General features: G+C 44.4%; 88 protein-coding genes, 1 tRNA gene, 4 pseudogenes and 1 riboswitch (2 of these 94 cut by a window edge). Of the genes and pseudogenes, 36 read left to right on the top strand and 57 right to left on the bottom strand.

Annotated elements, in window-relative coordinates; genetic code table 11:
* The 15 genes and pseudogenes from tuf to deoC all read right to left on the bottom strand — a co-directional run.
* Positions 1-915: the 5' portion of an elongation factor Tu gene (gene tuf, locus PPIS_RS16780; protein ID WP_096040887.1), read on the bottom strand. It extends 270 nt beyond the left edge of the window; the window shows 915 of its 1185 coding nt (coding positions 1-915); the start codon lies at positions 913-915; the stop codon falls past the left edge of the window.
* A gap of 57 nt (positions 916-972) precedes the next feature.
* Positions 973-3087 carry an elongation factor G gene (gene fusA / locus PPIS_RS16775; protein ID WP_010376217.1) on the bottom strand — a complete coding sequence of 705 codons (2115 nt, stop codon included), beginning with the start codon at positions 3085-3087 and terminating at the stop codon, positions 973-975.
* 27 nt (positions 3088-3114) lie between these two features.
* Positions 3115-3585: a 30S ribosomal protein S7 gene (gene rpsG, locus PPIS_RS16770; protein ID WP_010376219.1), complete on the bottom strand. Its 471-nt coding sequence runs from the start codon at positions 3583-3585 to the stop codon at positions 3115-3117.
* A gap of 101 nt (positions 3586-3686) precedes the next feature.
* Positions 3687-4061, bottom strand: coding sequence for a 30S ribosomal protein S12 (rpsL, locus tag PPIS_RS16765; RefSeq protein ID WP_010376221.1), 375 nt, complete (start codon positions 4059-4061; stop codon positions 3687-3689).
* 350 nt (positions 4062-4411) lie between these two features.
* Positions 4412-8593, bottom strand: a pseudogene (gene rpoC, locus PPIS_RS16760) (DNA-directed RNA polymerase subunit beta').
* 109 nt (positions 8594-8702) lie between these two features.
* On the bottom strand, positions 8703-12728 hold the full coding sequence (gene rpoB, locus PPIS_RS16755; RefSeq protein WP_010376225.1) for a DNA-directed RNA polymerase subunit beta: 4026 nt from the start codon (positions 12726-12728) through the stop codon (positions 8703-8705).
* Between the two features lie 350 nt (positions 12729-13078).
* On the bottom strand, positions 13079-13441 hold the full coding sequence (gene rplL / locus PPIS_RS16750) for a 50S ribosomal protein L7/L12 (RefSeq protein WP_010376226.1): 363 nt from the start codon (positions 13439-13441) through the stop codon (positions 13079-13081).
* 71 nt (positions 13442-13512) lie between these two features.
* Positions 13513-14007 carry a 50S ribosomal protein L10 gene (gene rplJ, locus PPIS_RS16745; RefSeq protein WP_010376227.1) on the bottom strand — a complete coding sequence of 165 codons (495 nt, stop codon included), beginning with the start codon at positions 14005-14007 and terminating at the stop codon, positions 13513-13515.
* Positions 14008-14344: 337 nt separating this feature from the next.
* On the bottom strand, positions 14345-15049 hold the full coding sequence (rplA, locus tag PPIS_RS16740) for a 50S ribosomal protein L1 (RefSeq protein ID WP_010376228.1): 705 nt from the start codon (positions 15047-15049) through the stop codon (positions 14345-14347).
* Positions 15050-15055: 6 nt separating this feature from the next.
* Positions 15056-15484: a 50S ribosomal protein L11 gene (gene rplK, locus PPIS_RS16735; RefSeq protein ID WP_010376229.1), complete on the bottom strand. Its 429-nt coding sequence runs from the start codon at positions 15482-15484 to the stop codon at positions 15056-15058.
* Between the two features lie 167 nt (positions 15485-15651).
* A complete protein-coding gene (nusG, locus tag PPIS_RS16730) occupies positions 15652-16209 on the bottom strand; it encodes a transcription termination/antitermination protein NusG (protein ID WP_010376230.1) in 558 nt (185 codons plus the stop codon).
* Between the two features lie 4 nt (positions 16210-16213).
* Positions 16214-16591, bottom strand: a complete 378-nt coding sequence (secE, locus tag PPIS_RS16725) for a preprotein translocase subunit SecE (protein ID WP_010376231.1) — start codon at positions 16589-16591, stop codon at positions 16214-16216.
* Positions 16592-16724: 133 nt separating this feature from the next.
* Positions 16725-16801: transfer RNA gene (locus PPIS_RS16720), tRNA-Trp, on the bottom strand.
* Between the two features lie 96 nt (positions 16802-16897).
* Positions 16898-17398, bottom strand: a complete 501-nt coding sequence (locus tag PPIS_RS16715; protein WP_010376232.1) for a hypothetical protein — start codon at positions 17396-17398, stop codon at positions 16898-16900.
* The gene (deoC, locus tag PPIS_RS16710; protein ID WP_010376233.1) at positions 17382-18131 is read right to left on the bottom strand and encodes a deoxyribose-phosphate aldolase; all 750 of its coding nucleotides are present in this window, start codon (positions 18129-18131) and stop codon (positions 17382-17384) included. Before deoC ends, PPIS_RS16715 begins: the two co-directional genes overlap by 17 nt.
* 147 nt (positions 18132-18278) lie before the next feature.
* Here deoC and PPIS_RS25430 point away from each other — a divergent pair, with 147 nt between their 5' ends.
* The 7 genes from PPIS_RS25430 (at position 18279) to cysQ (ending at position 25664) form a co-directional block, all read left to right on the top strand.
* The gene (locus tag PPIS_RS25430) at positions 18279-18461 is read left to right on the top strand and encodes a hypothetical protein (RefSeq protein ID WP_081629159.1); all 183 of its coding nucleotides are present in this window, start codon (positions 18279-18281) and stop codon (positions 18459-18461) included.
* A 284-nt stretch (positions 18462-18745) separates the two neighbouring features.
* On the top strand, positions 18746-20167 hold the full coding sequence (gene cysG / locus PPIS_RS16700) for a siroheme synthase CysG (RefSeq protein ID WP_010376234.1): 1422 nt from the start codon (positions 18746-18748) through the stop codon (positions 20165-20167).
* A gap of 42 nt (positions 20168-20209) precedes the next feature.
* Positions 20210-21109: a sulfate adenylyltransferase subunit CysD gene (gene cysD, locus PPIS_RS16695; RefSeq protein ID WP_010376235.1), complete on the top strand. Its 900-nt coding sequence runs from the start codon at positions 20210-20212 to the stop codon at positions 21107-21109.
* Entirely contained in the window at positions 21109-22524 is a 1416-nt protein-coding gene (gene cysN, locus PPIS_RS16690; RefSeq protein WP_010376236.1) for a sulfate adenylyltransferase subunit CysN, read from the top strand. Before cysD ends, cysN begins: the two co-directional genes overlap by 1 nt.
* A 33-nt stretch (positions 22525-22557) precedes the next feature.
* The gene (locus PPIS_RS16685) at positions 22558-24282 is read left to right on the top strand and encodes an SLC13 family permease (RefSeq protein WP_026345610.1); all 1725 of its coding nucleotides are present in this window, start codon (positions 22558-22560) and stop codon (positions 24280-24282) included.
* 11 nt (positions 24283-24293) lie between these two features.
* Positions 24294-24890 carry an adenylyl-sulfate kinase gene (gene cysC, locus PPIS_RS16680; RefSeq protein ID WP_010376239.1) on the top strand — a complete coding sequence of 199 codons (597 nt, stop codon included), beginning with the start codon at positions 24294-24296 and terminating at the stop codon, positions 24888-24890.
* 3 nt (positions 24891-24893) lie between these two features.
* A complete protein-coding gene (gene cysQ, locus PPIS_RS16675; RefSeq protein ID WP_010376240.1) occupies positions 24894-25664 on the top strand; it encodes a 3'(2'),5'-bisphosphate nucleotidase CysQ in 771 nt (256 codons plus the stop codon).
* 48 nt (positions 25665-25712) lie between these two features.
* Here cysQ and PPIS_RS16670 read toward each other — a convergent pair whose 3' ends face one another.
* On the bottom strand, positions 25713-26543 hold the full coding sequence (locus tag PPIS_RS16670) for an arylamine N-acetyltransferase family protein (protein WP_010376242.1): 831 nt from the start codon (positions 26541-26543) through the stop codon (positions 25713-25715).
* 133 nt (positions 26544-26676) lie between these two features.
* On the bottom strand, positions 26677-29334 hold the full coding sequence (locus PPIS_RS16665) for a putative bifunctional diguanylate cyclase/phosphodiesterase (RefSeq protein ID WP_021032600.1): 2658 nt from the start codon (positions 29332-29334) through the stop codon (positions 26677-26679).
* A 156-nt stretch (positions 29335-29490) separates the two neighbouring features.
* Here PPIS_RS16665 and PPIS_RS16660 point away from each other — a divergent pair, with 156 nt between their 5' ends.
* The gene (locus PPIS_RS16660; protein ID WP_248694199.1) at positions 29491-30471 is read left to right on the top strand and encodes an extracellular solute-binding protein; all 981 of its coding nucleotides are present in this window, start codon (positions 29491-29493) and stop codon (positions 30469-30471) included.
* On the opposite strand, the gene PPIS_RS16655 is transcribed toward PPIS_RS16660, so the two are convergent.
* Together PPIS_RS16655 and PPIS_RS16650 are read right to left on the bottom strand one after the other, a co-directional pair.
* Positions 30448-31110: a hypothetical protein gene (locus PPIS_RS16655; RefSeq protein WP_010376246.1), complete on the bottom strand. Its 663-nt coding sequence runs from the start codon at positions 31108-31110 to the stop codon at positions 30448-30450. The two genes, PPIS_RS16660 and PPIS_RS16655, sit on opposite strands and share 24 nt — an antisense overlap.
* A gap of 84 nt (positions 31111-31194) precedes the next feature.
* Positions 31195-31464 (bottom strand): hypothetical protein, encoded by a 270-nt coding sequence (locus tag PPIS_RS16650; RefSeq protein ID WP_010376248.1) that lies wholly within the window; start codon positions 31462-31464, stop codon positions 31195-31197.
* A gap of 198 nt (positions 31465-31662) precedes the next feature.
* Between PPIS_RS16650 and PPIS_RS16645 the strand changes: the two genes are divergently transcribed.
* Together PPIS_RS16645 and acnA are read left to right on the top strand one after the other, a co-directional pair.
* Positions 31663-32031, top strand: coding sequence for an RNA-binding S4 domain-containing protein (locus PPIS_RS16645; protein WP_010376249.1), 369 nt, complete (start codon positions 31663-31665; stop codon positions 32029-32031).
* Positions 32032-32299: 268 nt separating this feature from the next.
* Positions 32300-35035 (top strand): aconitate hydratase AcnA, encoded by a 2736-nt coding sequence (gene acnA, locus PPIS_RS16640; RefSeq protein ID WP_010376251.1) that lies wholly within the window; start codon positions 32300-32302, stop codon positions 35033-35035.
* Between the two features lie 49 nt (positions 35036-35084).
* Here acnA and PPIS_RS16635 read toward each other — a convergent pair whose 3' ends face one another.
* Positions 35085-35846 carry a hypothetical protein gene (locus tag PPIS_RS16635; protein WP_010376253.1) on the bottom strand — a complete coding sequence of 254 codons (762 nt, stop codon included), beginning with the start codon at positions 35844-35846 and terminating at the stop codon, positions 35085-35087.
* A 95-nt stretch (positions 35847-35941) separates the two neighbouring features.
* Here PPIS_RS16635 and PPIS_RS16630 point away from each other — a divergent pair, with 95 nt between their 5' ends.
* The 3 genes from PPIS_RS16630 (at position 35942) to PPIS_RS16620 (ending at position 37832) form a co-directional block, all read left to right on the top strand.
* A complete protein-coding gene (locus tag PPIS_RS16630) occupies positions 35942-36379 on the top strand; it encodes a PaaI family thioesterase (protein WP_010376255.1) in 438 nt (145 codons plus the stop codon).
* A gap of 77 nt (positions 36380-36456) precedes the next feature.
* The gene (locus PPIS_RS25425) at positions 36457-36675 is read left to right on the top strand and encodes a hypothetical protein (protein WP_010376257.1); all 219 of its coding nucleotides are present in this window, start codon (positions 36457-36459) and stop codon (positions 36673-36675) included.
* A 71-nt stretch (positions 36676-36746) separates the two neighbouring features.
* Positions 36747-37832 (top strand): NAD(P)/FAD-dependent oxidoreductase, encoded by a 1086-nt coding sequence (locus PPIS_RS16620; protein WP_010376258.1) that lies wholly within the window; start codon positions 36747-36749, stop codon positions 37830-37832.
* On the opposite strand, the gene PPIS_RS16615 is transcribed toward PPIS_RS16620, so the two are convergent.
* The 5 genes from PPIS_RS16615 to PPIS_RS16595 form a co-directional block, all read right to left on the bottom strand.
* Complete coding sequence (locus PPIS_RS16615; RefSeq protein WP_010376260.1) at positions 37829-38368, bottom strand: DUF4124 domain-containing protein; 540 nt, start codon at positions 38366-38368, stop codon at positions 37829-37831. The genes PPIS_RS16620 and PPIS_RS16615 overlap by 4 nt on opposite strands.
* 13 nt (positions 38369-38381) lie before the next feature.
* On the bottom strand, positions 38382-39149 hold the full coding sequence (locus tag PPIS_RS16610) for a hypothetical protein (RefSeq protein ID WP_010376262.1): 768 nt from the start codon (positions 39147-39149) through the stop codon (positions 38382-38384).
* Positions 39150-39253: 104 nt separating this feature from the next.
* Complete coding sequence (locus tag PPIS_RS16605) at positions 39254-39994, bottom strand: phosphoadenylyl-sulfate reductase (RefSeq protein ID WP_010376264.1); 741 nt, start codon at positions 39992-39994, stop codon at positions 39254-39256.
* Between the two features lie 38 nt (positions 39995-40032).
* Positions 40033-41754 carry an assimilatory sulfite reductase (NADPH) hemoprotein subunit gene (gene cysI, locus PPIS_RS16600; RefSeq protein ID WP_010376266.1) on the bottom strand — a complete coding sequence of 574 codons (1722 nt, stop codon included), beginning with the start codon at positions 41752-41754 and terminating at the stop codon, positions 40033-40035.
* Positions 41755-41798: 44 nt separating this feature from the next.
* Positions 41799-43616: an assimilatory sulfite reductase (NADPH) flavoprotein subunit gene (locus PPIS_RS16595; RefSeq protein WP_010376268.1), complete on the bottom strand. Its 1818-nt coding sequence runs from the start codon at positions 43614-43616 to the stop codon at positions 41799-41801.
* 300 nt (positions 43617-43916) lie between these two features.
* On the opposite strand from PPIS_RS16595, the gene PPIS_RS16590 reads away from it, so the two are divergent.
* Positions 43917-45527, top strand: a complete 1611-nt coding sequence (locus tag PPIS_RS16590) for an endonuclease (protein WP_010376271.1) — start codon at positions 43917-43919, stop codon at positions 45525-45527.
* A 59-nt stretch (positions 45528-45586) separates the two neighbouring features.
* Here PPIS_RS16590 and PPIS_RS16585 read toward each other — a convergent pair whose 3' ends face one another.
* A complete protein-coding gene (locus tag PPIS_RS16585) occupies positions 45587-46756 on the bottom strand; it encodes a DUF3103 family protein (RefSeq protein WP_010376273.1) in 1170 nt (389 codons plus the stop codon).
* 118 nt (positions 46757-46874) lie between these two features.
* Positions 46875-47255, bottom strand: a complete 381-nt coding sequence (locus tag PPIS_RS16580; RefSeq protein ID WP_010376275.1) for a hypothetical protein — start codon at positions 47253-47255, stop codon at positions 46875-46877.
* A 155-nt stretch (positions 47256-47410) separates the two neighbouring features.
* Here PPIS_RS16580 and PPIS_RS16575 point away from each other — a divergent pair, with 155 nt between their 5' ends.
* From PPIS_RS16575 to PPIS_RS16560, 4 genes are all read left to right on the top strand, one after another.
* A complete protein-coding gene (locus tag PPIS_RS16575; protein ID WP_010376277.1) occupies positions 47411-48121 on the top strand; it encodes a hypothetical protein in 711 nt (236 codons plus the stop codon).
* Positions 48122-48206: 85 nt separating this feature from the next.
* Positions 48207-48827, top strand: a complete 621-nt coding sequence (locus PPIS_RS16570) for an endonuclease (protein ID WP_010376279.1) — start codon at positions 48207-48209, stop codon at positions 48825-48827.
* A gap of 63 nt (positions 48828-48890) precedes the next feature.
* Positions 48891-50483: a S41 family peptidase gene (locus tag PPIS_RS16565; protein WP_010376281.1), complete on the top strand. Its 1593-nt coding sequence runs from the start codon at positions 48891-48893 to the stop codon at positions 50481-50483.
* Positions 50483-50869 (top strand): hypothetical protein, encoded by a 387-nt coding sequence (locus PPIS_RS16560; protein ID WP_010376283.1) that lies wholly within the window; start codon positions 50483-50485, stop codon positions 50867-50869. The genes PPIS_RS16565 and PPIS_RS16560 overlap by 1 nt, the downstream gene beginning before the upstream one ends.
* A 233-nt stretch (positions 50870-51102) precedes the next feature.
* Here PPIS_RS16560 and PPIS_RS16555 read toward each other — a convergent pair whose 3' ends face one another.
* Positions 51103-51990: a LysR family transcriptional regulator gene (locus tag PPIS_RS16555; protein WP_010376285.1), complete on the bottom strand. Its 888-nt coding sequence runs from the start codon at positions 51988-51990 to the stop codon at positions 51103-51105.
* Between the two features lie 107 nt (positions 51991-52097).
* On the opposite strand from PPIS_RS16555, the pseudogene PPIS_RS25830 reads away from it, so the two are divergent.
* Positions 52098-52172: pseudogene (locus PPIS_RS25830) on the top strand (FMN reductase); the annotation flags it as partial.
* On the opposite strand, the gene PPIS_RS16545 reads toward PPIS_RS25830, so the two are convergent.
* Positions 52148-53110, bottom strand: a complete 963-nt coding sequence (locus tag PPIS_RS16545; protein WP_249031223.1) for a LysR family transcriptional regulator — start codon at positions 53108-53110, stop codon at positions 52148-52150. The pseudogene PPIS_RS25830 and the gene PPIS_RS16545 overlap by 25 nt on opposite strands.
* A gap of 107 nt (positions 53111-53217) precedes the next feature.
* On the opposite strand from PPIS_RS16545, the gene PPIS_RS16540 reads away from it, so the two are divergent.
* Both PPIS_RS16540 and PPIS_RS16535 read left to right on the top strand, forming a co-directional pair.
* The gene (locus PPIS_RS16540) at positions 53218-53784 is read left to right on the top strand and encodes an NADPH-dependent FMN reductase (RefSeq protein ID WP_010376288.1); all 567 of its coding nucleotides are present in this window, start codon (positions 53218-53220) and stop codon (positions 53782-53784) included.
* Between the two features lie 120 nt (positions 53785-53904).
* Positions 53905-54591, top strand: a complete 687-nt coding sequence (locus PPIS_RS16535) for a 4'-phosphopantetheinyl transferase family protein (protein ID WP_010376291.1) — start codon at positions 53905-53907, stop codon at positions 54589-54591.
* Positions 54592-54769: 178 nt separating this feature from the next.
* Here PPIS_RS16535 and PPIS_RS16530 read toward each other — a convergent pair whose 3' ends face one another.
* The 4 genes from PPIS_RS16530 to PPIS_RS16515 all read right to left on the bottom strand — a co-directional run bounded on the left by PPIS_RS16530 (position 54770) and on the right by PPIS_RS16515 (position 57819).
* On the bottom strand, positions 54770-55285 hold the full coding sequence (locus PPIS_RS16530) for a DUF2489 domain-containing protein (RefSeq protein WP_010376294.1): 516 nt from the start codon (positions 55283-55285) through the stop codon (positions 54770-54772).
* The gene (gene yihI / locus PPIS_RS16525) at positions 55285-55872 is read right to left on the bottom strand and encodes a Der GTPase-activating protein YihI (RefSeq protein ID WP_010376296.1); all 588 of its coding nucleotides are present in this window, start codon (positions 55870-55872) and stop codon (positions 55285-55287) included. Before yihI ends, PPIS_RS16530 begins: the two co-directional genes overlap by 1 nt.
* A gap of 24 nt (positions 55873-55896) precedes the next feature.
* Positions 55897-56550, bottom strand: a complete 654-nt coding sequence (locus PPIS_RS16520; protein ID WP_010376298.1) for a class I SAM-dependent methyltransferase — start codon at positions 56548-56550, stop codon at positions 55897-55899.
* A gap of 636 nt (positions 56551-57186) precedes the next feature.
* Complete coding sequence (locus PPIS_RS16515; protein ID WP_010376301.1) at positions 57187-57819, bottom strand: c-type cytochrome; 633 nt, start codon at positions 57817-57819, stop codon at positions 57187-57189.
* A 453-nt stretch (positions 57820-58272) separates the two neighbouring features.
* On the opposite strand from PPIS_RS16515, the gene yihA reads away from it, so the two are divergent.
* Complete coding sequence (gene yihA, locus PPIS_RS16510; protein ID WP_010376303.1) at positions 58273-58911, top strand: ribosome biogenesis GTP-binding protein YihA/YsxC; 639 nt, start codon at positions 58273-58275, stop codon at positions 58909-58911.
* Between the two features lie 18 nt (positions 58912-58929).
* Here the strand turns inward: yihA and PPIS_RS16505 are convergent, their stop codons facing one another.
* The 3 genes from PPIS_RS16505 to polA form a co-directional block, all read right to left on the bottom strand.
* A complete protein-coding gene (locus PPIS_RS16505) occupies positions 58930-59460 on the bottom strand; it encodes a DUF1285 domain-containing protein (protein WP_010376304.1) in 531 nt (176 codons plus the stop codon).
* Positions 59447-60016, bottom strand: coding sequence for a YceI family protein (locus PPIS_RS16500; protein WP_010376305.1), 570 nt, complete (start codon positions 60014-60016; stop codon positions 59447-59449). The genes PPIS_RS16505 and PPIS_RS16500 overlap by 14 nt, the downstream gene beginning before the upstream one ends.
* Before the next feature lie 487 nt (positions 60017-60503).
* On the bottom strand, positions 60504-63260 hold the full coding sequence (polA, locus tag PPIS_RS16495; RefSeq protein WP_010376306.1) for a DNA polymerase I: 2757 nt from the start codon (positions 63258-63260) through the stop codon (positions 60504-60506).
* A 432-nt stretch (positions 63261-63692) separates the two neighbouring features.
* Here polA and elbB point away from each other — a divergent pair, with 432 nt between their 5' ends.
* The 3 genes from elbB (at position 63693) to PPIS_RS16480 (ending at position 67772) form a co-directional block, all read left to right on the top strand.
* The gene (gene elbB, locus PPIS_RS16490; RefSeq protein ID WP_010376307.1) at positions 63693-64343 is read left to right on the top strand and encodes an isoprenoid biosynthesis glyoxalase ElbB; all 651 of its coding nucleotides are present in this window, start codon (positions 63693-63695) and stop codon (positions 64341-64343) included.
* Between the two features lie 244 nt (positions 64344-64587).
* Positions 64588-64980, top strand: a complete 393-nt coding sequence (locus tag PPIS_RS16485) for a c-type cytochrome (protein ID WP_010376308.1) — start codon at positions 64588-64590, stop codon at positions 64978-64980.
* A 221-nt stretch (positions 64981-65201) separates the two neighbouring features.
* The gene (locus tag PPIS_RS16480; RefSeq protein ID WP_010376309.1) at positions 65202-67772 is read left to right on the top strand and encodes a sensor domain-containing diguanylate cyclase; all 2571 of its coding nucleotides are present in this window, start codon (positions 65202-65204) and stop codon (positions 67770-67772) included.
* On the opposite strand, the gene rep is transcribed toward PPIS_RS16480, so the two are convergent.
* On the bottom strand, positions 67758-69773 hold the full coding sequence (gene rep / locus PPIS_RS16475; RefSeq protein ID WP_010376310.1) for a DNA helicase Rep: 2016 nt from the start codon (positions 69771-69773) through the stop codon (positions 67758-67760). The genes PPIS_RS16480 and rep overlap by 15 nt on opposite strands.
* Positions 69774-69967: 194 nt before the next feature.
* Between rep and ubiK the strand changes: the two genes are divergently transcribed.
* Complete coding sequence (gene ubiK / locus PPIS_RS16470) at positions 69968-70237, top strand: ubiquinone biosynthesis accessory factor UbiK (protein ID WP_010376312.1); 270 nt, start codon at positions 69968-69970, stop codon at positions 70235-70237.
* Between the two features lie 66 nt (positions 70238-70303).
* On the opposite strand, the gene can is transcribed toward ubiK, so the two are convergent.
* The 9 genes from can to ilvG all read right to left on the bottom strand — a co-directional run bounded on the left by can (position 70304) and on the right by ilvG (position 80200).
* Complete coding sequence (gene can, locus PPIS_RS16465) at positions 70304-70972, bottom strand: carbonate dehydratase (protein ID WP_010376314.1); 669 nt, start codon at positions 70970-70972, stop codon at positions 70304-70306.
* A complete protein-coding gene (locus tag PPIS_RS16460) occupies positions 70972-72168 on the bottom strand; it encodes a methyltransferase (protein WP_010376316.1) in 1197 nt (398 codons plus the stop codon). The genes can and PPIS_RS16460 overlap by 1 nt, the downstream gene beginning before the upstream one ends.
* 27 nt (positions 72169-72195) lie before the next feature.
* Positions 72196-73248 carry an ABC transporter substrate-binding protein gene (locus tag PPIS_RS16455; protein ID WP_010376318.1) on the bottom strand — a complete coding sequence of 351 codons (1053 nt, stop codon included), beginning with the start codon at positions 73246-73248 and terminating at the stop codon, positions 72196-72198.
* Positions 73249-73370: 122 nt separating this feature from the next.
* Complete coding sequence (locus PPIS_RS16450; RefSeq protein WP_010376320.1) at positions 73371-73805, bottom strand: hypothetical protein; 435 nt, start codon at positions 73803-73805, stop codon at positions 73371-73373.
* A gap of 57 nt (positions 73806-73862) precedes the next feature.
* Complete coding sequence (gene ilvA, locus PPIS_RS16445) at positions 73863-75404, bottom strand: threonine ammonia-lyase, biosynthetic (RefSeq protein WP_010376322.1); 1542 nt, start codon at positions 75402-75404, stop codon at positions 73863-73865.
* A 2-nt stretch (positions 75405-75406) separates the two neighbouring features.
* Entirely contained in the window at positions 75407-77263 is a 1857-nt protein-coding gene (gene ilvD / locus PPIS_RS16440; RefSeq protein ID WP_010376325.1) for a dihydroxy-acid dehydratase, read from the bottom strand.
* 92 nt (positions 77264-77355) lie between these two features.
* Positions 77356-78279 carry a branched-chain amino acid transaminase gene (locus tag PPIS_RS16435; RefSeq protein WP_010376327.1) on the bottom strand — a complete coding sequence of 308 codons (924 nt, stop codon included), beginning with the start codon at positions 78277-78279 and terminating at the stop codon, positions 77356-77358.
* Positions 78280-78299: 20 nt separating this feature from the next.
* Positions 78300-78542: an acetolactate synthase 2 small subunit gene (ilvM, locus tag PPIS_RS16430; RefSeq protein ID WP_010376329.1), complete on the bottom strand. Its 243-nt coding sequence runs from the start codon at positions 78540-78542 to the stop codon at positions 78300-78302.
* Positions 78539-80200, bottom strand: coding sequence for an acetolactate synthase 2 catalytic subunit (gene ilvG / locus PPIS_RS16425; protein WP_010376332.1), 1662 nt, complete (start codon positions 80198-80200; stop codon positions 78539-78541). Before ilvG ends, ilvM begins: the two co-directional genes overlap by 4 nt.
* A 528-nt stretch (positions 80201-80728) precedes the next feature.
* On the opposite strand from ilvG, the gene PPIS_RS16415 reads away from it, so the two are divergent.
* Both PPIS_RS16415 and PPIS_RS16410 read left to right on the top strand, forming a co-directional pair.
* Positions 80729-81604 carry a TraB/GumN family protein gene (locus tag PPIS_RS16415; RefSeq protein ID WP_010376336.1) on the top strand — a complete coding sequence of 292 codons (876 nt, stop codon included), beginning with the start codon at positions 80729-80731 and terminating at the stop codon, positions 81602-81604.
* A gap of 159 nt (positions 81605-81763) precedes the next feature.
* Complete coding sequence (locus PPIS_RS16410; RefSeq protein ID WP_010376338.1) at positions 81764-82381, top strand: DUF4097 family beta strand repeat-containing protein; 618 nt, start codon at positions 81764-81766, stop codon at positions 82379-82381.
* On the opposite strand, the gene PPIS_RS16405 is transcribed toward PPIS_RS16410, so the two are convergent.
* Complete coding sequence (locus tag PPIS_RS16405) at positions 82367-84091, bottom strand: response regulator (protein ID WP_010376341.1); 1725 nt, start codon at positions 84089-84091, stop codon at positions 82367-82369. The genes PPIS_RS16410 and PPIS_RS16405 overlap by 15 nt on opposite strands.
* A 142-nt stretch (positions 84092-84233) precedes the next feature.
* Positions 84234-84412, top strand: a riboswitch (Lysine riboswitch).
* Positions 84413-84527: 115 nt separating this feature from the next.
* Here PPIS_RS16405 and dapA point away from each other — a divergent pair.
* From dapA to PPIS_RS16380, 5 genes are all read left to right on the top strand, one after another.
* Positions 84528-85412 carry a 4-hydroxy-tetrahydrodipicolinate synthase gene (dapA, locus tag PPIS_RS16400; RefSeq protein ID WP_010376342.1) on the top strand — a complete coding sequence of 295 codons (885 nt, stop codon included), beginning with the start codon at positions 84528-84530 and terminating at the stop codon, positions 85410-85412.
* Between the two features lie 10 nt (positions 85413-85422).
* The gene (locus PPIS_RS16395) at positions 85423-86163 is read left to right on the top strand and encodes a 2,3,4,5-tetrahydropyridine-2,6-dicarboxylate N-succinyltransferase (protein ID WP_010376345.1); all 741 of its coding nucleotides are present in this window, start codon (positions 85423-85425) and stop codon (positions 86161-86163) included.
* Positions 86163-87368, top strand: a complete 1206-nt coding sequence (locus tag PPIS_RS16390; RefSeq protein WP_010376346.1) for a PLP-dependent decarboxylase — start codon at positions 86163-86165, stop codon at positions 87366-87368. The genes PPIS_RS16395 and PPIS_RS16390 overlap by 1 nt, the downstream gene beginning before the upstream one ends.
* A gap of 2 nt (positions 87369-87370) precedes the next feature.
* A complete protein-coding gene (locus PPIS_RS16385; protein WP_010376347.1) occupies positions 87371-88483 on the top strand; it encodes a succinylglutamate desuccinylase/aspartoacylase family protein in 1113 nt (370 codons plus the stop codon).
* 213 nt (positions 88484-88696) lie between these two features.
* The gene (locus PPIS_RS16380) at positions 88697-89719 is read left to right on the top strand and encodes a phospholipase A (protein WP_010376348.1); all 1023 of its coding nucleotides are present in this window, start codon (positions 88697-88699) and stop codon (positions 89717-89719) included.
* Positions 89720-89791: 72 nt separating this feature from the next.
* Here the strand turns inward: PPIS_RS16380 and PPIS_RS16375 are convergent, their stop codons facing one another.
* A complete protein-coding gene (locus PPIS_RS16375) occupies positions 89792-90691 on the bottom strand; it encodes a bifunctional GNAT family N-acetyltransferase/hotdog fold thioesterase (protein WP_010376349.1) in 900 nt (299 codons plus the stop codon).
* A gap of 173 nt (positions 90692-90864) precedes the next feature.
* Here PPIS_RS16375 and PPIS_RS16370 point away from each other — a divergent pair, with 173 nt between their 5' ends.
* A complete protein-coding gene (locus tag PPIS_RS16370; RefSeq protein WP_010376350.1) occupies positions 90865-91554 on the top strand; it encodes a spermidine synthase in 690 nt (229 codons plus the stop codon).
* Between the two features lie 32 nt (positions 91555-91586).
* Here PPIS_RS16370 and dtd read toward each other — a convergent pair whose 3' ends face one another.
* From dtd to PPIS_RS24925, 3 genes and pseudogenes are all read right to left on the bottom strand, one after another.
* Positions 91587-92027, bottom strand: a complete 441-nt coding sequence (gene dtd, locus PPIS_RS16365; RefSeq protein WP_010376351.1) for a D-aminoacyl-tRNA deacylase — start codon at positions 92025-92027, stop codon at positions 91587-91589.
* A gap of 19 nt (positions 92028-92046) precedes the next feature.
* Positions 92047-92874 (bottom strand): annotated as a pseudogene (locus tag PPIS_RS24930) (alpha/beta fold hydrolase); the annotation flags it as partial.
* 228 nt (positions 92875-93102) lie between these two features.
* Positions 93103-93936, bottom strand: a pseudogene (locus tag PPIS_RS24925) (virulence factor BrkB family protein); the annotation flags it as partial.
* Positions 93937-94056: 120 nt separating this feature from the next.
* On the opposite strand from PPIS_RS24925, the gene PPIS_RS16355 reads away from it, so the two are divergent.
* Positions 94057-94704, top strand: a complete 648-nt coding sequence (locus PPIS_RS16355; protein WP_010376354.1) for a DUF2959 domain-containing protein — start codon at positions 94057-94059, stop codon at positions 94702-94704.
* Between the two features lie 85 nt (positions 94705-94789).
* On the opposite strand, the gene PPIS_RS16350 is transcribed toward PPIS_RS16355, so the two are convergent.
* Positions 94790-95446, bottom strand: coding sequence for a hypothetical protein (locus tag PPIS_RS16350; protein WP_010376356.1), 657 nt, complete (start codon positions 95444-95446; stop codon positions 94790-94792).
* A gap of 223 nt (positions 95447-95669) precedes the next feature.
* On the opposite strand from PPIS_RS16350, the gene PPIS_RS25825 reads away from it, so the two are divergent.
* A complete protein-coding gene (locus PPIS_RS25825) occupies positions 95670-95849 on the top strand; it encodes a hypothetical protein (RefSeq protein ID WP_019647515.1) in 180 nt (59 codons plus the stop codon).
* A gap of 163 nt (positions 95850-96012) precedes the next feature.
* On the opposite strand, the gene PPIS_RS16335 is transcribed toward PPIS_RS25825, so the two are convergent.
* The 5 genes in view from PPIS_RS16335 to PPIS_RS16315 are tightly spaced (at most 15 nt apart) and all read right to left on the bottom strand, a layout consistent with a single transcriptional unit that may run on beyond the window.
* Positions 96013-96672: a 3-oxoacid CoA-transferase subunit B gene (locus tag PPIS_RS16335; RefSeq protein WP_010376358.1), complete on the bottom strand. Its 660-nt coding sequence runs from the start codon at positions 96670-96672 to the stop codon at positions 96013-96015.
* Positions 96672-97376 carry a CoA transferase subunit A gene (locus PPIS_RS16330; RefSeq protein WP_010376359.1) on the bottom strand — a complete coding sequence of 235 codons (705 nt, stop codon included), beginning with the start codon at positions 97374-97376 and terminating at the stop codon, positions 96672-96674. The genes PPIS_RS16335 and PPIS_RS16330 overlap by 1 nt, the downstream gene beginning before the upstream one ends.
* An 8-nt stretch (positions 97377-97384) precedes the next feature.
* The gene (locus tag PPIS_RS16325) at positions 97385-98140 is read right to left on the bottom strand and encodes a 3-hydroxybutyrate dehydrogenase (RefSeq protein ID WP_010376360.1); all 756 of its coding nucleotides are present in this window, start codon (positions 98138-98140) and stop codon (positions 97385-97387) included.
* A gap of 13 nt (positions 98141-98153) precedes the next feature.
* Positions 98154-99332, bottom strand: coding sequence for an E22 family MetX-like putative esterase (locus PPIS_RS16320; RefSeq protein WP_010376362.1), 1179 nt, complete (start codon positions 99330-99332; stop codon positions 98154-98156).
* Positions 99333-99347: 15 nt separating this feature from the next.
* A protein-coding gene (locus tag PPIS_RS16315; protein ID WP_010376363.1) for a GntP family permease crosses the window boundary here: on the bottom strand, positions 99348-99486 show its final stretch. It continues 1166 nt past the right edge of the window; 139 of the gene's 1305 nt are visible here — the last part of the coding sequence; its start codon lies off the right edge, out of view — the gene reads right to left on this strand; its stop codon occupies positions 99348-99350.

Genomic DNA, 99486 nt, shown 5'->3' with positions numbered 1-99486 from the left:
GAATTTTGTGTGTGGCTTGATAGAACCAGGCTTACATAGTACTTGACCACGCTCTACTTCATCACGCTTAGTACCACGTAGTAGTGCACCGATGTTCTCACCCGCACGACCTTCGTCTAGAAGCTTACGGAACATTTCAACACCTGTACAAGTTGTCTTCGTAGTTTCTTTAATACCTACGATTTCTACTTCGTCGTTCACGTTGATGATACCAGCTTCTACACGGCCTGTTACTACTGTACCACGACCCTGGATTGAGAATACGTCTTCGATAGGCATGATGAATGGCTTATCGATGTCACGCTCTGGCTCTGGGATGTAAGAATCTAGTGCTTCTGCAAGCTCAATGATCTTCGCTTCCCACTGCTCTTCGCCTTCTAGTGCTTTTAGCGCTGAACCTTGGATTAGTGGTAGGTCATCACCTGGGAAGTCGTACTCAGAAAGTAGTTCACGAACTTCCATCTCTACTAGCTCTAGTAGCTCTTCGTCGTCAACCATGTCACATTTGTTCATGAATACGATGATGTAAGGTACACCAACCTGACGAGAAAGTAGGATGTGCTCACGTGTTTGAGGCATAGGACCGTCAGTAGCAGCAACTACTAGGATCGCGCCGTCCATCTGTGCAGCACCAGTGATCATGTTTTTAACATAGTCAGCGTGTCCTGGACAGTCTACGTGTGCATAGTGACGAGTTGGTGTGTCATACTCAACGTGTGAAGTTGAGATTGTGATACCACGCTCACGCTCTTCTGGAGCGTTATCGATTGATGCGAAGTCTTTTGCTGTACCACCGTATACTTTTGCAAGTACGTTAGTGATTACTGCAGTTAGTGTAGTTTTACCGTGGTCAACGTGGCCGATAGTACCAACGTTTACGTGCGGTTTTACGCGTTCAAACTTTTCTTTTGCCATTTTCAAATTTCCTATAAAGAAATTAAAGTCCAGCCCTAAGACCGGACCGAACTAAAATTACTTAACAGCGCGAGCTGCAATTATTGCATCAGCTACGTTTTTAGCCGCTTCAGCATACTTTAGGAATTCCATAGAGTACGATGCGCGCCCTTGTGTAGCGGAGCGTAAGTCTGTTGCATAACCAAACATTTCAGAAAGCGGGACCTGAGCATTAATTTGCTTCGAGCCACCAAATGCTTCTTCCATGCCTTCAATTATGCCACGACGACGATTTAAGTCGCCTACTACATCACCCATGTTTTCTTCAGGGGTGATTACTTCTACTTTCATGACAGGCTCAAGTAGAACCGGACTTGCTTCTAGCGCGCCCTTTCTAAAGCCCATCGAACCTGCGATCTTAAACGCCATCTCGTTTGAGTCAACATCGTGGAACGAGCCATCAAACAGGGTAGCTTTAACACCCAATAGCGGATAACCGGCAAGAACACCTTGCTTCATCTGCTCTTGAATACCTTTATCAACCGCTGGGATATACTCTTTTGGTACTGTACCACCTACGATTTCGTTAACGAATTCGTATATTGGCGCATCATCATCAGAGACATCCATTGGTTCTAGCTTCAACCAAACGTGACCATATTGACCACGACCACCAGATTGACGCACAAACTTACCTTCAGCTTCAACAGAAGCTCGGATAGTTTCGCGGTATGCAACCTGAGGCTTACCAACGTTACACACAACGTTAAACTCACGCTTCATGCGATCGACAATGATATCTAAGTGAAGTTCACCCATACCAGAGATAATCGTCTGACCAGATTCTTCGTCCGTTTCTACACGGAATGAAGGATCTTCTGCTGCAAGTTTACCAAGCGCAACGCCCATTTTTTCTTGGTCAGCTACTGTTTTAGGTTCTACTGCGACTGAGATTACAGGCTCAGGGAACTCCATACGTTCTAACGTAATTGGGGCATCTTGAGCACAAAGTGTATCACCAGTAGTTACATCTTTTAGGCCGATAGCAGCCGCGATGTCACCCGCATGAACTTCTTTAATCTCTTCACGCGAGTTAGAGTGCATTTGAACAATACGTCCAAAACGCTCTTTTTTACCTTTAACAGGATTTAGTACCGAATCACCTTGGCTAACTTTACCAGAGTAAACTCGGAAGAAAGTAAGTGTGCCAACGAATGGATCGGTTGCGATCTTAAATGCAAGCGCCGCAAACGGTGCATCATCGTCAGCTTCACGCGTATCTTCGGATTCGTCTTCTAAGACACCTTGGATAGCTTTTACTTCAGTAGGCGAAGGCATGAATTCAATCACAGCGTCAAGCACAGCCTGAACACCTTTGTTCTTGAATGCACTACCTGTCGTCATTGGCACAATTTCATTGGCCAATGTGCGTTGGCGAAGGGCTGATTTAATCTCTTCTTCGCTCAACTCACCATCTTCAAGATATTTTTCCATTAGCTCTTCAGAAGCTTCTGCAGCGCTCTCAATTAGATGAGAACGCCATTCTTCAGCAAGCTCAAGAAGATCTGCAGGGACCTCTTCATAGTTGAAAGTCATCCCCTGGTCTTCTTCATTCCAGTTAATCGCTTTCATCTTGATAAGGTCAATAACACCTTTAAATTCATCTTCAGCACCAATTGGTAGCTGAATAGGCACAGGTGTAGCACCGAGACGTTTTTTAACTTGTTCAACAACAGACAAGAAATTAGCACCCGTACGATCCATCTTATTGACGAAAATCATACGTGGTACTTCGTATTTATTTGCCTGACGCCAAACGGTCTCAGTTTGCGGTTGCACACCTGATGAAGCACATAACACAACAACAGCACCATCAAGTACGCGCAATGAACGCTCTACTTCGATAGTAAAATCTACGTGTCCTGGAGTATCGATGATGTTTACACGATGCTCATCAAACTGAGCATCCATCCCTTTCCAGAAACACGTCGTTGCAGCAGAAGTGATCGTGATACCACGCTCTTGCTCCTGCTCCATCCAGTCCATAGTTGCGGCACCGTCATGTACCTCACCAATCTTATGAGAAAGACCAGTATAGAAAAGTACGCGCTCGGTCGTAGTTGTTTTACCCGCATCTACGTGAGCACATATACCAATGTTACGGTAGCGCTCAATCGGAGTTGTCCGTGCCATAATATCCTCTTAAAGGGTGTTAGCAGATTACCAACGGTAGTGAGCGAATGCTTTGTTCGCTTCAGCCATACGGTGAACGTCTTCACGTTTCTTAACCGCAGTGCCTTTGTTTTCAGCAGCGTCGATCATCTCTTGAGCAAGACGAAGACCCATTGATTTTTCGCCACGCTTACGTGCAGCTTCAACCAACCAACGCATACCTAGTGCGTTACGACGCACTGGACGTACTTCAACTGGTACTTGGTACGTTGAACCACCAACACGGCGAGATTTAACCTCTACCTGTGGGCGAACGTTATCAAGTGCAGATTCAAAGATTTCTAGGTGCGACTTGCCTGATTTTTCAGCAGCCACGTCTAGCGCACCATATACGATTTTTTCAGCAGTAGATTTCTTGCCGTCAAGCATTACTACGTTAACGAATTTAGCAAGAAGCTCTGATCCGAACTTCGGATCTGGAAGAATTTTACGTTGACCTATTACGCGTCTTCTAGGCATTTTCTTTCTCCGGTATCTTCAGGTCCGTGCTAAACACGGATTCCCAAAACAATATATAAAAATTTAAAACTTAAGTGCTTGGCCTTACTAACGGAGAACCATTAGCCCTTAGGACGTTTTGCACCGTACTTAGAACGAGCCTGTCTACGGTCGTTTACGCCTGCACAGTCAAGTGCACCACGAACAGTGTGGAAACGCACACCTGGTAAGTCTTTAACACGACCACCACGGATTAGGATTACACTGTGCTCTTGTAGGTTGTGACCTTCACCACCAATGTATGAAGTTACTTCGAAACCGTTAGTTAAACGTACATGCGCTACTTTACGTAATGCAGAGTTTGGTTTCTTAGGTGTTGTTGTATATACACGAGTACATACACCACGCTTTTGTGGACAAGCTTTAAGAGCAGCAGAGTTGCTCTTTGTAACCTTGCTACGACGTGGCTTACGCACTAGCTGGTTAATAGTTGCCATTAAATAGCTCCTGAATTAATAAATTACTACTGAAAAATAAAATCTTACCATTTAGGTCAAATCCAATTTTCTTGAACGACTAAAATGGGTGGCCGAATTTTAATGACCAAAGTTTAACCTGTCAACCAAAAGTCGTCATCAGCGCTAAGTAAATGCATGCAATTCGGATGGTTTTGTCTGCGAAGCTATTGAAAGTTAACAAAAGTTAGCGATTGCATTGAAAAACCTTTGTTGCAGTATACATATTGATGTGACGCTTTGATGGCAATTCGACCGGCGAGTTAAAAAGGCATAAAAAAACCGCTGTATTCACACAGCGGCTTTTCAATTAATTCGCTAAATGGCGAGGATTACTCGTTGCCACCTAGTAGATCAGCGTTTAGTGCGTCCGTTAGCGCTTGAGTTGCCTCTTCAGCACTTACTGTTTACTCTTCAACAGCTGCTTCACCTTGCTTACGACGGTTGATGCGCTCTTCATGGTATGCGAAACCTGTACCCGCTGGGATCAAACGACCCACGATTACGTTTTCTTTCAGACCACGTAACTCATCGCTCTTACCGTTAACCGCAGCTTCGGTTAGAACACGTGTTGTTTCCTGGAACGATGCCGCAGAAATAAACGATTCAGTCGCAAGTGACGCTTTAGTAATACCCATTAGTTGGATTTCAAACTTAGCTGGGATCTTACCTTGCATTTCTAGTTCACGGTTAGCGATGTTTACACGTGCAACTTCAGCTTGCTCGCCTACTAGGAATTCACTGTCACCACCATCAAGGATGATACACTTACGAAGCATCTGACGAACGATAGTCTCAATGTGCTTATCGTTAATCTTTACGCCCTGTAGACGGTATACTTCTTGTACTTCGTTAGTGATGTAGTTAGATACATCAGTAACACCACGTAGACGTAGGATGTCGTGCGGAGACTCTGGACCATCGGCGATTACTTCACCTTTAGCCACTTGCTCACCTTCGAACACGTTAAGCTGACGCCATTTCGGGATCATCTCTTCGTATGCATCACCCTCTTCCGGTGTGATCACAAGACGTTTCTTACCTTTAGTCTCTTTACCGAAGCTAACGGTACCTGTGATTTCTGCAAGAATTGCAGGATCTTTTGGCTTACGCGCTTCGAATAGGTCAGCAACTCGAGGTAGACCACCCGTGATGTCACGAGTCTTCGAACCTTCTTGTGGAATACGAGCCAGTACCGAACCAGGTAGTACTGTTGCACCATCTGTGATTTCAATCGTTGTGAATGAAGGTAGACGGATCTCTTGAAGACCACGTTCTTCGTTCTCAATGATTAGTTTAGGCTCTTTCGCGTTTACTTTCGCAAGATCCTTAACAACCACACGTGTTAGACCAGTTAATTCATCAGTCTGTGCTTCAGTGTTTGAATCATCGATATCGCTGAACGATACTTTTGACTCATGTTCAATGATGATTGGGTGGCTATGCGGGTCCCAAGTAGCAACAATGTCGTTACCTTTAACGTCAGCACCATCTTGTACAGTTAATACTGCACCGTAAGGAACTTTATAACGCTCTTTCTCACGACCGTGCTCATCGATTATCGTGATCTCAGTTGAACGAGACGTGATAACGATTTTGCCATCAGCATTGATTACAAACTTCGCATTGTGAAGTTTCAGATTACCATTGTTCTTAACTTGAACACTGTTCTCTGCAGAAGCTCGTGATGCCGCACCACCGATGTGGAATGTACGCATCGTAAGCTGTGTACCCGGCTCACCGATTGACTGTGCCGCGATTACACCAACTGCTTCACCAGGGTTGATGATGTGGCCACGTGCCAAGTCACGACCATAACAGTGTGCACACACACCAAAGTCGTTTTGACAGGTGATTACAGAACGTACTTTAACTTCGTCTACTGAGTGCTCTTCTAGAAGGTCACACAGTTTTTCGTCAATCATTACGTTACGTGCAACAAGTACTTCAGTGGTACCTGGCTTACATACATCTTCAGCAACAACACGACCTAATACGCGCTCACGAAGCGGCTCTACAACGTCACCACCTTCAATTAGCGGCTTCATTACTAGACCTTCTTCGGTACCACAGTCTGATTCATTGATAACCAAATCTTGTGCTACGTCTACTAGACGACGAGTTAGGTAACCCGAGTTCGCTGTCTTAAGTGCCGTATCCGCTAGACCCTTACGCGCACCGTGCGTCGAGATAAAGTACTGTAGTACGTTTAGACCTTCACGGAAGTTCGCTGTAATTGGCGTTTCGATGATTGAACCATCTGGACGTGCCATTAGACCACGCATACCCGCTAGCTGACGGATCTGAGCAGCACTACCACGAGCGCCTGAGTCTGCCATCATAAACACTGAGTTAAATGACGGTTGCTCTTCTTCGTTGCCTTCAGCGTTGATAACCGTTTCTTTTGAAAGGTTAGCCATCATCTCGCGAGAAAGGTTTTCGTTTACACGTGACCAGATATCGATAACTTTGTTGTATTTCTCACCGGCAGTTACAAGACCTGATTGGAACTGTTGGTTGATTTCTGCAACTTCAGCTTCCGCACGATCGATGATCTCACCTTTAGTTGGTGGGATTACCATGTCATTGATACCGATAGAAACACCTGACTTCATCGCGTAGTGGAAACCGGTATACATCACTTGGTCAGCAAAGATAACTGTATCTTTAAGACCTAGACGACGGTAACACTCATTAAGAAGACCAGAAATTTGTTTCTTACCCAGTGGTTTGTTGATCAGTTCAAACGGCAAGCCTTCAGGGATATTCAATGAAAGGATTGCACGACCTACTGTCGTATCTACTAGGTGAGTTAACGTGCCGCGCTCACGTGTTTCTTCGTCGATAGTCACTTCTGTGATACGCACTTTAACACGAGCGTGAAGCTCAGCAGCACCTACACGGTATGCTTTTTCAGCTTCTTTAGCATCTTTAAATACTAAACCTTCACCTTTACCGTTGATACGATCGCGAGTCATGTAGTAAAGACCTAGTACAACGTCCTGTGAAGGAACGATGATTGGTTCACCGTTAGCTGGTGCTAGGATGTTGTTGGTAGACATCATCAATGCACGCGCTTCCAACTGCGCTTCAAGCGTCAGTGGTACGTGAACAGCCATTTGGTCACCATCGAAGTCAGCGTTATACGCCGCACACACTAGCGGGTGTAGGTGAATCGCTTTACCTTCGATAAGTACAGGTTCGAATGCTTGGATACCTAGACGGTGAAGTGTTGGCGCACGGTTAAGTAAAACCGGGTGCTCACGGATAACTTCGTCTAGTACATCCCAAACCTCTGGTACTTCACGCTCAACCATCTTCTTCGCAGCTTTGATGGTTGTCGCCATACCACGGCGCTCTAGTTTACCGTAGATAAATGGCTTGAATAGCTCAAGTGCCATCTTCTTAGGTAGACCACACTGATGTAGTTTCAGCGTAGGACCAACGGTGATAACAGAACGGCCTGAGTAGTCAACACGCTTACCTAGAAGGTTTTGACGGAAACGACCTTGCTTACCTTTGATCATGTCAGCAAGCGACTTCAGTGGACGCTTGTTAGAACCCGTAATTGCACGGCCACGACGACCATTATCAAGTAGCGCATCAACCGCTTCTTGAAGCATACGCTTTTCGTTACGTACGATGATGTCTGGTGCAGCTAGGTCTAGAAGACGCTTCAAACGGTTGTTACGGTTGATCACACGACGGTAAAGGTCGTTCAGATCTGAAGTCGCAAAGCGACCGCCGTCTAGTGGTACTAGTGGACGTAGATCTGGTGGAAGAACCGGTAGCACGCTCATTACCATCCACTCAGGGTTGTTACCTGATTGGTGGAACGCTTCCATTAGTTTAAGGCGCTTAGTGATTTTCTTACGCTTAGTTTCAGAGTTGATTGTTGGCAACTCTTCACGCATTTCAGCGATTAACTGACCAAGGTCTAGGTCACGAAGTAGATCAAGTACAGCTTCTGCACCCATCTTCGCTTCGAACTCATCACCGTGCTCTTCAAGTGCATCTAGGTATTCTTCTTCACCTAGTAGCTGACCGCGCTCAAGCGTAGTCATACCTGGCTCAGTAACCACGAATGATTCGAAATAAAGTACGCGCTCGATATCACGAAGCGTCATGTCTAGCATTAGGCCGATACGTGACGGAAGTGATTTCAAGAACCAAATATGCGCAACTGGGCTAGCCAGCTCGATGTGACCCATACGGTCACGACGTACTTTTGTTAGCGTTACTTCAACGCCACACTTTTCACAGATAACACCACGGTGCTTCAAGCGCTTGTATTTACCACACAAACACTCGTAATCTTTTACTGGGCCGAAGATACGGGCACAGAATAAGCCATCACGCTCAGGCTTGAAAGTACGGTAGTTGATTGTCTCAGGTTTCTTTACTTCACCGTAAGACCATGAACGCACCATGTCTGGCGAAGCAAGACCAATGCGAATTGCATCGAATTCTTCGGTCTTATTTTGTTGCTTCAGAAACTTAAGTAAGTCTTTCACCTTAGCTCTCCTGTCGGAGGTTAATCTTGAGGGCAAGCCATGCTTGCCCCTACATTCTTTTCAGTCCGGTTGCAGTTATGCAACGCCGCAGCGCACTGCGGCGGTCGGATTAAATTTCTTCCAACTCGATGTTGATACCTAGCGAGCGGATTTCTTTCAACAGTACGTTGAACGACTCAGGCATACCCGGTTCCATCTTGTGGTTACCGTCTACGATGTTCTTATACATCTTAGTACGACCGTTAACGTCATCCGACTTCACTGTCAACATTTCTTGTAGCGTGTAGGCAGCACCGTATGCTTCTAGTGCCCATACCTCCATCTCACCGAAACGCTGACCACCGAACTGTGCCTTACCACCCAGCGGCTGCTGAGTAACTAGGCTGTAAGAACCTGTTGAACGCGCGTGCATCTTGTCATCAACAAGGTGGTTCAGTTTCAGCATGTACATGTAGCCTACTGCTACTTGACGCTCAAATGCATCACCAGTACGACCATCATATAACGTTACCTGACCACTTCTTGGATAACCACCAAGCTCTAGCATGTCTTTGATTTCAGCTTCACGTGCACCATCAAATGCTGGTGTTGCGATTGGAAGACCACCTTTAAGGTTATCTGCCAAGCGACGGATTTCATCATCAGAGAAGTTAGCAATATCTACTTTCTGACGGCAGTCACCGATTTCGTAAGCTTTCTTGATGAATTCGCGTAGCTCGTGAATTTCACGTTGCTCTTTCATCATTTCTTCAAGACGTTCACCGATACCACGAGCAGCTAGACCCATGTGAGTTTCTAGGATCTGACCGATGTTCATACGAGATGGTACACCCAGTGGGTTAAGTACGATATCTACAGTACGACCTTTATCATCGTAAGGCATGTCTTCAACAGGAACGATAGTTGAGATTACACCCTTGTTACCGTGACGACCCGCCATCTTATCACCAGGTTGGATACGACGTTTAACAGCTAGGTATACTTTAACAATCTTAAGTACGCCAGGCGCTAGGTCATCACCTTGAGTGATCTTACGACGCTTGTTCTCGAAACGCTTATCGTAGTCAGCTTTAAGCTCGTCATACTGTGCAGCTAGTTGCTCAAGCTCTGCTTGATGCTCTTCATCAGCAAGGCTTTGTGTTAGTAGCTTCTCAGTGTTAAAGCCAGCAAGCTGTTCTTCACTCATACCTGATTTAATCAGTAGGTTACGAGCGTGAGTCAGGATACCGCCTTCAAGGATTCTGAACTCTTCGTTGAAGTCTTTCTTCGCTTCGCGAAGCTGCATATCTTCAACTTCTAGTGCACGTTTGTCTTTTTCAACACCATCACGCGTAAACACTTGTACGTCGATAACCGTACCAGATACAGAGTTAGGTACACGTAGTGAGCTGTCTTTAACATCAGACGCTTTTTCACCGAAGATAGCACGTAGTAGCTTTTCTTCAGGTGTTAGCTGCGTTTCACCTTTAGGCGTTACTTTACCTACAAGGATGTCGCCGCCTTTCACTTCAGCACCGATATATACAACGCCTGATTCGTCAAGCTTACCTAGTGCAGACTCACCTACGTTTGGAATATCCGCAGTGATTTCTTCTGGACCAAGCTTAGTATCACGAGCAATACACTGAAGCTCTTGAATGTGGATAGTCGTTAGACGATCTTCTTTTACAACATTCTCTGAAAGTAGGATTGAATCCTCGAAGTTGTAACCATTCCGAGGCATGAACGCTACGCGTAGGTTCTGACCAAGTGCTAAGTCACCTAGGTCTGTTGAAGGACCATCAGCAAGCACGTCACCACGTACCACCGGCTCACCAACCATACAAGTTGGTTTCTGGTTGATACACGTGTTTTGGTTTGAACGTGTGTACTTAGTTAAGTTATAGATGTCGATGCCCGCTTCACCTTGGATGCGCTCATCTTCATTAACGTTAACAACAATACGGCTCGCATCAGCATACTTAACGATACCGCCACGCTTAGCAACGATTGTTACACCAGAGTCCTTCGCTAGTGTACGCTCAATACCAGTACCAACTAGCGGCTTATCAGCACGTAGTGTAGGTACAGCTTGACGTTGCATGTTCGATCCCATCAATGCGCGGTTCGCGTCATCGTGTTCTAGGAATGGGATAAGCGCTGCAGCCACAGAGATTACCTGCTGTGGAGATACGTCCATATACTGAATGCTGTCGCTTGGCATAAAGGTTGATTCACCTTTAAAACGACATGGAATCAATTCTTCAGCAAATTGGTTGTCATCAGTTAGCGTTGTATTCGCCTGTGTGATAACGAACTGACCTTCTTCTATTGCTGATAGGTAATCAACATCGTCAGTAACGATACCGTCTACTACTTTGCGGTATGGAGTCTCTAAGAAACCATAGTCGTTTGTATGCGCGTAAGTAGATAGCGAGTTGATTAGACCGATGTTTGGACCTTCAGGCGTTTCGATAGGACAAACACGACCGTAGTGCGTTACGTGTACGTCACGTACTTCGAAGCCAGCACGCTCACGAGTTAGACCACCCGGACCTAATGCAGAAATACGACGCTTGTGCGTTACTTCTGAAAGCGGGTTGTTCTGGTCCATAAATTGTGAAAGCTGTGAAGAACCAAAGAATTCTTTTACTGCTGCAGAGATTGGCTTAGCGTTGATCAAATCCTGTGGCATAACGTTATCTAGGTCACCAAGACTTAGACGCTCACGTACTGCACGTTCAACACGTACAAGACCTACACGGAATTGGTTTTCAGCCATTTCACCTACAGAACGGATACGACGGTTACCTAAGTGGTCGATGTCATCAACATCGCCTTTACCGTTACGGATGTCGATCAATACCTTCATCACGCTCACGATATCTTCTTTAGATAGCGTACCGTTACCCTCATCTGAATCATAACCAACACGGCTATTGAACTTCATACGACCAACCGTTGAAAGGTCGTAGCGCTCTTCAGAGAAGAATAGGTTATCAAATAACGCTTCTGCAGCTTCTTTTGTTGGTGGCTCACCAGGGCGCATCATGCGATAGATTTCTACCAATGCTTCTAGGCGATTGTTAGTAGAATCAACACGTAATGTCTCTGACATGTACGCACCGCTGTCTACTTCGTTGATGTAAAGCGTATCGATCTTTGAGTGACCCGCTTTCACCAATTCAGCCATAAGCTCTAGTGATAGTTCAGTGTTCGCTTCTGCAATCACTTCGCCTGTTGATTCGTCGATATAGTTTTTAGCAACAACACGACCGATGATGTACTCATGCGGTACTTCAAGAGTGTCGATGCCTTGCTTTTCGATGCTCTTAATGTGGCGTGCAGTAATACGACGGCCTTTTTCAACCAATACGTCACCGTTTGCATCTTTAATATCAAATGCAGCGGTTTCACCACGTAGGCGTGAAGGCACAAGTTCCATCAACACTTTGCCATCTTTTACTTCGAAACTTGTCGTTTCAAAGAATAGTGCCAAGATTTCTTCTGAAGTGAACTCTAGTGCACGTAAGATGATAGATGCTGGTAGTTTACGGCGACGGTCAATACGAACGTAAAGGTTATCTTTAACGTCGAATTCAAAGTCAAGCCATGAACCACGGTAAGGGATCACACGTGCGTTATATAACACTTTACCAGATGAGTGTGATTTACCACGGTCGTTATCAAAGAATACACCAGGTGAACGGTGTAGCTGAGAAACGATAACACGCTCAGTACCATTGATTACAAAAGTACCGGTGTCTGTCATGAGCGGGATTTCGCCCATGTAAACTTCTTGCTCTTTTATGTCTTTGACTGTGCCAGGTGCATCTTTGTCCATTAGCACAAGACGTAGTTTAACGCGAAGTGGAGCAGAATATGTCACACCGCGAATTTGACATTCTTTAACGTCAAATACTGGCTCGCCAATACGATAACTGACGTATTGAAGTTCAGAGTTGCCCGAGTAGCTCTTGATAGGGAATACAGAACGGAAAGCAGCTTCCAATCCAGTATCGCCATCGGCATCAGGCGCAATGAACTTATCGAACGATTCCAACTGCATTTGCAGTAGGAAAGGTATGTCCAAAACCTGTGGACGTTTACCAAAATCCTTACGGATACGTTTCTTTTCAGAATAAGAGTAAGCCATGGGGTTCCTCAGCTTGCTGATCTTTGACCCAACCTGTCCAAAATTGAACAGACTTCACTGGCATCTAAGCCATGATAACAACATCTAAATTGTCACACTAACTTGCTTAACTAACGGCTTAAATGAGCACAATTCAGGCTATATTCAAATCGTTAATGTCATCAAATCAGTGTTACTTCAAATGCCATTGCGATTTTCAACAAAAACTTCTAAGTTATTGAAAATTACAGTGAAATTCGAAGATTTATGCACGATAGAAATGCATATCTCTATAGCGCAAAAGGGCCGGTGATTAAATAATCACCAGCCCTTGCCTGATTTCTCAGGCAGCGAACCTAGCGGGAGCTAGATTACTTGATCTCAACTTGAGCACCAGCTTCTTCAAGATCTTTCTTAAGAGCTTCAGCTTCTTCCTTAGATACACCTTCTTTGATAGGTGCAGGAGCAGACTCAACTAGAGCTTTAGCTTCTTTAAGGCCTAGACCTGTTGCGCCACGTACCGCTTTGATTGCAGCAACTTTGTTACCGCCAGCAGCAGCTAGGATTACGTCGAACTCAGTCTTTTCTTCAGCAGCTTCAGCAGGACCAGCAGCAACAACAGCAGCAGCTGCAGTTACACCGAACTTCTCTTCCATAGCTTCAACTAGTTCAACAACTTCCATTACTGACATTTCAGCAATAGCGTCAAGGATTTGGTCTTTAGTTACAGACATTTCAAATTTCCTAATTATTTACGAACCCATGCGGTTCAAAAAATTTATTAAAGAAAGGAGCGTTGCTTAGATTAAGCAGCTTGCTCAGCTTTCTGTACACGTACCGCTTCAATTGTTTTACACAATTTGCCAGCAGACGCTTCTTTCATAGCGCTCATTAAGCGTGCAACAGCTTCGTCGTAAGTAGGTAGCTTAGCAAGCATATCTACGTCAACGATTTTGCCTTCGAATGCAGCAGTTTTAAGCTCAAATGCTTCGTTCTTTTTCGCGAAATCTGCAAAGATACGCGCAGCAGCACCAGGGTGCTCTGAAGAGAAAGCGATTAGGCTTGGACCAACTAGTGATTCATTAAGGCATTCGTAATCAGTGCCTTCAACCGCACGTCTAGCTAGGGTGTTACGAACAACTTTCATCCATACACCAGCTTCACGAGCTTCTTTACGAAGAGCAGTGATTGCACCTACTGTTACACCACGAGAATCAGCAACAACTGCTGAAAGAGCACCTTTGGCAGCTTCGTTGACTTCAGCAACAATTGCTTTTTTGTCTTGAAGATTTAAAGCCATGGGTGTTACTCCTGGTTTATAGAAAAACAAACATGTTTTTCAGTTCTACTCTACCCTGCTAAAAACTTTAGCAGAGATGCTTTTTACGGCGAGAGCCAGAAGATTAGGAAAATCTAGCTGGGATTCACACCGTCTACGTAGGACGATTAAGGCCGAAGCCACCTACGGTCTTGGACGGAAGCGCAATTTATCGATTCATTGTAGACCATGATGGAAACAATTTTCGAAATTATGCGCTTCAACCCGAATTCTTTGCTTTGTAAAGAAGTACACTTCTCTACAAAATGGCGCAAAATTATAGTCTAATTTTTACGCCATGTAAACGCTAAACTCTAAATTATACTACTTGAGTATTTAGAGTAGCTTGGTCTAAAGCAACACCAGCACCCATCGTAGTAGAGATGCTTACTTTCTTCACGAAAGTACCTTTTGCAGTAGAAGGCTTAGCCTTCTTAAGCGCGATGATTAGCGCTTCAAGGTTTTCTTGAAGTTGGTTAGCGTCAAAGTCTACTTTACCGATAGTAGTGTGGATGATACCGTTCTTATCGTTACGGTAACGAACCTGACCAGCTTTAGCGTTCTTAACAGCTTCTGCAACGTTAGGCGTTACAGTACCTGTCTTAGGGTTAGGCATAAGACCACGTGGACCTAGGATTTGACCTAGTTGACCAACAACGCGCATTGCATCTGGAGAAGCAACAACAACGTCAAAGTTCATTTCGCCTTTTTTAACTTGCTCTGCAAGGTCTTCCATACCTACTAAATCAGCACCAGCTTCTTTAGCAGCTTCAGCATTTGCACCTTGAGTGAATACCGCTACGCGTACATCACGACCAGTACCGTGAGGTAGTACAGTTGCACCACGTACGTTTTGGTCAGATTTACGAGCATCGATACCTAGGTTTACAGCAACGTCAACACTTTCAACGAACTTAGCAGTAGCAAGTTCTTTTAGAAGAGCAACAGCTTCGTTGATTTCGTACTCTTTAGTCGCATCCACTTTCTCGCGGATAGTACGCATACGCTTAGTTAATTTAGCCATTCTCAATTACTCCTCTACGTTCAAGCCCATTGCACGTGCAGAACCTGCAATCGTGCGTACAGCTGCGTCCATATCAGCAGCAGTAAGATCTGGACGTTTCGTCTCAACGATCTCTTCAAGTTGAGCACGAGTAACTGTACCAACTTTTTCAGTGTTAGGACGACCAGAACCAGACTTGATACCAGCAGCCTTTTTAAGAAGGTATGCCGCAGGTGGAGTCTTCATTTCAAAAGTGAAAGAACGGTCACTGTAAACAGAAATAACAACAGGAACAGGTGCGCCTTTTTCGATAGACTCTGTACGTGCGTTGAACGCTTTACAGAATTCCATGATGTTTACACCGTGTTGACCTAGTGCAGGACCTACTGGAGGACTAGGGTTAGCCATACCAGCAGCAACTTGTAGCTTGATTAGAGCTTCAACTTTCTTAGCCATGATAATACCTCAATTGTGGGTCTTTGCCTCGTGCGCGCGAGGACGCGTACTCAAACGGCTTCCCAGTTAAAAAATTCAGTCTTTTTGCCGCATATTTTTGCGTACAACAAAAAGGCCGCTGATTATAGATTAATCAGCGGCCTTTGACAACTTTTTCAAGTTAGAATTTATTTGTCTTTCTCAACCTGACCAAATTCTAGGTCTACAGGCGTTGAACGACCGAAAATAAGTACCGATACTTTCAGGCGACTCTTTTCGTAATCCACTTCTTCAACCACACCGTTGAAGTCAGCAAATGGACCATCTGTAACACGAACCACTTCACCCGGCTCAAATAAAGTAGCAGGTTTCGGTGCTTCAGCATTTTCTTGCAGACGGTTAAGAATACGATCCGCTTCTTTTTGACTGATTGGTGCTGGACGGTCTGACGTACCACCAACAAAGCCCATTACACGCGGTGTGCTATTCACCAAGTGCCAAGACGCATCGTCCATTACCATTTGAACTAATACATAGCCAGGGAAGAATTTACGCTCAGATTTACGTTTCTGACCTGCACGCATTTCAACCACTTCTTCAGTCGGCACAAGGATCTCACCGAATAGGTCTTCTAACCCTTCGATTTTAATATGCTCGATAATGGTTTGTGCTACGCGTTTTTCAAAACCTGAAAACGCTTGGATCACGTACCAACGTAATTTCTTTTCTTTGTTCTCATCCGACATGGGATCAGATCTCCAATCCAGTTAAAAAGCCTACTGCACGGAAAAGTATACCATCTAATCCCCATAGGATTAATGCCATAATCACCGTTGCAATGATCACGATGAAAGTAGTGTGAGTCGCTTCCTGACGCGTTGGCCAGATAACTTTACGTACTTCAATACGTGATTCTTTAGCAAAAGCGATAAAGGTACGGCCTTTTTCAGTCGTTACCAAAATGCCCAAAGCCGCAGCGATAGCTGCAACTACGCCAACAGCGCGTACTAAAACAGATAAATCGGCATATAGATAATTACCAACTACGGCACCAGTTAGAAGTGCAATAGCAGCTAGCCACTTTACCGTGTCCATCGAGCTCGACGAGTTTTCAACATTAGTGCTCATAATCAATTTTACCTTAAATACAGACACAACAACCCTGCATAGAACAGGGTAAATCCATTCAATCCAAATTTACAAATAAGCGACTTAAGTGGTTTTGGGTCACGTTATTTTAAATGTGGACTTGTTGCTGAATTGGCAGGGGCGGCAGGACTCGAACCCGCAACCATCGGTTTTGGAGACCGCTGTTCTACCAATTGGAACTACGCCCCTGCAAAGTGGATGCCCATTATACTGACGAAGCAAACGAAAACAAGTGTAAAAGATATGCAAAGTAACATTTAATCTAAACTTGGTTTTGCGACGTCTTCAGAAAAGACGCAATAAATCTCCGTGATAAAAATCACAAAGCACCCAAACTTGCTCAAATGGGTGACAATCAGGGATCTCCCAAGTGGCTTTTAAGCGCTTAAAATCGTCAAGATGATAAATGGGGCTGGCGTTTCGAATTAACAACCAAACACGTTGTGAATCATAGTGTTTTTTGGCTTTTTGATTGAGCAGCCGCTGCAAACCGATACTCAGTTGATCGGAGTCAGCGGCTTGGCTCATTACAGCCAGCTCTCTTTGCGTGGAGAGAGATAGCGGACGCCCAAGCACAGCCATCGCTTCTTTCTCACTGGCATAAAAATGGGCTATTTCGATATCAAGCTGTGTTTTTCCCTGATAACAACTGACATCCGGTTTATTGGGCTCATTGTGCCAAATATGGCGCATATGCACTGCAAACTGCTTTTCATAACTGCGTAAAAACAGTTTAGCCGCGTCATGCTCAAGTTTTATCTTTTCTGCTTCACTCGCTCTGTCCATTCACAACCACTGCTACATCACTCAATAGGCTTGAAGCACCGAATCTAAAATTCTTGGCATTGAGCCACTCGGCCCCCATAATTTCTTCGGCCAATCGTAAATATCGCTGCGCTTCTACTACTGACTTTACTCCACCGGCCGCTTTAAATCCAACCGATTTACCACTGCTTTTGATTGTCTTAAGGATAACTTCAGCCGCTTCTGGTGTAGCATTGACAGCAACCTTTCCTGTACTTGTTTTAACAAAGTCCGCGCCCGCCATAATGGCAAGCTGCGCGGCCTCCGCAATGAGCTTTGGTTTGGCCAATACGCCACTTTCAATGATGACCTTGAGCTTTGCTTTACCTTGACAAGCAAGCTTGCTTGAATGCACATATTGCCAAGGTGTATCTGGATCACCCGCCATCAGCTGCTGATAAGGAAGCACGAGATCAATTTCGTCGGCACCATCTGCGATTGCTAAATGAGTTTGTGCAACGACCTGCTGGAGCTTTTGCTCTCCCGATGGGAAGTTGGTCACCGTTGCTACTTTTATCTGCGACCACTCACGCTTTTCCAACTCTTCTTTTACTAACGTCACAAACTGCGGATACACACAAATAGCCGCTGGTAGTCCAATATCAGGGTTAATGCTATTCAATAACGCGAGAATACTTGCCGGCGTATCGTCCTCTTTCAAAGAGGTCAAATCCATTAAACTCAGCGACAACCGAGCATCAGATTGTAAAGTCATTACCGTGTTCCTTTTCATTCTATGTAATAAGCCTAGGGCCTGTTTATCTTTCAAGTTTGTTTTTGCGGCGGCTTGATTGGTATTTATACAAGGCAGAGCCTGCGTAGCATAGTCGTTCTATGTGAGTCAGGCGATAACACAGTAGAAATGCCAATCAAGTGCTGCCCTTTGGGTTCACCTGAGTGCGCTTTGTTCATTGTTGCTCCACTTTTGCCTAGATTACTAGGCGGCAAATCGAGCGCCGCGACCAAAACCCACTCAGGAGAACAAAAATCAAACAGCAAAGGTCAACAGGCCCTAGTTAAATGCATACAGCAGCACCAACAATAGGACAAATGTCCGCATACAATTACCTGTCGGATACGGTTTTTACTATTGTTCATTAAATGAATATCTCATAACCAAACACTATAATCGTCAAATCACAGCAAAAACTTAAGCTAACCCCATGAAATATAAAGAAAGTAAGATTTAACCGCTTTCTTTATAACTTTTGGTTATATTGAGTCGGTTTAAATTATTTTTTCCCACATTTGCAACTCTATATGCTGCGCTCTATTACTGATATCAATCAATATTGATATCAACCATCGTGATGTTTAGCAGAGGTTATCGTGCAATACTTGCCAATTTTTACCAAACTAGAAAATAAACCTGTATTGATTGTAGGTGGTGGTGAGGTTGCGCTGAGAAAGTGCCGCGCCTTTTTAAAAGCCAATGCAGCAGTCACTTTGGTTTCACCTGAGTTTTGCACTGAGCTTTTATCACTAGCAGCCGATGCAAGCGTTGCACTTCGATATAAGCCATTTGATGCATCAGACCTAGACAATGCTATGTTAGTCGTTGCGGCAACGGATATTGAAGCCGTAAATGCAGAGGTGGCAGAGCTTGCTGAAGCGCGAAACCTTTTCGTTAACGTAGTCGACGACCAACCAAAGTGTAATTTTATTTTTCCGTCAATCGTGGATAGAAACCCTATAACGATTGCCATATCCAGTGCTGGAACTGCCCCCGTCCTTGCAAGACGGTTACGAGAGAAGTTAGAAACCCTTATTCCACAGCATATTGGTCCGCTGGCAACGCTTGTTGGTCAATTCAGACACAAAGCGAAAGCGCGTTTTAAACACTTTGCTGACCGCCGTCAGTTTTGGGAATCCGTCTTTGATTCAAATGTGGTAAGTGAAGTACAAGCTGGTAACAATGAAAATGCACAAATTCAACTTGAAGCCATGCTAGAAAGCACTCCTTCACCCGAAGGCGAAGTTTATGTCGTCGGTGCAGGTCCTGGCGACCCAGAGCTACTAACGCTTAAAGCATTACAACTAATGCAACAAGCCGATGTTGTGGTTTATGACTACCTCGTTTCAAACGAAATTATGGATCTTGTACGTCGTGACGCTGATTTAATCTGCGTGGGCAAAAAAGCCGGTAATCATAGTGTTAAACAAGAACACACCAACGAGATTTTGGTTGATTTAGCCAAACAAGGTAAAAAGGTTTGTAGAATAAAAGGCGGCGACCCATTTATTTACGGTCGCGGTGGCGAAGAAGTTCAGGTATTAGCCGAGAATAACGTGAAATATCAAATTGTTCCTGGCATTACTGCAGCAGCAGGATGTAGCGCATACGCTGGTATCCCATTAACCCATAGAGATCATGCTCAAGCTATTCAATTTGTGACTGGGCATTGCAAACAAGATGGACAAGAACTTGACTGGGAAGGCTTAGCTAAGGCGAATCAAACGCTTGCTGTATATATGGGAGTGATTAAATCGCCGCACATTCAGGCGCAATTAATCACTCATGGGCGCTCGCCGAGTACACCTGTAGCAATTGTTGAGAATGGCACGCGCAAATCTCAGCGTGTAGTAAGAACACAATTAGATCAACTTGCACAGACTATTACTGCGCATGATATTCAGTCGCCAGCACTATTGATTATTGGTGAAGTAGCAGCATTACATGAGCAATTAGCTTGGTTTAATAAGAACAATCAAATCAGTAGCTTTGCTCAACCCATTACGCAAGTCGCGTAATAACCGTCACAGATAGTTAAATTTATAAGTAGGACATTAATCATGGCTTTAACCCATCTCCAGCAACTCGAAGCTGAGAGCATAAAGATCATCCGAGAGGTTGCCGCAGAGTTTGAAAACCCGGTAATGCTGTACTCGATTGGTAAAGACTCGTCGGTACTGCTTCATCTTGCTCGTAAGGCTTTCTACCCTGCGAAGATCCCTTTTCCTCTACTCCACGTTGATACCAATTGGAAATTTAGAGAAATGATCGAGTTTCGCGATAGATTAGCAAAAGAGTATGGATTTGAACTGCTTGTGCACAAAAACCCAGAAGGGCTAGAGATGAACATAAGTCCATTTGTTCATGGTTCATCTAAGCATACCGATATCATGAAAACACAAGGCCTTAAGCAAGCGCTAGATCAATATGGTTTTGATGCGGCTTTTGGTGGTGCCCGCCGTGATGAAGAAAAATCTCGCGCAAAAGAAAGAGTTTACTCATTTAGAGATAAACACCATCGCTGGGATCCTAAAAACCAACGTCCGGAGTTATGGAATACGTATAATGGTCAAGTGAACCCTGGCGAAAGCATTCGAGTTTTCCCATTATCAAACTGGACAGAGCTCGATATTTGGCAATATATCTACCAAGAAGGTATTGAGATAGTGCCACTTTACCTCTCGAAGCCAAGACCGGTTGTCGAGCGTAACGGAACGTTAATTATGGTCGATGATGACCGTATGCCACTTGCAGAAGGTGAAGTGCCTGAAATGAAATCAGTACGCTTCAGAACGCTAGGCTGTTACCCACTAACGGGGGCTGTTGAATCAGAAGCCGATACACTTACCGGAATTATCGAAGAAATGTTGTTATCTACGTCGTCAGAACGTGAAGGACGAGTGATTGATCACGATTCGTCAGGGTCAATGGAGAAGAAAAAGCGCGAGGGGTATTTCTAATGTCAACAGCAAATGAAGTGAAAGAATTAGGCATTGAAACCTACTTAGCACGTCAGCAAGACAAGAGTTTGTTGCGCATGATGACCTGCGGCAGCGTAGATGACGGTAAATCAACGCTGATCGGCCGTTTGCTGCACGATAGCCATCAAATCTATGAAGACCAATTAGCTGCGCTACACAAAGACAATGAAAAAGTCGGCAATGCGGGTGAAGATCTAGATTTAGCGTTACTTGTTGATGGCTTACAAGCAGAGCGTGAGCAAGGTATTACCATTGATGTGGCTTACCGCTATTTCTCAACTGCGAAGCGTAAATTTATTATTGCCGATACGCCAGGACACGAGCAATACACACGTAATATGGTTACGGGTGCTTCGACCAGTGATTTGGCCATTATTCTTGTCGATGCCCGTTATGGTGTCCAAGTTCAGACAAAACGCCATAGCTTTATCTGTGATTCACTGGGTATCAAACAGTTCGTTGTCGCGATAAACAAGATGGATATTGTTGACTTTGATGAGGCCGTATTTGAGCGCATAAAGGCCGACTATTTGAAGTTTGCTGAGCAACTGAACGTACGAGATATTCGCTTTGTGCCAATGTCAGCACTTAAAGGCGACAATGTTGTAAACCGCTCAGAAAAAACGCCTTATTATCAAGACAAACCATTGCTGGAACTGCTGGAAGATTCTCCAGCAGCAGAGCCTAATCATGGTTTTGAAGCGCGATTCCCGGTGCAATATGTGGTGCGTCCTAATCTAGACTTTCGTGGTTTCCAAGGCACATTAACCTCTGGTAGCTTAAGCGTTGGCCAAGCGGTTAAAGTATTGCCATCAGGTAAAACTTCAACCATTAAAGAACTCGTGACTTTTGATGGCAATCTAACTCAAGTGGAAACCGGACAAGCATTCACTATCACCCTAGCAGATGAAGTCGATGTGAGTCGTGGCGACGTGATAGTGCCTGTAGAGTCGACTGCTCAGGTGACGAATCAGATCACTGCTAAGCTGGTATGGATGCACGAAACACCACTACAATTGGGTAAAAGTTATAACCTTAAATTGGGTAGCAAGAAAACCGCGGCAATCGTGAAAAATATCGAGCACACTATCGATGTGAATACACTTGAGCACGGCCAAGCCGATTCATTGTCATTAAATGAAATTGCTATCGTGACCATCGAGCTGACAGAAAATGTCGTTGCGGATGATTATTTAAATAATCGTGAAACTGGCTCGTTTATCTTAATTGATCGCCTATCAAACCTAACCATAGGTGCGGGTATGGTGGAAACGGTTGAAGCAGCAACAGCAACGTCCTCAAGTCAGTTTAGTGAATTTGAGATTGAGTTTAATGCATTAGTTCGCAAGCACTTCCCTCATTGGCAAGCGCTTGATATTTCGAAGCTAAAATAATGCAATTTAGCCTGTTAGTCGAGGTATGACGTCATTATGGAACAAGTCATTTTAACAGGCATTATGCTAGCGTTAGTGGTGTGTCTTTTTGCCACACGTATTAACGCTGCATGGCTTTTCACAGGTGCAATCGCCACCAGTTATTTGACTGGCCTCATCGATCTTGAATCGATGTTGGTGAATTATGCGAATCCGTCTTTAATCACACTTGTGCTACTTATCCTAGCTTCTATTGCGATTGAAAAAACAACCTTAGTCAAAAAACTCGCCCACTCAATGGCACAAGGTAGTCTCGCAAAAGCGGTGATTAAACTGGGTTTATCCACCGCCTTTTTGTCTTCTTTTACTAATAACACGGCGGTGGTTGCTTCGCTTATCACCACCGTTAAAGAGAGCAAAACACATGCGCCTTCTAAGCTGTTATTACCGCTTTCTTATACCGCTATTTTAGGTGGTACGTTAACGCTGATAGGAACTTCTACTAATCTTATTGTTAATGGCTTTGCCGTAGAAGCAGGAATGGCGCCGCTGGGCTTTTTTGATTTTACCTTAGTTGGTCTCGCCGTCCTTAGCGTTGGTTTATTGACCATCACGATTATGCTCAAATATTTGCCCGACAACGGCAAAAATAATGATGAGGTCGTGCCGTTCTATTTAGAAGGAAAAGTTGAGCCAAGCTCCAAGCTAGTTGGTCGCACGGTTGAAGAAAACGGCCTGCGCGACCTCAAAGACTTATTTCTTGCTGAAATCATTCGTGGTGAACGACGGATCTGTGCCGTTACGCCACAACAAGAAATTCTAGCTGGTGATGTTCTGCTATTTGTGGGCGACATCAACTCAGTGCCGCTGTTACAGCGTTTCGATGGATTAAAGATAGTCCATGATAAACACGAGAAAGACGTTGAGCACTTGGTGGAAGTGGTCGTCAGTCAGTCTTCGCGCTTTCTTGGCAAGACCATTAAAGAGATCCGCTTTAGGGAGCAGTTTCATGCCGCTATTATTGCGATACGTCGTGGTCATGATCGCCTGCAAGGTGGGATAGGTCAGGTCGAATTACAAGCGGGCGACTCTTTAATACTTGCCCCAAGCAGCGATTTTTATGCACTCCCCAATCTCAAACGCGAATTTGTGTATATTTCAGGCTTAGATTTACAAACACATCTATCTCGCAATAAGTCCAACACGGTACTTGCGAGTTTTGCGACAGTGGTTGGCCTTAGCATCTTTGGAGTTGTACCGCTGGTAAAAGGATTAATCGTTTTACTTGCCGCCCTTGTGGTGCTCGGTACAATTAAAGTCCCAGAGATGAAGCGCCGCTTTCCTATTGAGCTTGTCGCTATTGTTGGCAGTGCGATAGGGCTGGCTAAGTTAATGATTGAAACCGGACTAGCGGCAGAGATTTCCTCGAGCTTATTGTGGTTGTTAGGGGATTTTGGTCCTTACGGCGCATTTATCGCCATTTTTGTGATGACTGTGATATTTACCGAGCTCATCACTAACAATGCCGCGGCAGCACTTTCATTCCCAGTGGCTTATGCGCTGGCAAGTGGCTTTGATGTAAATCCACTACCCTTTGTAATGGCGGTAGCCTTTGGCGCATCCGCGAGCTTTATCTCACCTTTTGGCTATCAAACTAACCTCATGGTGTATAGCGCAGGCAACTATCGAATTCGTGATTACGTCACCATGGGACTGCCCTTGTCATTGATTTATTCAGCGACGGTACTGACTGTTATTCCATTTGTCTTTCCATTTTAATAGAGCAAAGTATGGACGAAAATATTGTTTGGCATAACTATGCCGTAGATAAAACAAAACGTAGCGAATTAAAAGGTCATAAGCCTTGCGTGCTTTGGTTTACAGGCTTTTCAGGTTCAGGCAAAAGCACAGTGGCCAATGCACTTGAGCATGCACTGCAAGCTAAAGGCATACATACCTACCTCCTTGATGGCGATAATGTCAGGCATGGACTGTGTAAAGACTTAGGGTTCAGCGATGAAGACCGCGTCGAAAACATTCGTCGAGTGGGTGAACTCAGCAAACTCATGGTCGATGCAGGACTAATGGTACTCACTGCTTTTATCTCTCCTTTTCAAGCAGAACGAGACATGGTGCGTAACTTAGTCGCAAGCGGCGAGTTTATTGAAGTATATCTCGATACGCCGCTTGCAATTTGCGAGCAACGAGACCCTAAAGGTTTGTATAAAAAAGCGCGTGCTGGAGAAATAAAACATTTTACTGGCATAGATTCGGCGTATGAGCCCCCAATTAGTCCAGAAATATGTTTAAATACTTCCGAGCAGTCGCTGGAAGAATCTGTCCAGCAGCTAATACACTATCTACTGTCAAAAAATTTAATAGGGTAAGTCATGAATCATACGGATCTGCTGGAAGAAGTATTAAATCTGAGTATTCGCGCTGGTGAAGCGATTATGGAGATTTATGCCAAGGACTTTAATGTTGAATATAAAGAAGATGAAAGTCCCGTCACTGAGGCAGATCTCGCTGCACATAAAATTATTGTTGCAGGCCTTAAAACCCTCACTCCCGAAATGCCGATATTAAGCGAAGAAAGCGCAGGAATAGATTGGCAAGAGCGCCAACAATGGCAAGAATATTGGCTGGTTGACCCCATTGATGGCACTAAGGAATTCATCAAGAAAAATGGCGAATTTACGGTAAATATTGCACTTATTAATAACGGTGAACCCATTCTTGGTGTTGTTCATGCTCCAGCACTTAATGAAAGCTACCTTGCAGAAAAAAGTATTGGCGCGTTCAAGCAAACGGGTGAAGCTCGCATAGAGCTCAAAGTCACCACAAAGCCCAATCAAGGTTTAATCAAAGTAGTTGGCTCGCGCTCACATCCTTCACCAGATTTAGCCGAGTACCTTACCCGCTTCGAGCAAGTCGACATGGTGCCTAAAGGCAGTTCACTTAAGTTATGTTTAGTAGCCGAAAGTAAAGCCGATGTTTACCCTCGTCTTGGCCCAACTTCAGAGTGGGATACCGGGGCCGGACACGCGGTGGCGAGTATCGCTGGGGCAAAGGTCAGCCAAGTGAATGGCGAGCCTCTGCGCTATAATCAAAAAGCCGAGTATCTTAACCCCTATTTTGTGGTTTCTAGGTTGGAAGACTAAGCTAGAAGGTGGTAATACCGTAAACTAATTCACGTAAAACCAGTCGAATTAACGCTCGACTGGTTTATTTGCGGCGCGAGTTAGGACTTTATCGTATACGCTTTTTAAAACTGCTCTTGGCGTTTCAAGCAAAAATGTCTCTTTTACTAACTGCTCTAGCTGAGCAAAGCTCTCCACTTTAGTTTCAGTAACACTGCCATCGCATTCATGCCATTCGAAATAACTCTGATTACGCAGTAAATAACGGTGGCAATCTGTAATTCGAGAGACCACTAAGTTATTCACAAACGCCGCTTCAGGATGTTGATGGGAATAAAAGTGTGCCACTTCACAATCGGATTCGAACACTTCAGCAAGGTCGACATGATATAAAGTAAGCGGTGCTTCTCCTTCCTCTAACAGAGTCACTTTGACTGTGTCTGCTGTCTTTTGTACCTGATAAGTCTGCCGACCTTGGATAGTTAAGGCCTGATTAATGTTAATCGGTACACGAGGCGACTTCACTCCAAATCCTACATCAACCAAGTACCGCTCACCATCCAAATTAAGCAATGTCATCCGGTGAGAACGAGGATTGGAGGAGCTACCATTTAGCATTACTCTCGCAAGAACCGGCCTTACTGTAAACCCAAGCTGTTGCAGCGCTAAAAATGCCACCTTGTTATGCTCAAAGCAGTAGCCACCTTGTTTGTTGGTCACTAAACGGCTAAATAGTGGTAATGGGTCAAGCAACAGACGCTCACCATACATGGCATTAATACTTGAGAAGGCGTAGCGAGAAAGGTGTTTTTGTTGTAACTCGGTGACCAGCTCAATCCCAGCAAAGTGCTGTAACGATAAGCTGCTAAGATATTGATTGATATTCGCTTCTAATTCCATGACTGACTCCTAAAGTTGATGGAGGCAGGTTAAAACCTCAACCCATGTTAAGGTCAATAGGTATTTTTACTTTTTCAGCCATTATTTCTATCACATAACAAGATGTCACTTTGTTATCCAAACCTCTGGTTAACTAGGCAAATAACTGATGCACTTTTTTGTTCGGCAAAGCGAGGCGTTTAGCTTCTGCCACAACCAGTGGCTTCGACATAAAATAGCCTTGCGTTTGATGACAATAAAGCCTTGATAACGTATCAAGCTGCGCTGCCGTTTCAATACCCTCGGCTGTCACGACAAGGTTAAAGCTGTGCGCAATCGCACAAATCGCTTCAATGAGTTGCGTCGCCTTACCGCCCAGCTCAATGCCGGACATAAAAGCCCTATCTATTTTAATGCCATCCACGGGAAGATGATTGAGCCGGGCAAGGCTGCTATAACCTGTGCCAAAGTCATCAATATAGATGCCAAATCCCGCTTGATGAAGTTGTTCCAGCGGCCCTATAAGCATGTTTTCCTCTGCCATCATAGCGGATTCTGTCAACTCAAGCTTAATTTGTTTCATCGCAACATTTTCATCCTCACAGCGAGACACTAACCAATCGATAAATTCCTGCGACTGGAGTTGCAACGGAGAAACATTAACCGCAACAAAAAGGGTGCTGTCTCCTACGACATTGATAAAATTGAGCGCCTGATCAAATACCCAGCAACCCAGCTCTGAAATCTTCGCGCATTGTTCTGCGATGGGAATAAATTCCGCAGGACTTACTTCTCCAAGTATTGGGCTATTCCAGCGTAGTAGCGCTTCGAACCCTTTTAAATTCTGCCCTTTTTGACAATAAACGGGCTGCAAATTCAGGCTTAGTTCGCGAGACATCACTATTGCCTGTAGCGCTTGCTCAATCTGGATCTTTCGACCTGCTTCGCAAGCGATAGCATTCGTGAATATATGATAAGTGTTCTTGCCTCGCTTCTTTGTCTCATACATTGCAATATCGGCATCATGTAATAGCTTCTCTGCATCGCAATGTAGACACGGAACGGTAAAGTGACGTACGCCAACGCTACCACTTACACAGTGGCTGTTACCCTGATACAGAAATGGCGCTCGGATCCGCGCAAGAATATCTTCAAGCACCCCCTCAATTGGTTCATGTAGATGCTCATCGTAAATAAGGACGGCGAATTCATCACCGCCAAGCCGGGCAATATCGGCATAGCTACTAAGCAGCATACGCATTCTTGTTGCAAATTCGATAAGCAGCTTATCGCCAGCTTGATGGCCTAAGGTATCGTTTATTAGCTTAAAGCGGTCTAAGTCAATATATAGCAAAGTAAACTTGGCGCGTTTACGCTCACGGAGCTTATCAACCAAAGACACAAAGCTCTGACGATTTAGCAGATCGGTCAAGCTGTCATGTTGGGCTTTATATCGCAATTGTTCTTGGAACAGTTTAGCCTGAGTAATGTCCGTCACTCTCCCCTCATACAAGCAACTATCCGGTTGATGCAGCCAATGCCCAGAATGCCTAAGCCAGATATGCTCTCCTGATTCTGCTTTTGCTAACCACTCCATTTCTTGGTGAGCTTGCTTAGTGGCAACAATCTGGTTCCACTGCTCATGACACTCAGCGTCTTGCATAAGCGCACTAAAGTCTGTATTTGGCGAAGGAATACGCCCACCAAAAAGTAACGCATTGAAAGCGGGGTTGGAGTCAATGATGTAGCCTAGGCGGTCTAGTACAAATAAACCTTCATGGCTATTAACGAATAAACTTTTATACTTACGCTCTGCAGCGACCTGTTGCTGCAAAGCCCCTAACCGCTTATTAGATTCGACTTGTAATCTGTGATTAGACACCTCTAGGCTTTTTGTTCTTTCAACAACTAAATTATTGACGGTGTCATTGCGGTTTTTCAGTTGCCTTAGCTGGAGCCACACCAATAAAATACAGGTGGCCAAAATACCTAAAAACAGTACAATCAGTACGCTATGGTTATTTAACCAACTTGGATGTAAACACGCCTCGTCATACAACTGCATGGTAATGGGCAAACCATAAAAATTAATGGTGTGTACCGCACTTGGCGTTAAATTCTGAAGGTCGAAGCGTTTTTGCCAATCGGAGCTATAAATAATTTCATTTTTTGAAGAGACCAATAAGTGTTGCTTACGCTGCTGATATAATTGGCCAAATAGTGAATCCAATAAAAAAGGTAACTCAAAACTTAATCCCAGTAGCGTTTTAAACTCTCCAAAACGCGGTTGTTCAATCAATACACTAAGTTTTTGCCTATTTGGCCAGACATAGGTCGTTAAGTCATTCTCATCCCGCTCTGCAAAAATATCTCTCTCAAGTACCTCCGCCTGCCCGACGGTCTGACCAACTTCAGACACAGGTGCTGCACGGGTAACCACCAACCATTGGTTAGCCTGCTTATCTAGATTGCCTCTAACTTTAAAGTCAAAATAGCCTCTTTCTCGCTGCACTTTCTCTAATATGGAGAATTGTTCAGGTGAAACCACTGCGTATGTTTCCATACTCAACCCTAAATTCACCGTGGTAAGTTGTGATTGCGCTATCTCATAAAAGTCTGCATCTTGATGGGTGTTGAGGTAGGCATCTATCGAATACAGAAGGTGAGCAACGTGTTGCAACTTACTATCCAGTAAGTATTCTAATCGTGTCAACTCCTGCGCACTTTTGCTTTCTGATTGGTTTTGGTAGTAAACATTCGCTATCAAGCCAACATATATCAAACAGACGAACAACAATGTGAACCCCAACACGGGAAGTCTTCGCTTAAAAACCTGTTGAGCACTCTGGAGAATGGCATTTGTAAAAACGCGTCGTTTAATTCTGGACATCTTCATCGAACATTGTATGCTACACCCATTCGATAATAATTCTTATTTGCAATGAATAAAAGTAAACTTTTCCTTTTTTTGCTCTTTTGGGTACATTTTGGTCAAGCGGTTGCAAAGCAGCCCCACACCTCGCAAGTAAACGTCTATTCATTTAGAAAATATGAATTAATTCAACCTGTCCTCCAAGCATTTGAAAAAGAGACTGGGCTCACCGTAAACCTAGTAAATGGCAAATCAGCACAACTGCTTGAGCGTCTCAAAAGCGATGGCGCCGACTCAAAGGCCGATGTGTTGCTCACCTCAGATCTAATTCAGTTGCATGATTACAAAGCACTACTGCGTCCTATCGACAAGATCACAAATTGGCAAGCAGTAAATCATGAACTGAAGGATGATGATAAGCGGTGGATCAGTGTTTCGATAAGGACACGCGCATTATTCCGTAAAAAAGGCGTTTCAACACCGTTGCCGGAGCACTTTTCGGATTTAGATAAAGCGCTTTACAAGGGTAAGTTTTGCATTCGCCAGTGGTCTCATAGTTATAACTTGACGTTAGCATCGAGCCTCTATGCTTCTTCAAATAGCAATGACTCCTCATGGCTCAATCACGCTAATACGCTATTAGCAAAACGCCCTGTGGGAGGAGATAGAGAGCAACTACGAGCGCTTGCACAAGGTCAATGTGAATTTGCGCTGGCGAATCACTATTACTGGAGCATGATGCAGCACTCCGAAAATAAGCGCGATAAGGCACTTGCCGAACAACTAGAGATCCACTTTCTGAAAATGCACTCGGGAAAAACGCCTATTTCTACCACCACGGTTGCGATAGCAAAGCACTCACCCAATGCACACAATGCCGAGCTATTTATTGATTTCTTGCTGAAACCAAGCACTCAGTCCATGTATGCTAATTTGCTTCATGAATATCCTGTGATCCAGAGCTCGAACATGGCTCCGGCTCCATTTGTTCCCGCCACGAAACAAGTGAAGCTCGGTCTGCAGCAAGTGACACGAGCCCAGCGAGTTATTAACTCACTCAGCAAAGATCACTTGTAAGTTACAGTTAAAGACCGGCACTGGTCCATCGAAAAGCTGCTGGCGGGTAAATGTTTTTGCAGGCTTGGGCCCTTGTAATGTCTGCACTGTATGTTCGCGCTCGGCATACACTTGTTGGTAGGGGTGCTGCTCGGGTTTCTCACGCCATGTGAGCGTGAGAGAATTACTTTCATATGTCCAACGCCCCCGATACTCAGTGCCAACCTGCTGCCAATGACCATTGGGTTTCAGCTGCAATTGGATAGAATCATCTTTACATTGGTGGGCAAACAATAGATCTGGCAATGCTTGAGCAGCTCTGTTTTGCACCAGATACAACCCCGCGTTATTCGGTGTATAACGGTGCCCTTCCATATTAAATTCTGAAATTGTCAGGGTATCAAAACCAATCTTTTTCACCACATATTCGATATCCCTAAGCCAATTGTCGCCAGAAGTCATCGGTGGAATATTTAATTGTGCGCTCTCATATTGTAGCGGTACGGGAAGCTCGGTAAAACGATAATGAATATCTCGCTTTTCTAGCGCTTGAACTAAGTTAGCTCTAGTATCTTCATCAAGACCGGATTCAAAGATATGTAGGGTTTGGGTGCTACAGCCACTCAATAATAAAGTAGCAATTGCGAAAATACGTTGCATTGTCATCCTTGGTGTTACGCCTCGGTTTGAAGTGCACCTAATCTGGGAAGTACACTTCTACCTCAGTCTTATTAATACTTCAAATTAACACCTAGACAACCAATTTTCAACAGACGCTTTTGGGTAGAGAATATCTTTAAACAATCGATGCTGTTGATGACGTAGATGCCGCTCCTGACTTGGCAGCCCGGCTTGCACCTGGCTATGATGCTCATTAAATCGAGAGATGACAGAGAGCTTATCCTTGGCTTGCGTGAGAGACTCATTGACATAGTGACGTACATCATCCGCGGTCATTAGATCTGTCTTATCAACGTTCATAAGCTCTTTTCTTAATGCTGTGCGAATACCCATCGTTGCCTCCATAAAATACTGATAAAAACAAATCGCGTGGTCGGCCTGCAAGATACACACCAAATGCTTCAATAATGTTAAAGACCTCGGATTTAACGAAAAAGTTTCGTCATTCACCATAGTAATTTTATATACTGTCGTATAAGGCAATAAGACACTGGCTGTGTTAGGTAAATACGGCACGTTGAGGTTATTAAAATGCAAGATGGGTTTATTGAAATTGAGCTCGAAGAAGAGCCGATAGAATTGTGTAACCTTTTGAAAGTGCTCGACTTAGCAGAAACTGGCGGACATGCTAAGTTATTGATCACTGAAGGTTATGTAGCAGTCAACGATGAAATATGTACACAAAAACGTAAAAAGATTTATTCAGGCGATATTCTGCATTTTGATGGTGATGAATTTCATTTAACCTTAGCACCTGATGCTACGCCGCAATCGCGAGCAGTTGCCACTCCACGCGCCGAAACGGCACCAACGCCGAGTAAGAAAAAACGACAAAAGTCAGGAAAATCTTACACACAAGTGGACAAAAATACAGGCCGAAAACCCATTTCCTTTGGCTAGCAATCCCACACGCTGACGTATTTAATTACAAAAATGCTCACCTTTTTAGTGCACCGATGCCTCGCGAAAGTGCACTTCCCCCTTGAAAAAGTCCCCAATCAACACTAGGACTATAGCAGTACAAAAAAACGGCAAGTCTGCAACTGGTACATTCTATGCACCTTGTTTTGCATTTTTAGAACAAAACCAATTCACTTAATTGGATGCTCTACTGCCCTCTTATATAGAGCAAATCTTAAGTGCAGTTGGTATAAGGAAAGGGTCAAGCATGAATAATTCATATAACACCCTGGCTCAGCTTACCGTCGGCGAGCGTCAGGTCCATATTCACTCACTTCCAGCTTTAAGCGATAGGGCAAGAAGATTACCGTTTTCGCTTAAAATTTTATTAGAAAATTTACTGCGTCATGAAGATGGCAAAAACGTGACTGCTCAAGACATCGATGCCTTACTCAACTGGAAGCCGGAAGATAAACCAAGTAAAGAAGTTGCTTTCACGCCCGCGCGCGTCGTGATGCAAGATTTTACAGGCGTACCAGCTATCGTGGACCTTGCAGCAATGCGTGATGCCATGGCAAAACTCGGTGGTGATCCCAACAAAATCAACCCTTTATCACCCGCTGAAATGGTCATAGACCACTCAGTACAAGTAGACGAATATGGTCACGATGGCACCTTTGATCTTAATGCTAAGTTAGAATACCAACGCAACAAAGAGCGCTATGAATTTTTGCGCTGGGGGCAAGGCGCGTTTGACAATCTAAAAGTGGTGCCACCCGCAACCGGGATCGTGCACCAAGTTAACCTAGAGTATTTAGCACGTGTCGTATTCGAAAAAGAAATCGATGGTATGCCATTCGCCTACCCTGATACATTAGTGGGTACTGACTCTCATACAACAATGATCAACGGCCTTGGCATTTTAGGTTGGGGCGTAGGCGGTATCGAGGCCGAAGCCGCTATGCTTGGTCAGCCAATTTCACTGCTCATTCCTCAGGTCGTTGGTTTTAAACTTGAAGGACAGCTGCCTGAAGGCACAACCGCAACCGATCTGGTACTCACCGTGACACAAATGCTACGTGAACACGGCGTAGTGGGTAAGTTTGTCGAATTCTTTGGGGATGGTTTAGCTGACTTACCACTTGCCGATCGTGCCACTATCGCCAACATGGCACCTGAATACGGGGCAACCTGCGGTATCTTCCCCATTGATAACGAAACCTTGGAGTATCTACGACTAACCAATCGTGATGAAGAAAAAATTGCATTAATCGAAGGTTATGCCAAGCATCAAGGCATGTGGCGAGAACCTGGAGATGAACCACTTTACACCGACGTATTAACACTAGACTTAGCGACAGTGGTTCCTAGTCTTGCAGGTCCTAAGCGCCCACAAGATAGAATTCCTCTCAATGACGCAGGCAAAACAATTCAAGCCCATTTGGGTGAATTCCAACATGAGCGCAGTGAAAAAAATGCCGTGTCAGATCAAGATGAAGCTCGTACTGTTGGTGAAGGCGGGACTTCTCGAGTCGATCAAGATGAGCCCGCAACGCTTGGCGTCGGTAAGGTTAAATTTAAAGATCAAGAGTTTGAATTGGTCGATGGCGCCTGTGTTATTGCCGCTATCACAAGTTGCACAAACACCTCTAATCCAAGTGTTATTCTTGCCGCAGGCCTTGTTGCACAAAAAGCCAAGGCACTTGGCTTAAAACCTAAGCCCTGGGTGAAAACCTCATTGGCTCCTGGCTCAAAAGTAGTTACCGATTACCTAAAACAAGCCGACCTATTGGAGCCACTTGCTGAACTTGGTTTTGATTTAGTGGGCTATGGCTGTACGACTTGTATCGGCAATTCAGGCCCCTTACCAAAAGAAATTAACGAAGCCATCGTTAAACATCAGCTGGTTGTCAGTTCCATCTTATCAGGAAACCGCAACTTTGAGGGACGGATCCACCAAGATGTTAAAATGAACTTCCTCGCCTCGCCGCCACTTGTCGTTGCCTATGCACTTGCAGGTCGCACTGATATCGATGTCTACAATGAGCCATTGTGCCAAACCGATGATGGCCAGGATGTGTTCTTAAAAGACATTTGGCCATCAGTCTCTGAAGTCAGTGAACTTGTGTCTCAGACAGTCACACAAGCCATGTTTGAGAAGAACTATGCAGACGTTTACCAAGGCGACCAACATTGGCAACAAATCGCGGTAAATCAGAGTGAGCGCTATGATTGGCAAGATAGCTCTACTTATATTCGAAAAGCCCCTTTCTTTGATGATATGAGTAAAGAGCCACCAGGGATCCCAAGTATCAAAGGCGCACGCTGTCTCGCTAAACTGGGCGACTCAGTGACGACTGACCACATTTCTCCAGCGGGTAATATTAAAGCTTCGGCACCAGCAGGGGAGTATTTACAAGCGCAAGGAGTGAAGCAAGCTGATTTTAACTCTTATGGTTCGCGTCGTGGTAACCACGAAGTCATGATGCGAGGTACGTTTGCAAACGTACGCTTACGCAATCAATTGGCTCCAGGTACCGAGGGTGGTATTACCCGCCTATTACCTGAGGGCGAACTTATGAGTATTTTCGATGCGGCAGAGCAATATCAGCAGCGGAATACGCCACTCGTTGTACTCGCGGGCAGTGAGTACGGCACGGGTTCATCACGAGACTGGGCCGCTAAAGGGTCTTTACTACTTGGGATTAAGGCCGTACTTGCTAAAAGCTACGAACGTATTCACCGTTCGAACCTCATTGGTATGGGAGTGTTGCCGCTACAATTTAAACCAGATGATGGCCACGAAGAGCTAGGATTAACTGGCGAAGAAGAGTTTGAAATTGAAGGGATATACGACACATCAACCGAAGTGATAGTCACGGCAACGAATGCGGATGGCAAAGAAATCAAGTTTTCGGCGGATATCCGGATCGATACCCCTAAAGAGTGGGAGTACTACCAACATGGGGGAATTTTACAGTACGTCTTAAGACAAATGCTATAGGCCTCTTTTGGCAATACTTTAATGGAAAAGACGGCACCGGCCGTCTTTTTTAAAACCTGCGAGTGTAAATCAGCGTAATGGTATTGATGCCACCATCATCAAACGCACTGCCAATTCCAAACTTCAGCGCCGATTGTGAACTAAACCAATAATCAGTCTGTAACTCCACTACCGATTGATCAAAATCATCTTCTCGTAATCGAGCTGATGCAGATATCTGCCAATTCTTAGCCAAATAATAGCCAGCATGGACCTGCCAAAAGTCGATGTCTGCTGCGACTTTTTGCATTTTTACATCCCATCCAACGCCATTATCAATCTCTGTATAACGAAAAAATGGCGCAATTGCCGTTTCTGTATCTCGTTCATCCACTCCGTAGTTATCAAATTCTGAGCGCTCACCGATGAGCGTAACCCCAAGCTGCATATTATCACTAACAAAACGTCCCACTTGGACCAGCGCTATCGTATCTCGCGTCGCAGTAAAAAGTGCAGAGTCATCTCTAAATTGGGTTACATCTACAGCAACTCGCCAGTCTCGCCCAATAAAGAATTCAGCATCGGCTTGGTAAAGGTGCCAATCATCATTTTTAAAACCACCTATAGAGAAGTTGTTACTCTTTTGCAGGTACCCCTGTAAACCATAGGGTGTGCCATCATTCTTTAACTCAGTAAGATAGTGTCGATACTGAACACCTAAGAATCCATCCTCAATCTCTAAAAACTCTCCGAAGCCAACACTTACTTCATGAGAGTTGGCTATACTGAAGCCTGAATAAAATAACAGTCCTATCAGCGATAATGCTTTCATACTTTCCCCTTTATGTTAATGAAACGATTGTAACTATGAAAAAAAATCGCCATAGTAAAAAAATGTAAGCATATGTATTCAAAAGAGAGACAAGCATGGCAATCTGGTTCAAACCCGTAAGTGTAGAGTTGTGCAAAAAGCTGGAAGATGGCATGACGGGTAAAGGTACGCTCATGAAAACGTTAGGGATAGAAATCAGCGAGGTGGGTGACGACTACTTAGTTGCTACTATGCCAGCCATTCCTGAACACCATAACCCTATGGGTATGGTCCATGGCGGCGCAAACGTTGCTTTAGCGGAAACCGTTGCAAGTTACGCAGCAAACTTTGTTGTAGATACCGAACAATTCTACTGTGTAGGGCAGGAGATCAATGCTAATCACTTAAAAGCATCAAGAACAGGCATACTCACAGCTATTGCTAAACCTGTACATCTCGGTAAACGTTCATCTGTATGGGAGATCCGCATCACTAACAGTCGCAATGAACTATGCTGTATTTCCCGAATGACCGCCGCCGTAGTATCACGCTAAAACTTGATCTATCACAACTACAAAAACGCAAAACCACCTCATCATTATTGCAACACACAAAATAGTGAGGTGGTACTGTGTCAACTCAAAAGCTTTGGCCTCTGCATATGCTCATCGTAGCGGGATTGATTTTAATTTTTACGGGCCACACCATGTTAACGAGCGACTGGTTGAATGATCTCGGTCCGAGCGGTTTTATAATTGGTGCGAGCTGTGTCGCGCTCGGTCTCATTTGTTCTTTACCGACTAAAATATATCTGACCATTTTACTAATGCGTCGAGAGCACCGAGATTAGCGTATACCAGCTTGATATTGGGCTGGTTTTACTGCACCCTGAGCGTCTAGGTTTATGAAGGTACTCAGTTTGTGGAAAAGGTCGACACTCTAATTATTGGCGCTGGCGTTGTAGGCTTAGCAATAGCAGCAAAACTCAGCCATAGCCGCAGCGTTATTGTTATCGATAAAGAATCTCGTGTTGGTGAGCATACAAGTAGCCGTAATAGTGAAGTGATCCATGCGGGCATTTACTACCCTTATGGTAGCTTAAAGCACCAGCTCTGCGTTCGAGGAAAAGCACTCCTTTACACACACTGTGAACAGCTAAACATCCCCTTTCATCGACTCGGTAAATTCATTGTTGCGACAAACGCAGAGGAAGCGCAAAGCCTAGAACAAATAAAGACTCGTGCCCATGCTAACTCTGTCACGGATATTGACTTTGCTTCATCCAAGACCATCGTTCAACAGCTCAGCCATTTGAAAATACATAGCGCACTATTCTCTCCCTCCACCGGTATTTTAGACAGTCACCAATTTATGCTGTCACTCATCGCTGAGATTGAAAGTAATGGGGGGATTGTTGCGACGCAAAGTGAGTTTATGCACGCACAGCAATTAGGCAGTGATTTTATTGTTGCGTTGCGCTGCAATGGCGAGCAGTTCGAAATGGGCTGTAGCCAGCTGATAAACAGCGCTGGGCTGAACGCCCCTGATGTGCTCAATAAAATTACCGGTGATAGCAACAAAGCCATCGCCTATTATTGTCGTGGCCGTTACTATCGCTATCAAGGTAAGCACCCTTTTCAACAGCTCATCTACCCTCTACCTAACACGCATGGATTGGGCGTACACGCGACATTAGATTTAGCTGGGCAACTCAAGTTTGGCCCTGATACCGACTATATTGAAAACATTGATTATCAGTTTGATGACTCCCAAAAAGCGCGCTTTGTCGCGGCAATAAAGCGATACTGGCCAACTTTGGATGAGAGTAGGCTCACAGCGGATTACACTGGGATAAGACCTAAATTAAGCAAAGAAAAGCAAAGCGACTTTGTAATTCAGTTCGAGGCAACCCATGGAATATCAGGCTTTGTTAACTTAATGGCGATTGAGTCACCGGGATTGACCGCAAGCCTCGCCATTGCAGAATATATTGAACAACGACTTTAACGCTGGTTTTCCTCCAGCGCCTTTTCAAGCTGTTTCGTTCTATCATCCATCAGCTGTTGGATGTTTTTCGCATCTTCCATCACCTGTTTTACCGCTTTTGGATTTAATGCCGTTGGTAATGCCGAAGCAGCTTCTTTACTTACGGCTTGCTCTGGCTGTTTATTCAGAATGCTCGTGTCTTCGGCTGCTATCACGGTAATTTTGCGCTCGTCTAATTGATAGTGCTGCGACTCGCCGTTTGGATTGGGTTTATCAGAGTAGTGCCATTGTCCTTTGGCGTCCTGCCAACGATACACTTGTACCCCTGATGTAGGTTGTTGAGTATCGTCACTCACAAGCTCCTTCGTGTGTGTTTTCACTTTATCAAGCGCTGTCACACCTTGATACGTTAATTCTGTTACCTGCTGCTCAACCTTGTTGGTCAACGAATTTACATTTAACCATGGCTTTCCATCAGGGCGCTTCAATACAAACAAACTGGCTAACGCCACCAGCATTATCATAATCATCAAGTAACTTGCGGCTTTCATCTTCATACTCTGACTTTCCTTAGAGCCCATACTTTAACAGTATCAGCTTAAATTGCTCCGTTTTTTTAAAGTCAGCATAAAAGCGATTGAAGTCATCACACAATTTTTTCGCTCTTTGAGTGCGACCAAACTGCAATTGTAACGGTGCCACATCCGAAACGCCGCGCACGCTGATGGTACTTTTTAATACTGGATATTTCAGCTGTAACCAACGCAGTGTTGGTGCGCCAACAATAGAAAAAGCAAGACTTTTGTCACTTCCGCCCGCAAGCACGGACAAGATATCAAATTCTGAGTAGTAGTCTTTGCGCTGCAGCAAATTACTGTCAAAATACGGCTCTAACTGAGGGTAGGTATAGCCAAATCGACCTAAAAATAGATGCTCATTTAAGCCGTTTACATCAAAGTGTTCAGCCTGCTTGTGTGTAACAAAGACATCTTCAATTGTGTAAATTGGCGCGCTCCAACACATTTGCATTGTGCCACGATACCAATGTTCAGACTCCATCCGCACATCAACATTCCCTCGCTCGATTTCTACAGACGAACGCTTTTCTGGATAAACAGGGTAATTTGGTTGGTAATGATATTGTGCTGCAAACAGCTCGAAAATATCAATAAGCACACCCTGCTCTTGGGCATGTTCGATAATAAAGGGAGGATAATACTGCACTGCAAAGTTAATAAACGTTTTGCTTTCTTCCGCGGTTTTAGCGTGGCCAGCAAAAGACAAGGTACAACTAAGTAGCAATAATAACATCGTCTTTGGAAAGTAGATCAAAGCCACCTCCAAGACCTTGAACAAATAATAGACTAAGTATGACCGATCGCAGGAATTTTCCAAGTCAAAAAACCAGCCACACTCAAATCTACTATATGAACATTGCGGATCTAAATACCATCACCATCAATATGCAACCCACACTCACGATTTAGACCGAAGAAGCGTGTTTCTTCCTCTGTCATACCAGGTTCAAGCTTACGGGTGGTGTGAACATCCCCCATAGAAACATAACCTTGTTCCCAGAGTGGGTGATAAGGCAAATCAAACTTTGTAAGATATTGATACACATCACGATTATGCCAGTCAATAATAGGGTAAAACTTGACCGTGCCGCGACTGAGCTCAACGATTGGCTTATCCGCACGCGTTGAAGACTGTTGACGACGTAAGCCACTGAACCAAGTACCTGCGCTAAGTTCACGTAACGCTTGAGTCATCGGCTCAACTTTGTTTAGGGTATTGTATTTTTTAATCCCTTCTTCGCCTTGCTCCCATAACTTACCATACACCGCTTCTTGCCAAGCAGGACTCTGCTTAGCACGGTATATTTTAAGATTGAGTGCCAAACGCTCTGACAGTGATTCAATAAATTGATATGTCTCAGGAAACAAATAACCCGTATCAGTAAGTACTACGGGAATATCAGGCTGCTGCTGAGTCAAAAGATGTAACATAACCGCAGCTTGAATACCGAAACTAGAAGACAAAAAGTGAGTATCCGGTAAGTTTTCCAGTGCCCAAGCCACTCTCTGCTCGGCAGTTTTATCACTCAGTAGGACATTAGCATCCGCGAGTAGCATCTGCTGAGTTGTGCTGTCCAGAGTCAATATTTGCTTAAAATCACTCATTTTCTCATCCAATGGGCAGCCTAGCTGCCCGTTCTAAATCAAGCGTGGAAATCAGTTTTTGACACTTTTACTTCCGCAACGATTTCTTTGCGGATGACATAGTCACCAAAACATTCATCTTCGCTGCGCTCACTGACCCACTGACCAATCAACTCATCTAGCGCTGGCAGGAAGACGTCTTCGCCGACATTCTCCAAATACAACTTAGGAATGCGAGTACCTGCACGGTTACCACCTAAATACATATTGTATTTGCCAGGTCCTTTACCCACGAATCCAACCTCAGCTAGCATCGCTCGGCCACAGCCGTTAGGACAGCCAACTACACGAAGGATAATATTCTCTTCAGCAACCTCATGCTTGGCGAGCAACCCTTCTACCTTTGTCACAAGCTCAGGTAAATAGCGCTCCGCCTCAGCCATCGCAAGTGGACACGTCGGTAGCGATACACATGCCATCGAGTTTTTACGCTGCTCTGAATGCGCGCTATCTATCAAACCATGCTCGCGGGCAATTTGTTCGATTTGTGCTTTATCCTCAGCTGCAACTCCAGCAATAATTAAGTTTTGGTTTGCTGTCATGCGGAAATCCCCTTTGTGGATTTCTGCAATTTTGCGACAACCTGTTTTAAGTGGTTTATCTGGGAAATCTAAAATACGGCCATTTTCGATAAACACCGTTAAGTGATGCTTACCATCAATACCTTCAACCCAACCAAAGCGGTCACCACGGTGGGTGAATTCATAAGGACGGCTTGGCTCAAACGTCATACCGGCACGGTTTTCAACTTCCGCTTTAAACGCGTCTGTGCCAAATGTATCTAGCGTATATTTAGTTTTTGCATTTTTACGGTTTACTCGGTTACCCCAGTCACGTTGCACAGAAACCACATGCTCAGCAACGGCAAGTGTATGCTCAAGCGGAATAAAGCCAAGGTCATCAGCTTTACGTGGATAGGTATTAACGTCACCATGGGTCATCGCCAAACCACCACCCACAAGCACGTTAAAGCCAACTAGCTTGCCTTCATCTGCGATAGCAACAAAGTTGAGATCATTGGCATGCACATCGACTTCATTATTCGGAGGAATAGTAACGGTGGTTTTGAATTTACGTGGTAGATACGTATCACCCAAAATCGGCTCTGCCGTTGTCTCGGTTTTTTCACCGTTCAACCAGATTTCAGCGTAAGCTTTGGTTTTAGGTAGTAAGTGCTCTGAAATTTTAGCCGCCCACTCGTACGCTTCTTGGTGTAACTCAGACTCGACCGGGTTAGTTGTGCATAATACGTTGCGGTTTACATCCCCCGCCGTCGCAATAGAATCGATACCTACGCTATTCAGCAGTTGGTGCATCCCTTTGATGTTTGGCTTCAATACACCGTGGAACTGGAAAGTTTGGCGCGTTGTCAGACGAATGCTGCCATACATGGTTTTATCCGCTGCAAACTCGTCAATCGCCAGCCACTGATGTGGTTTTATGATACCGCCTGGCATACGAGCACGAAGCATCACGTTATGCAGTGGCTCAAGGCGTTGCTTAGTACGCTCTGGGCGGATATCGCGGTCGTCTTGCTGATACATACCGTGGAAACGGATCAATTGGAAGTTATCCGCAGTAAAGCCGCCGGTTAGTTGATCGGTCAGATCCGTTGAAATTGTGCCACGTAAGTGGGCACTTTGTGACTTCAAACGCTCATTATCAGAAAACTTTGCGTTTGCATCGAGCTTACTATTCGGTTTGATTTCAGAATTGCTCATTGTCTTTCCTACATTAAAATTGGCTGACGGTATAACAAGACGCGTTAGTAAACGTCTTTCTGATAACGGTTTGCGCTACGCAATGCTTTAAGGTATTGCTCAGCTTGTTCATCATCTTTCCCTCCATGGGTTTTAATGATGTCGATAAGTGCTTGGTGTACATCTTTGGCCATTCTGCTAGCGTCACCACAGACATAAAAATGAGCGCCCTTTTCAAGCCATGCAAATACAGCTTCGCCCTTCTCGCGCAGTCTATCTTGCACGTAAATCTTTTCTGCCTGATCACGACTAAATGCCAAATCTACATGTGTTAATAAACCCGACTTTACGTAATTTTGAATTTCTACTTGATAAAGGAAATCTTCTGTAAAGTGTGGATTACCAAAGAACAGCCAGTTTTCACCCTCAGCGTCACGCGCCTCACGCTCTTGCAAGAAGGCTCTGAACGGTGCGATACCTGTACCTGGGCCAACCATGATCACAGGTGTAGCATTGTCGACAGGTAACCTAAAGTTGTCGTTATGCTCACTGAATACTTTCACTTTCGTACCTTCTTCAGCACGATTCGCCAAATAACCTGAGCAGCCGCCAAAATGCTTTTCACCAAAGGTATCAAATTCAACTAAACCTACGGTTAAATGCACCTCTTCTTCCACCTCAGCTTGGCTTGACGCGATAGAGTACAGGCGCGCTTGTAATTTGCGACAACAATCAACTAGCGCTTGCGCCTCAATGTTGGCAGGATTTTGCTTAATCACATCGAAGATTTGACGTTCTTCAATATAAGCACGCAATGCCGCTTTATCGTTTGCAAGTGCGCTTAGTTCCTCATTCCCAGTCGCAATCGCATACTTCTCAACAAAGCCAGGATACGACTGTGTTAGCTCAAGATGTTCAATCAACGCCGTTTCTAATGAAACGGTGAGTTCACCTATTTTTACGGTTTGTGTTTTGTCGAGTTTTAAGACGTCGATCACCGCCGCCACTTCTTGTGGATCATTTAAGAAATACACGCCAAGTGAATCACCCGGCTGATAAGTGATATCGGAACCTTCAAGCGAAATTTCAATGTGACGCACATCTTTGCTTGAGTTTCTGCCAGTGATCTTTTGTACCACACTAAGCTCGGCCGCGAATGGGTTTTGCTTTGTATATTGGCTCGCTGCGGCCTGAGGCGTACCAAACGGCATGCTGATAACGTTACCACCACCCGCTTGCTGCTGAGCTTTAAGCGCAGGCTCCAACGCATCTAGCGCCTTTGCGATCCACGCCTCTGCTTCAGCTTCATAATCCACATCTAAGTCAGCACGCGGCACAACAATTTCAGCACCAAGGGCAGCCAAGCGCGCTTCAAAATCCTTTGCTGTTTGGCAGAAGAATTCATAACTTGAATCACCAAGGCCAATCACAGCTTGCTTTACACCTTCCAGTTTAGGCGCCTTCTTACCGGCTAAGAATTCATGCAATGCTTCTGCATCTTCTGGTGGTTCTCCCTCACCGTAAGTAGAGACAGCAATCACTAAGAACTTCTCTTTTTTCAGGTTGGCTGGTTTGTAGTCAGCCATATTGACCAACTTAGTCGTCAAGCCACGCGCTTCCGCCTGAGCTTTAATTTGGTTTGCAACCCCTTTTGCGTTACCGGTTTGTGAACCAAATAAAATAGTCAGAGGTGCAGACTCGTCAGCGCCCGCTGTTGCTTGTCCAGCAATACCTGATAATGCAGCTGAATTTGCGGTTGCAGCTAAATAGCCACTCACCCATGCCTGTTGGATTGGATTTAACTCTCCAACTAAGCCTTGTAGTTTTTGCAGTTGTTCATGTGTCAGCGGACTTGCTGCAGCATTAAGTTGACTTAACAACATCATGGATCCCCGTACCCAAAAGGTTTTGCTTGCTCATTGCATAACTGGCTCGCACGCAGCGTAGCCTACTTTTATTAGCGTGAAGCATACGTGGCAAATTGAGAGATCAAAAAGAATAGAATCTGCTTTTATATTCCTTTTAGTTATTGAAGATTGAAAAGTCCAAAGAAAACAGATTAAAAGAAGTTCGATATTTAACCGCCAAAAAGTTTAACATTGCCGTAACAGTTTTGATGCAAAATCAAACTGTCATACACAGACAAATCAATAATACAGATAATCATAATAATGAGACTAACAATGAAACACGGGAAATATATAAACCTAATACTCAGTTCTTATTGCTCAATACTCAGCTTAAGCGCTGTTGCAGAAGTTACAAATGGCAGTTTTGAGAGCTGGAGCGGTCAAGTCCCTAGTGGATGGACGACGATAGACTCGGGCATCACACTTAGCTCGGTTACGACACCAATAAAAGACGGTAATCGTGCCGCAGCGGTACAGGTAACCACTGCTACACAAAGTAGCACAGACTTACAACAGCAAGTAAACGTTGAAGCTGGTAAAAGCTATCAATTTAGTACTTGGGTCTATCACACGGAAGGTGGTGTCAAAGCACGATTAGTGGTGGATGGCTATCATGGCTATTCAGATCAGTTCAATATCGGGCAGTGGCAACAACTTAGCTATACCTACACCGCAACTGCAACCACAGCAATTAACGTTGGCTTACGTTTTTACGATGGCAGTGGTTTTGACGGTAATGAAACTGTCTACGTTGACGGCTTTGGTCCAACTTCTACCACACCAGAGCCGCCTCAGAGCTGTCAAAATAATAGTGTCACTCTCGCTTTGATGACCGATAATTATGGTAGCGAAACAAGCTGGCAAATCACTAATACAGCAAACACAATAATGGCTAGTGGTAGTGGCTATAGCAATAATCAATCGGTAAACGAAAATCTATGCCTTAACGACGGTAGTTATACGTTTACGATTTTAGACAGCTATGGCGACGGAATTTGTTGCACCAATGGTAATGGCCAGTATACCTTAACGCACGCTGGTACAACGCTCGCTTCCGGCGGCCAGTTCAGCAATCGTCAAGATCATGCCTTTACGCTTGGCACAGCCACACCGCCCCCTTCAGGCGATGGTTACTATGCCTCAGCTGCTGGACTTAGCGGTTATGCACTGAAAACAGAGTTACACCAGATTATTCGTAACCACCAATCACAAGGTTATTCTGCTATTTGGAGCTTTATCGATCAGAACGAGCGCGACCGCTATTTTGAAAAAGATAACAGTATATTAGATCGCTACTCTGAAAAGCCAACGGCAAATGATAGTGTTACTTATGTCTCTACCGGCTCACAATGCGGCAGTTACAGCGGCGAGGGCGATTGCTATAATCGTGAACACTCATTCCCTAAATCTTGGTTTGGTGGCCAAGTAGAACCGATGAATTCAGATATCCATCATATTTTTGCTTCCGATGGCTATGTAAATTCAAAGCGCAGTAACTATCCATTTGGTGAAGTAGGAAGCGCTTCTTATACCTCAAGTAATGGTAGTCGCTTAGGTTCTGCATCTGGTATTAATTACAGCGGTACCGTATTTGAGCCTATTGATAGTTTCAAAGGAGATTTTGCTCGTGCCTACTTCTATATGGCAACGCGTTATCAAGATGTGATTGCAAATTGGCAAAATAATACCAGCTACAGTAATGCGGTACTCAATGGCACCCAGCAGCAAGTCTTCGAAACTTGGGTCGTCAACATGCTAAAAAGATGGCATAACGAAGATCCTGTCGATGCCCTTGAGCAAGCGCGCAACCAAGCAGCTTATGAATTTCAGGGTAACCGAAATCCATTTGTAGACCATCCAGAGTTCGTCGAAGCAATTTGGTAACTATAAATAAAAAAGGCCAGTAACTGGCCTTTTTTCAATAACATCATTTTGGCTAATATTTAGCGAGGGTTAATTGTAAGTGGCTCAATCGTCACTTTCGCATTACCACTTGCGCCCATATGCCCGTTGTAAGTTTGTCCTTCAAACAAGGTGTAAAACACATCAACGTAGTCATCATCGTTAGTAAACCAATGGCTTGGCATCGCTTTGATCAATTGATTCGTCAGTTGCGGGATAATCGCATAACCTTGAACATTAGGATCAGGAATAGCGCGCATCACTTGAGTCACAATATCCAAAAGTGTTGTTGCTAAGTCTTGATAGTTAGTATTGTCGTCTTGCTCCATCAGCAATAGATCTGCCGCTTGCCAACGATATCGCTCCCAATGAATGATAATTTGATTAGGCGTATAGTCCGTACCATCGTGGTCCAAATATGGCATATCCACAATATCCAGAACGGGCTCATCTCGGGATGGGTTGACACCTGTTACAATGCCGTAAACTTCCGCAGCCCCAGATACCCAAGGCTCTTCATCGTCATTTAGTCTGATTTTCTTCAATACACTGGTTGAAATCGGCTCAGCATCATCGTTGCTCTGCACAGCTGTTGATGGCATTGCTAAGCCTTGCTTGGCAAACACTTGCTTCATTACCTGAATGCCTTCTTGTTTTACCTTGTCACTATCAAGTTCAACGATTAGCACAGGTCGCTCTGGCATTGTATGTGCGTCAAGTAAATGCAATTGGCCATGCTCATCAAAGGCCTCTACATATTGCCAGTGCTTATCATCACCTTTAGGCGCAAAAGCAATTAATGGCGCTTCACCTTGTTGCCACTTTGTTAGCATTTCGCTAGAAGCAATACGCAGCTGATACAGATTAGAGCTATAGTCAGTCAGACCTTTTAATGAACGAGTATACTGGTTCGCTTCTGTCATGAGCTGCTTAGTCGCCCCCTGAACTTGTAGCTGCTCCAGTGAAACGGCATCCTGATACTGGCTAAGTTGAGTTTGAACTTGGGGGCCTACGTGATTAAGTGATAGTGCTAATTTTTTCGCAATTTGCTTCTTTATATCAGCTACTTGAACTGGTGCAGCGTTAAATTTATCAAGCTGCTTAAGTGAACTGTAGGTATTAAGGCTAGCCTTGTCTGCCGCAAAACTTGCGAAAGACATTCCGCCGAGCATGGCTATCATTAGGGTAGAAAGGGTTACATGTTGTTTCATCTTGCGTTCCTAGAAATAATCCGTGTTATGGAATAAACAAGATAAAACAACAAAAATAAATTATCAATACATTAACATAGTTAACATATAAAACAATTTAATCTAGCTTTTAGAGTTTTTATTCTTCTACTGGATAGATAGTAATTTCTATACCGGCACCTATTGCAGAGATCCTAAGCAACGTATCTGCCTGTAGTGCTTGCGAAAAGCACTTGGGTGACTTGCCTGAGTTAAAGCCAATATCAAAAGTTCGCTTGGTACAACCTAGCCATTGCTTAAGTGCCGCTTTAGAGCAAGACTCAATTAACTCACACAGTTGATTAATCGCTTTGTCAGGGGTTAATTCATTGGTATTTGCTTCGATGCGAGCCAATTGACGATAGTCATCTTGATCGTAATGCAGCACGATAGCATTTTTCTTTAAATCCGAAACTAGCGCACTGATATCCTGCTTTGACTCCAGTTCCAAATCGACATTTAAAAATTGAATTTCAGACATGTATTAAAAGCTACCTTGTAAAGCTAAATCTAGTAATGACTTATTTATCAGAGTGATAAGGACATTACTTATTGGACAATGCGACAATTTGTCACATTCTACGCACCGTGCGTTATAGTTATCATACTCACGAACAACTAGAATAACATATTGTGATGATTAAAAAACTGCTAAAACCCGCACGTAAACTCCACAAATACCTTGGCTATTTACTGTTTTTACAGATCTTTGCTTGGCTATTAGGCGGGCTGGTCATGAGCGCGCTCCCATTGGAAAAGATCCATGGTAAACACTTAGCGCATAGAAGCTTAGACAACCCCTTCCCCACTGCTGCGTACCAAGCTGATCTCAATCAGTTAGTACAAAACACAGTGCAAGTACGTCAAATCCAGTTCGGCCATTTTCTCGATACTCCCATCATCAAACTCAACCAAGATGAAAAGCTCATTTTCAACGGGATAACAGGCGCACCTTTTACCACACCAAATCAACAGAAAATAATACAACAGGCCAATCAACACCTATTAATTGCAGCGGATGTGAGTCATATTGAACGACTTGCCACAGCTCCCAGAGAAGCAGGTTACAAGGAGGATGTTTGGCGAGTCGAGTATAACGATATCCTCTCCACTACGCTGTATCTAAGTGCAGCCAGCGGTAAAGTTGTGACGGTTCGTAGTACGCTGTGGCGCATCTTTGATTTTTTTTGGATGTTACACATTATGGATTACGACGAACGTGAGGATTTTAATAACCCCTTGCTCATTTCCTTCGCCGCTACGAGTGTGCTCTTTTGTCTAACAGGGATATTGTTATTATTGCAATCTCCACCTTGGCGAAAACGTCGCCCTGCTCTTAATAAATAAAGGGGTTTACCGTATACGCTTGTTAGTATTGATGATTTTTTTGATATAGTGACATTCCCTGTATTCCACCATTTGGTGAGAGGTTATGTCACGATATTGCTATATCTTAGCGCTTAGCTTATTTGTATTAACAGCCAACGCTCAAGAATTCACGTCTTTCTCAAAAGCAAAGAAACATTTATCACAACAAGTTACTGACAATACCCGCACGCTTTATTGTAATTGTAATATCAAAAAGCAAGGCAAAAAGCTGGTCCCAGATCCCGCAAGTTGTGGTTATACCCCGAGGTTACCTTACACTCGCAATGGCAAAGAAAACGCCCGTGCTCAGCGCATTGAGTGGGAGCATATCGTGCCTGCGTGGGAATTTGGACATCAGTTGCAGTGCTGGCAAGATGGCGGAAGAAAGCACTGCCGTAAAGTCAGTGAGCAATTTAGGAGGATGGAAGCTGATATTCACAATCTTGCTCCAGCGATTGGCGAAATCAATGGGGATCGATCTAATTTCCGTTTTGGTATGTTACCTAGTACTGAAGCAAATTATGGTGCGTGTCCAGTCAAGATAGACTTTAAATTACGCCGAATTGAACCTCCAGAATATGCAAGAAAACGCATCGCTGAGGCGTATTTTTATATGGAAAAAACCTACGGGCTAAAAATCTCCCCACAACAGCGGAAATTATTCACGGCTTGGCAGAAACAGTGATTGCGAGATAACCCAAGCAGTGCTAGTTTTTAGTCATACAACTAAAACAGGAACGTGAATACGATGCAACGTATTACTCTAGTTTTCGCATCAACAGCAATGAGCTTGTTATTAGCCGCTTGTGGTGGCGGTGGCAGCGATTCATTAGGCACCGATAATCCAGGTAATAACACGGGACAAACCGAGCCGCCAACTTGGACGTTTAATCAATTTCCTGCGTCAAGTCAGTTTATTAACTATTGTGCCTCCCCAAGAACGGGTACAGACAAATATAACAACAACCAACCTTATCCTGATAAGGGTGGTACGGCGATGCATGAAAAAATGTGGCTCCGCTCTTTTACCAACGAAACCTACCTTTGGTACGACGAAGTACTAGATAACGACCCAACACAATTCGATACCGTTATTGATTACTTCGAGCAATTAAAAACAAACCAAACAACGGCGTCGGGTAATGCCAAAGATCAATTTCATTTCTACGAATCTTATGAAAGCTTCCAAAAAGAAGCGCAATCGGGTGTTGCGACCGGTTATGGCATTCGTTGGGCGGCCATATCCACATCACCACCACGTAATTTTACTGTCGCCGCAGTAGAGCCTAATTCACCAGCCGCGAATGCAGGGATCGTACGTGGAGATAAGATCCTCTCGATAGATGGCGTCGACTTTATTTCAAGTGATAATACCGCTGCGCTAAATGCTGGCCTATCACCAGAGCAAAGCGAGCCACATAACTTTGTATTTGAAGATAAATCAGGCAACGAAAAATCCGTTACCCTGACTTCAGTCGATATTGAAACCTCACCGGTGCAAAACGCTAAAGTCATTAGTTATGGCGGTAAGCAGGTTGGTTATGTGCAGTTCAATCAATTTATTCCAACAGCCCAAGAAGGGTTGGTTGAAGCCTTTACTCTATTTAAAACACAAGAAATAGACGATTTAGTACTCGACATGCGTTACAACGGCGGTGGTCGCGTCATTATGGCAGCACAACTAGGCTATATGGTTGCAGGCAACAGCAGCCTAAATAAAACCTTCACTTATAGCACCTTAAATGACAAGCGTACTGCTGAAGAAGAACGAACAGAATTTGAGTCTAGAGCTATTAACTGGGCTGAAAACAAGTTTACATCCACCACTTTGCCCACCGTAACCTTACCTAGAGTTTATATCCTCTCGACACGAGGCACGGCCTCTGCCAGTGAAAATGTAATTAATGGCCTGCGCGGCATTGATGTTGAAGTCTTTTTGATCGGTGGTACCACTCGAGGTAAGCCCTATGGCTTTGTGCCCGCGCAAAACTGCGGCACGGTTTACTATACCATTCAGTTTGGTTCAGAAAATGCCAAGGGCTTTGATGCTTATGCTGATGGCTTTACCCCTTCAGGAGCGTCAAGCAGCGGTGAAATTGGTCTGAGCGCACAAGTGCCAGGTTGTATTGTCGCAGATGACTTCTCAGCACCGCTAGGCAGTCAAGAAGAAGATCTTTTCGCCGCAGCACTGACGCATATAGATACCGGTCGTTGCCCAAATGTAGCGCAATTTGCGCCTACTGCTCAGCCACAGTATCAAAATAAGGAGCATGCGGTTACGCTCCCAGTCTATCCACTGCGAGAAAATGCAATTTTAATGAAGCCCAAGGAGCCGCAATAATGGCGCTGCTAAAAGCGGTGAAAATCACCGCTTTGGCTTTATTGATGCAAGCGTGCAATAGCGCGCCTGCATCAACTTCGGTTAATGAAGCTGTACTCTCGACATCTTCGCCCGAAGTGTTATCACAACTCAAGCAAGCTATAGTAAAACTCAAAGGCGGTTTACCACCGACTCTCGCAAGTACCGTTTTTCAACGTAGCCCAACACTACTGCTTGAGCATGGCCAAAGCCTAGATGGCAATGGCAGTCCAATTTTAGGCGCACATAATCTCGCTTATGAGAGTTTCATCTTGCAGCTTCGTGACACCCAGTGTGTGCTCTACTATCCGAAAAAGGATACTTATGTCGTGCTCAGTAAAGTTAGCTGCAAAAAGCTGGAAAAATAACGCCAGCCGTAATTCTCTTAACCTCATACCAATTGTATTAGGTAAATGAGCTATTTGAAGCGGAGAAATAACTTTAGTAGCTCCGCTCTCGCGTCCTGCTACCGCCAAGGTACCTATATCCATATAGGCAAGGCAAAAATTTTGCTATTTAGTTGTTCTAAATGAGAAATTTTTAACGACGCTAATATGGTATTTCACCCTTCAAATTGATTGGAGACTTAGTGCAATTGGTATCAGTTCAGGTTAGCAAAATGGCGCTTTAACACGTCACATAATGCCTGTACTTTGGCCGTTCGATGAACCAGTACATGGGTAACTAGCCAAACTTGGCTTAGCCATTTTAACTCATCACGCAACACCGGCTGTAAATCTGGGTAACGTTTTGCTACATCGTGCTGTAGCCCACCAATACCTAAGCCATTAACAATGGCACGCGACGCATCTGACGTTTCAGATACCCTAAGCGTCACTTGTGTCTCAGGGATATGTTCATCTACCCAAGCGAAATATGGCACTCTTGCATTAAATCCGGCCACACCAGAGACAAAGTAATGCGCCTGTAACGCTTCAAGTGTTTTAGGGATCCCCATACGCTTGATATAGCTTGAAGACGCATACAAGCCTGCTTCTAAAGTATTTAGATGCTGCACTATGTAGTCGGGCTCATCGGGCTTTGGTCCTGCCCTCACCGCTACATGCGCCTGTCCGTGATCTAAGCGTAAACGCTTTTGGTCGAGAATGACTTCAAGTTGTACCTGTGGGTGTAATTGCTGAAAAGTCAAACAAGGCTCCGAGAGCATATCCATAAAGCCACTGACCGTTGTCACCAAAAGCTTACCTCTAAGCTGACTGTCCGAGGCAACAATAGAAGTACTCAACTCCATCAAGCGCTCGTCTATTTGACTCGCCGTCGCAAGTAGCTTTTCTCCTGCCTGTGTTACCTGATAACCTCGGGCATGACGGTGAAATAACCGCGTTCCCAATGCTTCTTCTAAGCTATTTATTCGTCTCAGTACCGTACTGTGGTGGATCTCTAAATGCTCAGCCGCCGCTGATAAGGTGCCAAGCTTGGCAACCGTGTAAGCGACCTTAAGATCCTGCCAATCTGTGAATTTATCCATAACCACCTCTGTGCATATATGCACACAAGCTTTGCGTTTATTTCGGTTTTGTGCAAGTAAAATTTTGCTACTATCACTTTAACGAAACAAAATAAGGTATCAGCAAGATGACTACAGCAAAAATTATCGCACTAGCAGGCAGTTTAAGAAAAGACAGCTACAACCAATTACTCATCCAAGCCGCGGCAAACTTTGCACTAGAAAGTGGCGCAGAAGTAGAAGTGATCAAGTTACAGTTCAGGTTAGCAAAATGGCGCTTTAACACGTCACATAATGCCTGTACTTTGGCCGTTCGATGAACCAGTACATGGGTAACTAGCCAAACTTGGCTTAGCCATTTTAACTCATCACGCAACACCGGCTGTAAATCTGGGTAACGTTTTGCTACATCGTGCTGTAGCCCACCAATACCTAAGCCATTAACAATGGCACGCGACGCATCTGACGTTTCAGATACCCTAAGCGTCACTTGTGTCTCAGGGATATGTTCATCTACCCAAGCGAAATATGGCACTCTTGCATTAAATCCGGCCACACCAGAGACAAAGTAATGCGCCTGTAACGCTTCAAGTGTTTTAGGGATCCCCATACGCTTGATATAGCTTGAAGACGCATACAAGCCTGCTTCTAAAGTATTTAGATGCTGCACTATGTAGTCGGGCTCATCGGGCTTTGGTCCTGCCCTCACCGCTACATGCGCCTGTCCGTGATCTAAGCGTAAACGCTTTTGGTCGAGAATGACTTCAAGTTGTACCTGTGGGTGTAATTGCTGAAAAGTCAAACAAGGCTCCGAGAGCATATCCATAAAGCCACTGACCGTTGTCACCAAAAGCTTACCTCTAAGCTGACTGTCCGAGGCAACAATAGAAGTACTCAACTCCATCAAGCGCTCGTCTATTTGACTCGCCGTCGCAAGTAGCTTTTCTCCTGCCTGTGTTACCTGATAACCTCGGGCATGACGGTGAAATAACCGCGTTCCCAATGCTTCTTCTAAGCTATTTATTCGTCTCAGTACCGTACTGTGGTGGATCTCTAAATGCTCAGCCGCCGCTGATAAGGTGCCAAGCTTGGCAACCGTGTAAGCGACCTTAAGATCCTGCCAATCTGTGAATTTATCCATAACCACCTCTGTGCATATATGCACACAAGCTTTGCGTTTATTTCGGTTTTGTGCAAGTAAAATTTTGCTACTATCACTTTAACGAAACAAAATAAGGTATCAGCAAGATGACTACAGCAAAAATTATCGCACTAGCAGGCAGTTTAAGAAAAGACAGCTACAACCAATTACTCATCCAAGCCGCGGCAAACTTTGCACTAGAAAGTGGCGCAGAAGTAGAAGTGATCAAGTTACAAGATTTAGATATTCCAATGTTCGATGAAGATCTTGAAGCGCAAGGCACACCAAAAGGTGCTCAACTTTTAAAAGACAAGCTGCGCGATGCCGATGGTATTCTATTAGCAAGCCCAGAATACAATGGTTCTTTCACTGCGGTGCTCAAAAATGCAATAGACTGGGCGTCTAGAACAGAACAAGGTGCAGTGCCAGCATTTAGAAACAAGGTAGTGGCGCTCTATGCAGCCTCACCAGGCGGCTTAGGTGGATTACGCGGCCTAAACCATGTCCGTGATGTGTTGTCTGGCATTGGCAGTTTAGTACTCGCAGACCAATTGGCTGTACCTGGCGCATTTAATGTATTTGATGACCAAGGTAAAATTAAAGACCCAGAACTTGCTGAGAAAGTATCAAGCCTCGCTCTGCAACTGGTGTCCGTTGCAAGTAAGTTAAAATAACTTTTAATCTCTCGTTCATATCTTGCTATGGACGCTTAGCTCATGCACACTAAGCGTCCAAAGCGAATTAGAGGCGCAATATCAGCCTTGTAATAATGGATACGAAAACGGGAGTCAGCTTTGCAAAGCACTCAGAGTCACCTATTTACCCCCTATCTCTCACACCATTTTCATTGCATTCAGTTTGATCCTGACAGCTTTGACGCGCTTTCCTTTGAACAACAAAATATACTCCTGCCCGCTTCACTTGATAAAGCGGTAGCGAAAAGGCGAGCCGAGTTTTTAGCAGGACGAATATGTGCCAAGACTTGCCTAGCGCAATTTGGACAAGGTGACTTTACGCTGCTTAACGGCTCCGATCGGGCGCCTATCTGGCCTGCTAATATTGTTGCCAGTATCACCCATACTCGAGGGATCGCGGCTGCGATTGCTACAGATGATATCGCCGTGAAAGGCTTAGGCATTGATATCGAAAGAGATATGAAACCGAAGCAGGAAGTCGAACTACAACGACAAATTCTACATCCTGAAGAAGCTGAAATTTTTGCGCTGTTCGGCGAGCAAGTGCACTGCCCATTGACTGTTATTTTCTCGGCCAAAGAAAGCATATTTAAGGCACTTTATAGCACGGTGCAAAAATTCTTTGGCTTTGATGCCGTCAAGCTGACTCAGTTTGATGACAAGAAACTTATTTTCACTTTGGTGGAAACGCTACACAAGGATTTAGGCGAAGGACAACAAGTGGAAGTATATTACCAATGCAAAGACGCCTTAGTGCTGACCGAGTGTGAATACATTGCAGAGTAAAATCATACCTGTTTGACTTAATACTTATAGCAATTAGTCTTAATTCATGCTCAGTTTGAAGGAATAAATCTGACGCTAGCTGCGTTAAAAGTTTCTTATTTATAATTAAAAACGCCCACTTGGGGCGTTTAATCTGAAGTTTGGATAAGGATTCACTTACCCATTTTCAAAAGACAACTTACTGAAACACGACATTTTCACTGCCAGCAGCCGCTTTAAAGCGCGCTATCAGCTTTTCACAGTCCTGTAAGATCTCCGCTTCTAGGCGCTCTTCAGCACGCCAACGCTGGCTATCCATTTTGAAAATCTCTTTTTTAGAATACTTCTTACGCGCGTCATGAGTTGGCATTTCTTTGACTTCATCATACATCTGATAAACACCAGGATAACTCTGTTGTAAGTCAACTTCCTCGTCAAAGCTATATTGCGAGATGAGTACCCAAACTCGTAAACACCCTTCAGAATATTCACATTGTTTTTCCTTCATCGCACGCGCGATCAAGTTAACGCTATCCGCAATTTTTCCATTGCGCTGCTGCCGTGACTTTTCAAGCTCAGCAGCCTTTTGCTCGCGATGTTTGGCAATCTGCTCTTTTTGTACCTTCAGCTGCCATAGTAATTTACCCGCGTAAAACGCCAGTCCAGCAATAATCAGGGCACCAATAATGATTGCGATGATCCATGCAGTATTCATTACTTATCATCTTCCTCAAAGTCGTCGTCTAACCATTCATTTGCTAGATCATTACTCATAAACTGATCCATTGGATCATCATCTAGCATATCGCCTTCTTCAAACTCATCATCAATTCCTAAGATCTCACATATTTCCTGATGACGTGCAATGCCGCGATTGAAGTATTTCGCATCTTTACCTGTTAGCAGTTCACCGCGTTCATGGCGTTCAAGTAGCGCCATCAAGCGTTCGTCATTTTCTAACTGCTCAAGCTCTTGCTCTGGAGTTAACGTCTCTACCGCTGTAGTTAACTTAACTTGTGGCTGTAGATGGCGCTTCATCTCAGGCTGTGTATTCGACTCAGCCGATTGTGGCTCTGCAACCAAAGAAATGGGCTTTTTACTACCAACACGCGGATCTTTATTGGTCGTCGTGTTTGATTGCTCTTTCACTAGGATCTCTGGTGCATTTCTCGAACCCGGCTTTTTACCCTTGGTTTTTTTGCTACGCTGCTCTTTAAGCGCACGTAACGCTTGTAGCTTTTCTTTACTCAGCCTTGGTGTTCCATTGGCTGCAACTTTACGTGTCTTTTTCTTTCTGGTCATAATTGGTTATCCAAAATTCTCGCGCTAACTACGCTTGGTGAGAATGATGACATCATTCCCAATAAATTCTAATTCACAATCCTGCTGCGCGGCAAAATACGCAAAGCTTTCTTGGCTAAAAAATGAAATATGCGTTAGGTCATTTTTATAGTGCCAATTCGCAAAGCGTGCTTTATCAATGACGAGCTTGGTCATCAATGCCAGCGGCTTTCCCACTTTTAAGCATGCTAACAATTGCGTTAATACTTTTGCAGGTTCTGCTAAATGTTCCACCACTTCTGTACTCACGATAAAGTCATACTGACGAGTCAGTACACTGGCATCATTAGCATAGTACAGGTCAAACAAAGCCACCTGATGCCCAGCTTCTTCAAGCATTTTCGCAAGCAGCGGGCCTGGCCCACAGCCAAAGTCTAAACCTTGGCTTGGCGTCACCAAACGCGCCAACAGTGGATCCGCCACTCGTGCTAGAAAGCGACGATAGCCTTCATCGGCCAGATCGTTTTCATGGCTATCATAAATGGCCTTTTCTTGAGCTGGTGTTAATCTCGACTTGGGATCAACCATCACCAACTGGCAGGTTTGACATTGCCAGTACAGTCGATACTTGTCTTGATGGTAGGTTTCAAGCTGATTACCTTGGCACAGGCCACAACTGAATAGAGTTGAATCTTGCAATGGTCGACAGTGATTGCTTAATAAGGCGGCTATTGTATCAGGTATAATAGAGGCAACCAAATAAAAAGGCGGCAGAGATCACTCTCTACCGCCTACTAATCTGAGCGTCACAACTGGACACTTCTCCCTTCGACTTTTAAGTCTTATTATTATTCTTTTTATTTTATTGTCGTCCGTATTGTTTTTATTTTAGACTTCCGTGACACTTTCCATATTGTTTTTATTATGAGACTTCCGTGATTTTCTTATTCTCGGTCTTCCTGACGCTTTCTTGATAGTCCTTCGTATCCAACTAGATACACAACTTTGCCACCTACGCTTCCGTATCGAATTGTCCCTTTTTTTGTATTGCTTGGCGACAACGAATAATCTACGCTCCTGAGCTTGAGTTACAACTGTTTAATAACAAATTTCTTACCTTAATTTTTTTAATTAAACAGAAAAAAGATGAATTACATAAACTTACACTGAACAAGAGCTTAAAAATAAGCTAAAACTCACATGTTGCACAAGCAAATGTCTTACATTAAAAGTGAGATATATCTCACAACCTCAACAACAAAAAAAGGCAGCCTATGCTGCCCTTTTTTCAATAGTAAGAGTTTACACTGAGAGAGGTAAACTCACTATACGACTTTAGTGTAGACCACCTAAGTACTTAGATAATACTTCGATGTCTTTGTCTGTAAGCTTCTGCGCGATATCACGCATCATACCATTCATGTCATTGTTACGAGTGCCATCACGGAACTTCTCAAGCTGTGATTTGATGTACTCAGGGTGCTGGAATGACACTTTAGGGAACTTAGCTAAAGAAGTACCGTTACCACGAGGACCGTGACACGCAGCGCAAGCTGGAATACCACGCTCAGCATCACCGGCTTTATATAGCTTCTGACCTGCAGCAACAACATCTTCCGGCGTTGAACCAGCAGACATAGATAAAGAAGAGAAGTATGCGGCTAAATCTTTCATATCTTGATCTGACAGCGGCATAGCCATACCACTCATCACAGGATCCATACGCCCTTCTTTACCACCAGACGTCATACCTAGCTTAAACTCTTGTAGCTGCTTATAGATATAATCTGCATGCTGACCTGCGATTTTAGGATACATAGTCACAGGGGCATTGCCATCTGGACCGTGACATGCTGCACACGTTGCAGACTTTGCTTTACCTGCTTCCGCGTCACCATCGAATGCCGATGCGTTGCTTGCTGACAACGTACCAAGCAACATTGTTAAAGTTAATGCTATTTTTTTCATGGTAAATTCTCTGTTTCCGACCCTGTAATTTGTACCCTCGCGAACAAAGTCGCTCTCTTTATTGCTCGGGCAAATAATACCAATCAGTACTAATTAGGTTGTTATGTTAATCAGATGAATCATACATGCAAACTTAGCAAATATAACGCCAAACAGCACCGATCCATCTAAATACGCCTTGCTCAGCAGTGACTACTGATAGGTATACACTTTAGATTGACATTGCAATTTCTACATTCTACACGATATTACTTTCTCTGGCACGTTTTCTGCCCATATTAAGCTTATAATTTATAGGGACTTGACCTAGATTAATTAATATTGGCACGACGCTTCTGCCAATTAGCAACAAAAGCGGTGTTTAGAACAAACCTCACAATGCTTTTGGTTTCCGTCATACTGTTATAAAATACGCAATTCCATCCGCGAAAGTTTAATCAGTTAGGAGTCAGCGTGCTAAAATCTCGCGTTAAATACAATCAGGCACAATTTATCACAAGTACCCCAGATATCAGTAAACTGCCACCAGACACTGGAATTGAAGTTGCTTTTGCGGGTCGTTCTAACGCTGGTAAGTCGAGCGCGCTCAATACGCTTACAGACCAAAAGCTGGCACGCACCAGTAAAACACCTGGCCGGACTCAGCTTATTAATACTTTTTCTCTAGGTGAAGATCAGCGTTTGATTGATTTACCTGGCTATGGCTTTGCGAAAGTCCCATTAGAGATGAAAAAGAAATGGCAAAAAGCATTAGGTGAATATTTACAACGCCGAAAATGTCTTAAAGGGATTGTGGTATTAATGGATATTCGTCACCCTCTTAAAGATCTCGATATGGATCTCATCAACTGGGCGACTGGCAGCAATATACCGGTATTGGCGTTGTTGACTAAAGCCGATAAGCTAAAACAAGGTAAGCGCAAAGCAGAAGTACTTCAAGTACGTCGTGCGCTATCTGAAATAGACGGTGATATCACAGTTCACGCATTTTCTTCTTTGAAAGGCATCGGGTTGAACGAATTAGCGTGGAAACTGGATGATTGGTACTTAGGTCCGTTTGTTAAAGAAGCTCAAGAAGAAGCGAGCGAATAATCAAAACGTAGGGCGCGCTTAGCTAAGATAAAAGCGCGTCTTTGCCGACATCAGATAAAAGCCTTTTTCATCTTCCTCGAGCAATTCAACCCACTGATAATAGACATTTCGTGAAATTCTAGCGGTTAAACCATAATTGAGTGTGAGAAATGGAATATCTCCCCCATTAACATGCTCAAGGGCTAGTGGAAACACATCACAAATGGGCCATTCACGGCCTAAATTATCTATCGCGATAATACAAGGTGATAACTCCAAAGCCGATGCATCATCACAATAACGCCATTGCTCGATAATAAAAGGATGAGCAAGCACCTCTATCTCACAACTTTCTGCTGGTGTTTTTAACCAATACTGCTGACCATCAAAGGTTAAAACACTAGCAAACAAGGCAACTAGCGATTGCCGTTTAATTTCACGCCCTTGATGAAACCAACGACCGTCCGCCGCAATTTTGATGTCAGAAAAACCGCACGACGGCGCCGACCAATTTTCGGTCGGCGCATGATTCGTAACATACTGTTTGATTAACGCATCAATTTTGTTCATCAAAAACCAAGTTGAAGCTAACAGGCACGCTAGTCGCGATAGTCTTCAGACCCGCAATTTCTCGTAGCGCTTCAATCCCTTTATCTAACCCAAACTGCTTTGAATCTAGAATAAATGCATGTACCGGTGTAACCACCAAGCCATTAGCACTTTTCGTTATCAGTAAGTCTAGGCTGATCTTTTGGATCTGACCATGCAGTGTCAATGTTGCTGTCACATCATTGATTTTTTGTGTACCAGCTTTAAGTTTAGCAAGCACTTCAGAAACATCAGCGTTAACTTTCGCCTTTGGGTGTTGCGCTACATTGAACAGCATCTTTTGCATGCGTTCATTACGGATCGGGATCATCGTTTCAACGCTTGCCAGGTCAATATTAACCTCAAGCTCGCCTTTAGCAGATAATGTACCATCTATCGTTTTAAAATGATGTACTTCTGCAACGCTAGTCTGTTTCACAGACACAAAACTAACATCGCTTTGTTGTTGATTAAATTGCCAAGCTGCGAACGCCTGAGAAGAAATAAGTGCACTACCTAAAAGAAGGTACTTTAGCATGACGACTTCCTTATGAAATGAGAGTGAATTGCATTTGAGCGCTCAGTGTAAAACGCAGTGCAAATTAAATAAACCTTTAATCATAAACTGATGGCTAAGACTAGATATTATTCTTGATCTAAGACTAGAAATTGATTTGTTCAAGAGGAGAAAAAGACGGCCCGTAAAAATTACGAGCCGCTATAGCAATCTGGGGAGAAGCTATCAATACACTGTATCCTCTTGCGAGAGATACATCATCAACAGGATGTCCTACAGGATGAGGACGGCGCGAACAATAACAAATAGACGTCCAGAAATAAACACCAAAAAGCAAAACTTGAGCCAATTTGATAAACTTTCAACGTTAATTTGTTTTTTGTTACTGGAGATTAACAGGAGCTACAAAATTAAGACGCTATGCTGCTAGTGTATACTTGCAAACAAAGATGAATGAAGTTGCACTAGTCTAATCGACTAGTGCAACTCGGGTAGATTTTAATATTGACTAGTGCGCTTGTTCCCAGTTGTCACCACTGTCGGCTTCAACTAATAACGGTACATCAAGTGTTGCCGCTGCACTCATCAGCTCGCAGATCTTTTCACTGTATTCAGCAACTTTATCGCTGTGTACTTCAAACACTAATTCATCGTGCACTTGCATGAGCAACTGGATATCATTGCTATCACAGCTTTGTAGCCATTCATCCACTTTAATCATCGCTTTTTTGATGATGTCCGCCGCAGTGCCCTGCATCGGTGCATTGATGGCTGCACGCTCTGCTGCTTTTCTGCGAGCGCCATTACGCGCATTGATATCCGGTAGATACAAGCGGCGACCGAATAAGGTTTCTACATACCCTTTATCAGCAGCCTCTTCACGCGTACGCTCCATATACTCTAATACACCAGGGAAGCGTTCAAAGTACATATCCATATAATGTTGCGCTTCATTTCTTGGAATATCTAACTGACGTGACAGACCAAACGCACTCATGCCATAGATCAGACCAAAGTTAACCGCTTTGGCTTTTCGGCGCATATCAGAAGTCACTTCCTCAAGCGGCACGGAAAACACTTCAGACGCTGTTGCACTGTGTACATCTTTACCTTCAGCAAAGGCACTCAACAACCCTTTGTCTTGTGACAAATGTGCCATGATCCTAAGCTCGATTTGGCTGTAATCCGCCGCAACGATTTGTTTATTATTGTCGGCAACAAATGCCTGACGAATATGACGTCCGGCTTCATTACGGATCGGAATATTTTGCAAATTAGGATCGCTTGAGCTTAGACGGCCCGTTGCGGTAACGGCTTGATGATAAGAAGTGTGCACACGACCAGTATCCGCATTAACCAATTTTGGTAGTTTATCGGTATAGGTTGATTTTAGCTTAGCTAAGCCACGATGCTCAATAATAAGTTTTGGCAGTGGATAATCATGCGCCAACTCTTGTAGCACTTCTTCAGCCGTTGAAGGCGCGCCTTTTGGCGTTTTCTTAATCACTGGCAGCTCAAGTTTGTCGAACAATATCGCTTGCAATTGCTTTGTTGAACTCAGGTTGAACTCCTCACCTGCAATTTCAAAGGCCTGTTGTTCAAGCTCACCTAAGCGTTTTTCAATCTCAATACTTTGCTTTGCGAGCATATCACCATCGATGTGCACACCAGTGCGTTCAATGCGAGAAAGTACACTCAGCAGCGGTAATTCAATTTCTGTAAATACTTGCTTAAGGCGATTTTCTTTTTCAATTAGCGGCCAAAGGTGTTGATGTAACCTCAGCGTAATATCAGCGTCTTCCGCGGCATAAGGTGCCGCCTTTTCTAGCTCTATTTGGTTAAAGGTCAGTTGGTTCTTACCTTTACCAGCGATGTCTTCAAAGCTAATGGTTTTATGGCCTAAATATTTTAGCGCCAAGGAGTCCATATCGTGACGAGTTCCAACACTGTTAAATACGTAAGACTCCAACATGGTATCAAAAGCGATCCCCTGCAGTTCAAGCCCTGCACGAGCAAGCACACTTTGATCATATTTTAAATTTTGACCCACTTTTTTGATCTGAGGATCTGCAAGTAGTGGTGCCATGATCTCAAACACCATATCTTGAGAAAGCTGCTCGGGCGCTCCCACATAATCGTGATTGATTGGTAAGTAAGCCGCTTCGCCCGGTGCAACCGCAAAGCTCATTCCTACTAGATCCGCCTGCATATAGTTAACACTGGTGGTTTCAGTATCAAAAGCGATGAGTTGGGCTGCTTTTAACTTAGTTACCCAGTCATCAAGCTGTGCTTTTGTCAAAATAGTCTCGTATTGGGTGCCGACCTGCGCCGCTGCAGGCGCCGACCCTTCAGCCTCCACATCAACGATATCAGCTTGTGACTGACCATCCAGCAATTCAGCTAACCAACGCTTAAATTCACACTGACCATATAGCTCGATTAAGCGATCTTTGTCCATCTCAGCTATCTTAAATTGCTCTAAGTCTTGCTCTACTTCACAATCCAGCTTAATGGTGGCTAATTCATATGACAATTTTAGCTGCGCTTGGTGTTCCTCTAGTTTTTTCGCCATGGTTTTTGAGCCACGAAAACCTAAATCAGCAATTTTGTCTAAGTTTTCGTAGAGCGAATCAATAGAGCCTAACCCCTGAAGCATCGCCAATGCCGTTTTTTCACCAACACCAGGTACGCCCGGAATATTATCGACCTTATCTCCCATTAACGCGAGATAGTCGATGATCAAGTCAGGACCAATACCAAATTTATCCACTACCCCTTCAGGGTCTAAGATCGTATTCGTCATTGTGTTGATCAACGTGACATGTTCATTGACCAATTGCGCCATATCCTTATCACCAGTGCTGATTAGCACATGGCGACTTTGCTCTGACGCTATTTTAGAGAATGTACCGATCACGTCATCAGCCTCAACACCACTTATACTTACCAGTGGTAGGCCCATTGCTTTAATTATTTCGTGGATCGGCTCAATTTGCGTTCTCAGATCATCCGGCATAGGTGGGCGATGCGCTTTATATTCGCTATACATTTCGTTGCGAAAAGTCGGCCCTTTAGCGTCAAAGACTACTACCATATGACTTGGTTGATATTGCTTAAGCAAACTCTTAAGCATATTGATCACACCGTAGATCGCACCAGTTGCTTCACCTTTTGAATTTGTTAAATGTGGTGGCGCATGATAAGCACGAAATAAATAGGAAGAACCATCAACCAAGATCAACGGATTTTGAGGGATCTGAGACATAAATATTGGATCCTAAATTAGTCTTTTGTGGAGTAGAATGTAAGGATGCCACAAGGCACAAGATAAAACGAGTTTCGCGTTATCTCATCATTTAGATAAATCGTGCTGCACCTGTGGATAACTTTGTAGACAAACACGAAAAATCGCTCCGGAACTTTGTTTTAAAAGTCAGAGTGCAAACTAAAACTTTGATTTACTTGCGTTTTTTGTGCCTTTTTTATTGTTATTATCTTTACCGCTTTGTGGATAAAGAATTTTTTTAGTCACGCTTAACAAACTGGGTGAGTAAAAAATAGCCTGATTTTCTCAAGCGGAGGAGTATACTAACACAATTGATCAAAGATCATAGAAGATCCTTTATAATTTTTTAATTCGTGCATAATTCTTTTTATGCATATAGCGCGCATGATGTGACATTGAAGGGAGAAATGAATGAAAAAAGTAGCGGTAATTTTAAGTGGCTGTGGAGTATTCGACGGTGCCGAGATCCACGAGTCAGTATTAACACTACTCAATCTTGAAAAAGCAGGGGCAAGCTATCAGTGCTTTGCACCTAATATTGATCAATTCCATGTGATCAATCACATCACCGGTGAAGAACAAGATGAACGTCGTAATGTTCTTATTGAAGCCGCCCGCATTGCACGCGGAGAAATTGCAGATCTGGAAACATTAAGTGCTGACGAATTCGATGCTGTGGTATTACCAGGAGGTTTTGGCGTAGCAAAGAATCTGTCTGATTTTGCCTTTAAAGGCGCAGACTCTACGATTCTCGAAAGTGTAAAGCGCGTATGTCGTGAGTTCAATCACCAGCAAAAGCCTATTGCTTACTTATGTATTGCGCCAGCACTCATCGCCCATATCCATACACCGGGTACGCTCGCGACCATAGGCAATGATGTTGATACCGCAGCGGCAATTAATACGCTTGGTGCAAAGCACGTGGATTGTGAAGTGACCGAGATCGTCGTTGATGACAATGAAAAAGTGATTAGTACACCGGCATATATGCTGGCGTCATCCATTCTTGAAGCCGCGACAGGCATCGAGAAGGCGGTGACGAAGTTAATCGAAATGGCCTAAAAGCGATCGATACAGGCTTTTCCTTGTATTAGTAGAAGAAAGCGTTAGCGCCGAGTGACTCACGTTTCGGCCTAACGTTATTGCAAATTTAGGCAAAAAAGCTTGCCCTAACGCAATAAATTAATGGTTTTAACCATTTATACTCAAGTTTACGTTTTATAAATGAACAGGTGACGTTATAATCCCAATAATTCCGTCATCCATTATCGTGATTGAACACGTTCAAACGAAGTGAGCAAGGTAAATGAAAAAACTTTCAGCAGCACTTTTATTGCTATCAACAGCCGCAGTTGCGCAACCATACGACAATTCTTTAACTGAAGAAGCGATTAAGAAACGTCTTCAGCCTATCGGCTCAGTATATTTAGCTGGTGCTGAAAGTGCAGCAGAAGCCGAGCCATCTGGACCTCGTTCAGGTGAGCAGGTTTATCAAGCGGCATGTTTCGCTTGTCACGGCACCGGCGCATTAGGTGCACCAAAAACAGCCGACGATTGGGCACCGCGCCTAGCGAAAGGTAAAGACGTATTACTAGATCATGCGATCAATGGCTTCAATGCAATGCCTCCTCGCGGTACTTGTATGAACTGCTCGGATGATGAGATTGCAGCAGCAATCGATTTCATGACAAGTAAATAAGTATTTCAACTTCTGTATTTAGGGTAGAAAGACTTATTGGACAGTGCAGCGTTTATCGCTGCATTTTCGTCTCAATATAGTGTCATCAAAGCCGTGATTAACACTGGTTTGATATCGCTTTATAAAGCGAACAGGAATGAGAAATTTACACTTGACCGTCTCGGCTAAAAGTGAAACTATTAAGCTCAATAATTAAACAACAATAAGAACTGGTTTCGTCATTGGAAGAGCCACAACAGCAGGTTAGGAGACTATCTCGGCGAACCGCCAGATTAGAGTCTTTACTCAAAAAGTATAAAAGAAAGTCTCAACTTCAATACACATTAATTCAGTTATCAGAACAGGCTAGTACTGTTGCTGAGCTTACCCTGTTGTATCCCGCAATCCACAATATTCTATCTCAATATTTACCCAGCAAAAGCTTTTATGTTGTCCTGCAAAATCGCTTTACTCAAGCGCTTGAGCTATCGTATTTTGTTGATGAAAAAGACGGTATTTCTGTCCCACTTCATGAAGCACATCACTTTAAAGATGGTGTGACTGGCTTTGTATTTAAAACCGGCGAAACCGTTTATCTCACCAAAGATGACATGCTATCGCGAGCCAATGCTGGCGAGTTTAAGATAATGGGCAGTCAAGCAGAGCATTGGGTGGGTGTACCTATCTATCGCGACGGCGCAATTATTGGCGTGATGGTATCGCAAAGCTACGAAGCAGAGCAATCCTACAGCGATCATCAAGTTGAGTTGCTTGAAGTCATGTCACTGTATCTGGCCACAGCAATTGAACGCGTTAAAAAGCGTGAGTTACTAGAGTCTGAAGTGAAAATTCGCACGCGGGCACTAATGCAAAGTAATGAAGCACTTAATAAAGAGATAGAAAACCGCAAGCGTGCGCTAGAAAGACAGCAAATCTTATTCAAGATTTCTGAATTAGCAACCCAGTTCTCCGATATTGACGATGTTTACCAACAAGTTCACGACATTATTCGTTCTATTACTTTTGCCGACAACCTCTACATAGCGCTTTACGATAAAGAGACGAATTGGCTTACCTTCCCGTATAGCGTTGATGAAAAAACCAATTATAACCCTCGCCCATTTGCAAAAGGGTATAGTGAGCTGGTCATTCGTACTGAGCAAAGCCAGTTAATAGACAGTACCCGCGCCAAATCCTTAGCACTAGAGGGAACAGTAGAGCGCCCAGCAGGCTATAACCACAAGCTTGCAGCAACCAGCTGGCTTGGTGCACCATTAAAAACCGCTACTGGCGTCATCGGCCTGATCGCATGTCAGGCTTATGAGCACAAACACGAGTTTAATTATGATGATGTAGAGCTGATCTCTTTTGTATCTAATCAGATTGCCTCTGTACTACAAACGCATCTAGCGAACCAAGCACTTAAGATCAGTCACCAGCAGCTAGAACATCGAGTTGCGGAAAAAACCAAAGAGTTACAGCAAGCCAATTTACACCTGCAAATGCAGATGGAAGAACGCAAAAAGATTGAGCAACAGCTTTATCATGATGCTCATCATGATTCACTCACGGGTCTTCCAAACCGTAGTTTGTTTTTAACTCAGCTCGAAAAGACGCTAAAGAAACATCATCGTTATCCCGAAGATAATTTTGCCGTTCTGTTTATCGACTTAGATAAGTTTAAAGACATTAATGATGAATTAGGTCACCAAGCTGGTGATCAGTTTTTGGTGTGGGTGGCACAGTCATTCTTAGAGTGTATTCGTGAACACGATTTATTAGCTCGACTTGCTGGTGATGAATTCGTGATCTTACTTGATCACCTAACCGATCGTCAGCAAGCGGAAGATGTCGCCAAGCGCATTATCAAAGTCATGCAGCAACCTTTCTGTTTGAAGGGGGTATGCATGCAAAGCGGTGCCAGCATAGGGATCACCTACAGTAATAAGCTATACCGTAACACCGATGAAATCATCAGAGATGCCGATGCGGCAATGTACTATGCTAAAAACGCTGGCCGTGGTCGCTATGAATTTTATCATCCATTGCTAACCGCAAGCTCAAATGCTCAAAAGCAGCAAGAGCAGCATCACTTAGATAAGCTCCCTACCCACTTCCGCTGTACTGAAATCGTGAACTGGTCTGATAACGCCCAACCAATTGGCTTTTTGGAAGCCTTTGGCGAGCATCCAGTGTTAGGCAGCACCAGTTTTGATATTCTGAAAAAGTTTGCCGCAGAAAAATCTCAACTGCTTGAAATTGAATTGCACCTACTTAACAAAGCGCAAGAAATTGCCCTTAGCCGCGATGAAGATATGCTATTTGGCTGCTCTGCAATGTTACTAGAAAGCGCACATTTTGACGCGCTAAAGCAGCAGCTTAAGCGGCAAGACAAACCACTTTGTTTGCTCTTCGAAGAAAGCGAAATTCGCTTTGCTTCTAGTCAACAGGTATTAAATCTCAGAGCCCTAGCCGATATGGGGATCCCTATTGGCTTGAATAATTTTGGTAAAGATCGCTGCGATCTAACCCTAATCAGCCAAGTTGACTTTACCTATATCTTATTAAGCTCGACGTTTAGTAAACGCGTCTTACAGCAAACGAGTTATGAGGTTCAATTACAAGGTATTTTAGCCGTTACTAAGGTGAAGAGTATTAAGGTCATCGCCCGGGGTCCTGCGATTTTAAACTTTAGAAGCTTGCTGGAAAAGCATGGCTTGCAGCTTTTTTTTGGCAAACAGCAAATGCTGGATAAGGGCAACGAACGTGTAGCCTTTATCCAGAGTTTTGATAACGAATCAGTCCCGTCTTAGCATTGCCCGTAAATTCGCAACGTTAGACTTACCTTTTTCCATTCGTTCTGCCTGTGTCGCCACAGGCTTTTTCCCTTCAATTTGTAAATCATCTTGCGGCAATTCTTGTACAAAGCGACTCAGCTCTGGGGTGATCTGCTCACCAAATTGACGACGACTTTTGGTATAAGTCAATGTTAAGGTTTGCTGAGCTCGAGTTATACCAACGTAGGCCAAACGCCTTTCCTCTTCGACATTATCTTCATCAATACTCGTTTGGTGAGGTAGTAAGCCTTCTTCCATCCCCACCATAAATACGTGTGGATATTCCAAACCTTTGGACGCATGCAGCGTTAATAACTGTACTGCATCTGAGTCATCTTCCTCTTCATTGCGCTCAAGCATATCTCTTAATGTGAGTTTGCTTACCACTTCTGGCAGTGTCATGGCGGGGTTATCAGCATCTCCCGTGAGCATATCACTTATCCAACGGTATAATTCTGATACGTTTTTCATCCGCATTTCCGCAGCTTTTGCACTGGGAGATGACTCGTACAGATACGCTTCGTAATTAATTTCACGGATCATATCTTTTACCGCTTCCAAGGTATCTCCGCGGGTTGCTCGGTCGGAAAGCTCAACCACCCAGCGCGCAAATCCCATCAATGCATTTAAGCCACGACCCGCCAAGCGATCTGAGAGCTCTGACTCAAAACACGCCGCAAATAGACTGATATGGCGCTCGTTGGCAAAGCTACCTAGCTTTTCTAGTGTCACCGGGCCAATCTCGCGTCGTGGGGTATTGACGATACGTAAAAATGCGTTGTCATCATCTTGGTTCACTAAGAATCGTAAATAAGCCATGATGTCTTTGATTTCACTGCGTGCAAAGAACGACATACCGCCACTGATTTTGTATGGAATACGGTTGGTCATGAGTGCCTTTTCAAACACTCGAGCTTGATGATTACCGCGATAGAGCAATGCATAGTCGCGATAGCTGGTACGTTTCATAAACTTGTGTGAAATGATCTCCGCGACCACACGCTCCGCTTCATGCTCTTCGTCACGAGTCGCTATCACACGGATCGGGTCGCCATACCCCAGCTCACTGAACAGTTGTTTATCAAATTCATGGGGATTGTTGGCGATAAGAATATTCGCGGCTTTTAGGATCCGACCTGCACTACGGTAGTTTTGTTCCAACTTGATAAGTCTTAGGCCCGGAAAGTCTTTGCTCAACAGCACTAAGTTTTGCGGTTTAGCGCCACGCCATGAATAGATAGACTGATCATCGTCACCAACCACAGTAAAACGTGCGCGCTCACCAACGAGCAGTTTCACTAACTGATACTGGCTGGTATTGGTATCTTGATACTCATCCACCAGCAAATAGCGGAATCGTTGCTGCCAGCGCTCTCTCACATCAACCGACTGATTCAAAAGCAAAGTTGGGATCATAATAAGATCATCAAAGTCTAAAGCATTGTAAGCACGCAGCTGTGTTTGATAACGCGAATAAAGCTGAGCGAATAGCGCTTTTTGTGGCTCTCGCGCCTCTCGAATAGCACGCTCTGGCAAAATAAGCTCATTCTTCCAGTTACCAATCTGCATTTTTAGCAAGTTGAGTAAGTCTTTATCACGCTCAAGCTCTTTTTCAGTGAGTTCACTTAACAACTGATTGGTGTCTTGATCATCAAACAAAGAAAAGCCGGGTTTATAACCCAAGGTCTTGACCTCTTTTTTGATGATTTCCAGCCCTAATGTATGGAATGTCGACACCCATAAACCCTTAGCTTCTTGCTTGCCCAAAGTTTGTGCCACCCGTTCACGCATTTCTTTCGCCGCTTTGTTGGTAAAGGTGACCGCTGCGATATTTTTGGCTTTGTATTCACACTGCTGCACTAGGTAGGCAATTTTATTGGTAATAACCCGGGTTTTACCTGAGCCCGCCCCAGCCAATACAAGGCATGGACCACTGATATATTTTACCGCTTCGTCTTGTTTTGGGTTGAGCTTCATGCAACTAATCCGGTTATCTTCTCGCTTGGCACAATGTTGGCAACAACTGTCAGTGCTGAGGGGTTGAGGAATTCTTATAAACTAAGCTCGCTAGTTTACCGTATCCATGTAAAACTATGAAGCGAACCTTTTCCGTCTGCGGCGCATAAGGTAAGATGGACTGTGTATACTGACTCGCAAGCTAAGGTAAGAAGATGATTAATCCAGCCAAAATTGAAGAAATTGCTAAGCAAATTTCCAGTAACATGCCACAGGGCGTAAAGAATCTTGCTGAAACATTTGAAGCAAGAACGAAACAGGCGATCCAGAGCAAATTATCAGAAATGGATTTTGTTAGCAGAGAAGAGTTTGATATTCAAAGCAAAGTGCTGATCCGTACACGTGAAAAATTGGTTGAACTTGAAGAAAAAGTGGCGCAGTTAGAAGCACAACTTGCCAGCCAAGCATCCGACTCGCAGGAATAAGCAACCAAAGCTTTGGAAAGTAAAGCGTGCGCTTGTGGCGCACGCAATCTCTAAACTATGTTGACCCTAGCAATAGCGCTGGTTCACGCCAAGCAGAGACTTTTCATAGCAAAGCGACAGTTGCTCCATATCTTCTACGGCGTTCACCACCTCATTCAAGAGACCATCAGCTAGACCATAGACCCACCCGTGTACCGTCAAAGTTTGACCTCGCTGCCAAGCATCTTGAACAATATTGCTCTGACACACGTTGCGCACCTGTTCAACCACATTTAGCTCACAAAGCGCCGCACACTGCTTTTCTTTGCTCACTTGTTCAATAATCGCTTGGTGTTTCTCTTTCACATCAGCGACATGACGTAGCCAGTTATCGATCAGACCAAACTTAGCGTTATCGAGTACGGCTTGCACTCCACCACAACCGTAGTGACCGACCACCATGATGTGATCCACTTTGAGCACCTCAACCGCATACTGCATGACCGACAAACAGTTGTGATCAGTATGCACCACGACATTGGCAACATTGCGGTGAACAAACAATTCTCCAGGCATTAAATCAACAATCTCGTTGGCAGGCACACGAGAGTCAGAGCAGCCAATCCATAAATAATCTGGATTCTGTTGTTGCGACAGTTTTTTGAAAAACTCAGGATCACTGGCATTGGTGCGATCTGCCCACTGTTTATTATTATCGAGTAAGTGACTCAGCGGACTTGGGCTCGTTTTACACATTAATGGTTCTCCGACTGACGTTCAGCCTGTATCAAAATATTCCTTGGGGTGAGTGACTTTTCGCAAAAAGTACTAAGGGTGACATCATACCCAGCTGCTTGCAGATATAAAACCCTATCCAGGACCAACCAGATCTCAATCGCACGACGAAACACGTGTCGTACTAGCTCAATTCTGTCCGTTACTTGTTTTCGTTCACGCCCAATACGTTCATATTGGTCAAAATCAATTCCATCAGGCAGGGCAAGCTGCTTCTGCTCAGCTGCCCAATAACAGAATTCACTAAACGACCCAGAAAAAATAGCCTTATTGACCGAAGGCACACTCACGTAATATTTATCTGCGGTAAGTTCTCTGCGCAGCGCATCAAACCCTAAGCGCCAACTCACCTCTTTTTTACGTACTTGTGCCACTCTCCCGGGTGCTGTAACTGTCTCTTGCAGCGCTAACTTCATATCGTGATGAGACAAATTGAGCTGACTCTGCTGTGCTTCAACACTCATGGCTTGATAATCAGGTGGTGTAAATAAGTGATAGCAGCACGGGGAGAGCGATAGCTTTTTCATGCCATTCGCCACCGCTTGGTGCATAAATACACGATGTAATTCACCACATGCATGCAGTGCAATACCATGGCGATTCTCAACGAAGTGGTGGTGTATGTCATCTTTCAGCACGTCGGCACAATGAAAATGCAAGTTTAGATTTTGCCGCTTCGCACTTTCCTCTCCTTGTCGACACAGATCCGCTTGAAGCTCAATACTGTTCACTTCAGGCGCGCCATGATAAGAAAGCAATCGGCCTAAATGACCTTTACCTGCGCACCACTCTAGTACCGATGCTTTGGTTTCGTTTACTGCGGCAACAAAGTCTTGAAGTTGCTCTAATTTACGTCCTTTTATGCCATTACTCAGCCAAAATGGTAACTCATCTCTACGGCCCACTTTTTGCGGTAAAGCACTTAAGACCGTAAGTTGTTCAAGTTCGGGAATATAGCGACTAAAAAAAGTAAAAAGGGCATCAGTGTCACTGTCTAATGTTGATACTGCATCGTCGCTTAACCGCAGTAATTCAGATTGCAGTTGTGGCCAAGGAATAGTGAGATGCTCAAAAGCAACGACTTGCCAATATTGTCGGGTATCGAATAATAATTTATCTAGAAGTTGAAAGCGTTTGCTCGGTTCCACAATGGCCACAGTTGTCAGAGAAACAATACCCTTATTCTAGCGTAATTGTTGATGATATTTACGAGAAAAAATTAAGTGGATATACATTGGGATACAAACCAATGTCAAAATCGCTGCAATAATCAACACCCAAGATAGCTTAGGTTGTTCATTCTTCACTTCTGAATAAATAAAGCGCGCTTTGTGTTCATGAAACTGACTCACATCTAAGTGATATAGCTGTGCTATCCATTGCCATTTTGCCGTTGACATTGTTCCAATTGGAATATTAGCCACCTTGATGAACTCCCTTAACTTCTCTGCCTCAAATGCGAGCTGTTCTAGGGGTTTTTGGGTAGCGTATTGCTGTTTAGTTATCGCTAAGGTTTCTTCTAGATGTAACATAGCGTATCGCCAACCTTTAAGACTCGCACGACGAAAACGTTTAACAAGCTCAGGACGGTTTTCTAGTACGCTTTCCGTAGTAAAGAGCACGTCAGCATAAACGTTTAAACCAAACTGCTTAGGGCAAATTTCACGGGTTGATAGACCGCTTTGCTGCACGGTATAGGGCTCATTGGTGCTATAAACTTGCATCGCATCAAATTTACCCGCGATAAAGTCTTTCAGTGGCTCACTGCCTGAATACAAGCGCATATTTTGTGTATTGACGCCTGCACGTTGCAACATCATGAGCAACTCACCGTTTTCTGTGTGTCCTAAATGACTGAGGCGTTTCCCCTGAAAATCACGGGGAACATAAATATCACTGTCGGCTCTTACCATCCAACAATAAGGAGAAGACTGTAGTATCGCAGCAAGCGCCACAAAGGGCTTACCGTTGAGCCTTTGTTTCAGTAGACCGGAGTGAAACACACCGAACTGTGCTTGCCCGTATAGCACGCGAAAATCAACGTTAGGATTATGGGGATCGGCAGGAAGAATATGAACGTCTAATCCTTCTTCTTGATAGAACCCCTTTTCTTTTGCCATATAGTAGCCAGCAAACTGAAATTGATGCGTCCACTTTAACTGTAATGTGACTTTTTCAAGAGCGGCAACCTGCATGCTAAACAAGAATAGTAATAACGCAGCATAGTAATGAAACATCGTATCCTTGCGTTTTTCAACTGATAATAGCTAACTATAGTTTACGGTGCTCAGGCTGCCATTAAGTTTGGATAAGTATTGAATATGTCAGTGAGTTAAGTACTACTTTAACTGACTAAGGTTCAGAGCAGTTGTACTTTGCAATTCTCTATATGTGTACCTAGCATGTTCTTTAGGTGATGATAGATCTGCTCTTGACTGCCTTTGCACATAATGTCATAGCCATTACCATTATTCTTCTCGATGATCCCAAGGTAATTATCATCAATAGTAACAGACTCAACTTGCGCTATTGGCATCATAATTTTATTTGCCCCGTAGATGAGCATTAACTTCTCGCCCTCTTTTAATAACATTTGCTCTGGGCGTCTGTTGGTACCGATATCACCTTGGAGTACGACCGATATCACTGTAATTGCAAACGCAATTGGCAAGAAAAGTGTGTGTTCGATCAGATCTGGCCAAAGTGCACTCGCACCAAAATATAAGCCCGCAAGTAATACAAGCCTTGTAACTAACGTTATGAAGATGTCCTTGTTTTTTCTTTTTCTAATCATGTAATCCACTGATAAAATTAGATACTTTCATGACCAGCGTACCTAATTCAGTACTTATTATCCAGCCTTTTGCTTTGCTAACTGCTCGCCATGCAAAAAGCGTGTAAAACACGGGTTATCTGTTTCTTCTTGAAACTGATACGCTAACTTTGCAAGATGTTCATCAAAGCGCTCATAATCACTGGGCTCAACTTCAAAAGCGGCTAACACATTGCCTTGTGCCGCACCGTGATTGCGATAATGAAATAAAGTAATATTCCAATTACAGCCGAGCATGTCTAAAAAGCGTGCTAATGCGCCTGGATATTCAGGAAATTCAAACCGCAATAAACGTTCATTCATGACGCTCGGCGGTTTGCCGCCTACCATATATCGCACATGTAACTTTGCCAGTTCGTTATCTGATAAGTCATCAAACAGGTAGCCGTTTTGATGCAATGAAGCGGTTAACTCAGTTAGCTCTTGCTGGCCATTTCTAAGCCCAACACCAACAAAAATTTGCGCTTCGCCACAGCCGGCATAGCGATAGTTAAACTCAGTGATCGCTCGGCCACCAAGAGAGTGACAAAAACGCTTAAAGCTGCCTTTTTCCTCTGGAATAGTCACCCCGAGCAATGCTTCATGTTTAGCACCTAGCGCCGCTCTTTCGGCGATATATCTCAACCGATCGAAGTTTAAATTAGCGCCTGACAAGATAGCCGCAACACTCAGCCCCTTTTCACCCGTTTGCGTGAGCCACTTCTTCAAACCCGCGGTTGATAACGCGCCGGAAGGCTCTGCAGTTGCTCTCGTCTCCACAAAAATATCTTGAACCGCCGCACAAATTTCATCGGCATTAACCGTCACGACTTCATCACAAAACTTTTGTGCTAATCGAAAAGTTTCAGTGCCAATAAGCTTCACCGCTACACCATCCGCAAAACCACCGACTCGCTCAAGCTCCACGGGTTTTCCGGCTTCTAACGCGGCTTTAAGGCATGCGCTGTCCTCAGCTTCTACCCCAATAACACGGATATCAGGGCGAAGTGACTTCAAATACACCGCCATTCCCGCAAGCAAACCACCTCCTCCTACGGGAATAAATACGACGTCTAGTTCATCAAGTTGCTGAATTAACTCTCGCGCCACCGTACCTTGGCCGATGATCACATCTTTATCATCAAATGGTGGGACAAAAACACCATTTTGCGCTTCACAAAGATCTAGCGCGTACTGCTTTGCCGCATCAAAGTGATGGCCGTGTAAGATCACTTCACCACCGAGCTTACGAACCGCGTTGACCTTGATCTCTGGCGTAGTCACAGGCATTACAATGGTAGCGTGCTGACCTAGATGCGTTGCACTTAGTGCAACCCCTTGAGCATGATTACCCGCAGAAGCGGTATACACCCGCGATCCTTTCGGTAACTGACGTAGCTTGTTATACGCACCACGCAATTTGAAAGAATAGACCGGCTGTTGGTCCTCTCTTTTCAGCCAAATTTGGTTACCAAGCTGGGCTGACATTTGCTCTAGTTGATTCACTTGCGTTACCTCAACGAGCGGTGCCACATTCGCCTGAATAATGGCTCTAAAGTAATCAAGCTCTTGGGAAACCATCGCTAGCCTAACTCCTCTAGTTTTTGTAAGTCACGTACCGCGCCTTTGTCTGCACTCGTGGCTAACAGTGCATAGGCTTTTAGCGCGGGACTCACATAACGTTCTCTGTTAACTGGTTTGTACGCTTCTTTACCACGAGCGAGTTGCTTTTCATGGCGCAGCGCCAACTCGGTGTCGTCCAGTTTAACGTCAATACTGCGGTTATAGATGTCGATAGCGACAACATCGCCGTTTTCAACCAGCGCCAGATTGCCACCACTGGCAGCCTCTGGAGACGCATGGCCAATAGAAAGTCCAGAAGTACCGCCGGAAAAACGACCATCGGTAAGTAAAGCGCAGTCTTTATCTAGCCCCATCGATTTAAGATAGCTAGTTGGATACAGCATTTCTTGCATACCCGGACCACCTTTAGGTCCTTCGTAGCGAATGATCACTACATCACCTTTCTTAACTTGGCCACCCAGTATCCCCTCGACGGCATCGTCTTGAGATTCAAATACTACAGCAGGCCCTGTAAAGCGCAGCATTTCATCGGCCACCCCGGCACTTTTCACGATACAACCATCAGGCGCTAAGTTACCTTTCAATACTGCAAGGCCGCCATCTTGCCTAAAGGCATGCTTGATGGAGCGAATACAGCCGCCTTCACGGTCTAAATCAAGCTCATCCCAGCGATACTCTTGGCTCATAGCTTGGGTAGTGCGGATCCCAGCAGGCCCCGCGCGATAGAAAGTTTGTGCCCGTTCGTTATCACGGTCTGCAGCATTCCAACGTGCAATAACTTCACCTAGATTTCCGCCAGCAACGTGCCCCACCGACAAGTCCAATTTATTGCCTCTGGCCAGCTCATTGAGGATGGCCATAATGCCGCCAGCACGGTGAACGTCTTCAATGTGATACTGCTGTGTTGCCGGAGCAACCTTACATAAAAATGGTGTGCTGCGAGATAAGCGGTCTATGTCATTCATATCAAAATCGACAAAGCCTTCTTGCGCTGCCGCCAATAAATGCAGCACGGTATTAGATGAACCGCCCATCGCGATATCTAATGTCATGGCGTTCATAAACGCGGCTTGGTTAGCAATGTTGCGTGGCAGCACTTGCTCGTTATCTTTACCATAGTATTCGTCGCACAAAGCCATGATACGATTTGCTGCGCCCAAATACAGCTGTTGGCGGTCTTTGTGTGTCGCAAGTGTCGTACCATTTCCAGGCAACGCTAAGCCCAGCGCTTCTAGTAGACAGTTCATGGAGTTGGCAGTAAACATACCTGAACACGAACCACAAGTAGGACAGGCAGAGCGCTCAACTTGCTCAGAATCTTCATCACTCACAGTTGGATCTGCGCCTTTCACCATAGCGTCGACAAGATCCAATTTCAGATCGATATCCGCTAAGCGAGTTTTTCCCGCTTCCATCGGGCCGCCGGAAACAAAGATCACCGGAATATTCAACCGCAGTGCAGCAAGTAGCATGCCTGGGGTGATTTTGTCGCAGTTAGAAATGCAGACCATGGCATCAGCACAATGAGCATTAACCATGTACTCTACCGAATCTGCAATTAAGTCTCGAGACGGAAGCGAGTAAAGCATGCCGCCGTGGCCCATGGCGATACCATCATCAATAGCAATGGTATTAAATTCACGGGGTACGCCGCCTGCTTCTGTTATCGCATCAGCCATTAATGCGCTAAGTTGATTGAGGTGAACATGACCCGGAACAAATTGGGTATATGAATTCACGACCGCAACGATCGGTTTATGGAAATCACTGTCCGTCATTCCCGTTGCTCGCCACAATGCACGAGCACCCGCGCGTTGTCTGCCCTCTGTAGTTGTCTTGCTCCGTAATTTAGCCATGCTTCACCTTTTTCTCGGCTTTGCCGAGCTCCTCATTCCCACAATTTACAATGCGCTTTTGTTCGGGACGCTTGGCCCCGATTCCAATAAAATTAATCGTTTACGTATTCTAACCAGCCATTTTCGTCATCAGCTTGACCTTTAACCAAAGCGAAATAGGCCTGCTGTAACTCTTCCGTAATTGGACCTCTACCACCATTACCCACGGTAATCTTGTCTACGCTGCGAACAGGTACTACTTCCGCTGCGGTACCAACCATAAAGAACTCATCAGCAAGATAAAGCGCTTCGCGAGCAATTGGCTCTTCACGTACTTCATAACCGCGTTTTTTTGCCAAATGAATGATAGTGTCGCGCGTAAGACCAGGTAGAATACAAGCTGTGGTTGGCGGGGTATAAAGCACACCTTTTTTCACAACAAATAAGTTCTCACCAGCACCTTCGCTTAGGTAACCATTAACATCAAGTGCGATCCCTTCAACATAACCATTACGCTTCGCCTCACCTGAAATAAGCTGTGAAGATAAATAGTTACCACCCGCTTTAGCCGCGGTAGGCATGGTATTTGGTGCAAGGCGGCTCCAAGAAGAAACACACACATCAACACCTTGCGCTAAGCCTTCTTCACCAAGGTATGCACCCCATTCCATCGCAGCGACTGTCATGTCTGCACGGTGCGATTTCGGGTTTAAACCAAGACCTACATGACCCAAAAATGCAAATGGACGAAGGTAAGCATTGGTAAAGTCATTTGCGCGGATTGTCTCTTTACACGCTGCGATTACTTCCTCTTTGGTAAAAGGAATTTCCATACGGTAGATCTTCGCGGAATCAAAGAGGCGTTGAATATGATCGGTTAAGCGGAAAACAGCTGGGCCATTTGGCGTATCGTAAGCACGGATCCCTTCAAAAACTGAGCTGCCATAATGTAAAGCATGACTAAGCACATGGGTGGTCGCTTGAAAATAAGGAACCATTTCACCGTTATGCCAAATTACTTCTGATGTTTGTGTCATTGTTAACTACCTTAATTCTTCTATATTGCCTGTTTCTGTAGTGTATGCAAGTCAACCGCTTGCACTTCTACTAGCTTACTCAGTTGTGAGGTTAATAAATAGATAGGTTTGTCACTATCTACGGTCATTTTGACGTGGAATAAGTCATCTTGACCTTGTAATTCCAAATTCGTTAAGCGAAATCCGCGATGTCTGGCTACGCGTAAAAAGCGCTCCACTGCGATGCTCTGTTGTTTTACTGCAACGGTTAAATGGTGTTTCATGAAAGGCTCTCCGTCATCATTTCATCATTGGCAGCACCAGGTGGAACAAGCGGCCATACGTTTTCTTTATCGTCGATACAAGCATGTAAAATATAGGGCCCTTGCGCATTCACTATGGCGTCAACGGCGTCATCTACTTGGTTTGCATGAGTAATTGTCTGCCCAGGAATACCGAACACGGCAGCCAAAGAGACAAAATCTGGATTGTCTGACAGGTCGGTTTCACTGTAACGACCGTCAAAAAAGAGTTGCTGCCACTGTCTCACCATACCCAGCCTTTGGTTGTCTAATATTAATATTTTAACTGGCAGGTTATTACGGCGGATGGTTGCCAACTCTTGAATATTCATCATGATGGAGCCATCGCCAGATACCGTGATCACTGTGTTATCTGGACGTGCTATCTGTGCACCAATTGCAGCTGGTAAGCCAAATCCCATCGTGCCTGCACCGCCACTACTTAAGTGATTGCTTGGATGACTGAATTTCATGTGCTGGGCCACCCACATTTGATGTTGGCCTACATCGCAGCACACTACCGCTGTATTGGGTAGCTTTTGGCTCAGTTGATTTAACAAATACGGTGCAAATACTTTTTCGCCAGGATAGTCATAACGCCATGCATGTTGACGTTGCAGTGCTTCGATGGTTTCTAACCATTCGCTATTCGTAACCACACATTCAAGTTGCGGCAATGACTGTTTTAAATCTGCAATAAGCGAAGCGGCTGCGGGTTTACGTTTGCCCACTTCTGCAGGGTCGATATCTAAATGGATCACCTTCGCCCCTGCAGCAAACTTTGCCAAATTCCCCGTAACACGGTCATCAAATCGCGCCCCGATACATACCAGCAAGTCGCATTGCTGAACCGCCAGATTCGCCGCTTGAGTACCGTGCATACCGAGCATTCCTAAGTCATAATCATAATCTGGGGTTACGCTGCCCAAAGCTTTTAGCGTCGATACGGCCGGCATATGGGTCTTTTCTAAAAATTGCATCAGCTGTGACTGCGCATCGGCGCTTTGCACGCCACCACCAATGTAGGCAACAGGTCGTTTAGCATCACATAATAATTGATTGGCTTTTGCTACTTCAGTTTGCGAAACCTTCGGCTGTTCGTCTTGTGGCGCAGCAAAAGGATGAAAAGGTACTTTAGCTAACTGGATATCTTTAGGAATATCGACCAACACAGGACCGGGTCGGCCAGACTGCGCTAAGTACATGGCTTCTTGTAATACCTCAGCCAAGTCTTCCGCTCGCTCAACCATGTAGCTGTGCTTGGTACATGACAGAGACATGCCCAGTACATCCACCTCTTGAAAGGCATCCGAACCGATAGCAGCGGTCGGCACTTGCCCAGTGATAGCCAATAGCGGAACTGAATCCATCATGGCATCAGCAAGTGCGGTGATAAGATTCGTCGCGCCGGGTCCAGAAGTGGCGAAACAAACCCCAAGCTTACCTGTACTGCGAGCATACCCAACAGCAGCAAAACCAGCACCTTGCTCATGACGAGTCAAATAATGCTTAACTGGCGCGCCATACAAAGCGTCACAAATGGGCATGATGGCACCACCTGGGTAACCAAATACGTGTTTAACGCCTTGCTCTTCTAGCACCTTGATAACAAGTTGTGCGCCGGTTGTTGGATTGCTCATGATCTGCTCTCAGTTGCCTTTTTTATGCCCTAAAACGAAAACGCCCCCCGAACCTTTTGGTGCGGGGGGCGTTTATGCTGATACTTTTCTTACAGCACTAACCAGCCCCCGCGGTAATAATAATCACCACGTTGATAATCACGACTAGTAGAGTTGCTGTTAGTAACATTGCTTGAATTCCGTAAATTTAAACTTGGCAATCATTCAGTGTAAGCACTGTGCTGCCTCTTTTTCTATTAATACCGCGCCTTGCACACTGAAGTCAACACAAAAAACTATGCTATTTAAAATTAAAAACTTGAGTTTAACGCATAAAAAAACCAAAAAACCAAAAACTAAAGAATTAAAACAACCACACATTTTAAAATGCGAATTTTCTATTGGTTCAGTTTCGATATAACGAAAAATTTACTTTCTCGATTTCCCTATATGAAATTTTTTCTACCGCCTAAGCGCACTTCATTTTTTAGTGACATTCACATTTCGATATCGCAGACTGACCCTTTAAAACCAACAGGGATCATTACTATGGTTAAAGTATTTTCACCATTGTTATTTATTTATCTTTGCTTAAGCCTTTTCAGCAATCTCGCCAACGCAGAAGTTGGCCTGTGGAAAATAGAAAAGGACAACAAAACGTCGTACTTATTTGGTACCGTCCACGTCGGTGACGAACAAATGCATGGTTTACCTGCCAAGGTAAAAAGCGCCATTGCGAGCAGTGATAGAGTCATGGTTGAAGTGAACTTAGAGGCGCTCTCTCCATTTGCGATCCAACAGCGCTCCATGCCATTTATGCTGTTAAAAAACAACCAAACTCTAAAAGACCAACTCTCCGCAGAAGTCTATCAGAAGCTACAAGACTACTTTTCGAAAAAGCAAATAGATATCGCCTTATTTGAACGCTATGCGCCATGGGCCGTGATGGTAACTATGCTACAACTGGAATATCAAAAGCTTGGATTTACCGATACCAATGGCATCGATAAACAAGTAATAGCCTATGCAAACGAAAAGAAGATCCCAATTGGTGAATTTGAAACCTTAGAATATCAGCTTGAAATGTTCAGTCAGCTGAGTATTCATAGTGACGCTATGCTCAAGGAAACATTTGCACAGATGTCTGATTTGAATACCTACTTCTTGGATTTAGTTTCCGCATGGCGAAGCGGCGATTTGGAGAAGTTATCGCATTACTACCAGGTAAGTTTTTCGGATGACAAATACGGCAAATTAGCCGAGCAACTGATGATCATTGAACGCAATAATAACTGGGTACAAATGCTTAAAAAGCAACTCCCTAATGAATCAACGTTTATTGCCGTTGGTGCATTACACCTTGTTGAAAAATATGGCCTTGTTGAGCAACTTAAAAATAACGGCTATTCAGTCACCCGACTATAACGCTCAGCGTTATCTTGCTAAGAGGTAAGTAGTTTACTTTGTGGGCGTGTTAAACAAGTACTTCCATCAACATGCCCTAAAAAAATAAAAATCTTTTTAAACCTTTTCATTTTTATTTGCGACTTACCTTTCAAACACTCTCGTTAAAGGTAAAAAATAATGAAAAAGTTAGCGTTAGTTTTAGCATTAAGTGCAGCGGCAATGACTGCACAAGCAAAAGATTCAAAAACCATTACAGCATCATTCCCAAGCAATAGCCTAGCCGAGTTAGAAGTGGATATTGCCGTAGGTAAAATCGATCTACAAACTTACAACGGCAACACCATAGAGGTCGAAATTTTGGTTGAACCGAAAGAGTCAGACAGTTGGTTTGGTAAACCAGATGTAAGTGAAGCTACCCTAAACAGCAACACATCGGGGGATAAGCTTTCACTTGAAATCAATTCGGATGATTATGAACTATCTTGGCAAGTTAAGGTGCCTGTTAATTTGGCCTTAGATGTTGAGGTTGGTGTTGGCAAAATTGATATTCAAGATCTTAATAACTCTGCTGATTTAGAGGTAGGCGTAGGAAAAATTAAAATTGAGACTACCACCACCGATTTCAAAAAGGTGTCTTTAGATTCAGGTGTTGGTAAAACGGCAATGTCAGGTTTTGGCAACGTAGAAACTTCTGAAAAGAGTATGGTTGGCTCAACAACAGACTATCGTGGTCAAGGCCAGTATTCCATCGATGCAGAAGTCGGGGTTGGAAATATTCGTTTAAGACGAGACTAAGTCTCCACACTCATTCAGTAATAGCGCCACTTTGCTATGCAGCACATCCGGGTGCAACGGCTTATACAAATGAGCCGTTGCACCAAGTGCGTAGACCTTATCCAAATCCTCCGCATTAGTATTTGCGGTCACGACCAAAATAGGCACGGCCGGATCTAGCACTCTCAAACGCTCAGTGGCTTCAAAGCCATCCATCACAGGCATATTTAAATCCATTAGCACGATATCGAACTTACCCACCTCATATACTTCAAGGGCACCTTCACCATGTTCAACATGCGTTACTTGTTTGGCTACGGGCTGGAGCATTTTTTCAATCACGCGCGCATTTAGTAAGTTATCTTCCACTAGCAAAATGCGAGCTGACACCGGCTTCATTTTACGAGCCAATGTCTGTTGGTTGTCAATTTCAATGGGAACTCTCAAGGTTGCTCTTGTACCCGTTGGCTCCCTCTCAATAAAATCTAATCGTCCCCCAAGCGCTGAGGTGAGTAATTGGCAACGTTTAAGCCCTAACTGCGCCCCTTGAAAATGTTCGCTATGCACAGCTTCTCGTAGCTGCTGATAGTCGAACCCAGGCCCAGTATCTTCAACAACAAACTCTAAATATGGCGTATCTTCATCTACAACCAGATCCGCAAATACTTGAATGCTGCCACGCTCAGTAAATTTAATTGCATTATTGACCAATTCACTGATCAACCAACCAACACGCTTACAATCACAATAACAGGTCACATCTAACTCATTGCTCAATGCCAAATTAAAAGCGAGAGATTTCTTGTGTGCGGTTAGTTGAAAGGCAATACAGGCTGATTTTATTACTTCTCGCAACGCGACTTGATGACGCTCAATTACCACTTCTTGCTCGGAAAGGTTATTAAAATCTTGAACCGAATAAAGTAATACATCCAATTGATTTGCCGCGCTTTTCACATGCTGTAAGTGTTGGATTTCTTTGTTACTCAGATATTCATCTAAATACCCATGAATAGCCTGCAATGGCGTTCTTAGCTCGTGACTAACGCGTGCTAAAAATCGTGATTTTGAGTGTAGTGCATCGTCGGCAAGCTTTCTTGCCGCCTCTAATTTATCAAGTGTCTCAGCAATTTCTTGTGCCATTGGACGAAATACAAATTTCGCTTCTATAAACAGCAGCAACAGTCCGAGCAGCCAAATTAACAATTCAATTTTCCTCACCATCTCTGTCTTACTTCGCGCTTGCTGCTCGAATAGTGAAACGGCCTCATTCAGTTTTGGGAGTATATGCTGAGATGCAGTAAAGATTTGTTCCACCAGTTGAGGAGTGGATAGCTGTAACTGAGACCTTGATAAAGTGATAAAAGTATTACTTTGCAAATCCAATTGCACTGGCTCTTGGTAGTAAAGCGCTGCAAGCGCCTCATTCAAATAAATAGCCTCTCCTCCCTCTGTTTTAGTTAAAAACTCATGATTACTTTCAAATTTATCAATGGTTTGACGCAGCACCTCACTGTCTATTTTATCCTCTTGTGCACTGAAAAGTGCGATACGTTGGGACAGCATCCGCTGCATACCCGCAATATTAATTACGTGTGCGTCTTGGCTCTGCTGATACAGTAAATACTGCATAACCCCCATCGCCATCGACAGCAATATAGCCATAGCTAGTAATGCCCCGATATAACGATTTTTAACTTTATTTATTAACGACATTTTTTTGTTTTTCATCTCATCGCATTGTCTCAGCTGCAATGCTAAGTGTAGTTAACAATCGTAATATTTACAGTCTGATGCTTGACACCTAGACGGCCAAAATGTTTCAATGCGCGCTCACCCTATTTAGATAGTTTGATGCTACGGCGTCAAACTGAGGGCTGGAAGAGGTGCGTTATTCAGGTAACTAAGTGAAGGAGAGCAAACTCCGTTACAGCTTAGTGAGGGGAATATACGCCGAGAAATTGAGTTATTGTTTGCTAATACTCATTTCGGGCGACTGGGCTGAATCCCAGCGACTGTCACCAACATACTTGGTGGAGAGCTTCTGGTCTTAGAAAAATAAGGCCATTGGCTGCCTTATCCTTTTTAAGTCCATTGCTCTTCGAATTTTAACAGTTCGAAGTTTGGACACCCTCCTAACTCCGAACATGATTTAAGTTCGGTAGAGATGAAATCACAATTCAATTTATCTGACTATCCGTTGTGGACTGCTTTAGTAACGCCTTTTGATGCTGAAAATCAGGTTGATTTTGGCGCATTAACGACGCTTGTACGCGATCAAGAGCAAGCTCGTAACGGTATTCTTTTACTAGGCAGTACCGGCGAAGGCCTTGCGCTTACCCAACAAGAGCAGCAACAAATCGTTGAGTTTGTTTGCCAGCTCGCCCCAAGCGTACCACTCATGGTTGCCGTTGGCGGCAGTAATCTTGAGCAGCAAACACAATGGGTGCGCTTTTGTAATACGCAGCCCATTGATGCACTCTTACTTGGCTCACCAATCTACGCAAAGCCCGGCAAAGTTGGTCTGACGCATTGGTTTAGCACACTACTCGATGAGAGCCACAACCCTTGCATGCTCTACAATGTACCTGGTCGCAGTGCCGTTGCTATCGCCCCTGACCTACTCGGCGAACTAGCTTGCCACCCTAATCTGTGGGCACTAAAAGAAGCCAGTGGTGATATTGCCACCTTTGAAGCATTTCGTCAGGCAGCACCTGATGTCGCCATCTATAGCGGCGACGATGGCTTAATGCCCTACTTTGCACAAGCAGGTGCAACGGGGCTAGTGTCTGTTGCGGCAAATGCATGGCCACAGCAAACCGCAGAATTTGTAAGGCGCTCGTTAAGCGGCACCTCTCCTAATTTATTTACCACTTGGTCAGAAGCTGCAAATAGCTTATTTGCAGTGGCAAATCCCATACCAGTCAAAGTGTTAATGCACTTGCAAGGGAAGCTCACAAGTCCAAACTTGCGCCCGCCACTGACACATTTGGAACTCACCCATACCGATGCGATCACTCGCGCGAACGAAACGATTTTATCTTGGAATTAAGGCAGTAAACATGAGCTGGTTAACCCTACTAAACGATTTAGAAAATGGCACAGTACGTGCTGCAACACAGGATGAGCAAGGCCATTGGCATGCTAATGTAGAAGTAAAACAAGGGATCCTTGAAGCATTTAGAAATGGCGTAAATACGGAATTCCCGGGTGGATTTGTTGATAAAGACAACTTAGCACCACGCGGATTTGCTGCCCAGGATGGCGTTCGTATGGTTCCTGGCGGAAGCAGTGTGAGACGTGGCGCTTACGTCGCAGCGGGCACAATCATTATGCCACCGGCTTATGTCAACATTGGTGCCTATATTGATTCAGGTACTATGGTAGATAGTCATGCGTTGGTTGGTTCTTGCGCGCAAATTGGTAAAAATGTCCACCTTAGCGCAGCAGTACAAGTGGGCGGTGTATTAGAGCCGGTTGGAGCCAGTCCTGTTGTTGTTGAAGACGATGCCTTTATTGGTGCAGGCTGTGTATTGGTTGAAGGGGTTGTTGTTAAACGCGGTGCCGTATTAGCACCGGGTGTGCGCCTTTCAGCAAGTATTCCTGTCTATGACTGCGTGAACGAGCGCTTGCTTGACAAAGGTGAAGCCATCCCTGAAAACGCGATAGTGATCCCAGGCTCTCGTCCAGCCTCAAGTGAGTGGGCGCGCGAGCAAGGACTAAGTATGTCATGCGCACTTATCGTAAAATACCGTGATGAACAAAGTGATGCATCACTGGCGCTGGAAGAGGTTCTACGCTAATGACTTGGTTGAGCACGTCACAGCGAATTGCAGCTGAGGCATTGATCCAGCAACAAGATACGCCATTCTTTTGCTACGATTTAGATAAGCTAAGTGCGCATGTTAAGCCCTTAGTTGATCAGCAAATCGTTAAGCTTTGGTATGCCGTAAAAGCGAATCCGTTATCACATATCATTAAAACCCTAGATAACGCAGGGTTTAACTTTGATGTGGCATCTAGCGGCGAGCTTGATCAGGTGTTATCTCAAGGGATCGCACCTGAACGCGTGCTCAACACAGGTCCTGCCAAATCGCTAAAGCAGATCCGTCATTTTGCCACACAAGGCGTACGTATTTTCGTGGCTGAAAGTCACAATCAAGTACGCTGGTTAAATCAAGTGGCCGAAGAGTTTGAGCTTCAATTTGAAGTTTTACTGCGGGTGCAGTTACGCTTTGATAAAGCAGAGCACAATCCACTTGGTGGCAATACGCTGACTCCTTTTGGTCTTGGCGCAGAGCAGTGGCAAGCCCTAACTTTAAGTGACTACACCTACCTAGACTTTGTCGGACTGCATATTTTCCAGTGGGGCAATATGCTCTGCAGCGATACGCTCGCTGAACTTTGGCAGGCAATGGTTGCACCTTTAGTTCAGCTCGCTGCAGATTTAGGGATTACTCTAAAGGTGCTCGACTTAGGTGGCGGCCTTGGCATTCCCTATGATAGGCAAAGCCCTTCTCTCGATTGGCAGAAATTATTAGACACGCTCGCATTAATAAAAACCGCCACGCAAGTGCAAGAATTATGGATGGAGTTAGGCCGCTATGCGGTTGGCGAATGTGGTTTTTATCTCAACCCTGTGGTGGAACAAAAGCAAAACTACGGAGAACAACAACTGATTGTCGCAGGCGGTGTCAATCACCTGCTGCGCCCAGCCGTTACCGGACAAGCTTTCCCCGCTGAATTGTTACGCCAGTCTCAAGCTGAGGCCACAGACTTTCATATTCATGGCCCACTTTGCACTGCATTGGATAAATTAGGCACCCTAGTCTTACCAAGCGACAGTGCCGATGGCGATTGGCTTGTTTTCAGTCAGTGTGGCGCTTACGGCTACACCGAAAGTATGCCGTTCTTTTTATGTCATGAGCTCCCAGCAGAGTACATCATCTCAGGTGGAGAAATCAGCTGTGTCCGTGAAGCAGAGCCCGCTTCAAGTTATTTGAGGTAAACATGAATACCATTACACAACAACATATTCAGGTTGGTGAAATTGCCAATGGCTTGCCTTTGACTATTCCGGTCTATCGCATTAAAGGCGATGGCAGTGGGCCTAAGGTGTATATTCAAGCGAATATGCATGGCGCCGAAGTGCAAGGTAATGCAGTGATTTATCAGCTACTAGAACAGTTGAAGCAATTGTCATTAAAAGCGGACATCACCTTAGTGCCTTACGCAAACCCGATTGGTTGTAATCAGAAATCTGGTGAGTTTACCTTAGGGCGTTTCGATCCAATTACAGGCACGAATTGGAATCGAATGTACATCAACCATTCCGGGTTGGTTGCCGAGTTTGTGGAGCAAAACCCGACGCTACCAATAACAGAAATCGCTCAGCAATTTCGCCAACGATTAGTTGAGCGTACCCAGGCACTACTTGATGGGCCCTTAGATAGGTTGACAACAGGTAAGCGCATCGCCTTGAGTTTACAGCGCCTAGCTCATGAAGCTGACATTGTTTTAGACCTTCATACGGGACCAATTTCAGCAAAACACCTGTATTGTCCTGAGTATGCAAAAGACAGCGCTCGATATTTTGATATTCCACATGTGTTACTTATTCCAAGTGACTTTGATGGAGCAATGGATGAAGCAAGTTTTTGTCCATGGTGGAACTTGCAGCAAGCCTATCAGGCTATAGGCCGAGAGATCCCAGTATTAACTGAAGCGTTTACGGTTGAACTTGGCTCTCAAGAAAAAATTGATTTAGCGGAAGCATTGAATGACGCTAATAGCATTTTGAGCTACCTAAACCATAAACAGGCCTTTCAAGACGCGCACTTTATGCCACGAGACATCACCCGCTACGTCTGTCGACTAGAGAACTATCGTGCCTTTTATGCCCCGATGGGAGGCATGGTGGAGTACACGGCAAAGCTTGGTGAGCATATCAAGGCGGGTCAAACCATCGCCAAAATTCTCAGAATGGAGCGCTATTTATCAGAAACGCCCCTAAATGAGATCAAGTTAGATGAAGATGCCATCGCCATTTTGCACTTTGCCTCTGCTAGTGTGAATCAAGGTACTGAGCTTTATAAGTTTTTTACTCAAGTTGAAACGCTTTAACTTGAGTACTTTTATTGCGTGAGAGTAAGTCAAAGCAAATAAGCTCTGCTTGTTTAGCTTAACGCTTACTAAGGTATGGCGGCGATAGCCGCCACCTTTTTCTTATTCGTACGTATTTTTCTTTCTGACATTTTTGACCTTCGAGATTCATTTCCCTTTCATTATCATTGGTTAATAATGTAATCAATTGTACTTACTCTCGGCGCACACAGGATGAAACTTACACACTTATCAATACCGGCTTTGGCCTTGCTTACCTTGCCACTTTACGCTCAAGAAGCCCAACAGGAAGATGAAATCGATTTAGTCAAACAGTGCGTGCTAAACGCGGTGTTAACTGGAGAAAAAGATAAAACCATAGAGCAGGTCCGTACCGAATGTGCCGAGGCTGATGCTGATAAAACCTTAAGCCAATTAGATAAACGCATGGCACGTGAACGTGTAACGGAAAAAAACCGTAATGTCTTAACACCACATAAGCGCAATTATATTTTGCCTGTGTCCTATATGACCAATGTCAACAGCAGACCATTCGACGGTCTAAAAGCCATTGATGATGAAGATGGCGAGCCAATCGACAATTTTGAAGCCAAATACCAAATTTCGTTAAAAGCGCCTATTTATAAAAACTTCTCGGATAAAGATCAGGCAATTTATTTTGCTTTTACACTACAATCATATTGGCAGCTGTATAACAAAGATGTGTCTTCGCCATTTCGTGAAACCAACTATGAGCCAGAAATCTTTTGGATTAACTTTTTAGATGATGAAAACGTGCTGTGGGGCGATGAGATGGCCTTTGTGCTTGGGATTTCTCATCAATCTAACGGTCGCAGTCAACCAAACTCCCGCTCTTGGAATCGTATCTATGCGAATTTTATTTGGGAAAACCGAGGCTTTGTATTCAGCTTTAAACCCTGGTATCGCTTACCGGAAAATGATAAGGACGATGCATTAGATCCGCGTGGAGACGACAATCCAAATATCGATGAGTACTTAGGTCACTTTGAGTTTAGTGGGGTATATCGCCACGAAGAGCATGAGTTTGGCTTTATGTGGCGCAATAACTTAAACAGCGATAATCGCGGTGCAATTCAGCTAGACTGGTCATTCCCAATTTGGGGAAGGTTGCGTGGCTACGCACAGTACTTTAATGGCTACGGCGAAAGCTTAATAGACTACAACACACATACCCAAAGGCTTGGTATTGGCGTATTGCTCACTGATATTCTTTAAGCACATTCGAATACAAAAAAGCTCTGAACACTCAGAGCTTTTTCGTTTGGAAAGCTGAGAATAATTCTCTGCTTATTGCGGTTTAATCACCACAAATTGTCCCTCAAATTTAGCAACTAGCATATCGCCATCATAGACATTCACTGGCACCACATATTTTGCTTTGCCAGCCGTCTCTAGCGCTTTTAATTCACCTTCACAGTCCGCAATGGTAACCGTTGCCGCAGGTGCCGTGGTTAAAGGTTTTAGGTATTTAATATTGGCGTCAGCCAACACAATATCTCCCTCTAAGCCAAGCTCTTTAAGTGCTAAATAAGTCGCCCCCCAGCCCGTTAGCGTCGCCATGCTATATATAGAACCTGCAAACATCGAGTTGTGTAAATTGAGGTTCGCTTTTAAATCAGCTTTAGTGGAAAACTGCCAGTCGGTATAGCTTTCGACTTTAATCCCCATCGCATCACTGATTGGAATAGACTCGCGCCAAGTATTTTGTAATACATGGGTCCAATCTGGCTGCCTGAACCAGCCCGGCTCCGTAGGACGTTGTTTTACCATCTTCCAGTGCTGCACATCGCCATAGGCTAAGTGTGCCTTTTCAACCACTTCGTAGCCATGACGCTCGTAAAATGATAACGCGCGCTCGCGAGCATACAAAACCAGCTCTTCTGCTTTTTGCGTCCAAGCAATAACCTCAAGCTCGTGTAGCAAACGGCTACCTAAGTGATGACCTCGATGCCCTTCTGCAACGGCCATATAGCGTACTTGTGCTTGCTTATGATTGTTAAAATGGAGCCTAGCTACGCCTAGCACTTCACCATCATTATTTTTAATGTAGCGATGTTCAGCTTCTTGCTCTAAATCATCCTGTTCGCTGCCACGAGGTTGATCCCATGGCGCTCTTAACACCTGCCAGCGTAACTGGTAATAGGCTTGCCAATCTTCGCTGCTTTGTGGTGAAGTTACCTCAAACATCACTGACTCCTGTTTTGTTATTAGCCTGTTAAACGACTTTGAATCTCGTACGGATACACCCTACAAGATAAGCTCAGTGTAGGGAATAAAATGCGCCAAAACACTTATCCTTTAGTGTAAAAACTGGTGGACAAGCTGGCATTCACAAAATCCTCGTCTATGATGATGTTATCATGGGAGAATTTATTACGCATTCAGGCACTATCAGCAACGATTTTGTGGACCGGAGCCACCAGCTAGGACACTTGCTATATTGGCATAAACAAGGCAGAAATAGCATCCAAGTGCGCCAAGAGAAATCGTTAAGATGGCTTCTGATAAACAACACATTACAATCCGTTGTGGAGTTAAACCACCCGGAGCACTTGTTATTTCCTCATTTAAAAACATTCGCGAGTCGCTGGCAGCAAGTCGCCCCGCCAACTAGCGTACTGGAGCTGGGTCTTGGCGCAGGTGCCATCCGTGATTACCTCAATGCCACTTATCCAAATTGTCACATTACCACCATAGATAACAACCCAGATGTGATCCATTGTTACAAACGCTACTTTGGTGGCGACCCTTTGTGCGATGTTAATTGTGTTGATGTATTTAAAGCGTTGCAACAAGGCAAACGCTACGATTGGATTGTGCTCGATTTATTTAGCGAACTTGAGCCTCCCATCTTCTTGTTTCAACACCAGTTTTATCGCCTACTCAGAGCTGCTATTAATGATGGGGGCAGACTGTATATCAACTTTTTAACTGAGCATGAGTCGCAGCTCAAGCAACTTCAACACTTATTAATTACCAACTTTGGTAAAAAGCCCTTTATCGAAAAGGTGCCGGACTACGCCAATATGATTATCGAGGTTAAACGCTAACACTGGCTGGCCCTAGTTTTTACGTCAAATCACTATTCAACATTAAAGTTAAAAGTCACTGGGCCGTCATTCAGTAAACTCACCTTCATATCCGCAGCAAATTGCCCTGTCGCGACTTTCAACCCTGCGGCCTTGGCTCTAGCCACAAAGTATTCGTAGAGTGTATTCGCTTGCTCAGGCGTTCCTGCGCTCGAAAAACTTGGCCTCATGCCTTTTTTGGTGTCTGCCGCCAAGGTGAATTGCGATACAACTAATAGTTCACCTTCAATGTCTTTTAAACTTAAATTCATTTTCCCCTTGTCGTCAGTAAAAATACGGTAGTTACTTACCTTGTGCAGTAACTTATCCGCCGTTTGCTCCGTATCCGGCTTTTCAACGCCTAATAGTAACAATATCCCCTGAGCGATTTGGCCTACAACCTCACCTTCTACTTCTACCTTTGCTTCACTGACCCTTTGAATTAGTCCCTGCACTACCTACCTCTTGTGACTGCTAATGATGCTGAATTTTGCACAGTAATAGATCAGCCGCTCGCCTTATGGCTTCTGCATAAACGGGGTTAGCACTACAATGCCCAACTCCATTCAAAATCAACAACTGCGCCTTAATGCTTTGTGCTAACTGATAAACCGGTGCATATCGACACATTAAATCATGCCGACTGTGAATAAACCAGACAGGTAAGTGATTGAGCTGATGTGCATCTGCTGTAATTTGCTCTTTTTTGATAAAGCATTGGTGACTAAAAAAATGCACCATATGCTGTGCTTTACTGAGCTGTTTGTCTGCTTTGCAGAGCCTAATACCTTGCGTATCGCTATCCGTTGTGATCAGGTTATCCCACTCACACCAGCGCTGTGCTGCTTTTCTTTTGAGTAACTCATCCTCGCCAAAAAGTGCCGAATGATAATGGTCTAGCAAGGATTCTATGGTTTGCGCTCCCTGTGCAAAGGCAAGATACTGCTCTGGATAAATTTGTGCGGGGGCACCTTGGCTACCATAAAGCCAATGAAGATCCGCCTCATTACCCAAAAAACTCGACCACAACACTATCCCCAAGACATCTTCACGATGTTGCTCAGCATAAAGAAGTGCCAACATGGCACCGAAAGACTCTCCGGCGAGTACAACCTTTTGCAGTCCTAAATGCGCACGAATGGTGTGAATGTCTTTCAGCAGATTCGCGGTATTTATATTGTTAAAGTCAGTTGGGGTTGAGTTGCCACAGCCTCGCTGACTAAACAGGATGATGCGGTATTTTTGCGGATTGAAATAACCAAGTACATTACGACAATGGCCCTGACCTGGGCCACCATGCAGCATGATAAGTGGTGTGCCATCACTGCAGCCATATTCCTCTATGCCCAATTGATGTCCTTCACCTACCGCGAGATGAAAGCGACGCAATGCATCGCCATGTTGATACAATAAGCTCATAATTCCCCCTTGGGGGCTTAAGCTAACCGCTATCGGTAAAAGCCAAAGTCCCTGCGCGTCTGGTGGGTCAAACTCCGAGCTTGTATCTAGTCCTGCGGCTTCCATATCTTGGGTTAAGCACACAGTAAACTCTGCGCCTAACAACACCACTATCCAAGATAAATATACCCAAACAAAAAGAATAGGTACTGTTGCGAGCGCCCCATAGATAACTTCGTATGAGGGAAAATGGCTAATGTATAATGCAAAGCCTTTTTTCGTTAGCTCGAATAACAAAGCTGCAAACAAAGCGCCAGGAACCGCGGCTCGAAATGACACACTGGTATTTGGTACTAAAGTATAGAGCATGATGAAGCCAACCATAGAAATTAAATAGGGCAACATCTTAATTAGTGCACCACTAAATCCTGGGATCCCTTGATCGGCAAATGTCACTAAAGAAACGATATAAGATGTCATACCAATACTCGCGCCCAATAGCACAGGGCCAAGCGTGAGCACCATCCAATAAATTGCAAACGAAATCATCAATGGACGCTTTTGCTTCACTCGCCAAATTCGGTTTAGTGTGGTGTCAACATTACGAATAAGTAACAAAGCCACGACGGCCAAGAAGCTCACCCCCACAGCTGTCATCTTATTCGCGTTGCCAGTAAACGCACTGATGTGCTCTTTAATGGTGTCCGTCGATGTTGGCACAAAGTTATTGAACACAAAGTTTTCAATTGCAAAACGCGTATCTTCAAATCCAGGAAACGCCGAAAAAATGGCTACACCAACCGCAATTAAGGGGACTAACGATAACAGTGTGACATACGCTAAATAGCCCGCGTTGACCGTGATCTGGTCCTCAATACACCGCTTACTATAGCGGCGCCACCAGCTAGGCTGAGAATGTAAGAATCGCAGTGCTACGACCTTCATTTCGGTTATTCTTTGCATCATAATCAAGTTAATATTCATGGATCACTTTACACATCATAACAATCCCCGCCATAATTTATAGTGCTAAATGGTCACGTGGCCACTTACTGATTATTGACCTTCTAGAGCCCGGGAGTGCAAATGAAGAAACTCACCTTAAGCGCAGTGTTACTTTTACTCGTTACTGGCTGCCAAAGTGCCTATTACGCCACCATGGAAAAGTTTGGTGTGCATAAACGCGAGATATTGGTTGATCGTGTCGAAGAAACCAAGGAGTCCCAAGAGGAATCACAAAAAGAGTTTCAATCGGCATTGGAAAGACTCACCACCTTAATTAATTTTAACGGTGGTGAATTACAAGAAGCCTATAACCTACTTAACGATGACTACCAATCATCCCTTGCCGCCGCAGCTGAAGTAAGTAGCAATATAGACAAAGTGGAAGACGTGGCTAATGCGCTATTTGACGAATGGCAAGATGAACTTGAGCAATATTCGAGTGCAAACTTAAAACGCGAGAGTGCTAAGCAATTAAGCCAAACACAACGCCAATTTGAACGCTTACTTCGCTCAATGCGCAGCAGTGAAGCCAAAATGCAGCCCGTGCTCGACTCACTACAAGATAATGTGCTGTACCTTAAACACAACTTAAATGCACAAGCGGTAAGCGCTATTAAAGGTGAGTTTACGGGGTTAAAGCGTGATATTAGCGCCCTAATCGCAGATATGAACCGTTCTATTGAAGATTCGAACAAGTTTATTGCTGAGATGAATGCACGTAGAGCGTAACAGATAGCATCAGCGAGGATAAATCTCACGATATCAGGAAATTGCCTCCTGATATCGTGGTCATTTTGTTTGTAAAGCCAGACGCTTAACCTTTATTGATAAGATCTTCAATGATGCCATTCATTTCCATTGGCATTTGCGCCAATACAGCATCATATCCATCAGCCAGTACCAAGTCTTTTTCTATGTAAGACACTACAGCTTGATTCTCCAAATCAATGATCCCGCCAAATGCCGTTACACGATTTACACCCGGTACTGGGATCCCACCAGAACTATCAACATGCAGTACGATCACTCTGTTAAAGTTAAACCCTTTATCTTTGATCACTCCTGTCGACTTTAGCGTCTTAGTCAGCTTTTGTATTGCACCTGTAAGATCATCTGCAATGCGCTGAGCCGAACCTGTAAGTGCATAATTACCTTGATTAACATGTCTACGCATGTTTTCACCCACAGTCCAAGACAAGTTACCAACCACATCATATAACTGTTGACTTGAAACAACAGACGCACCATGTTTTCCCGTTACGCCAGCGGTAATTGCTAAACCCACTTCACGGTCGTTTCCTGGAACACCATGTAGCGAAACCGGGAATATCAATACAGGTTGTTGAGCTGAGAGTGTGATTGGAAATTCATATGCCATATTTTGTTTAACCTCAGTAGAAGTTGAAACACAAGCAGTCAAAGAGATAGTAAATAGAGAGGCTAGTGCTAAACGCACGATATTTTTTGTCATTATATAGTTCCTTTACGTGATTATTAACTCTCGACAACCCAGCTGAGAGCGCGTTGAAACGCGGCGCAAATTATGTGACAAATCGTAACCAAAATCAATAATAAAGTACTAGGGCCTGTTTATCTTTCAAGTTTGTTTTTGCAGCAGTTTGATTGGTATTTATACAAGGCAGAGCCTGCGTAGCATAGTTGTTCTATGTGAGTCAGGCGATAACAAAGTAGAAATGCTAATCAAGCGCTGCCCTTTGGGTTCACCTGAGTGCGCCTTGTTCATTGTTGCTCAACTTTTGCCTAGATCACTAGGCGGCAAGTCGAGCGTCGCGACCAAAACACACTCAGGAGAACAAAAATCAAACAGCAAAGGTCAACAGGCCCTAGATAAAAGTGCATTTTCTTCATACTAAGCAGCTGAGCGATAATTAAGGGGAAAAATAGGACTTTTAGATAACTGAGAAGGTATGTTGATTACAAGCCACCTTGTGACAGCAGCGCAGAATGACAAATGTAGCGCAGCTCGCGTTACAGCCAGCTGCGTGCATAGCGTGGTAACTCAGCTTTAGCTCAATCCTAACTAAACACCATCTCCGGTACGTCATCTGGGCAAATCAACATGCCTGCGGTTTTGGCTTGAATTTCCGAGGCGCTAACACCTGGAGCTCGCTCAAGTAAATGAAATGCACCCTCTTTGACTTCAAGCAGCGCAAGATCGGTTACTATCTTATTGATACAGTTTACGCCGGTGAGCGGTAAACTGCAGTGCTGTAGCAGCTTGGACTCGCCTTGTTTATTCGCATGCGTCATGGTGCAAATTATATTTTTAGCCCCAGCGACAAGATCCATCGCGCCACCCATGCCCTTGATAAGCTTACCTGGGATCATCCAGCTGGCAAGATTACCTTGCTGATCTACTTCAAAAGCGCCAAGCACCGTCAGGTCCACATGACCACCACGGATCATTGCAAAGCTTTCTGCCGAACTAAAAATGGCGGCTCCCGTACGGGCCGTAACGGTTTCCTTACCCGCATTGATCATATCCGCATCCACTTCCTGCTCGGTCGGATAAGCGCCCATGCCTAATAAACCATTTTCCGATTGCAGCATCACATCCATGCCCTGTGGCACATAATTGGCCACCAGCGTGGGGATCCCAATGCCAAGGTTGATATAAAACCCATCTCTTAATTCCTGTGCCACTCGCATGGCCATTTGCTCTCTGGTTAATGCCATTATGCTTGCTCCTTCACAGTACGTTTTTCGATGCGTTTTTCAAACTGCCCTAGAATCACTCTGTCGATATAAATTCCGGGGGTATGAATTTGGCTCGGTTCGATTTCGCCGGGCTCTACAATTTCTTCCACTTCAACGACGGTAATTTTTCCAGCCGTTGCAGCCATTGGATTAAAGTTCATGGCGGTGTGGCGATAAACACAATTGCCAAAACGGTCTGCTTTCCACGCTTTTACAATGGCAAAGTCTCCCGTAATACTCGGCTCTAAAATATATTCTCTATCACCAAACGTTTTTACCTCTTTACCCTCAGCAACGGGTGTACCAACGCCTGTTGCGGTGTAAAAAGCGGGGATCCCGGCTCCACCTGCGCGCATTTTTTCTGCAAGTGTCCCTTGCGGGGTTAATTCAACTTCCAATACACCGCTCAATAACTGCTGCTCAAACAAGGCGTTTTCTCCCACATAGGAAGCCACCATTTTGCGGATCTGCTTGTCCTCAAGCAAAATCCCTAAACCAAATCCGTCTACTCCACAGTTATTAGAAACCACGGTTAAGTCCTTTGTGCCCATGTGGCGTATTTGGCTTATCAAACCTTCAGGGATCCCGCACAAACCAAAGCCCCCTGCAATCACGGTCATGCCATCACACAGTCCTGCCATTGCTTCTTCGTAGCTTACGACTACCTTATCAAAACCAGCCATCATTCCTCCTATTGCACTGTCCAGCCGCCGTCAAGCACAATGGCTTGGCCAGTAATGTTGCGTGACTCATTTGCGAGTAAAAAATTGACAGCATGAGCAATCTCATCCAACCCTATAAACGCCTTTTTCGGCATTGGTGCCAACATGATATTGTTTATCACTTCATCTTCGCTGATCCCATGCTGTTTCGCTTGCGCGGTAATTTGCTGTTCTACCAATGGGGTTTTTACATAAGCGGGGCAAATGGTGTTCACGGTGATATCGCAGTCTGCGGTTTCCAGCGCCAATACTTTACCAAATCCCATCAACCCATGTTTTGCAGCGACATAAGCAGACTTATATTTAGAAGCGACTAAAGCATGGATAGAACCAATATTGACGATGCGACCAAAGCCTCCTTTACGCATATGCGGCAATACCGCCTTACACAACATGGCCGGGCCTGTTAGCATCACGTCTTGCAGCAATTGCCATTTATCTTCTGGATAATGCTCCAGTGCTTCAACATGTTGCACGCCTGCGTTATTGATAAGCACATCAATGTTATCGTGCTGACGGACAAAGTCAGCAATGTCTTGCTTATTAGCGATATTGAGCGCAAACGCTTGTGCATTTCCTCCGTCACTGACGATAGACTCGGCTACCGTCTGTGCTTGCGCTAAGTTCAAATCTACGAGCAATAAGCTGTAACCTTGTTTGCTCAGGGCCATCGCGATATAGCGACCAATGCCACTTGCAGCCCCTGTGATCAACGCCGTCTTCATCGTCACTCCTTGATTATTTTGCTAAGAACTGAGCAATGGTGTCAGCCTGTGATTGAATTGAAAAAATACCGTCTAAATGCCCCCAAACGCCTTCTATCTCTGTAATTTGCACGTCTTTATTCTTGGCTTTAAGGGTTTCTGCTAACTTACGAATGGGCTCAGGCCTTAATAACAAGTCATTGCTTGCAGGCATCAACAAAACCTTTGCTGTGATTTTATCGATAGCGCTATCAAAATTACCTTGCATGCCTGCGGTATATAGTTGCGAGGCGCGGACTAAATACAAGATTGAATTCGCATCTTGCGTTTCAGCCCTCGCTCGTGCGCGCGTGGCTAGCGTTTGGCTGAGTTTAGGAAGCTGACGAATATCTTGTTTTGCTTTGGGATCAAGCACAATAAAGTCTGGAAAACTGGCGTTGTAAATAGCGGGGTGCATCGCGTCTTGAGTAATATTAAGCATCGTGGCAGTCAGTCCAGCAAGCGGCCTTTCCCCGTCGTAGTAGTCCCCGCCCTGCCAATTTGGATCAAGTCGAATAGGTAAAGCCCATTTCTCTAACGCCGCAACGGTCCAAGCATCCATCTTTGCCGCGCCAATCACATGAATTAAACGTGACACTTTTTCCGGATAACGCACCGACCATTCTAACGCTTGGAAAGATCCCATAGACGCGCCCATCACTGCATGTAGTTTGTCGATACCTAAGCTATCCAATAGTTGCTTTTGTACTTCAACAAAATCACCGATGGTCACCACGGGAAAATCCAAGCCATAAGGCTTGCCCGTCTTCGGATTAATGGAAGCTGGGCCCGTCGTGATCACATCTTTACTATGCCAGTTTGCATTGACCAAAGTATCTGCGCTTATCACAAAGTATTTATTAGTATCTATCGCTTTACCCGGGCCGATAATGGCATCCCAGTAACCTGCCAATACGTCAGACTCTCGATACTTGCCCGCGGCGTGAGATGTGCCAGAAAAGAAATGCGTGATCAAAATTGCATTGCTTTTGTCGGCATTTAACTTGCCATAGCTTTCCCAGCCGACCTTAACGTCAGGAATGCTGACTCCAGACTCTGTAGTAAAATGCGCGAGTGTAAATGCCCGCTTTTCAACCAGCATAGGTTTGTTTGTCTCACTGCCATAGACAATATTGCTGGCAACGAACAAAAGTAACAGGAAAATCCGCTTCATTGCTGTATCTCTCCGTTAAAATAAGATGAATAGGGTTAATGCGAGGGCAACCCCCACCAGCGGTACAACCGCAGTCAACGCAGCCATGGACCAATATGCTCGTTGATGTGTTTCTTTACAGATAGCGCGAATGGTTGTGACCACATAACCGTTG

Origin of the sequence: Pseudoalteromonas piscicida (assembly GCF_000238315.3) — a bacterium.
GTDB lineage: Bacteria > Pseudomonadota > Gammaproteobacteria > Enterobacterales > Alteromonadaceae > Pseudoalteromonas > Pseudoalteromonas piscicida.
This window is presented reverse-complemented; position numbering and strand designations above follow the sequence as displayed.

What these genes read in the sequence shown, in the direction of transcription:
- fusA (WP_010376217.1), bottom strand. Translation starts at nt 3,087, where the DNA reads ATGGCACGGACAACTCCGATTGAGCGCTACCGTAACATTGGTATATGT.
- rpsG (WP_010376219.1), bottom strand. Translation starts at nt 3,585, where the DNA reads ATGCCTAGAAGACGCGTAATAGGTCAACGTAAAATTCTTCCAGATCCG.
- rpsL (WP_010376221.1), bottom strand. Translation starts at nt 4,061, where the DNA reads ATGGCAACTATTAACCAGCTAGTGCGTAAGCCACGTCGTAGCAAGGTT.
- rpoB (WP_010376225.1), bottom strand. Translation starts at nt 12,728, where the DNA reads ATGGCTTACTCTTATTCTGAAAAGAAACGTATCCGTAAGGATTTTGGT.
- rplL (WP_010376226.1), bottom strand. Translation starts at nt 13,441, where the DNA reads ATGTCTGTAACTAAAGACCAAATCCTTGACGCTATTGCTGAAATGTCA.
- rplJ (WP_010376227.1), bottom strand. Translation starts at nt 14,007, where the DNA reads ATGGCTTTAAATCTTCAAGACAAAAAAGCAATTGTTGCTGAAGTCAAC.
- rplA (WP_010376228.1), bottom strand. Translation starts at nt 15,049, where the DNA reads ATGGCTAAATTAACTAAGCGTATGCGTACTATCCGCGAGAAAGTGGAT.
- rplK (WP_010376229.1), bottom strand. Translation starts at nt 15,484, where the DNA reads ATGGCTAAGAAAGTTGAAGCTCTAATCAAGCTACAAGTTGCTGCTGGT.
- nusG (WP_010376230.1), bottom strand. Translation starts at nt 16,209, where the DNA reads ATGTCGGATGAGAACAAAGAAAAGAAATTACGTTGGTACGTGATCCAA.
- secE (WP_010376231.1), bottom strand. Translation starts at nt 16,591, where the DNA reads ATGAGCACTAATGTTGAAAACTCGTCGAGCTCGATGGACACGGTAAAG.
- PPIS_RS16715 (WP_010376232.1), bottom strand. Translation starts at nt 17,398, where the DNA reads ATGGACAGAGCGAGTGAAGCAGAAAAGATAAAACTTGAGCATGACGCG.
- deoC (WP_010376233.1), bottom strand. Translation starts at nt 18,131, where the DNA reads ATGACTTTACAATCTGATGCTCGGTTGTCGCTGAGTTTAATGGATTTG.
- PPIS_RS25430 (WP_081629159.1), top strand. Translation starts at nt 18,279, where the DNA reads ATGCCAATCAAGTGCTGCCCTTTGGGTTCACCTGAGTGCGCTTTGTTC.
- cysD (WP_010376235.1), top strand. Translation starts at nt 20,210, where the DNA reads ATGGCTTTAACCCATCTCCAGCAACTCGAAGCTGAGAGCATAAAGATC.
- cysN (WP_010376236.1), top strand. Translation starts at nt 21,109, where the DNA reads ATGTCAACAGCAAATGAAGTGAAAGAATTAGGCATTGAAACCTACTTA.
- cysC (WP_010376239.1), top strand. Translation starts at nt 24,294, where the DNA reads ATGGACGAAAATATTGTTTGGCATAACTATGCCGTAGATAAAACAAAA.
- cysQ (WP_010376240.1), top strand. Translation starts at nt 24,894, where the DNA reads ATGAATCATACGGATCTGCTGGAAGAAGTATTAAATCTGAGTATTCGC.
- PPIS_RS16670 (WP_010376242.1), bottom strand. Translation starts at nt 26,543, where the DNA reads ATGGAATTAGAAGCGAATATCAATCAATATCTTAGCAGCTTATCGTTA.
- PPIS_RS16655 (WP_010376246.1), bottom strand. Translation starts at nt 31,110, where the DNA reads ATGCAACGTATTTTCGCAATTGCTACTTTATTATTGAGTGGCTGTAGC.
- PPIS_RS16650 (WP_010376248.1), bottom strand. Translation starts at nt 31,464, where the DNA reads ATGGGTATTCGCACAGCATTAAGAAAAGAGCTTATGAACGTTGATAAG.
- PPIS_RS16645 (WP_010376249.1), top strand. Translation starts at nt 31,663, where the DNA reads ATGCAAGATGGGTTTATTGAAATTGAGCTCGAAGAAGAGCCGATAGAA.
- acnA (WP_010376251.1), top strand. Translation starts at nt 32,300, where the DNA reads ATGAATAATTCATATAACACCCTGGCTCAGCTTACCGTCGGCGAGCGT.
- PPIS_RS16635 (WP_010376253.1), bottom strand. Translation starts at nt 35,846, where the DNA reads ATGAAAGCATTATCGCTGATAGGACTGTTATTTTATTCAGGCTTCAGT.
- PPIS_RS16630 (WP_010376255.1), top strand. Translation starts at nt 35,942, where the DNA reads ATGGCAATCTGGTTCAAACCCGTAAGTGTAGAGTTGTGCAAAAAGCTG.
- PPIS_RS16615 (WP_010376260.1), bottom strand. Translation starts at nt 38,368, where the DNA reads ATGAAGATGAAAGCCGCAAGTTACTTGATGATTATGATAATGCTGGTG.
- PPIS_RS16605 (WP_010376264.1), bottom strand. Translation starts at nt 39,994, where the DNA reads ATGAGTGATTTTAAGCAAATATTGACTCTGGACAGCACAACTCAGCAG.
- cysI (WP_010376266.1), bottom strand. Translation starts at nt 41,754, where the DNA reads ATGAGCAATTCTGAAATCAAACCGAATAGTAAGCTCGATGCAAACGCA.
- PPIS_RS16595 (WP_010376268.1), bottom strand. Translation starts at nt 43,616, where the DNA reads ATGTTGTTAAGTCAACTTAATGCTGCAGCAAGTCCGCTGACACATGAA.
- PPIS_RS16590 (WP_010376271.1), top strand. Translation starts at nt 43,917, where the DNA reads ATGAAACACGGGAAATATATAAACCTAATACTCAGTTCTTATTGCTCA.
- PPIS_RS16585 (WP_010376273.1), bottom strand. Translation starts at nt 46,756, where the DNA reads ATGAAACAACATGTAACCCTTTCTACCCTAATGATAGCCATGCTCGGC.
- PPIS_RS16580 (WP_010376275.1), bottom strand. Translation starts at nt 47,255, where the DNA reads ATGTCTGAAATTCAATTTTTAAATGTCGATTTGGAACTGGAGTCAAAG.
- PPIS_RS16575 (WP_010376277.1), top strand. Translation starts at nt 47,411, where the DNA reads ATGATTAAAAAACTGCTAAAACCCGCACGTAAACTCCACAAATACCTT.
- PPIS_RS16570 (WP_010376279.1), top strand. Translation starts at nt 48,207, where the DNA reads ATGTCACGATATTGCTATATCTTAGCGCTTAGCTTATTTGTATTAACA.
- PPIS_RS16565 (WP_010376281.1), top strand. Translation starts at nt 48,891, where the DNA reads ATGCAACGTATTACTCTAGTTTTCGCATCAACAGCAATGAGCTTGTTA.
- PPIS_RS16560 (WP_010376283.1), top strand. Translation starts at nt 50,483, where the DNA reads ATGGCGCTGCTAAAAGCGGTGAAAATCACCGCTTTGGCTTTATTGATG.
- PPIS_RS16555 (WP_010376285.1), bottom strand. Translation starts at nt 51,990, where the DNA reads ATGGATAAATTCACAGATTGGCAGGATCTTAAGGTCGCTTACACGGTT.
- PPIS_RS16545 (WP_249031223.1), bottom strand. Translation starts at nt 53,110, where the DNA reads ATGGATAAATTCACAGATTGGCAGGATCTTAAGGTCGCTTACACGGTT.
- PPIS_RS16540 (WP_010376288.1), top strand. Translation starts at nt 53,218, where the DNA reads ATGACTACAGCAAAAATTATCGCACTAGCAGGCAGTTTAAGAAAAGAC.
- PPIS_RS16530 (WP_010376294.1), bottom strand. Translation starts at nt 55,285, where the DNA reads ATGAATACTGCATGGATCATCGCAATCATTATTGGTGCCCTGATTATT.
- yihI (WP_010376296.1), bottom strand. Translation starts at nt 55,872, where the DNA reads ATGACCAGAAAGAAAAAGACACGTAAAGTTGCAGCCAATGGAACACCA.
- PPIS_RS16515 (WP_010376301.1), bottom strand. Translation starts at nt 57,819, where the DNA reads ATGAAAAAAATAGCATTAACTTTAACAATGTTGCTTGGTACGTTGTCA.
- PPIS_RS16505 (WP_010376304.1), bottom strand. Translation starts at nt 59,460, where the DNA reads ATGAACAAAATTGATGCGTTAATCAAACAGTATGTTACGAATCATGCG.
- PPIS_RS16500 (WP_010376305.1), bottom strand. Translation starts at nt 60,016, where the DNA reads ATGCTAAAGTACCTTCTTTTAGGTAGTGCACTTATTTCTTCTCAGGCG.
- polA (WP_010376306.1), bottom strand. Translation starts at nt 63,260, where the DNA reads ATGTCTCAGATCCCTCAAAATCCGTTGATCTTGGTTGATGGTTCTTCC.
- elbB (WP_010376307.1), top strand. Translation starts at nt 63,693, where the DNA reads ATGAAAAAAGTAGCGGTAATTTTAAGTGGCTGTGGAGTATTCGACGGT.
- PPIS_RS16485 (WP_010376308.1), top strand. Translation starts at nt 64,588, where the DNA reads ATGAAAAAACTTTCAGCAGCACTTTTATTGCTATCAACAGCCGCAGTT.
- rep (WP_010376310.1), bottom strand. Translation starts at nt 69,773, where the DNA reads ATGAAGCTCAACCCAAAACAAGACGAAGCGGTAAAATATATCAGTGGT.
- ubiK (WP_010376312.1), top strand. Translation starts at nt 69,968, where the DNA reads ATGATTAATCCAGCCAAAATTGAAGAAATTGCTAAGCAAATTTCCAGT.
- can (WP_010376314.1), bottom strand. Translation starts at nt 70,972, where the DNA reads ATGTGTAAAACGAGCCCAAGTCCGCTGAGTCACTTACTCGATAATAAT.
- PPIS_RS16455 (WP_010376318.1), bottom strand. Translation starts at nt 73,248, where the DNA reads ATGTTTCATTACTATGCTGCGTTATTACTATTCTTGTTTAGCATGCAG.
- PPIS_RS16450 (WP_010376320.1), bottom strand. Translation starts at nt 73,805, where the DNA reads ATGATTAGAAAAAGAAAAAACAAGGACATCTTCATAACGTTAGTTACA.
- ilvA (WP_010376322.1), bottom strand. Translation starts at nt 75,404, where the DNA reads ATGGTTTCCCAAGAGCTTGATTACTTTAGAGCCATTATTCAGGCGAAT.
- ilvD (WP_010376325.1), bottom strand. Translation starts at nt 77,263, where the DNA reads ATGGCTAAATTACGGAGCAAGACAACTACAGAGGGCAGACAACGCGCG.
- PPIS_RS16435 (WP_010376327.1), bottom strand. Translation starts at nt 78,279, where the DNA reads ATGACACAAACATCAGAAGTAATTTGGCATAACGGTGAAATGGTTCCT.
- ilvM (WP_010376329.1), bottom strand. Translation starts at nt 78,542, where the DNA reads ATGAAACACCATTTAACCGTTGCAGTAAAACAACAGAGCATCGCAGTG.
- ilvG (WP_010376332.1), bottom strand. Translation starts at nt 80,200, where the DNA reads ATGAGCAATCCAACAACCGGCGCACAACTTGTTATCAAGGTGCTAGAA.
- PPIS_RS16415 (WP_010376336.1), top strand. Translation starts at nt 80,729, where the DNA reads ATGGTTAAAGTATTTTCACCATTGTTATTTATTTATCTTTGCTTAAGC.
- PPIS_RS16410 (WP_010376338.1), top strand. Translation starts at nt 81,764, where the DNA reads ATGAAAAAGTTAGCGTTAGTTTTAGCATTAAGTGCAGCGGCAATGACT.
- PPIS_RS16405 (WP_010376341.1), bottom strand. Translation starts at nt 84,091, where the DNA reads ATGAAAAACAAAAAAATGTCGTTAATAAATAAAGTTAAAAATCGTTAT.
- dapA (WP_010376342.1), top strand. Translation starts at nt 84,528, where the DNA reads ATGAAATCACAATTCAATTTATCTGACTATCCGTTGTGGACTGCTTTA.
- PPIS_RS16395 (WP_010376345.1), top strand. Translation starts at nt 85,423, where the DNA reads ATGAGCTGGTTAACCCTACTAAACGATTTAGAAAATGGCACAGTACGT.
- PPIS_RS16390 (WP_010376346.1), top strand. Translation starts at nt 86,163, where the DNA reads ATGACTTGGTTGAGCACGTCACAGCGAATTGCAGCTGAGGCATTGATC.
- PPIS_RS16385 (WP_010376347.1), top strand. Translation starts at nt 87,371, where the DNA reads ATGAATACCATTACACAACAACATATTCAGGTTGGTGAAATTGCCAAT.
- PPIS_RS16380 (WP_010376348.1), top strand. Translation starts at nt 88,697, where the DNA reads ATGAAACTTACACACTTATCAATACCGGCTTTGGCCTTGCTTACCTTG.
- PPIS_RS16375 (WP_010376349.1), bottom strand. Translation starts at nt 90,691, where the DNA reads ATGTTTGAGGTAACTTCACCACAAAGCAGCGAAGATTGGCAAGCCTAT.
- PPIS_RS16370 (WP_010376350.1), top strand. Translation starts at nt 90,865, where the DNA reads ATGGGAGAATTTATTACGCATTCAGGCACTATCAGCAACGATTTTGTG.
- PPIS_RS16355 (WP_010376354.1), top strand. Translation starts at nt 94,057, where the DNA reads ATGAAGAAACTCACCTTAAGCGCAGTGTTACTTTTACTCGTTACTGGC.
- PPIS_RS16350 (WP_010376356.1), bottom strand. Translation starts at nt 95,446, where the DNA reads ATGACAAAAAATATCGTGCGTTTAGCACTAGCCTCTCTATTTACTATC.
- PPIS_RS25825 (WP_019647515.1), top strand. Translation starts at nt 95,670, where the DNA reads ATGCTAATCAAGCGCTGCCCTTTGGGTTCACCTGAGTGCGCCTTGTTC.
- PPIS_RS16335 (WP_010376358.1), bottom strand. Translation starts at nt 96,672, where the DNA reads ATGGCATTAACCAGAGAGCAAATGGCCATGCGAGTGGCACAGGAATTA.
- PPIS_RS16330 (WP_010376359.1), bottom strand. Translation starts at nt 97,376, where the DNA reads ATGGCTGGTTTTGATAAGGTAGTCGTAAGCTACGAAGAAGCAATGGCA.
- PPIS_RS16325 (WP_010376360.1), bottom strand. Translation starts at nt 98,140, where the DNA reads ATGAAGACGGCGTTGATCACAGGGGCTGCAAGTGGCATTGGTCGCTAT.
- PPIS_RS16320 (WP_010376362.1), bottom strand. Translation starts at nt 99,332, where the DNA reads ATGAAGCGGATTTTCCTGTTACTTTTGTTCGTTGCCAGCAATATTGTC.